Here is a 115,343-nt window from a genome sequence, read left to right on the forward strand (position 1 = left end):
GCGGAGTAGGTCCAGCCGTCGAGCCGCCCGGGGCGGGGACCGCGGTGGCGCCGGGCCGGTGCGGGACCCCGTCCGGCGGCCCGGCGCGGACCCTCAGACGAGGCTGGTCCGCCCGTCGGGATCGGCGGCGCCCGTGACCCGGTCGCGCCCCTCGGACTTCGCCTCGTACATCGCCCGGTCCGCCGCCTCGTACAGCTCGTCGAAGCCCCACCCGGGCAGGGACGCCGCCCACCCCACGCTGACGGTCGGCTGCAGACCCGCCCGTCGCCAGCGCTGGCGGCGGACCGCGTCGTGCAGGTCCGCCGCACGTCGCCGGGTCTCGTCCGGGCCGCCGTGCACGAGCAGTGCGAGCTCGTCGCCGCCCAGGCGGGCGGGGACGTCGGCCCCGGCGGCCAGCCCGGCCAGCAGCTGGGCGAGCTGGACGAGGACGAGGTCGCCCACGGGGTGCCCGTGCGCGTCGTTCAGCTGCTTGAAGCGGTCGACGTCCACGACGAGCAGCCCGACCGGGCGGCCGTCTGCGAGGGCCCGGGTCCCCGCCTCCAGCAACCGGCGCCGGGTCGCGAGCCCGGTGAGCGAGTCCGTCCCGGCCAGCTCGTCCAGCCGCGCGTGCAGCCGGTCCTGGTGGCCGTTGGTCAGCTGCAGCACGAGGGTGATCATGGGCAGGGCGCACGCGACCACGAGCAGGTCGGAGACGGCCGGGCCGGCGTCCAGCACCGCGAACACGATCCAGGCGTCGGCGAGCACGGCGAGCGCGGTGACGGACCAGGCGAACAGCGCACGGAACTGCGACGCCGCGAACACGACCGCGTAGACCAGGCCGAACTGGCTGCCCGCGGAGGCGTCGTCCGCGGCGATGACGGTGACCGCGGTGCCGAACGGCTGCAGGACGGCCACCGCCGGCCAGGTGACGACCGGGACCCGGTCCGGGAACCGGATGAGCAGCAGCGCCAGCACGACGAAGAACCCCAGGACGCCCATGGACGTCACCACGGTGCCGGCGTCCGACCCGGGGCGCCCCTGCAGCCAGGCGATGACCTCCCAACCCACGGTCGCGACCATCGCCAGGACGAGGGCGACGGCGAGGACGCGGGCAGCCGCGGACCGGTCACGCGGCTGGATTGCTCGGCGCAGTCTCTCCACGACACCGAAGCGCACCAGATCCGGCCGTCCGGCGCTCGTCCGTCTCGCCGCCGGGGCGCCGGGCGGCTCGGTCCAGCGCCCGGCCGCTCACCACGGGGACCGGGGGCGCGGCGGGGAACACGGCGGACCGGTGCACGGTTGATACCCCCACGGGGTATCAACGCCCCTCGAGCGGAGAGGACACGGACATGGACGCGCACACCACCCACCACGGTCACGCAGGCGACACCCGACGGGCCGCAGAGGACGTCGAGGCGCCGCACACCCAGGCGGGCGGACCCGCTCCCGACCCGTCGCTCGAGGGCAGGCGGCTCACCCGGCTCGCGGTGACCGCGACGCTGCACTGCCTCACCGGGTGCGCGATCGGTGAGGTCCTGGGCCTGGTGATCGGCACCGCGCTGGGGTGGTCGGACGTGCAGACGATCGCTCTCGCCGTCGCGCTGGCCTTCGTCTTCGGGTACGGCCTGACCATCGCCCCCGTGCTGCGGTCGGGGCTGTCGTTCCGGGCCGCGCTGGGCGTCGCCCTCGCGGCCGACACGCTGTCCATCACCGTGATGGAGGTCGTGGACAACGCCGTCATCATGGCGGTCCCCGGCGCGATGGAGGCAGGTCTGTCCAGCCCGCTGTTCTGGGCGACCCTCGCCTTCGCGCTCGCCGTCGCCTTCGTCGTCACCGTGCCCGTCAACCGGGCGCTGATCCGCCGGGGCAAGGGGCACGCCGTGGTCCACGGGCACCACCACTGACGGCGACGGTCGCCGGGTCGGCGGCTCGTCACGGTCCTTGACACCGTCCGGACGTGGCGAGGAACGTCGAAACGCCGTCGCACACCGACGTCGGCGGCCACGACCGTCACGGAGCAGGGAGTCCTCATGCGCAGGTCACTCACCGCCGCCCTCCTCGCCGGCCTCGGGGTCCTCGCCCTGGGCGGGTCGTCGAGCGCCGCGGACTCGGCGGACGCCGACCGGTCCTCCTCCGGGCGGGCCGCAACGCTGCGGTACGACGTGGAGTTCACGTCGGGCTTCTTCCTGCTCGACTTCGGCCCCCACGGCGTCCGGGAGGTCGCCAGCTTCCAGGACCCCTTCAGTCCCAGCCGCGGGGACCAGGTCGTCTTCGAGGACACGCTGCTGCGCCGCGGTGAGCCGGTCGCCTCCGGCGGCGGGACCTGCACCGTGACGGCGGTCGTGCCGTCCGACACGCCGCTACGGCTCAGCTGCGTCGCGACGTACGAGCTGCCCGGTGGCCAGGTCGCCGTGCAGGGCCGGACGACCAACGCACCGGAGAAGACCCTCGCCGTCGTCGGCGGGACCGGGCGCTACGCGGGAGCGGCCGGGGAGTTCACGCTGACGGAGTTCGGCGACGGGACCGGCTCGGCCGTCTTCCGCCTCCGCAGGTGAGGTCGGCGGACCCCCGCCGGACCCCGGACGTGCATGAGGGGGGCGAGCTGTCGCTCGCCCCCCTCACGGACGGTCGCGGGTCGGACGCCGGTCAGCTGCCCGGCTTGGTGACGCCGAACATGAACAGGCGCCGCGCGATGTCGTAGTAGACCGTCTCGGTCGCGCGCAGGACGTCCTGGAGGTTGTCCGCGTCGTCGGCGGTGAGGGTCAGCACCTCTTCCCAGGCCCCCTGGTCCAGCACGAGCTGCAGGTACCAGGTGCCGTTCGAGCCGGCGTCGCCGGCGCGGAAGCTGAACTGGTAGTGACTGAGCTGGCGGACCTTGATGCTGTCGTCGGTCACGCGGATGTCGTCGGCCATGATCGATCTCCCGGGGTGCGAGTGAGGATGGTTGCCGTTGCCCTGCACGCCCAGCATGCCCCGCGAGCCGGACCCGCGCCCGGCGATCGGTGACCCGGCGCGGCCGGTGCCGGGCGACCAGTGACCGAGGGGTCGTCCCGCACCGGCCCGCGCGCGCCGCCTCCGGCTGCCGTGCGCCGCGTCCCCGCCTGCGGTCTGCCACCCTGTCGCCATGACGGGTAGCGACGGAGGGCACACGGTCCTCGCCTCGGTCGACGGGGCTGCGTTCGCCTCCCTGCGCCACACGGCCCTGCCACGTGCGGAGCGGTACTCCGTCGGGCGGGACCTGCGCCGGCAGGTCCCGCGCTCGTCGCTGGCCGAGTGGGACGAGGCGGACCGCGGTGCCGACCCGGTCCAGCAGGTGCTCGCCGGCAACGACGGGCGCGTGGCGAGCCTGGTCCCCGTGCGGATGGGACGGATGGTCGCGAGCCCGTTCGCGTTCCTCCGCGGCGCGGCCGCCGTCATGGCCGCCGACTTCTCGCGCCTGCCGTCCACCGGGATCACCCCGATCATCTGCGGCGACGCGCACCTGGCGAACTTCGGGTTCTACGCCTCGCCCGAGCGCGACCTGGTCTTCGACCTCAACGACTTCGACGAGGCCCACCCGGGCGCCTGGGAGTGGGACCTGCGCCGGCTGGTGGCCAGCGTCCACGTGGCGGGCCGGCAGAACGGGTCGTCCGAGGAGCGGTGCGAGGAGGCGGTCCGGCGGTGCGTGCGCTCCTACCGCGAGCACCTCGCGCACCTGGCGGCGCAGCCGCTGCTGGCGCGCGCGTACGACCGGCTCAACCTCGACCGCCTCGACCAGGCCGGGATCGGTCCGGCCGGCCGGCGCGAGATCCAGGACGCCGCCGCCCGCGCCCGCCGGCGCACCAGCGACCGTGCGCTCCCCCGGTTCACCGAGCTGCACGACGGCCGGCTGCGGCTGGTGGACGAGCCGCCGCTGATCGTCCGGCCGGACCCGCGGACGTACGACCGCATCGCCGTCGCCCTGGACGCCTACCTGCGGACCCTGCGGACCCAGTGGGCGGTCGTCGTCGGCGGGTACCGGCTGGTCGACGTCGCGCACAAGGTCGTCGGCGTCGGCTCGGTGGGCCTGCGCGCCTACATCGCGCTGTGCGAGGGCTCCGGACCCGACGACGTGCTGATCCTGCAGCTCAAGCAGGCGCGGCGGTCCGTGGTCGCGCAGTACGTGCACGGCGACTCGGCATGGCACGACCACCAGGGGCAGCGGGTCGTGCAGTACCAGCAGGCGCTGCAGACCGTCAGCGACCCGCTGCTCGGGTGGACCACCGTCGACGACCGCCAGTACTACGTCCGGCAGTTCCGGGACATGAAGGGTGCGGTGGTGGTCGACGGGATCGACGCCGCCGCTCTCGCGGACTACGCCGGGATCTGCGGGCTGCTGCTCGCCAAGGGGCACGCCCGGACCAGCGGCGCGTCGATGATCACCGGCTACCTCGGCAGGAGCGACCGGGCCGACGAGGCCCTCGCCCTGTTCGCCCGGCGCTACGCCGACCAGACCGAGCGCGACCACGCGGCGCTGGAGGCCGCCGTCGCCCGCGGGCTGGTGCCGGTCGAACGCGGGGTCTGACCGGCACCGGCCGGGGGGTCACCGGCCGAGCCAGCCCCCGTCCACGGGCAGCACGATCCCCGACACGTAGTCCGAGGCCGGGCTGGCCAGGAACACCGCCGCGCCGCCCAGGTCGCCGGCGGCTCCCCAGCGTGCGGCGGGGATGCGGTCCAGGATCGAGCGGCTGCGGTCGGGGTCGTCCTGCAGCGCCTGGGTGTTGTCCGTGGCGATGTACCCGGGCGCGATGGCGTTGACGGTGACGCCCTTGGCGGTCCACTCGTTCGCCAGCGCTTTGGTCAGCCCGGCGATCGCGGACTTGGACGCCGCGTAGCCGGGGACGTTGATGCCGCCCTGGAAGCTGAGCAGCGACGCGGTGAAGATGATCTTCCCGTAGCCGCGCTCGATCATCGAGCGGCCGACGGCCTGGCTCAGCACGAACTGGCTGTCGAGGTTGACCGCGAGCACCCGGTCCCACATGTCCAGCGGGTGGTCGGCGGCCGGGGCCCGCTCGATGGTGCCGGCGTTGTTGACGAGGATGTCGACGGACCGGCCGGCGAGCTCGGCCGCCAGGTCGACGACCGCGGCGCGGTCGCCGAAGTCCGCCCGGTAGGCGGTGAAGGTGCGGCCCAGCGCCTCGACGCGCCGCTGCGCCTCGCTGCCCTCGAGCTCGAGGGTGGCGCTGACGCCGATGATGTCGGCGCCGGCGGTGGCCAGCGCCTCCGCCATGGCCAGCCCGATGCCGCGCTTGGCCCCCGTGACGACGGCGGTCCTGCCGGTCAGGTCGAACATGCTGGTGGTCACGTGGCGTCTCCAGTCGCGGTCAGGTCGATCAGGACCTTCATGGCCCGGCCGCTCTCCAGGTCGGCGAAGGCCGCGGCGGTCTCGGTGATGGGTCGGGTGCTGGTGATCAGGGCGTCGGCGGGGATGACGCCGTCGTCCAGGAGCTCGATGGCCCGCTCGAAGTCGGTGCGCTCGTACACCCGGGCGCCCAGCAGGCGCAGCTCCCGCCAGAACACCCGCTGCAGGTTGACCGGTCGCGGCTGGGGGTGGATCGCGACGACGACGACGGTCCCGCGGACCTTCGCGAGGTCGGTGGCGCCGAGGACGGCGGCGGCCGCGCCGGAGACCTCGAAGACGACGTCCGCACCGGCGTCACCGGTCCACCGGTTCACCCACGCCGTCTGGTCGGTCGCGGTGGGGTCGAGGACCTCGAACCCGAGCTCCGCGACGGCGGTCCGACGGCCGGCGTCCACCTCCACGACGACCACCTCGGCGCCGCTGTGACGAGCCACGGTCGCGATGAGGACACCGATCGGGCCGCCGCCGATGACGACGACGTGGTCCCCGGCGGACACCTCGCCGCGCCGCACGTCGTGCACGGCCACGGCGGTCGGCTCCACGAGGGCGGCGTGGTCGAGCCGCAGGCCCTCCGGCAGTCGCAGGACGACGCCGGCGTCGACGTTCCAGAGCCGCTGCAGGGCTCCCGGGGAGTCGATCCCGATGAAGTTGAGGTTCTGGCAGATGTGCTGGTTGCCCGCCAGGCAGGCCGGGCAGGTGCCGTCCCAGTCCAGCGGCATGACGGTGACGTGGTCGCCGGGGCTCCACCCGGTCACGCCCTCGCCGACGGCGGCGACGACCCCGCTCATCTCGTGCCCCACGATGGCCGGCATGCTCACCCGGGCGTCCATGCTGCCGTGGAGGATGTGCAGGTCGGTGCCGCAGATGCCGGTGTAGGCCACCTCGATCTGCACCTGACCGGCACCGACGGGCTGGGGGTCCTGCTCGCGGATGTCGATCCGGTGGTCGCCCACGTAGTTGGCGGTCAGCACGGTGGGGCTCCTTTCGCTGGGGGTGGGGTGGGAGCCCGGCCGGGCGCCCCTGCCGGTGCGGTCGCCGGTGTCGGGACCGCCTCGGCGGTCACTTCGACGGCGGGATGGTCCAGCTCGGCGTGGCCGCCTCGAAGTCGGACGGGAAGCCGTTGAAGCGGTCCGGGTGGAAGCCGGTCCGGCCGTCCTCGCCCCGGTCGAGCGCCTCGATCGCGGCCATGTCGGCGGCGTCGAGCGCGAAGTCGAACAGGGCGATGTTCTCGAGCTGGCGCGCGGGCGTGACCGACTTGGGGATCACCACGGTGCCGAGCTGCACGTGCCAGCGGAGCACCACCTGGGCGGGCGTCCGCCCCAGGCGCTCGGCGATGCCGACGATGACCGGGTCCGTGAGCACCGCGCCCTGCGCGAGCGGGCTCCAGGCCTCGGTCACGATGCCGTGGGCGGCGTGGAACGCCCGGAGCTCGGCCTGCTGCAGGTACGGGTGGAGCTCGACCTGGTTGAGGGCCGGGACGGTCGACGACCCGGCGAGGAGCTCCTCCAGGTGGTGGGCGAGGAAGTTCGAGACCCCGACGGACACGACCCGCCCCTGGTCCCGCACCTCCTCCATCGCCCGCCAGCTGTTCGCGAACTCCCCGCGGGCCGGGCACGGCCAGTGGATCAGGTAGAGGTCGACCCGGTCGAGGGCGAGCTCGGCGAGGGAGGCGTCGAAGGCGCGCAACGTGGAGTCGTGACCCTGCTCGGTGTTGGCGAGCTTCGTGGCGACGAACAGCTCGTCGCGCGGGACGTCGGTCTCGGCGATGGCGCGGCCGACACCCGCCTCGTTGAGGTAGCGGGCGGCGGTGTCGATGCTCCGGTAGCCGGCGGCGATGGCGTCCACGACCACCTCGCGGGTGATCTCCGGCTCCACCTGGAACGTGCCGAACCCGACCTGCGGGATGTCGGCGCCGGAGTTCAGCCGGACGGTCGGGACGGGGAGGTCGGTCACGGGGAGCACCTTTCGGGAGCGGGCAGGAAGTGCTGCGGCGACCGTCCGGACAGGGCCGGTCAGGGCTGGTCGGTGCCGGTCGGGGCTGGTCGGTGCTGGACGGCGCGACGGGGCTAGGCGCGACGGGCCGCGACCGGGCCGCAGGCCGGCCCGGTCGCCACGACCGGTCCTACCGTGACGGGAAGATCAGTCCAGCCTGCTCCGGCAGCCACAGCGTGAGCGCCGGGACGAACTGGATGACCAGCAGCATGAGGATCAGCGAGATGAAGAACGGCATCAGCCTGCCGATCACCTTCTCCACCGGCACCCCCGCCACCTTCGCCCCGACGAAGAGCACGGGCGCGGAGGGCGGTGAGATCACCGCGATGGACATGTTGAAGACCATCATGATGCCGAGGTGGACGGGGTGGATCCCGTACTCGACGGCGATGGGCAGGAAGATCGGCGTGAAGATCAGCACCGCCGGCGTCGCGTCGAGCGGGATGCCCACGATCAGCAGGATCAGCGCCATGATCAGCAGGAAGACCACCTTGGAGTCGGTGAAGTCCGTCATCCAGCTGCCGATGAGGCGGGGCACCCCCGAGAACGTCATCGCGAACGACATGATCGACGACAGCGCGATGAGGAAGACGACCACCGAGCTCGTGCGGGTGGCCTGCAGGAGCAGCTTCGGGAAGTCGCTCACCGAGATGGTCCGGTAGACCATCGACAGAACGGTCCCGTACAGCACGGCGATGACGGCGCCCTCGGTGGCGGTGAAGACACCGAACACGATGCCGCCGATGACGACGACGATCAGCCCGAGCGACGGCAGGGCCCGGAGCAGCACCGCGAGGGCGGTCCTGGCGTCCGGCCGCGCCGTCCCACGGAGCTCGGGCCGCTTGCGCGCGTAGACCCAGACGATCACGACGCAGGCGACGCCCCACAGGATCCCGGGGATGTAGCCCCCGAGGAACAGGGCACCCACCGACGCCTGGGAGACCAGCGAGTACACGATCAGGGTGTTGGAGGGCGGGATCAGCATGCCCGCCGGCGCCGAGGCGACGTTGGCCGCGGCCGCGAAGCCCATGTCGTAGCCGTCCTTGCGCTGCGACGGCGCCATGGAGGAGCCGACGGCAGCGGCACCCGCGAGAGCGGATCCGGAGATCGTCCCGAACAGCATGTTGGCGAGGACGTTCGTCTGCGCCAGGGCGCCCGGCGTGCGACCCACCGCCACCCGGGCGAGGTCGATGAGACGGGTCGCGATCCCGCCCTGGTTCATGACCGTCCCGGCGAGGACGAAGAACGGGATCGCGAGGAGCACGAAGCTGTCGATCCCGTTGAAGATCTTCTGGGCCGACGTGAAGACGCCCTGCTCGGGACCCATGAGGAAGAGCAGGGCGATGGCGGACGGCAGACCGATGGCCACGGAGACGGAGACGCCCAGCGCCATCAGCCCGAACATGCCGCCCAGCAGGATGATGGTGACGACAGCGGCGTCCTGCATCAGATGCCCTCTTCCATGAGTCCGTCGACCTCGACGTCACCCGTCGGCCTCACGACCGGCTTGGCGATGATCTCGATGATGTGCAGCACGCAGTAGACGACGATGAGCGCGCCCGTGATCGGCAGGACGAGGTACACCTGGCCCTGCGTGACCGGCAGGAGCTGCACGGTGTCGGCCCAGGTGGACTCGATGTACTGCAGGCCGCCGTAGATCATCACCCACACGGCGAAGACCCCCACGACGAGGAAGGCGAAGATCTCGATCGCCTTGACGACGACGGGCGGGAACCGCTTGACGAGGAAGTCCATCGCGACGTCCTCCTTCTCGCCGATGACGTACGCGGCGCCGACGAGGCCCTGCCAGATGAAGGCGATGCGGGCCGTGACCTCGGTCCACACGTTCCCGCCGACCGTCCACCGGGCGACGACCTGCCACGTGACCAGCGCGATCATCAGGGCGAAGAGCGAGATGCAGAACCAACGGAGGAAGGCGTCCAGAGCGGTCTTGAACCGGTGCACGGCTCTCATGCGGTCAACTCATTCCTGGGAACCCGGGCCGGCGGGAGCGGGCCCGGCCGAGCGGCCCGTGGGACGTGCGAGCACGTCCCACGGGCCTCGGCTGCGTGGATGGAGGTCCGGGCGCCCGGATCAGCCGGCGTTGGCCTCGTTGGCGGCCTGGACGGCGTCGAACAGCTCCTGGCGGACGTCGTTGTTGATGGAGGACTCCACCAGGTCGGCGACGGACTCCTCGAAGGCCTCGACGTCGACGTCGTCGTTGAACTCGGCGCCGATCTCCTCCGAGCGCGCACGCGACTCCTCGGCGAACGTCACGAAGCCCTCGTTGGCTTCCTCCACCGCACCGGGGATGAGCTCGAGGAACGCCTCGCGGTCCTCCTCCGGCATGTCCTCCAGGACCCCCGTGTTGATGAGCAGGTAGTCGGGGATCATCAGGTGTCGGGTGTAGGAGTAGAACTTGGCGACCTCGCTGTGCTTGAGGGCGTCGAACACCGTCTCGTTGTTCTCGGCGCCGTCGAGCGCGCCGGTCTGCAGAGCGGAGTAGACCTCGCCCTGGCCCATCGGGGAGGCGACCGCGCCCATGGCCTCGATCATGGCCACCTGGGAGTCCGACTGCTGCACGCGGATCTTCAGACCCTCGAGGTCGGCCGGCTCCGTGATCGCCCGCTTGCTGTTGTAGACGTTGCGCACGCCGGCGTGGAGGCCCGCGAGCACGGTGATGTTCTTGGACTCCTCGACCGAGGTGTACAGGTCGCCGACGACGTCCTGGTCGGCGAAGACCTCCGCCTGAGCCTCCTGCGAGTCGAACATGTACGGCAGGTTGAACACGATGAAGTCCTCGTTGAAGGACTCCATCACGGGCCCACCGATGTACATCATCTCGACGGTCCCGTCGGAGAGGTTCTGCACGACGTCCGCCTGCGTGCCGAGCTCCTCGTTCGCGTAGACCTCGATGGCGTACCGGCCGTCCGTGGCCTCGTAGAGGTCCTGGCCCAGCTGCTCGGCCGCGATGTACTGCGGGTGCTGCTCGGTCTGGTTGAACGCGAGCTTGAAGAGCGTCTCCGCGTCGGAGACGTCGACGGCGCCCTCGGCGCCCTCGCCGCCGCCGGCCGCAGCCGGCTCCTCGGCCGCGCCACCGCCGCCTCCCCCGCCACCGCAGGCGGCGAGGGACATGGCGGCGACCGCGGTCGCGGCCATGGTCGTGAACACCTTGGAACGCTTCATGGGGTTGCTGTCTCCTTCGCACCCGTGGAGGCGTGCATCGCGGCCTGGACTGGCTCGTCACCTGTGGTCGGACGATCTCGGCACGCTGTGCGCGTCCGCGCGCACACCGTGCCGGCGCTCCCGGGCGCCGGTCGACGCGCCCCCCACATCGCCGTGGGGGCCGTGCCGTACCGGGGACCGGGAGCGACCTGGGTCACACTTCCCTGCTGCCGCCGAAGGTAATCCCTTTCCGGAGAGGCAGTCAACTGGTGATACCAAATCGGTATCTGGTGCCCTAGCATGGGGCTGTCCGGTCGCGGGAAGGGCCGCCACCAGCACGGGCGCCACCCCTCCCGCTCCTCCCTCGTGCACGCTCGAGGGAACCACTCCCGCGCCGCGCGCTCGTCGACGGTGACGACGGCGGAGGGAGCGGGGCGCCCGGGAGCCGTGCCCGGGTGCGGCCCGCACCGGTCGCCCGGTCGGCGTCGTCCGGGTCGGTCCGGTGTCGCCGCGGCAGCACGGGCCGGATGGCCGACGACGACGACGGACCCCGACGGGCAGGCCGACCAAGGAGGAGCGACGTGGCGACGAAGTCGGTGTTCACGGGGGTCGTGGACGTGCTGGGCCGGGAGATCGCCTCCGGGGTGCTGGCCGAGGGCGCCGTCCTCAACCTCACCAGCCTGGAGTCCCGGTTCAAGGTGTCACGCACGGTGGCGCGGGAGGCGATGCGGCAGCTGCAGTCCCTCGGGATGATCACGGCCAAGCGACGGGTGGGTCTCATCGTGGGCCCGTCGTCCCTGTGGGACGTGCTCAACCCCCTGGTGATCCGGTGGCGCCTCGACTCCCCCGCGCGCGACGAGCAGCTCTACTCCCTGACGGACCTGCGGGCGGCGATCGAGCCGACCGCCGCTCGGCTCGCCGCGTCCGAGGCGACCGGGGAGGAGAGGACCCGGCTCGTGGAGGTCTCCGAGCGGCTGGTGCAGCTGGGGAACGAGGGCCGGGGCGACGAGGCGGAGTACCTGGCGACCGACGTGGAGTACCACCGGCTGCTCCTGCGGGCCAGTCACAACGAGATGCTGATCGCCTGCCAGCCGGCGGTCGAGGCCGTGCTGGTCGGCAGGACCGAGCTCGGGCTCACCCCGCGCGACCCGGACCCGGTCGCGCTGGAGAACCACCGGGTGGTGGCGAGGGCCATCGTCGACGGCGACGGGGACCAGGCCGAGGAGATCCTGCGTCGCGTCGTCCGGCTGATCCGTGGCGAGCTGCCGCCGCCGCACCGTCGAGACGCCGGCGTGGTCACCGCCGGTGCGGCTGAGCCGCCCCGGTCGCGCGAGGCGCGCGTGGACGACGGGACGGCGGCGACAGGGGCCGACTCCGCGCCCGGCGCGGACGCCGTCCCGAGCTCACGGGCCGCCGGCGTCGAGGCCTGACCCGGCACGTCGGGTCCGGCCCCGCCCGCGGGGCCGATGCGTCGGCGCGTTAGGCGGGCGTGCCGTCGGCCCACAGCGAGACGAGCACCTTGCCGGACGCCTCGGAGTCCCGGGCGAGGGAGAATGCCTGCTCGGCGGACCCGGCCGGGATCTCGTGCGTGAGCGCGGCCTCGACCTCCGGGTGCTCGGCGAGGAGGCGGATCGCCCGGTCGATCTCGTCGTCGAAGCGGAAGGACCCGTGCATCGTGATCTCCTTGGAGATGTACGAGGCGAGCTCGACGGGCTGGGCGCCGCCGGGGAGCATGCCGACCTGCGAGATCCGGCCGCGGGGTCGGACCGCGCGGATCGTGGCGGAGATCGCCGCGGGGACGCCCGTGCACTCCAGCGCGACGTCGAACGCGTTCGCCGGGACGTCGTCCCGCCCGACGCGCAGGGTGGCCGTCGCGCCGAGCGCGGTCGCACGCGCGAGCGGCCCGGGCAGGGTGTCGGTGGCTGTGACGGACCGCGCTCCCTGCACCGCCGCGGCGAACGTGGCCAGGAGCCCGATCGGGCCGGAGCCGGACACCAGGACGTCCGACCCCTGCACCCCCCCGACGACCTCGATCCCGTGGAGCGCGACCGCGAGCGGCTCCGCCAGCGCGGCCCGTCGGAGCGGCAGGTCGGCGGGCAGGACCCGCACCATCTCCCGGCGGACCACGAGGTACTCCGACATGCCGCCCTGGGTGTGCGGCCAGGTGGACGCGCTGCCGAGGTACGACCCGCCGGGCCACAGCTGCCGCGAGCCCTCCAGGCCCTCGACCGGCGTGCCGAACGTCGCCGGGTGCACGGTGACCGGGGTCCCGGCCGCCAGGTCGCCCGAGGGGTCGAGGTCGACCGTCCCGGAGAGCTCGTGCCCGGGGACCAGCGGCTCGCGCACGACGAACGCACCGTTGGCGCCGTCGAAGAAGTAGTGCAGGTCCGACCCGCAGATGCCGACGTAGGCGATGCGCAGGCGCACCTGACCGTCCTGCGGCTCGGGGGTCGGGACCTCGTCGATCCTCAGGTCGTCCTTGCCGTGGATGACGACGGTGCGCATGCGCGTCCTTCGGTGGTGGGAGCGGAGCAGGTCAGACGACGGACGTCATGCCGCCGTCGACGAAGATGTTCTGGCCGGAGACGAACTGCGACGCGGCCGACGACAGGAACACCAGCGCGCCGACGAGCTCGTCGACGTGGCCCCAGCGGGCCGCGGGGGTGCGGCCCTTCACCCACGCGTCGAACTCCGGGTCCTCCCACAGCGCCCGGTTCATCTCGCTGGCGAAGTACCCCGGCGAGATGGCGTTCACCTGGATGTCGTACTGCGCGAGGTCGGCCGCCATGCCCTTGGTGAGCATGACCAGACCGCCCTTCGAGGCGGCGTACGGCGCGATCGTCCGGCGGGCCAGCATGGACTGGACCGACCCGATGTTGACGACCTTCCCGGAGCGGCGCTCGGCCATCCTCCGGGTGACGGGCTGGGAGACGTAGAACGCGCTGGAGAGGTTGGTGGTGACGACCCGGTCCCACTCCTCGCCGGGGAACTCGCCGAAGGGGGCCCGGTGCTGCACCCCGGCGTTGTTCACCAGGACGTCCGGGACGCCGACCTCGCCCATCAGCGTCTCCAGGGCCTGGGCGACGGCGGCTCGGTCGGTCACGTCGAACACGACGGTGTGGACCGTCCTGCCGGTCGCCGAGGCGATGTCGGCCTGCTCGGCGGCCAGCAGCTGCGCGTCGCGGCCGTGCAGGACGACGTCGGCGCCGGCCTGAGCCAGGCCGCGGGCCAGCGCGTTGCCGATCCCGCGGCTCGAGCCGGTGACCAGCGCCAGGCGCCCGTCGAGGGAGAACAGCTGTGTGGACACGTCGTCAACGCCTTCGTCGGGTGCGGACCTCGGCGGTCGTCGTCGTCGACGTCGCGGCGTGCCCGGCTGCAATGATCATATCTTTTGCCGACCCGCGCGGCAAGACGTGGCGGAGGTCCGGACCGCCGGCATCAGCGGTGCCGTCGGCGCCGCCGGCGCCATCGAAAGATATGATGTTTGTCAGGAGCGCCTGCTCCCGGTGTGACGACGCGCTGGAGGTCAGATGGAAACCCGCTACGCCACCTCTCCCGAGGAGCTGCCGCTCCTGGACACGGCAGGCCTGCGACGGCGCTTCCTGCTGGAGGACGTCTTCCGCCCCGGTGAGGTGACGGCCACCTACTCCCACCAGGACCGGGTGGTCATCGTCGGCGTCCAGCCCGGTCCGGAGGGTCTGGACCTGCCCACGTTCCCCGAGCTGCGGTCGGAGTTCTTCCTCCAGCGGCGCGAGGCCGGCGTGGTGAACGTCGGCGCCTCGGGGACCATCGTCGCGGACGGCGTCACCCACGAGCTGGCGCACGGCGGGTGCCTGTACCTGGGACGCGGCACGCGCGAGGTCCGGTTCGTCAGCGGCGACGAGGGGGACGCCCGGTTCTACCTCTTCTCCGCCCCCGCGCACGCGGACCACCCGACCACCGCGGTCGCGCCGGGTGAGGGGAACCGGCGCGAGCTGGGTGACCAGTCGACGTCCAACCGGCGCACCCTGAACCAGTACATCCACGAGAACGGGGTCCGCAGCTGCCAGGTCGTCATGGGCGTCACCACCCTGCACGACGGGTCGATGTGGAACACGCTGCCGGCGCACACGCACGACCGCCGCATGGAGGCGTACCTCTACTTCGACCTGCCCGAGGACGCACGCGTCGTGCACCTCATGGGCGAGCGCCAGGAGACCCGCCACCTCGTCATGGCGAACGAGCAGGCGGTCATCTCCCCCAGCTGGTCCATCCACAGCGGTGTGGGGACGCGGGCCTACTCCTTCGTCTGGGCGATGGCCGGCGAGAACCAGGCCTTCGACGACATGGACCCGGCCGACATCACCGACCTGCACTGACCGGCACCACCGGCGGTGCCGGGCCGTCCCGCGACGTGCGGGACGGCCCGCCCGGCCTGGGTCCGGCCGGGCCGGCCGGGTCCGGCCGGGTGCGGCCGGGTCGGCCTTGTCCGGGTGGCCCGGCCCCGTCCGACGTGGTCGGGCCCGGTCAGGCCGGGCTCGCCGCCAGGACGCCCGCCCAGTACGGACCGTCCGGGAAGCGGTACCGGGCGATCGACTCGGCCCGCATCTCGGTGTTGTAGCCGGGCTCCCCGGTGACCTGGTACGCGCCGCCGGCGACCCGGACGGGCTCGAGGAAGTGCTCGTGCAGGTGGTCGACGTACTCGCACAGGCGACCCTCGTGGGTCCCCGAGACGGCGACGAAGTCCAGCATCGAGGCGTGCTGGACCATCTCGCACAGCCCGACACCGCCGGCGTGCGGGCACACCGGGACGCCGAACCGCGCGGCCAGCAGCAGGACCGCCACGATCTCGTTCAACGACGCGAGGCGCCCGGCGTCGAGCTGGCAGAAGTCCATGGCCCCCGCCTCCATGAACTGCTTGAACATGACGCGGTTGTGGCAGTGCTCGCCGGTCGCGACCTTCACCGGGGCGACGGCGTCGCGGATCTTGCGGTGCCCGAGGATGTCGTCCGGGCTGGTCGGCTCCTCGATCCACAGCGGGTCGAACTCGGCCAGGCGCCGCACCCACTCGATCGCGGTCGGGACGTCCCACACCTGGTTCGCGTCGATCATCAGCGCGCGGTCGGGGCCGATCGTCTCCCGTGCCAGCCGGCAGCGGCGGACGTCCTCCTCGAGGTCCGTCCCGACCTTGAGCTTGACGTGGGTGAGCCCGAGCTCCTCCTGCTCGTGGATCAGCCGCACCATCTTCTCGTCGGAGTACCCGAGCCACCCGGCCGCGGTCGTGTAGCAGGGGTAGCCGTCGGCCTCGAGCTCCGCGATGCGCGCCGCCTTGCCCGGCTCGACCGCACGGAGCAGCGCCAGGGCGTCGTCCCGGGTGAGCACGTCACCCAGGTAGCGCAGGTCGGCGACGTCGACCAGCTCCTCGGGGGTCATGTCGGCGAGCATCCGCCAGACCGGCTTGCCGACGTGGCGTCCGGCGAGGTCCCATGCGGCGTTCATCACGGCGGACAGCGCCAGGTGGACGACGCCCTTCTCCGGGCCGAGCCAGCGCATCTGGGAGTCGGTCGTGAAGGACAGGTACGTCCCGCCCATGTCCGCGGCCATCGCCGCCACGTCGGTCCCCACCAGGGTGCGGGCCAGCTGCCGGGTCGCCTCGGCGACGAGGTCGTTGCCGCGCCCGATCGTGAACGTGATCCCGTGACCCGTCAGGGGGCGGCCGCCCGCGTCGGTCCCGTCCGTGGCCAGGACGACGTACACGGCGGAGTGGTCGCCGTCCTTGTTCATGGCGTCGGAGCCGTCGGCGGTGAGCGAGGTGGGGAAGCGGACGTCGCAGACGTCCACGGACGTGATCGTGGGCATGGGGTCCTCCGGGTCGGCGTGGGGGGCTGCTCGGTCGTGCTCGGGTGGCGTCCGGGTCACCGCGGGGCCGTCAGGGCATCGGTTCGACCGGCTCGGTGACCCAGGCGACCAGCTGCCACGCCGTCGCGGGCCCGGGGCGGCTGAGGACCCGGATGTTGCGGTGGGTCGCGGCGTCGGCCCCCTCGCCCTTGGCGACCGTGCAGGTCACCACGGCCCGGTCGTCGTAGGTGACCACGCTGTCCACGCGGGTCCGCCGGCGCGGGCCCGGCGCCAGCGCCGCGAGGAACGTGGTGCGGTCGTCGAAGCGGAGGCCGTCGGGGCGGACCATGCAGAAGGCCGGCGCGAGCAGGGCCTCGAAGAAGGCGCGGTCGCCGCGCGCCTCGGCGTCGCCGATCGCGACGTTGACCTCCCTCAGGCTCCGGCGGTCACCCTCCTCGCCACCGTCCCCCGTCACGGCGTCGACTCCTCGTCCCGGTCGAGCGACTCGAGGTAGGCCTGCACGACGGCGGTGTCCTGGTCCCCGTAACCGCGCCGGGTGAGGTCAGTGAAGACCCGCAGCAGCAGATCGGTCTGCGGGGTCGGCGTCGCCGTGCGCCGCGCCTCCTCGGTGGCGGCGCTCAGGTCCTTGACCATGAAGCGGGCCGGGCCGGACGGGCTGTGGTCGTGCTCGGCGAACCGGCGCTTCTTCACCTCGAGCACCCTGCTGCCCGCGTAGCCGCCCCCCAGCAGGTCGAACATCGCGAGCACGTCCAGCCCGGCCCGCTCCGCGATGACCGCGGCCTCGCCGAGGGCCAGCACCTGCGCCGCGACGATGATCTGGTTGCACGCCTTGGCGACCTGACCGGCTCCCAGGGGTCCCAGGTGCGCCGGGGTGCCGACGGCCCGGTAGACGTCCAGCACGCGGGCGACGTCGTCCGGTGCCCCGCCGACCATGACCGACAGCGTGCCGGCGACCGCCCCCTCCTCGCCGCCGCTCACCGGCGCGTCGACCACGTGCAGCAGTCCCCCGGTCGCGTCCCGCATGTCCCGTTCGAGCTCGCGGACGGCGTCCGGCGACACGGTCGAGCTGACGGCGAGCACCGTCGGCCGGCTCACCCCGGCGAGGAGCCCGTCGGGACCGTCCAGGACGGCGTGCACCGCCGGCATGTCGGGGACCATGACGACGACGACGTCCGCCGCGGCGGCGACCTCGCGCGCAGTCGGGTGCCATCGCGCGCCCGCGTCGAGGACGTCCGCGGCGGAAGCGGACCGCCGGGCCGTGACGTGCACGTCGCCGCCCGGGAGACGCCGAACCATGTTGAGCGCCATGGGCCGTCCCATGACGCCGAGGCCGATGACCCCGACGGCGTGCACGGCAGCGTCGTCGCTCCTGACCGGTCCACTCCGACTCGTCATCGGTGCAGCATAGCGAACGGTGTTCAACATCGTGAACGCTGTCGTACCGTGGTGGTCGGCGGGCCCCCTGCCCGCCGCCACGATCCCGATGACGCGATGAGGACACCATGACGCAGACCGACCGCCTCCGGGTGGCCGTCGCCACCCCCCTGCCCGAGGCGCTCTGCGACCTGGTCGAGCGCCTGGAGCCGCGCGTGGAGATGGTGCGCGACCAGTCGCTGCTCCCCCCGATGCGGTGGGCCGGGGACTTCGAGGGTGACCCCGGGTACCGGCGCACGCCGGAGCAGCAGGCGGCGTTCGAGGCGCTCCTGGAGTCCGCCGAGGTGCTCTACGGCGTCCCGGACGTCCGGCCCGCGGCTCTCGCCCGCACGGTCCGGGCGAACCCGCGACTGCGGTGGGTGCAGACGATGGCTGCCGGTGGTGGCGCGCAGGTCAAGGCCGCCGAGCTGACCCGGGACGAGCTCGACCGGGTGACGTTCACGACGTCCGCCGGCGTGCACGCCGGACCCCTCGCCGAGTTCGCGGTCTTCGGTCTCATGGCCGGTGCCAAGCACCTGCCCCGGCTCGTCGCGCAGCGCAGCGAGCGGGTGTGGAGCGAACGGTGGGCGATGGGTCAGCTCAGCGAGCAGACGATCCTCGTCGTGGGGCTCGGTCACATCGGCCTGGAGGTGGCCCGCAAGGTGTCGGCGCTGGGCGCCCGCGTCATCGGCGTGCACCGGCGCGAGCTCGACGCCCAGGGCGTCGAGCGCATCGTGGGCCCCGATCGTCTCGCCGAGGTCGCCCCCGAGGTCGACGGCGTCGTCGTGACGCTGCCGGGCACGGAGGCGACCCACGGGCTGCTCGACCGCCCCTTCTTCGCCGCGCTCCGCCCCGGCGCCACGGTCGTCTCCGTCGGTCGCGGCACGGTCATCGACGAGGACGCCCTGGTCGCGGCCCTGCAGGACGGCCGGGTCGGGTTCGCGGCCCTCGACGTGTTCGCCGTGGAGCCGCTGCCCGAGGACAGTCCGCTGTGGTCGCTGCCCAACGTCGTCCTCACGCCCCACACCGCCGCGAACAGCCCGCACGAGGAGCGGCTCATCGCGGAGCTGTTCGCCGACAACGCCCGACGGCTGCTCGACGGAGAGCCGTTGCGCAACGTCGTCGACACCGTGGACTTCTACTGAGGTCCCCGGGGCGAGGGCACAGGATGGCGCGGACGGTGGTCCGGTGACGGGCGCGGGGCGTGACGCGCCGCAGCCGGCGGAGAGCAGCCTCGCCCCCGCGGTGAGCCGGGCGGTGCGCGTCCTGTCCTTCCTCGCGGACAGTCGCGGGGTGCCGCAGCCCCTGACCGAGATCGCGCGCGCCGTCGGGGCCGCCAAGTCCTCCACGTCGAACGTGTGCGCCGTGCTGGAGGAGTCCGGCCTGGTCCAGCGCCGCGGCCCGGGCTACGTGCTCGGCCGGCGCACCGTCGAGCTGGGCGGCGCGTACCTGGCCGGCTTCGACCAGGTCCGCGAGTTCTACCGGATCTGCGCGCAGAGCCCGGTGCTGAGCCACGAGCTCGTGCAGATCGCCGTCCTGGACGGCACCGACGTCCTGTACCTCGCCCGGCACGAGGGGCGGGCCCCGCTGCGCCTGACCGCCGGGATCGGCGACCGCTTCCCCGCCGCCCTCACGGCGGTCGGGAACGCGCTGCTCGCCGAGCTGCCGGCGGAGGAGGTCGACGCCCGCTACCGCCGGGCACCGGACTTCCCGCGGCTGACCGACCGGTCCACGCAGACCGTCGAGCGCCTGCAGACCAAGCTCGCCGCGACACGGGCGCGCGGCTACGCACTCGACGAGGGAGAGGTGTTCCCGAACGTGGTGGGGCTGGCCGTCACGGTCCCGGCCCGCCTCAGCGGCGAGCAGACCCTCGCCCTCGGGGTGTCGACGATCGACGTCGGCGCGGGCCGGGTCCCGGCCGGCGAGCACCGCACGACCGTCCTGGCCGCCCTGCACGAGGCGGCGGCCCTGCTGTCGAACCCCATGGCCGTCCCCGTGCTCCGGGCCGGGGCGGGCCGCCCGGTCGCGCCGACCAGTCCGGCCGGGTAGCACCCGGTCCCGCGCGGCACCCGAGCGGCCCCGCTCAGGTCCCGCAGAAGGTGGTGTAGGCCCCGAAGTCCTGCGGGGCGGGCGCCGCGTAGCGCTCGAGCCCCGGGCGTTCGTCGTAGGGGGCCGCGACGACCTCCACCAGCCGCTCGAGCGGGGCCAGGTCGCCGTCCGTGGCGGCCGCCAGCGCCTCCTCGACGAGGTGGTTGCGCGGGACGTACACCGGGTTGACCCGGTCCATCGACCCGGCGTCCGGCGCGAGGGCACGCCAGCGCTCGGCCCACCGGTCGAACCCGGCCAGGTCGAGGAACAGGCCACGTGCCGGTTCGGCGTCGCCCCGTGCCGCTGTGCCGAGCGCCCGGAAGAACGAGGTGTGGTCCACGTGGCTGACCTGGAGCAGGGTCAGCAGCTCGTCGACGAGCGGCGTGAGCGTCGCGTCGTCGACCGCGTCGCCCAGGCCGAGCTTGGCTCGCATGCCGGCGGCCCAGGCAGCGGCGTACCGCGGGCGGAACCGGCCGAGCGCCTCGACGGCGAGCTCGACCGCCTGCTCCGGCACGTCGTGCACGAGGGGCAGGAGAGCCTCGGCGAGCCTCGCGAGGTTCCACTCGGCGACGACCGGCTGGTTGCCGTAGGCGTAGCGCCCGCCCACGTCGATGGAGCTGTAGACGGTCGCCGGGTCGAACGCGTCCATGAACGCGCACGGCCCGTAGTCGATCGTCTCCCCGGAGATCGTCATGTTGTCGGTGTTCATCACCCCGTGCACGAAGCCGACGAGCATCCACCGCGCGACGAGCGAGGCCTGGGCGCCGACGACCGCCTCGAGCAGCGCCAGGGCGGGGTTCTCCGCCTCCGCTGCCGCGGGGTGGTGCCGTCCCGTCGCGTGGTCGGCCAGGCGTCGCAGCAGGTCGACGTCCCCGGTGGCGCGCGCGTACTGGAAGCTGCCCACCCGCAGGTGGCTGCTCGCCACCCGGGCGAGCACGGCTCCGGGCAGCAGCGTCTCCCGCCGCACCGGTCGCCCGGTCGCGACGACCGCCAGGGAGCGGGTGGTCGGGATGCCGAGGCCGTGCATCGCCCGGGCGACGACGAGCTCGCGCAGCATCGGGCCGACGGCGGCGAGGCCGTCGCCACCCCGGGCGAACGGGGTGCGGCCGGAGCCCTTGAGGTGCAGGTCCCGCAGCCGGCCGTCGACGCCGACCAGCTCACCGAGCAGCAGGGCGCGGCCGTCCCCGAGCCGCGGGACGAAGCCGCCGAACTGGTGCCCGGCGTAGGCCTGCGCCACCGGGGTGGCTCCGCTCGGGACGCCGTTGCCGACCAGGAGCTGCACGCCCTGGGGGCTCCGCAGCCACGTCGGGTCGAGCCCGAGCTCGGTGGCCAGTGTGTCGTCCAGGACGAGCAGCCGCGGGTCGGGCGCCTCGTCGGCCCGCCACGCGACGGCCATCTCGGGGAGCTCCCGGGCGAAGCGTCCCTCGAGGGCCACCTGGGACAGCGGTGCGATGCTCACCCTCCCGAGGGTACGGCGGCTCGGGTGACCGGCCAGCGGGGCGGGTCACGTCCCCCGCGGGCAGCCGCGCCCCGTCGGCGCGGCGCCCACGTGGCGGCGGCGGCGGCGTCGCGCCGCCCGCGATGCCCTCGGGCCCCCCGGCCGCTAGCGTGGGCCCTGGTCGGACGCCCTGTGCGGGGTCACCCGGCGAGCAGGTCGCATCCGTGCGTCCGTGCTCGCCGGAGCCGGCTGTCCTGCTCGGACCGGTGACGACGACGTCTCCGAGCACCGGGTCGGGGGGCACCGTGCGGGGCCGGCACCGGTCGGACCCCGGGCGACAGGGACGGCGCGAGAGAGGACACGCACCATGAGCGAGCACGGTCCGGTCAGTGACCAGGAGTCGATCTACGACGACACGGACGAGGGCAAGGGCGTCGTCCGCATCGCGGTCGTCGCCGCCCTCGGCGGATTCCTCTTCGGCTACGACAGCGCCGTCATCAACGGCGCCGTCTCGGCCGTCGAGGACGAGTTCAACGCGGCATCGGCGGCCCTGGGCTTCGCCGTCGCGTCGGCGCTGCTCGGCGCCGCGGCCGGCGCGATGATCGCCGGCCGGATCGCCGACCGCCTCGGCCGCCTCGCCGTCATGAAGATCGCGGCGGTGCTGTTCCTCCTGAGCGCGATCGTCACCGGCCTGGCGCCGAACCTGTCGATCCTCGTCCTCGGCCGGATCATCGGCGGCGTCGGCGTCGGCATGGCGTCGGTCATCGCGCCGGCGTACATCGCCGAGATCGCTCCGGCCCGGATCCGTGGCCGGCTGGCGTCCCTGCAGCAGCTGGCCATCGTGACCGGCATCTTCATCTCGCTGCTGATCGACTTCCTCCTCGCCCGGGCCGCGGGCGGCTCCGGGGAGACCCTGGGGGCCGGCCTCGAGGCCTGGCGCTGGATGTTCCTGGCCATGGCCGTGCCGGCCGTGATCTACGGCGCCCTGGCCTTCTCGATCCCCGAGTCCCCGCGGTTCCTCATCGCCGCGCACCGCATCGCCGACGCCAAGGTGATCCTGAGCAAGCTGCTCGGGCCGACGCGCATCGACGCGAAGATCGAGAAGATCCGCCTCTCCATGGAGCGCGAGACCAAGCCCTCCTGGGCGGACCTGCGGACCCCCGCCGGCAAGGTCGCCACGATCGTCTGGGTCGGGCTCGCCCTGTCGGTGTTCCAGCAGTTCGTCGGGATCAACGTGATCTTCTACTACTCGAACATCCTCTGGGAGGCCGTCGGCTTCGACGAGGAGCAGGCGTTCACCATCACCGTCATCTCGGCGACGATCAACGTCCTCACGACCCTCATCGCGATCGCCACCGTCGACAAGTTCGGTCGCAAGCCGCTGCTGATCATCGGGTCGATCGGCATGACCGTCACCCTGGCGACGATGGCCTACATCTTCGGCACGGCGAACGTCGTCGACGGCAGCCCGGTGCTCGAGGGCGCCGAGGGTCCGATCGCGCTGGTCGCCGCCAACCTCTTCGTCGTGGCGTTCGGCATGTCGTGGGGCCCGGTGGTCTGGGTGCTGCTCGGGGAGATGTTCCCCAACCGCATGCGCGCCGCGGCCCTGGGCCTCGCGGCCGCCGCGCAGTGGGTCGCGAACTGGCTCATCACCGTGAGCTTCCCCAGCCTGCGCGACATCTCCCTGTCGCTGGCCTACGGGTTGTACGCAGCCTTCGCGCTGCTCTCCCTGCTCTTCGTCCTGAAGTTCATCGAGGAGACCAAGGGCAAGCAGCTGGAGGACATGCGCGGCTGAGGCACCCGACGCCTCGACCGGGACTCGTCGGCGCCGCGGTCGACGTCCGGCCCGCTGACCTTCGATCCTCTGCCCACGCGGCCCGGCCCGGGTGGCGCCGCCCGCCCGGTCCCTCGCCGTGGTACGAACGGGGCCGGCGCGGGCGTGTCCTTCGACGGGACGCGGCCGACCGCGCCCGGCGGACGCCGGACGAGCCGGCAGGGCACAGGAGGAGGTGGCGGTGTCGCGGGTGACCTTGCAGACCCTCGCGGACGAGCTGGGTGTCTCCCGCGCCACCGTGTCGAACGCCTTCGGGCGGCCGGACCAGCTCTCGGCCGCCCTCCGTGAGCGCATCCTGGCGAAGGCGGAGGAGCTGGGCTTCGCCGGCCCGGACCCGGTCGGCCGTGGACTGCGGCGGGGTCGGGTGGGAGCGGTCGGCGTCCTGCTCGACCAAGGGCTGTCCTACGCGTTCTCCGACCCCGCCACCGTCATGTACCTCGACGGACTGGCGCAGGAGCTGCAGGCGAGCGGCTTCGGGCTGCTCATGCACGCCGGGACGGGCGCGGGGGACGACGTCGCGCTCGTGAGGTCCGCCCTGGTGGACGCCTGGGTGGTCGCGTCCCTGCCGGCCGGGCACCCGGCGGTGCGTGCTGCGCAGGCGCACCGGCGCCCCATGGTCGTGTTCGACCAGCCTGATCTGGACGGCGTCCCGACGGTCGGCCTCGAGGACGCGACCGGGGCGGCGCTGGCGACGCGGCACCTGCTGGATCAGGGACATCGACGGTTCGGGGTCCTGACGATGGCCCTGCAGGCCGACGGCCGGCAGGGGGTCGCCGACCCCGCTCGGCAGCGGCGCGCGACCTACGCCGCGATGGCGCGCCGGCTGGCCGGCGTCCGGGCCGAGGTGAGCGCCTGCGGGCTCGACTGGTCCGACGTGGTGGTGATCGAGTGCGCCACCAACACCGTGGACACGGGTGCGCTCGCGACCTGGGAGCTGCTGGACCGCGCGGAGAGGCCGAGCGCGGTGGTCGCCTTCAGCGACCAGCTGGCGATCGGGGCACTGCTGACGGCCCGGGAGCTGGGCATCGCCGTGCCGCACGACCTGTCGGTCGTCGGGTTCGACGACACTCCCCCGGCTGCGGCCGCCGACCCGCCCCTGACGACCGTGTCGCAGCCCCTGCACGAACGAGGACGGGCCGCCGGGGTGCTGGTGCGTGAGCTGGTGCAGGGCCTGGAGGTCCAGGCCCCTGCGCCGTTCCCCGTCGAGCTCGTCGTCCGAGGCAGCACCGCGCGGGTGGCCGGCTGAGCCGGGCGTCACCCGCTCCGGGTGGATGTTCCGGTCAGCGGCTTCCGACGAGAGCGACCTCGGGCAGGCGGGCGTCGTCCGGGACGACGGTCGCCATGGCGGAGCTGGGCTCCGTGGCGGGGACGGTCACGCCGCTGAGACGCTCGGAGTACAGGTTGGCGAAGAAGAACTGCATGTCGGAACCCCTTGTTGTCGAGCTCGGCGCCGGGTGCACCGTGAGCATGCCTCCACTCTACTAGATCGATTCAGAAGTGAAAGAGGGTCAGCGCGTGAACCGGGCCACAGTCCCGGGGTGCGCCATGACCCCCGGCTGGTGGACCCCGGTGGGGCTCGTCCCCGGCCCGGTCGGCCGGCACCACTCCGCCCGGACCCGCGGCGCCGGGTTCACGCGTGCCGCCGCGCGCCGTCCGTTCGGCGTAACCGACCGCGCGCGCCTCGATGGGCGTGGTTGACTCCCGCTGGTGAGCGAGACGAGGGTGCTGGACCGCGACAGGGTGCACCCTGCCCCCGTCCCGGGCACCAGGCCCCCGTCCCGCGCCCGCCGTCTGCGTGCCCGCCTCCTCCCCCGCGGCGTCGACCTGCCCGAGTCCGCCTGGAACGGACGCCACCGGGCGGTCGTCCTGTTCCTGTGGGTGCTGACCGCGGTGACCACGGTCTGGGCGGTCGGCCTCGTCCGGACGCCCAACGCGGTGGCCGAGGCGGCCGCGCTGGTCGCTGCGACCGCGGCCGTCACCGCCATCCCGACCCGGCGACGCCGGCTGGCGGCCTCGGCCGCCTCGGTCACGATGCTGCTGGCGACGGCGGTCCTGGTGCACCTGTCCGGCGGGGTCATCGAGGTGCACTTCCTCTTCTTCGTGATCGTCGCCGCCGTGACCCTGTACCAGCAGTGGGCCCCGTTCCTCTCCGCCGTCGCGTTCGTCACCCTGCACCACGGCGTGCTGGGCACCATGGCGCCGGAGGCGACCTACAACCACCAGCCGGCGATCGAGAACCCGTGGCTGTGGGCCGGTGTCCACGGCGGGTTCATCGCCCTGGCGAGCCTGGTGGGGCTGGCGGCGTGGCGCTTCGACGAGCTGGTCCGCGACGAGCTGCGGCAGGTCGGGGAGCACCACCGGGTCGTCCTCGACTCGGTCGGCGACGCCGTCCTCGCCCTGGACGGCGGCGGTCGCGTCCTCTCCTCCAACGCGCGGGCGGCGGTGCTGCTGGGGACCGCGCCCGCGCTGCTGACGGGCCGCCACGTGCACGACGTCGTCCACCCCCGAGCGCCTCACCCCGCGCAGACCTGCCCGCTGGCCGGAGGCGGCGCGGACCAGGGCCTGGCGGAGATCGAGCACCGGCCCCCGGCGACGACCGAGGGTCTCGCCGACGGCACGCCCGGTGGCGCCACGAGGACCGCGACCGTCCCGGTGACGTACCGGCTCTCGTCCGTCGACGGCGACAGCCGCGCCACCTCGGTCCTCACCCTCACCGACGTCACGGGGACCCAGCGGGCCCAGGCGGCCGAGCGCGAGCTCCGCCACCTGTCCGCCGAGCGCCTGGTCGAGCGCGCGGAGGTGCGGCAGCTGGCCGCGTCCGTCAGCCCCTCCCCCCTCTCGGTCCCCGGGGTCGAGCTGGCGGCCAGCTACCTGCCCGCCTCCGAGGCGCTGATGGGCGGGGACCTGTACGACTGGTTCCGCTCGCCGGACGGCACCGTGACCGTGGCGGTGATCGACGCGATGGGCAAGGGCCTGTCGGCGACCAGGCACGCGGTGGCGGTCCTGCACACGCTGCGGGTCCTCGCCCTGGACGGGCAGCCGCTGCGTGATCTGCTGGGTCGAGCCGCCGCCGTGATGGCGGACTACGACGACGACCTGATGGCGACCGCGGTGGTCGCGCGCTACCGCCCGGCGACCGGCGAGGTGGACGTCGCGTCCGCCGGCCATCCACCGGCCCTGCTGGTCCGCCGCGACGGCCGAACCGAGCTGCTGGAGTCCGTCGGGATCGGGTTCGGGGTCCCCGGAGCCGGCAGCTCGGTGCTGTGCAGCGCGACGCTCGCGGTCGGCGACACGCTGGTCCTCTACAGCGACGGGCTGATCGAGGGCACGCGCGACCTGGACCGCGGCCTGGCCGACCTGCGCCGCACCGCTGCCGCGGCCGCGACGGACGACCCGGAGCAGCTCGTCGAGCGCCTCGTGCGCGAGCCGGGATCCGTCGCCGCCGGCGACGACCGCGTGGCCGTCGTGCTGCGACGGGGCACCGGGCAGGGGTGACCGGCCGTCGGGCCGTGCCCTAACGCGGGCGGCCAGGCCCCCGGGTCCGTGCCGCCCGGACCACCATGACCAGGCCGACGACCACCAGGACGGGTCCGACGACGGCCCACAGCGTCGCGCCGGTCATCGGGCTGCCGGCCAGCACCCCGAGACCCTGTAGGGTGAACACGGCGCCCATGACGATCAGGACGACGCCCAGGACGAGCTGCGCGGGCTTGCTCACGGGACCTCCGAGGCGTCGCGACGGGCGGTCGCCGTCGTCGACAGGGACACGCGGCGCCGGCACGGCGGGCGCGCGGCTCCCTCCACCAGGACCCTACGTCGCCCCGGCGTCGCACGGACCTCGCACGCGTGGCGGATGACAGCCGGGCACCGACGGGTCACGCTCCTCGCATGAGTCCCCCGCGCTCCGCCCCGGGCACCCGCCGCCTGGCCGCCCTCGCCGGCGTGCTCGCCGCCGGCGTGACCCTCGGCGTGTCGTCCCTCGCGGCCGCCGTCGTGCAGCCCGCGTCCGCCCCGCTCGTCGCGGTCGGGGACGCGTTCATCGACGTCACGCCGGGATGGCTCAAGGATGCGGCGATCGCCGTCTTCGACGTGCACGACAAGACGGCGCTGGTCGTGGGCATGGTGCTCGTGCTCACCGTCCTGGCCGCCGGCGCCGGTGTGATCGCCCTCCGCAACCACACCCTGGGGACGGTCGGGGTGGTGCTGCTCGGTACGGTGGGCGCGGTCAGCGCGGCGTCCCGCGCCGACGCCGGGCAGCTCGCCGTCGTGCCCAGCCTGGCCGGCACCGCGGCCGGCGTGGTCGCGCTGCGCGCCCTGGTCGATCGTCTCGACCCGGCGCCGCGCCCGGCGCGGGACGGCGCGCCCGACGTCACCGGGCCCACGGCGCCGGACCGACGGTCCTTCCTCAACGCCGCGATGGTCGTCACCGCGCTGGCGGCGCTCTCCGCTGCGGCCGGCTCGGTGGGGGCCCGGGTGACCCAGGCCGCCGGCGCGGCGCGCGAGCTGCTGCGGCTGCCCGCGCCGGCACGCCCGGCGGCGGCCGTGCCCGCGGGCGCCCAGTCCCCAGCGGTGGGTGTGGTCGACGTCGTGACCCCGAACGACGACTTCTACCGGATCGACACCGCGCTCGTCGTCCCGCAGGTCGACCCGTCGACCTGGACCCTGCGGGTGCACGGGCTGGTCGAGCGGGAGGTCACGATGACGTTCGCCGAGCTGCTCGCGGCCGACCTGGTCGAGACCTACGTGACGCTGGCGTGCGTCTCCAACCCGGTCGGCGGAGACCTCGTCGGCAACGCGCGGTGGCTCGGGCTGCCGATCCGCGAGGTCCTGGCCCGCGCGGTGCCGCTGCCCGGTGCCGACATGGTGCTCTCCACCAGCGTCGACGGGTTCACCGCCTCGACCCCGCTCGCCGCCCTCACCGACGACCGGGACGCGCTGCTCGCCGTCGGGATGAACGGCGAGCCCCTGCCGCTCGCGCACGGCTTCCCGGTCCGGATGGTCGTCCCCGGCCTCTACGGCTACGTGTCTGCCACGAAGTGGGTCACGGACCTCGAGGTCACCCGCTTCGCCGACCAGGAGGCGTACTGGACCGTGCGCGGCTGGAGCGCCGAGGGGCCGATCAAGACGTCGTCCCGCATCGAGGTCCCCCGCCACCGCGCCTCCGTGCCGGCCGGCGCCGTCACGGTCGGCGGGACCGCCTGGGCCCAGCACACCGGGATCACCGGGGTCGAGGTGCAGGTCGACGAGGGCGAGTGGCAGCCGGTCGCGCTCGCGGCGGAGATCTCGGTCGACACGTGGCGGCAGTGGTCGTGGTCGTGGGACGCCGAGCCGGGGTCGCACACCCTGCGGGTCCGTGCCACGGACGCGACCGGCGAGGCCCAGACGGGCGACCGGCAAAGCATGATCCCGGACGGGGCGACCGGCTGGCACGAGGTCACGGTCCAGGTCTCCGCCTGACCGGCCGGCGGCGGTGCACGTGCCCGCGCGGTGGTGGCGACCGACGAGCCGGCGGACGCAGCCGCGCCGCCGCCGACCTCGACCGGACGGGGGGACCGCTCGCCGCCGGTGAGCGCCGACGTAGGCTCCTGGGTCGTGGCGACGTTCTCATCGGTGACGCAGCAGCACGTCCTCCAGGCGCTCGCCGAGTACGACGCCCGGGGTGCGCAGGAGTTCCTCGACGTCTACGGGTTCGCCCCGTCCGACGACCGACCGCTGGTCCACGAGGGCCGCAGCTACGACTCCCGCGCCGTCCTCGGCGTCGCGCACCGGTTCGCGACCGGACGCATCGCGACGCCCGAGGAGGTCGAGAGCGGCTTCGACGGTGCCGTGACGATCCTGCGCCGCCGGGGGTTCACGGTCTCCGAGCCCTTCTTCGGCGCGCGCCGGACGGCCCCCGCGACGCGGACGCCGCGTGCGCCCCGGGCCGCGGGCGCGAGCCGCACCCCCAGCCGAGCGGTGAGCACCGCGCCGGAGCGGACGCCGTCGATCTGCCCGACCTGCTCCATGGCACTCCCGGCCACGGGCATCTGCGACAACTGCAGCTGAGGTCACCCCGCGCCGAGCGCGTGGGCCGTCGCAGCCGTCACGGTCGTCCGCCCCGGGGGCAGGCCTATGCCACCGAGCGGTAGGCCTCCCACGCGTTGCTCATGCGCTGGATCTGCCCCGCCGAGAAGCGGTCCATGCAGAAGTCCTCCGCGTAGTCCATGAAGTTGTGGACCGGGTCGAGGCCGTCGTCCCGGGGGCAGGAGTCGCGCCCGGCGTCGGTGCACTCGAAGGCAGGCAGCGCCTCGGCCGGTGTGTCGCCGACGTAGTCCCCCGGCCCGCTGCAGCCGCCCTGGAACGTGTGGAAGAGACCGAGCCAGTGCCCCACCTCGTGCGTCGCCGTGTCCCCCTCGTTGTACGGAGCGGCGTCGGCGCCGGGGAGCGACTCGTCGAGGATCACCACGCCGTCCTTCCAGAGCTGACCTCCCTTGGCGTGCTGAGGGAACGTCGCCCAGCCGAGGAGGCCCCCGCCGATGTCCGCGACGTAGATGTTGAGCGTGCTCGCGTCACCGGTCCGCAGTGCTTGCTTGGCGGCGCGCTCCTCCTTGCTGCCGGAGGTGAGCGTGGACCACGCCGCGTCGACGGTGTAGGTGGTGGCGGCCGGGTCGTAGATGAACCGGAACGGCGTGTCCGCGGAGAGGTCGGCGGCGCCGGTGCCGCTGAAGGCCTCGTTCAGGACGTCGATCTGGGCCGCGATCTGAGCGTCCCGCTCCGCCCGCTCCTCGGCCGTCAGCGCGGTCGCGGTGATGACGTGGAAGACCGTGGGGACGGTGACGGACCCGGCGGGGAGCACCGCTCGGACACGGGGGCTGCCCAGCGCCGCAGCCTGCACGGCCGAGACGGCGTTGGGCTCGCTGCGGGTCGAGCCCTTCTTCACCCGTGCGGCGAAGCCGGTCGGGTCGACCGCCTCGCAGACGGTCGACCCGCCGGCATGGTCGGTGTGGCGATGAGCGGCGGGCGCGGCACTCGAGGCGGGCGCGGCCGTGGCGAGGCAGAGGACGAGTGCGGCGGTGGCCCGCACGGTGGTCCGGGTCACGCGGTGGAGATTCATGGGACTCCGTCGAGGTGTCGTTGACCTGTCGAGCGAGTGGCTCACCGTAGGCAGGGCGAGGGGCCGGCACAAGAGGCGAGGACGCGGCATGCGGCGGTCCGGGGAACAAGGCGCACCGCCTCGGTGGTTGCTCGCACGACCACCTCGGTCCACTGCTCAAGAAGGAGCCTGACCTATGGCGACCATCGTCGTCTTCGGAGGCACCGGCTACACCGGTGCGAATGTCGTCCGCGAGGCCGCCTCGCGTGGTCACCGTGTGATCTCCGTGAGCCGTTCGGAGCCGGAGACCGCCGTCGACGGCGTCCAGTACCAGATCGGCAGCGCCGAGGACGTCGCCCCGCAGGTGGTACCGGACGCCGACGCCGTCGTGGCCGTGCTGTCGCCGCGCGGCGACATGGCCGGACGTCTCGTGCAGGTCTACGCGGCGCTGGCCCGGTTGTCCGCCGAGGCGGGCGCTCGCTACCTCCAGGTCGGCGGGTTCAGCTCCCTTCGTCCCGCACCGGGTGCCCCGCGCTTCGTCGAGGGCGAGGTCCCGGAGCAGTACCGCGACGAGGCGCTGGAGGGCGAGGCGACTCGCGTGCTGCTCGCCGACGACGCTCCCGGGGCGCTCGACTGGGTGTTCGTCAGCCCGGCCGGGACCTACGGCGCGTGGGCCGCCGGCGAGCGCACCGGGACGTACCGCGTGGGCGGCGAGGTCGCGCTCTTCGACGAGGAGGGCGGCTCGACCATCTCCGGCGCCGACTTCGCCCTCGCCCTCGTCGACGAGATCGAGGCCGCTGACCACCACCGCGAGCACATCGGCGTCGCCTACTAGCGAGCTCACCGGGTGGCGCCGACAGGGGCGCCGCGTGTGGGCGGTGTCGGCGGTGAGCCCGTGGACGCAGGTGCCCGGCCGAGCGAGTCATCTCGGCTGGGCACGCCGCCTGACCTCGGCAGGCTCGGGGTAGCCGACCCCGGTGCCGTCCGTGTGCACCACGTCGTCCTCCCACGGCACCCGGTAGGTACCGGCGACGAGGTCACGCATGTACGTGTACGGGTTGTCCGTCGCGCCGCCCTCGACCGAGACGTACCCGCGGTGACCCAGCTGGTAGATGTTGTTCTCCACACCCCACAGACGCCGGGCCTCGTCCGCCTCCGCGGGGACGATGGCCGCGGTGAGGATCCGGTCCGGGAGGCCGTCGCCCTCCTCCATGACCGACCCGTCGTACCCGCAGACCATCGCCTCGCCCATGGACCAGATCCCCGCCTCGTCGGGTCCGGCCAGGCAGACCGAGGCGGTGAAGGCCAGGTTGGTGAAGGCGTTGACGATGTTCGTCGCTCGCCAGCTGTGCTTGATGGGGAAGGTGTAGCCGGCGGTCCGCAGGATGACGTTGGCCCCGCGGTACGCGGCCTCGCGTGCCACCTCGGGCAGCTGACCGTCGTGGCAGATGATGAGCGCGAGGCGCGACCCCTTGGGCCCGTCGCACACCGGGATCCCGGTGTCACCGGGCGACCACGGCTCCAACGGCACCCAGGGGTGCAGCTTGCGGTAGACGAGCTGCACCGAGCCGGCGTCGTCGACGATGATCCCGGTGTTGAACGGGGCGCCGCCGGGGTTCCGCTCCATGACGGAGAAGCAGCCCCACACCGAGGCCTCGGCACAGGCCGCCGCGAGCGTGGCGACCTCCGGCCCGTCGACGTCGAGGAGCAGGCTGTCGTCCAGCCAGTTCTCCGGCCGCAGGCCGATGAGGCTGTACTCGGGGAAGACGAGCAGGTCGGTCGTGGGCATCCCCCGCTTGGCGCCCCGCACCATGTCGGCGATGCGCTGGACCGTGTCGAGGACGCCGGACCGGTCGGCGATGTGCGGGACGGCGAACTGCACGAGGCCGAGGACCATCGCGTCGGGCGACGGGTTGAGACCACCAAGTCCGTTCATGTGTACGTGCCTCTCAGGTGGGTGGGACGGCGGGCGCCGGGCGCTGCGGGGGCGTGCGCGCGGGGGCTGTCAGGCGAGGGCCGGCTGCGTGGGAGCCACGGTGGCGTCGACCGGGTTCCGCAGAGCCGCGACGAAGGCGTCGGACGTCGCCACGGCACCGAAGACGCCTCCCTGCATCTTGATCATCTCCAGCGCCGCCAGGTAGTTCGCGTACACGGTCGCGCCCGTGCAGTCCGACAGCAGCAGGCACTCGTACCCGCGGTCGTTCGCGTCCCGCATGGTCGTGTGCACGCACACGTCCGTCGTGATCCCCGTGAGGACCAGGTGCGTGATCCCCCGGTTGCGCAGGATGAGGTCGAGGTCCGTGGCGTAGAACGACCCCTTGCCCGGCTTGTCGATGATGGGCTCCCCCGGCAGCGGGGCGACCTCGGGGACGATCTCCCACCCGGGCTCGCCACGGGTCAGGATGCGCCCGCACGGACCGTCGTCACCGATCCCCGCGTTGATGCGCCGGGACCGCCACAGCTTGTTCGGCGGCAGGTCGGCGAGGTCCGGGCGGTGACCCTCCCGGGTGTGGATGATCAGCAGTCCCGCGGCGCGGGCGACCTCGAGCATCGCCGCGGTCGGCGCCAGCCCTGCCCGCGTCAGGGCCAGGTCGTACCCCATGGCGTCGACGTAACCGCCCGTCCCGCAGAAGTCGACCTGCCAGTCGATGTTGATCACCGCGGTCGTCGCGGCGGAGAACGTGCCGTCGAAGGGCCAGGCGTACGGCTCGGCGTCCACGGCCGGGTGGCGCGTGGCGACCCGGCCGGCGAGGTCCTGCGTGTCGCTCATCTCGGTGCTCCTTGGGTGACGGACGAGGTGGTCGTGTCGGGTGCCCATGCCGGCGGCACGGCCCCCCAGGCGGCGACGACGTCGGCGGCCTGCCCGACCGCGCCGAAGATCCCGCCGGACGCCTCGACCATCGACCGCGAGGACGGCGTGAGCGCCGGGTCGAGGGCGGTGCAGGCGTCCAGGACGAGCAGGCACTCGAAGCCGCGGTCGTTCGCGGACCGCATCGTCGAGTGGACGCTCAGCTCGAGCGCCGACCCGGCGAGGACGAGGCGGCGTGCGCGGTGTCCGGTCAGGACGAGCTCGAGGTCCGACCCGTAGAAGGCGTCGACCCCTCGAGCCGTCAGGTGGTGCCCGGGACGGTCCCGCGACCGGGCGTCGGACGCGGGCCCCGCCCCCCGCCGTCGCGTGCCCTCGGGCGCGGCCGTGGCGACCGAGATCACCGGGACGCCCGCCGCCGTGGCGGCGGCGACCATGGCACTCACGACGGCGTGCGTGCCCGCGTCCTGCGCCGCGGGGTCGGTCGGCCCGACGAGGAGCAGGGCGGTGCCCGCCTCGTCGAACCGCCCGTCGAAGGGCCAGGGGTAGGGCGTGCTGCCGGCGACGTGCATCAGCCGGCGAGGTTCCCGGTGACGCCGGCGACGAAGTAGTCCATCTGGTCGGCGTCGTCGGACGTGAGCGCCGTGCCCTCGGGGATCACCGGGGTCGCACCGTCCTGACCCATGATCGGGCCGGTGAAAGGCGTCCAGCCGCTCTCCAGCTCCGTCTGGGCGGCGTCGATGAGGGCCTTCGTCTCGGGCGTGACGGACGCGCCGAGCGTGGACGGCACGAACGGGCTGTTGCCGTTGGCCGCACCACCGCGGTAGTTGGCGTCGTACTCGCTGCCGATGAAGTCGCCGTCGACGACCGTGTCGATGATCGACGGGTACAGCTCGGTCCAGTCCCACTCCGAGCCGGCGAGCCACCCCTGCGGTGCGAGCTCGGACGCGTCGGCGTGGAAGCCCACGCTGTACACCCCCGCCGCCTCCGCTGCCTCGATGATGGTCTTGGTGCAGTCCTGGTGCTGGGTGAGCACGTCCGCGCCCTGGCTGATGAGCGACGCCGCCCGGTCGGCCTGGGTGGCCGGGTCGCACCAGCTCGTGGTGGAGACCGCGATCGTCTCGACGTCCGGGTTCACCGACTGCGCGCCCAGCGTGAAGGCGTTGATGTTGGCGACCACCTGAGGCACGGGGTAGCCGTAGACGAACCCGAGGACGCCGGTCTCGGTGGCCGCACCGGCGGCGATGCCGGCGAGGTACACCGGCTCGTAGACGGTGCCGTAGTAGGTGCCGAGGTTCTCCGGGGACGTGTCGTCGATGAGCCCGCCCTGGTGCAGCACGGCGACGTCGGGGTTGGCCTCGGCGACCTGCTGGGCCGCGTCCAGGTGACCGAAGCTCGTGGCGAAGAGGACGGTCGCGCCCTGGTCGACCATCGTCTGGAGGGCTTCGACGGCCTGGTCGTTCTCGGGGATGTTGTAGGCCTCGAGGATCTCCAGGTCGGGGTGGGTCTCGGCGACGGCCCTGATGCCGTCGTGGACGGCCTGGTTGTACCCGAAGTCGTCCTGCGGGCCCACGGCGATGAACCCGACGGTGGTCGCGCCCTCACCGGGCGCTGCGCCGGAGGAGGACTCGCCGGCACCGGCGTCGGACTCCGTCGCGCTGGTGCATGCGCTGAGCGCGAGGCCGGCGATCGCGGCACCGGCGAGCAGGGAGGTGACGTGCCGGCGGGTCGGGGTGCGGCGTGCTGACGAGAGGGTCATGTGCAGGTCCTTCGGTGCGGGAGGAGGGAGCATGGCCACGGGGGCGCGATGCCGGGTCAGGCCTTGGCGGTCTCGAGGACCTTGAGGAGCTCGTCGGGGGCCTTGCGCAGCGTGCGCTTGCCGAGCACCGTCAGGACGACGAGCGTCATGAGGAACGGGATGGCGTTGAGGGCGAACTGGTTGACGTCCACGCCGTTGGCCTGGAGGACCGAGGCGAGCGAGAGTGCCGCGCCGAACAGGTAGGCGCCGAGCAGGACGTTGACGGGGTGCCACATCGCGAAGATGACGAGGGAGACGGCGATGAACCCGCGGCCGGCGATCATGTTCTCGAACCAGCTGTTCGCGTAGGCGATCGAGATGTGCGCACCGCCGATCCCCGCGAGCGCCCCGCCGGAGACGACCGCGGCGTACCGGACCGCCACCACGGAGTAGCCGTTGACGCCCAGGGCGTCGGCGCGCTCCCCGGCGGACCGCAGGAGCAGGCCGGCCCGCGTCCGGAACATCACCCAGGCCACGAGGGGCACCACCACGTAGCCCGCGTACACGAGGGGGTCGTGGTCGAAGAGCACCGGGCCGACGACGGGGATGTCACCCAGCACCGGGATCTTGACCGGGGTGAACGCGGTGATCTGGCGACTGACGTAGTCGACCCCGAACAGCGCGGTGAGGCCCAGGGCCAGGAAGAACAGGGTCAGCCCGCTCGCGTACTGGTTGGCGCCACGGCTGACGACGAGGACGGCGTGGACGAGGGCGAGCAGGGCGCCCGCCGCGGCACCGCCCAGGACGCCGAGCCACGGGCTGCCGGTGTGGAAGGTGACGGCGTACCCGCCGAGCGCCCCGACGAGCATGGCGCCCTCGGTGCCGAGGTTGATGACCCCTGCGCGCTCGGAGATCGTCTCGCCGAGCCCCGCGAACAGCAGCGAGGTCCCGCCGCGGACGCCTCCGGAGAGGATGTCGATGATCATGCGTCGGCCTTCCGTACGGACGTCCAACCGAGCACCGCGACCAGGACGAGCCCCATGAGGATGTTCACGCTGGCTGCGGGGAGCCCCGCCGAGATCTGGAGCGTGTTGCCGGTGATGGCGATCGCCGCGACGGCGGCGGCGGACACGAGCACGGCCAGCGGCCGGTGCCGGGCGAGCCAGCTGGCGAGGAACCCGATGTAGCCGATGTTGGCCCCGAACGTCGGGCGGAGCTTGTACTCCGCGCCGGCGAGGTGGACGTAGCCGGCGAGCCCGGCGAGGACGCCGCCGAGGACCAGCGCGGACAGCAGCAGCACCGTCACCGGCAGCCCCGCGCGCCGGGCGGCCTCCGGGTTGCCGCCCACCACGGTGAGGCGGAAGCCCCACGTCGTGCGGGTGAACGCGAACCAGATGACCAGGGCCGCGATGACGGCGACGACGATCCCCACGTGGACCCCGGACGTGCCGAGCAGAGGGAGCTTCGCTCCGGGGCCGATCTCCGGGCTGGTCGCCTGACCCATGGCGGCGTCGTCCCGCCAGCTGCCCAGGATGAGGAACAGCATCAGGTACAGGGCGACGAAGTTCAGCAGGACCGTGGTGACGGCCTCGTTCACGTCGCCGACCAGGCGCAGGGCGGCGGCGATCCCCGCCCACGCACCGCCGGCGACGACGGCGGCGAGGACCATGACGGTGACGGCGACGGCGGGAGCGGCGTCGGCTCCGACCCACATGCCGGCACCGGCTGCGGCGACCGCGCCGACGATGACCTGTCCCTCACCGCCGACGTTGACCAGGCCCGCCCGGCCGGGGACCACGACGGCCAGTGCCGCGAGCGCGAAGGGAGTGGCGCGGACGAGGATCTGCTCGACCTGGCGGGGCTCGGTGAGGACCGACGTCCAGATCGTGCCCAGGACGGACAGCGGGTCGACGTCGTTGGCGAGGATGAAGGCGCTGAAGATCACGAGGGCTGCGGTGCAGGCGGCCAGCCACCGTGCCGCGGTCCCGGTCCGCGCGGTCAGCGCGGCGGTCCGTCGCGGAGCGCCGACGGCGACGCCGGTCACGCCGCACCTCCCAGCATGAGGCGGCCGAGCGCCATCCGGTCGGCGTCGGCGGCGGCCACGACGCCCGCCACGTGCCCGTCGTGCATGACCACGATCCGGTCCGCCATCGAGATCAGCTCCTCCAGGTCCTCGGACACCATGAGCACCGCCGCTCCGGCCGCACGCTGCTCGAGCAGGACCTCCTGCGTGCGGCGTGCGTTCGCGATGTCCAGACCGCGGCTCGGGTACGCGGCGACGACGACGGGCGAGAACGTGCTCAGCTCGCGCGTCAGCACGACGCGCTGGATGTTGCCGCCCGACAGGCCCGAGAGGGTGCGCCGGGGCGCCGCGATGTCCAGCCCGACCTTCGCGTCCGCCTCGGCCGTGCGCCGCCCGACCTCCGCCCAGTCGACGCCGACGCCCTTGCGTGGGACCTCCCGGCCGTCGAGCACCATGTGCTGGAGCACGCTCAGACCCGGGACGACGGAGTCCGCGACCGGGTCCTCCGGGATGGCCGCGGCGACCCGCGGCCGGGCCGGGACGCCGTCGACGTCGCGGACCTCGACGTGCCCGCTGGTGAGCGGGCGGAGCCCGAGGACGACCTCGAAGAGCTCCCTCTGGCCGCTCCCGGCGACGCCGGCGATCCCGACGAGCTCGCCGGCACGGACGTCCAGGTCGATGCCCTTGAGCGCCTCGTACCCGCGGTCCCCGTCGGTGCGCACGTCCGACAGGGCCAGCAGGGTGCGTCCGGCCGGGTCCACGGGACGGCGCTGACGGGGCAGCGGCGCCACCGCACGCCCGACCATGGCCTCGATGAGCGCGCCGTCCGTGTAGTCGGCAGGTGCCACCGCGTTGAGGACCACCTCCCCCCGGCGCAGGATCGTCATCCGGTCGGCGATCGCCCGGACCTCGTTCAGCTTGTGGGTGACGATGACCACGCCGAGCCCCTCGGCCTTCAGCCGCTCGACGACCTCGAACAGCGACTGGACCTCCTGGGGGGCGAGCACGCTCGTCGGCTCGTCGAGGATGACCAGGCGCGCGCCGGCCATGAGGGTCTTGAGGATCTCCACGCGCTGGCGCTCGCCGATGGACAGCGTCCGCACCTGCGCCCGCGGGTCGACGTCGAGGCCGTAGGACCGGCTCGCCTCCTCGATGCGGCGCACGAGGCCGTCCATGCGGAGCCGGAAGCCGGTGCGCAGCGAGAGCGCGACGTTCTCCGCCACGGTGAGCGCGGGGACGAGCCGCAGGTCCTGGAAGACCATGCCGATGCCGAGCGCGCGGGCATGGGCCGGGTTGCCCGGGGTGACGGGCTGGCCGTCGACGAACATGCGTCCGGCGTCGGGCTCGTACACCCCGAAGATCATCTTGAGCAGCGTGCTCTTGCCTGCCCCGTTCTCACCGGCGAGCGCGTGCACCTCGCCGCGCTGGACGGAGAGGTCGACGTCGGTGTTGGCGTGCACGTCACCGAAGGACTTGGTGAACCCGACGACGTCGAGCAGGGCGGGCGGTGCGCCGATGCGGCTCGGAGGTCTCCGGTGGCTCGGCGCGGTCACCGTGAGTCCTCGTGCACGCAATTCGTCGTGATATCCACGCCGGGAAACCTAAATGCCCGAGATGTCACGAGGGTTGACACCATGTTGCCCTGGTGTTTCCCGGCTGACGGTCATGTTTCCGTGGTGCGCTCGCTTTTCCCGAGCAGGGACCCGAGGCTGCACACCCGACCTACCGTGCTCCCATGACCCGGACCACCGCCTCCGGCCTGACGCACCCGGTCGCCCCGCGCTCCGGGCCGCCGGTGCTGCTCGTGCACGGTGCGGGGACCACCGCCCGCCTTTGGGACCGGGTGCGCGCCGAGCTCCGCGACCTGCCCGTGGTCGCACCCGACCGTCGGTCCAGCGGCGACCTCGCCGCGGAGGTCGCCGACCTCGCTCCCTGGGCCGAGGGGGCGCTCGTGGTGGGGGTCAGCGGGGGCGCCACCCTCGGGCTCGCGCTGGCGTCGAGCGAGGTCAGGCTTGCCGGCGCCATCCTGCACGAGCCCGCGGTGGGCGGCTTGCTGCCCGGCCTGCTCGCGCCGGTGGCCGCCGCGTTCGCGGCCCACGGTGTCGCCGGGTTCGGGCGCACGCTGTATGGACCGCTGTGGTCCCCCGAGATGGCACCGGACGACCCGGGGGCGGTCGAGCGCGACCTCGCGATGTTCCGGGCCTTCGAGCCGTCCGCACCACGCCGTGGCCAGGGGCCCGTGCTGGTCACGGTCGGGGCGCAGTCCCCACCGGCCCGGTTCCAGGCCGCCGGAGCGCTCGAGGAGGCGTTCGGCCTCACGCACCGCGTGGTCGAGGGGTGCGCGCACTTCGTCCCGATCGAGGCTCCGCTGACGCTCGCCCGGCTGGTCGTCTCGGTCAGGCGCGAGCTGTCCGGAGGCTGAGCTCGCGCTGACGAGCCCTTCCGTTCCCTGCTCTCCGGCGGGACGCGCTCCGGTGACGCCGCGAACCGCGCCTGCGACCGTCACCCTCCCGGCATGCTGAGCCGTCCGGAGCACGTGTCGGGTGAAGTCGGCACGCACTGGGTGACGGACGCGCCGTGAGGCGTCGGCGTTCCTGCGACGATGCGGTCATGGACGAGTGGCCCGAGTCGAGCTGCACGCAGGAGACCACCGTCTCCCTCCTGCGCGCGCGTCTGGCGGCCATCGTGGACACGACGCTCGACCCGCTGATCCTGCTCAGGCCCCTCCGCGACGCCGCAGGCCGGGTGGAGGACTTCACCGTCTCCGACATCAACGGCACCCACGCCCGCGAGGGGGGCGACCGGGCCGCGGGGCGCATGCACCTCGCGAGCCGGTCACCGGAGCTGTTCCAGCTCTACCGCCGGGTGCTGGACACCGGCGGCACCGAGTCGCTGCGGCGCGTCTGGACCGATGCCCACCCGGACGACCCCCACTCCACCGCCGGGTGGGCGGATGTGCGCGTGACCGCCGTCGAGGGTGACCTCGTCGTGTCCTGGCGCAACGTGGACGCCGACGTCGCCGCGGAGGAGCTCCTGCGGACGCAGGCCCTGCAGGACCACCTGACCGAGCTGCCCAACCGGCGAGCCCTGAGTCAGCTCATCACCGCGGCTCCCACGCCGTTCGGGCTGTTCTTCATCGACGTGGACGACTTCAAGTCCATCAACGACACGAACGGACACGCCGCCGGCGACGCGGTCCTCGTCGAGCTGGGCCAGCGTCTGACGGCGGCCTCGCGCATGCGCGACGTCGTCGGCAGGTTGGCGGGCGACGAGTTCGTCGTGCTGGCCCGCCGCGTCGCCGACGAGGACGAGCTGCGCCACGTGGCCCGGCGGCTCCTCGCCGTCGGAGATCGTCCGTACGAGCTCGGCGAGGCACGGGTCACGGCCACGGTGAGCGTCGGTGCGCTGCTCGTCACCGAGCGGCGCACCGTCGAGGAGGTCCTCCGGTACACCGACGACCTGATGTACGCCGCCAAGCGCACCGGCCCGGGGCATCTGAGGATCGCCGTGATGACCTCTCCCCCAGGCCTCGGCGACGGCGCCGGCACCCGATAGGTCGCGGGTCTGCCGACGCAGCGACGCCGGCCGGCTCGACGGCCGTCGCTGAGCACCGGGCTCACGCAGGCGCTCCCGACTCGCGCCCCGGAGCGCCGACGGGACCGAGCGCAGCACCCGTAGGCGTCCCGGTGCTACCGCCCGGGCGCCGCCGACAGGCGCTCCCGCAGCCGCACCACCTGGTCCGTGATGGCGGCCGGCAGCCGGTCCCCGAAGCGGCCCAGCCACTCCTCGGCGTCGTCGGTCTCGGCGAGCCACGCAGCGGGGTCCACCCGGAACAGCTCGTCGACCACGTCCGGCGCGAGGCCCAGTCCGTCGACCTCGAGCTCACCAGGCGCCGGCAGCAGGCCCACCGGTGACGGGGTCGCCCGGGCCGTTCCGTCGACACGGCGCAGCAGCCAGGCGAGGACCCGGGAGTTCTCGCCGAACCCGGGCCACAGGTACGTGCCGTCCGTCGTCTTGCGGAACCAGTTGACGGAGAAGATCCGGGGGGCGCTCTCCCCCAGCTGCTCGCCGATCCGCAGCCAGTGGTCCCAGTGGTCGGCCATGTTGTAGCCGCAGAAGGGCAGCATGGCGAAGGGGTCGCGGCGCAGCGCCCCCACGGTCCCCTCGGCCGCGGCGGTCTGCTCCGACGAGATGGTCGCTCCCATGAGCACGCCGTGCGCCCAGTCGTACGACTCCGCGACGAGCGGCACGTTGGTCGCGCGGCGCCCCCCGAACACGATCGCGTCGATCGGCACGCCGGCGGGGTCCTGCCAGGAGTCGGCGATGGACGGGCACCGGTCGGCACGCACGGTGAAGCGAGAGTTCGGGTGCGCGGCAGGTCGGCCGGCGTCAGGCGTCCAGTCCTCGCCCTGCCAGTCGACCAGGTGCGCGGGGACGTCGTCCGTCAGCCCCTCCCACCAGACGTCGCCGTCGTCGGTGAGCGCCACGTTGGTGAAGACCGTGTCGGACGCGACCATCGCGACAGCGATCGGGTTGGTGGACTCGCCCGTCCCGGGCGCGACCCCGAAGAACCCCGCCTCGGGGTTGATGGCGCGCAGCCGGCCGTCGGTGCCGGGCCCCCCCGGGCGCATCCAGGCGATGTCGTCCCCGATGGTCTCGGCGGTCCATCCCGCGACCGTGGGGCTGATCATGGCCAGGTTGGTCTTCCCGCACGCCGACGGGAAGGCGGCGGCGACGTGGAACGCCCTGCCCTCGGGGGACGTCAGCCGCAGGAGCAGCATGTGCTCGGCCAACCATCCCTCGTCGCGCCCCATGACGGAGGCGATCCGCAGGGCGAAGCACTTCTTCCCGAGCAGCGCGTTGCCGCCGTAGCCCGAGCCGAAGGACCAGATCTCACGGGTCTCGGGGAAGTGGCAGATGTACTTCAGGGCGTTGCAGGGCCACGGGACGTCCTCCCGGCGACGACCGTCGGCCTCCACCAGGGGCATGCCGACGCTGTGCACGGCGGGCACGAAGTCGCCTTCGGCGCCCAGCTCCTCGAGCACCCGGGTGCCCACGCGAGTCATCGTGCGCATGGAGACGACGACGTACGGGGAGTCGGTGACCTCGACGCCGATCTGCGCCAGCGGCGAGCCGACCGGTCCCATCGAGAAGGGGACGACGTACATGACCCGCCCCCGCATGGAGCCGGCGAAGACGTCCCGCAGCTCGGTGCGCATGGGGCCGGGCGCTCGCCAGTTGTTCGTCGGCCCGGCGTCGCTCGCGCGCTCGGAGCAGATGAACGTCCGGCTCTCCACCCGGGCGACGTCGTCCGGCGTCGACCGGGCCAGGAAGCTGCGCGGGCGACGGACCGGGTCCAGCCGCAGGAACGTCCCTTGGGAGACGAGCAGCTCGCACAGCCGGTCGTACTCCTCGTCGCTGCCGTCGCACCACACGACCGCGTCCGGTCCGGTGAGCTCGGCGATCGACGCGACCCAGTCCCGGAGGCGGTGGTGCCCCCCCGGGGCGCCGGTGGCCGCCGGGGTGTCGTGCTCGATGGCGTCCTCGGAGGTCCGCGGGGTCGGCGGCTGGTCGATGGTGAGCGTCATGGTGGGGTCCCTTCCTCGCAACCTGGGCCGCTGCCGCCGGTCACGGATTTGTCGTCGTCGTTGTCACCCTGGCGGTACAGCGGTGCACCGCCCAGCCCCCGGTACCGGAAAGAATCGACGTTCTTTCGCTACAGTCACATCCATGCCTGAGGACGCCCTGTCTCCACGCGCTCCGGTCATCGACGTCGGTCGCCGCGCGGACGCACCGGTCGCCGACGACCTGCTCACCCTGGGCCGGCGCATCCGCCACTTCCGGGTCGCTCGCGGCGTCACGCTGGGCCGGCTCGGGTCGGTCACCGGTACGACGGCGAGCCAGCTCTCCTTGATCGAGAACGGACGCCGTGAGCCGCGGCTGTCGCTGCTCACCGCGATCGCCGGTGCGCTGGAGGTCTCCGTCGCCGAGCTGCTCTCCGACGAGCCGCCGTCGCGTCGCGCCGCACTGGAGATCGCCCTGGAGCAGGCGCAGCGCAGCGGCGCGTACACCGCGCTGGGGCTCCCGGTCGTCCGACCGTCCAGGACGCTGCCGACGGACGCCCTCGCGGCCCTCGTCGGTCTGCACGACGAGCTCGCGCGGCGGTCGGACGCCGCCATCGCGACGCCAGAGGAGGCGCGACGCGCCAACACGGCGCTGCGCCGGTGGATGCGCGAGCGGGACAACTACCTGCCGGAGATCGAGGCGGCCGCCCAGGACGTCCTGCGGACCGTCGGGTATGCGTCCGGTGCGCTCACCCACCGCAACGTCGCGCGGATGGCGGAGCACCTGGGCTTCACGCTCATCCACGTCGACGACCTGCCGCACTCCACCCGGACGGTGACGGACCTGGCGAACGGCCGGATCTACCTACCGCCCGCCTCCATCCCGGGCGGGCACGGGCTGCGGTCGCTCGCCCTGCAGGCGATCGCGCACCGGGTCCTGGGGCACGAGCGCCCCCGGGACTACGCCGACTTCCTGCGCCAGCGGATCGAGATCAACTACTTCGCCGCGGCCTGCCTCCTGCCCCGTGACGTGGCGGTCGCCTTCCTCGCCGACGCCAAGCGGGCGCGCGACCTGGCCGTGGAGGACCTGCGCGACACCTTCGGGGTGACCCACGAGACGGCGGCGCAGCGCATGACGAACCTGCTCACGTCCCAGCTCGACGTCCGTCTGCACTTCCTGCGGGTCGGCGACGACGGAGCCGTCTACAAGGGGTACGAGAACGACGGCATGCCGTTCCCGACGGACGGCACGGGAGCCATCGAGGGCCAGCTCGTCTGCCGGCAGTGGCCAGCACGGCGGGCCTTCGCCCGCCGTGACCGCACGACGGAGTACCACCAGTACACCGACACGCCGGCCGGCACCTACTGGGCATCGACCCAGACCGGGACGGCGTCGTCCGGCGGCTTCTCCATCAGCGTCGGCGTGCCCTTCACGTCGGCCCGGTGGTTCCGCGGCCGTGACACGACGACCCGCACCCGGTCGACCTGCCCCGACCCGCGGTGCTGCCGTCAGGCGCAACCCGAGCTCGCGCGTCGCTGGGCACCGCACGCCTGGCCGAGCGCGGCGGTGCACGCGCAGATCCTCGCCCCGCTGCCCAGCGGCACCTTCCCCGGGGTCGAGGAGTCGGAGGTGTACCGGTTCCTCCAGGGGCACGCCGACGCCGGGTGAGCCCCGCCGGTGGGCGTCCGACCGACGACGGGCGGGGACCAGCGCGTCGCGCCGGTCCCCGCCCGCGGGCGCGCGACCGTGTCAGAGTGCGTCGACGGTCGGCTCGGTGGAGTCCGCGCGGGGCAGGGTGACACCCCGGAAGAACGCCGGACGACGCGCGCGCTCGACCAGCATCACCACGACGCCGAGCGCGAGGACCCCGACGCCGAGCACGAACACCAGCCCCACGCCCCCGATCTCCGAGCCCGACCCGAAGGCGGGGTCCATGGAGTCGACCGACGTCTGGACGAAGAAGACGAGCAGCAGCAGGCCGCCGACGCCGGGCGCGAGGATCTTCCCGAGGAACGTCCCGGCGCTCCGGAAGGCCTCCTTGCGGAAGTACCAGACGCAGGCCAGGGCGGTGATGCCGTAGTAGAAGCAGACCATCATGCCGAGCGCGGTGATGGTGTCCCACAGGACGTCCTCGGAGACGACACGCATGACGGCGTAGAACACCGAGGCGATGACGGCCGCCGCGACCGTGGCGTAGCCCGGGGAACGGTACCGCGGCGTGATGCGGGTGTACTTCGGCGACAGGGCGCCGTAGTGGCCCATCGCCAGCATCGTGCGGGCCGGGGAGATGATCGTGGACTGCAGCGACGCCGCCGAGGACGACAGCACCGCGAGGGACATGAGCATCGCGGCCGGGCCCATCACCGGGCCGGCCAGTCCGGCGAAGACGTTCTCGCCGATGCCCTCGGCGCCCAGGCCCAGCCCGGCCGCACCGGTGCCGGAGAAGGACAGCACGGCCAGCGCGACGGCGAGGTACAGCGCGACGATGACGAAGATCGTCGTCGTGGCCGCCTTGCCCGGCGTCGTCCGGGTGCCCTTGGTCTCCTCGTTCATGGTGAGGACGACGTCCCAGCCCCAGTAGACGAACACCGACAGGGAGACACCGGCGGCGAAGGCCGAGAACGAGTCGACCTCCAGGGGGTTGAACCACTCCGGCCGGATCTGCAGGCCCTCGAACGCGGTACCAGCGGCGACGTGCGCGTAGGCGGCGATCGCGAACCACAGCAGCACGACCACCTGGAACACCACGAGGACGTACTGGACGACCTTCGTCGCCTCCATCCCGCGGTAGGCGATCCAGCAGGCGACCGCCATGAAGGCGAGGCAGGTGGCGATGTTGACGGGGACGTTGCGCGTGAGGTCGGCGAGCGAGTCGTTCCCGGTGAGCTGCGCGAGCAGCAGGTAGAGGAAGTCGACGGCGATCCCGGCGAGGTTGGACAGCACCAGGATGGTCGAGGCCAGCAGACCCCACCCGCCCATCCACCCGATCCACGGCCCGAACGCGCGCGAGCCCCAGGTGAACGTGGTGCCGGCGTCGGGCATCGCCCGGTTCAGGTGCCGGTAGCCCAGCGCGACGAGCAGCATGGGCAGGAAGCCGACGAGGAAGATCGCCGGCAGCTGCTCCCCGACGGCGGACGCGGTCGGGCCGAGCGCGCCGGAGAGCGTGTACGCCGGGGCGATCGTCGAGACGCCGATGGCGACCGAGCCGACCAGGCCCAGGCTCCCGGCGCTCAGCCCCTTGGAGCTGAGGCCACCGGCCTCGGCCACCTGCGCGGGCGGCGTCGCGACCGCCCGCTCGACGGCGGTCACGCGGCGTCCACGGCGCGCGGCTGGGTCGGACAGGCGGCGTGGTGCCGGCCGGCGGAGGGGTCGATGGCGTGCTTCATGGTCGTACCTGCCCAATCGTGAGGGTGACGTCGTCGTCGACAGGGCTCGCGGGGCTTCCCGGCGCTGGTCCGGTCCGCGAGGTCGTGCGGGTCGTGCTCTGCCCCCTGCGGCTCGCCCGGTGGGGCGAGCCCGTGCCCGGCGGTGATCGCCGGGGACGAGCGTTCAGCCGACCAGCACCTCGCTGGTCAGGTGGGCGTGGATCTCCTCGGCGACCCGGCGGCCCATCCGCAGGGCGCCGTCGACGTGCTGGTAGCCCTCGGCTGCCAGGTCCGAGCACGCCCAGCGGATCGGGCCGACCGGCTGGCGCTGGTCGGCCCCGTAGCGGGACAGACCACCCAGGTCGTAGCTCGCGGCGTAGGCACCGCGGGTCCACTCCTCCGAGCCCCAGTCGGACTCGTGGTACGCCACCGGCGAGAGCGCCTCGTCCCCGAGGTACGCGGCGATGGACCCCAGGATCCGGCGGCGCCGCTCCTCGGCGGGCAGGGCGAACATCGCATCCGCCTTCTCGTCCGAGACGAAGCCGACCAGGGTGCCGCGGCTGTCCCCGAAGTTGGTGTTGTCGTAGACCTCCTGCACCAACCGGCCCGCCCCGAAGCAGGTGCCGGACAGTCCCTGCGCACGCCAGAACGGGGTGTCGTAGACGGCGTGGACCTTGATGACGAGGCCGAGCGACAGGTGCTGGTGGAGCTGGTGCTGGCGGCGGGGCAGCGCCGGCTCGAAGGAGACCCGCGAGTACAGGTTCGGCGGGACCGCCATGACCACCTGGCGGGCCCGGACCGTCACGCGGTCGGAGACGACCGTTGCGCCTCCCCCGTGCTCGGCGGACCACCGGATGGTGCGCACCGGGGTGGACAGGTGCACGTCGGCGCCCAGCTCGTCGGCCATCGCGACCGAGACGGACTGCATGCCGCCGACGACGCGCCGGTCCAGCACGAAGTCCTCGTCCACGAGGTGCGAGAAGGAGCCGGCGGAGGCGGCCATGAGGATCGCCTGCAGCGCCGAGAAGGCGTGCGCCGGCTTGGTCAGCATGCCGCCGGCGATGAACAGCCCGATGTTCTGGCACGCCTCGGCGTCGTCGGACTGCTGGCGCAGCCAGTGGGCGAACGAGACCGTGTCGAGCTCGCGGGCTCGGGGGTGGGCCCAGGGCGCCTCGGCGCCGATCTCGGCGGCGAGCCCGTCGAGCAGGGCGATGAGCCGCTCCATCTCGGTGGCGGTGCGCTCGGCGACCGGGAACCGGTCGCCGGTGTAGCGCGAGCGGACGCCGTCCGGGGACACGTACACGCAGTCGCCGTCGCGGTACCGGGGGTAGGTCTGCTTGCCCAGCTCCTCGACGAGCGCGAGCAGCTCCGTCTGGTCCGGGGAGACCCACTGCCCGCCGATCTCGAGCCAGGCGCCGTCGACGACGTCGCTCCAGGTCCGTCCGCCGACGCGGTCGCGTGCCTCAAGCACGGCGACGGAGTAGCCGTCGCGGACCAGGCGGCGCGCCGCCATGAGCCCCGCGGGGCCGGCGCCGACGATCGCGACGTCACGCTCGACGACCGCGGCGCCCCCGGGAGCGACGGCGTCGCGCTCGATGACCGGGGTGGTCGTCTGCTGGGGCAAGGTCATGGTGTGGTCCCGTCGGTGGAGCGGACCAGGGCCCGCAAATGAATAGTGATCATTAAGACGTGTGACGCGGCGCACGTCAAGAGGCGTCGCCGGACCGGTCCGGACCGGCGGGCGACCCCCGCCCGGTGCGGCAGGATGGGCGGCCATGAGCAGCGAGCCGACCAGCACGCGGGCACGCGGACGTGGTCGCCCGAGCTCTCCGGTGCTCTCGCCGGCCACCATCACCCGTGCGGCCATGGCGCTGATCGAGTCCCGCGGCTATCCCGGTCTGACGATGGCGGGCCTCGCCCGGCAGCTGAGGGTCGCGCCCTCGGCCCTGTACAACCACGCGGCGTCCAAGCGCGACGTGCTGCGCTGGGTCCAGGACCGCGTCAACCAGGACGTGGACGCCGGCGGCTTCCCGGCCCTGCCCTGGGACGAGGCCCTGGTGCGATGGGCGCGTTCGTACCGGGACATCTACGCGCTGCACGCCCCTCTGGTCGCGGTGATCGCCGTCACCCCGATCACCGGGGCGCCGCACACGGTGGCGATGTACGAGCAGGTCGCGCGCGGGCTGCGCACGGGCGGGTGGCCCGAGGACGAGGTGGTCGCGGTGATCACCGCGGTGGAGTCCTTCGTGCTGGGGTCGGCGCTGGACGCGACCGCCCCACCCGACATCTTCGAGGTCGGCGAGCTGGCTCCCCAGGCCCCGGTGTTCGACGCGGCCACCCGTGCACGGTCCACCGCGGACCCGGCCCGGGACGCGTTCGAGCTGGGTCTCGCGGCGCTCGTCGAAGGCCTGCGCGCACGGCTGGCCGCCGCGCCGGCACGGGACGCCTGACGGCGCGCGCCGGTACGGGCGCCTGACGACGACCGCGCGTCAGTCCTCCCCGAGCGCGTGCATGACGTGCTTGACCCGGGTGTACTCCTCGACCGAGTACAACGAGAGGTCCTTGCCGTAGCCGGAGTGCTTGAACCCGCCGTGGGGCATCTCCGCCGTCAGGAGGACGTGCGTGTTGACCCACACGCACCCGAAGTCCAGGTCGCGGGACACCCGCATGGCCGTGCCGTGGTCCGACGTCCACACGCTCGAGGCGAGCGCGAAGTCCACGTCGTTGGCGAGCCGGACGGCCTCCTCCTCGCCGGCGAAGGGCTGGACCGTCAGCACCGGCCCGAAGGTCTCCTCCTGCACGATGCGGTCCTCCTGGCGCACGCCGGTGATGACGGTCGGTGCGAAGAACCAGCCTGCCTCGCCGACCCGCTCGCCGCCGGTCACGACCCTGGCGTGGGCCGGGAGCGTGGCGACCTTCTCCTGGACGGCCGCGAAGTGGCCGGCGTTGTTGAGCGGCCCGTAGGCGTTCCTCGCGTCGTCCGGGTCCCCGGTGACCGTCTCCTGCGCCGCGCGCGCGAGCAGCTCCACGAACTCGTCGTGCACGGTGTCCTGCACGAGGACCCGCGTGACGGCAGTGCAGTCCTGCCCGGCGTTGAACGTGCCGAACTCGACCAGCGCCTTCGCGGTCGCCGGCAGGTCGGCGTCGGCGAACACCACGGCGGGGGCCTTGCCGCCCAGCTCCAGGTGCGTGCGGCGCACCGCGCGGGCGGCACTGGCCGCGACGGCCTGTCCCGCCCGGAGGGACCCGGTGATGGCCACCATCGCCGGCGTGCGGTGCTCGGTCATGAGCTGCCCGGTGGACGCGTCACCGAGGACCACGTTGAGGACCCCCGCGGGGAGCACGCCCGCCGCGATCCGGGCGAGCTCCAGCGTGGACTCCGGGGTGGTGTCCGACGGCTTGAGCACGACCGTGTTGCCGGCCGCCAGCGCGGGGCCGATCTTCCAGATCGCCATCAGCAGCGGGTAGTTCCACGGCGTCACCTGCGCGACGACCCCAAGGGGCTCCCGGCGCACGTAGGAGGTGTGCCCGGGCAGGTACTCCGCGGCAGCCTTGCCTTCCAGGGTGCGCGCGGCGCCGGCGAAGAACCGGAGGCTGTCCGCGCCCGCCGAGACCTCCTCCTGGGCGATCTGGGCACGCGGCTGACCCGTGTTGCGGTGCTGCGCCTCGACCAGGGCCTGCTCCCCCGCCTCGACGGCGTCGGCCAGGCGGAGCAGGAGGCGCTGCCGCTCGCCCGGGGTCGTTCGACGCCACGTCCGGGACGCCGCCGCCGCGGCCGCCATCGCCGCGTCGACGTCGGCCACGTCGGAGACCGGCGAGAGCGCGACACGCCCGCCCGTGCCGGGATGGACGACGTCGAGCCGTCCGGGGCCGACGGCGTCGACGAACTGACCGTCGACGAAGTTCTGGAGGACCACGACGTCGTGTGCCACGTGTCTGACTCGTCTCTGTGAGCGGCGCCCGGACGGGAGCGCTGAAATGAATGACGATCACTTTGGCACACGACGCGCCCTTCGGGAACCCTTCCTCCCCGGCCCGTCCTACTCCGGGCCCGTCCCCCTGCCACCGGCACCCCGGTGCGGTCCCGGCCCGGGAGGCGGGTCGCCGAGCACGCCGTCCAGCCGTCGGGCGGCGCCCGCCTGCAGGGCGACCCAGGCGTCCACGCGGGTGCGTGGGTCGTCCAGCGAGCGCCCCAGCGCAGCCTCGATCTCGTCGATCCGGTGACGGACCGTGTTGCGGTGGACGGCCAGCTCCTCGGCGGTCCGGCCGCGCGAGCCGTGGTGACGGAGGAACGAGCGCAGCGTGGCCTCGAGGTCGGGGCGCCCCTCCAGAGGCGCGAGGAAGGACGCCGAGTAGGCCGCCGCCGCGTCGTCGCCCAGCAGGCCCAGGACGCCGTCGTCCACGAGGTCGTCCCACCGGACGAAGGGGGTCGTCGCCGTGGTCTGCCCCAGCGCGTACCGCGCGGTCGCCGCGGTGCGAGCGCCCGCGTCGGTCCCGACGGCGGCGCCGACGCCGACGCGCAGCCCGCGGGCCGCCAGGCGCTGCGCCGCACGCTCGGCGCGAGGGCCGGAGTCTGCCAGGCGGAGGGTCCCCCTCGCGGAGTCGGCGGCGCCGGGGTCCTGGGGGCCGGCGAGACGCCCCGCGCCACCGAGGCCGCTGAGCCCCACGAGCCCGGTCAGCAGCACCGGACCGTCGGGGCCCGCCTCGAGCGCGGCGAGCGCGTCGTCGAGCTCCTCCGGGGTGCCCACGACCTCCGCGACGCGGATCCGGGGCGGCAGCGGCTCCGGGACGGGCCGGTCGTCCGCGGCGCCCACCAGGAGCCCGGCCGTCCGGGGGTCGCCGGTGACGAGCAGCTCCAGCGCGCGGGCGCGCAGGCGCCGCGCGGTCTGCCGGTGGTCCGCGGCGCGCCGGGCAGTCAGGCCCAGCAGGGCGACCGCCGTCGTCAGGGCGCCGCGGCGGCCGCCGTCCAGGCCGTCGGAGGTCCACACGGCCAGATACGTCTCGGGGCGCGCATCGAGGCCCACCGGCTGGACGACGCACGTGTGACCGTCCACGTCGAGCGACGCGGAGGCCCGGGACCCGCGGCGGCGCAGGCGCGCCACCTCCGCGACGAGGTCCACCCCGGCCGGCGGCGGCGTGCCCGCCCAGACGGCACCGGCGCTCCCCGTGCCCTCGGCACCGTCCACGCCGGCGGCGGAGCCGTCGGCCGGCAGCAGCGCCGCACCCCCCTCGAGCTGCCCGGCGAGCTCGCGCACCACGGCGGCAGGGCCGCGGTCGCGCGCGGCGACCTCGGTGAGCTCGCGCTGCATGCCGGCGGCCCGGCGTGCGGCCGCCTGCTCGCGCTCCTGCAGCAGCCGCACCGTGAGCCGGCTGACGGCCACGAACGTGGTGCGCCGGGGGATCTCCAGGAGGTTCAGGCCGTGGTCGCGGCAGGCCCGCTCGAGCGCCGGCGGCACGCGCGGGTGGGTCAGCCCCGTGCCGAGGCCGAGCGCCGCGACGCCCACGGCGACCAGCCGGGCGACGTAGGCCACCCACTCGGAGTCCCACGACCAGGTGCCGAGCCCGGTGGTCAGCAGGACCTCGCCGCCCTCGAGGAACGGGCTGGGGTCGTCGAGCTCACTGGTCGCGACCCACCGCACCGGCCGTGCAGGCGCGGGCACGGCCACCCCGAGCAGACCGAGCGCCGGCAGGGCGAGCACATCCCGTACCGTCACCATGGCGAGCACTCTTGCATAGCGCCGGGCGCGATGATGTGCAGACCTGCCATGTCCCGGCAGCCTGAGCGCTCCCTAGCGTGAGCGCGGTCCAGCCCACGCCGCCCCCAGGAGTCCCCATGCCCGTCCTCGCCCCCGCCGTCGTCGGCGGACCCCGGCTCGCCCAGGAGCGGCGCCTCGTCACCGAGCTCCCCGGTCCGCGCTCCCGCGAGCTCGCCGAGCGCCTGCGAGGCGCGGTCGCCCGTGGCGTGAGCACGACGATGCCGGTCTTCGCCGCGGCCGCCGGCGGAGGCGTCGTCGTCGACGTGGACGGCAACTCCCTCATCGACCTCGGCTCGGGCATCGCGGTGACCACGGTGGGCACCAGCGACCCGGCGGTCGTGGACGCGGTCACCACGCAGGCCGCCGCCTTCACGCACACCTGCTTCATGGTGACGCCGTACGAGGGCTACGTCGCGGTCGCCGAGCGGCTCAACGCGCTCACCCCGGGCGACCACGACAAGCGCACGGCACTGTTCAACTCCGGTGCCGAGGCGGTGGAGAACGCGGTGAAGATCGCCCGTGCGTACACCGGCCGCAGCGCCGTCGTCGCCTTCGACCACGGCTACCACGGCCGCACCAACCTCACGCTGGCGCTCACGGCCAAGAACCAGCCGTACAAGTCCGGCTTCGGGCCGTTCGCGCCCGAGGTCTACCGCGCCCCGCTGTCCTACCCCTACCGGGACGGGCTCGACGGCGCCGCCGCGGCCGCCCGCGCGATCTCCACCATCGAGAAGCAGGTGGGCGCCGAGAACCTCGCGGCGCTGGTGATCGAGCCCATCCAGGGCGAGGGCGGTTTCATCGTCCCGGCCCCCGGCTTCCTCCCGGCCCTGGTCGAGTGGTGCCGTGCCCACGACGTGGTCCTCGTCGCCGACGAGGTGCAGACCGGCATCGCCCGCACCGGCGCGGTGTACGCCAGCGAGCACTTCGGCATCGTCCCCGACCTGGTGGTCAGCGCGAAGGGGCTGGCCGGCGGCCTCCCGCTGTCGGCCGTCACCGGACGGGCGGAGATCATGGACGCCGCGCACGCCGGCGGTCTGGGCGGCACCTACGGCGGCAACCCCGTGGCCTGCGCGGCCGCGCTGGCCGTGCTGGACGCCGTCGTCGCGGACGGCCTGGTCGACCGGGCGCGCCGGATCGAGGAGCTCATGCTCGGCCGGCTGCACGCGCTGCAGTCCCGGGACGCCCGCATCGGCGACGTCCGGGGCCGCGGCGCGATGATCGCGGTCGAGCTGGTCGGACCCGTCGTCGGGGAGCCGGACGCCGCGCTGGCCAAGGCGGTGGCGGCCGCGGCCCACGCCGCCGGGGTCATCGTCCTGACCTGCGGGACCTACGGCAACGTGCTGCGCTTCCTGCCGCCGCTGGCGATCCCGGACGCGCTGCTGCTCGAGGCGCTCGACGTGCTGGACGCGGCCTTCGAGGCGACCCGGTGACCGCCGTCCTCGAGCCGACGAGCACGGCTGCGACGCCGCTGGACGACGCGCGCGCCCAGCTCGCGCAGGCCGCCGACGTGCTGGGCCTGCCCGACGGCCTGCACCGGATGCTCGCCACGGCGCGCCGCGAGGTGACGGTCTCCATCCCGCTGCGTCGCGACGACGGCGCCCAGGACCTGTTCGTCGGTCACCGGGTCCAGCACAACTTCTCGCGCGGGCCGGCCAAGGGCGGGCTGCGGTACAGCCCCGACGTGGACCTCGACGAGGTGCGCGCGCTGGCGATGTGGATGACCTGGAAGTGCGCCCTGCTGGACGTGCCCTACGGCGGCGCGAAGGGCGGGGTCCGGATCGACCCGCGTGCCTACTCCGCCGCCGAGCTCGAGCGGGTGACCCGCCGCTTCACCTCCGAGATCCTCCCGCTGATCGGCCCGGAGCGGGACATCCCCGCACCGGACATCGGCACCGACGAGCAGACCATGGCGTGGATGATGGACACGTACTCCGTGGCCAGCGGTCACACGGTGCTCGGCGTCGTGACCGGCAAGCCGATCGCGCTCGGTGGCTCCCTCGGCCGGGCGAGCTCGACCTCGCGGGGCGTGGTGGACGTGGCCCTCGCCGCACTGCCCGAACGGGGCCTGCGCCCGGACCGCTCCAGCGCGGCCGTGCAGGGTTTCGGCAAGGTGGGCCGCGGCGCCGCCCGGTTCCTCGCCGAGGCGGGCCTGAGCGTCGTGGCGGTCTCCGACCAGTACGGCGCCGTCGTGGCGTCCGCCGGCCTCGACATCCGCGCGCTCGAGGAGCACGTGGACGCGACCGGCTCGGTCGTCGGCTTCGCCGGCGGCGACGAGCTCCCGCCCGCGGACCTGCTCGAGCTCGAGGTCGACGTCCTGGTCCCGGCGGCCGTGGAAGGGGTTCTCACCGCGGCGAACGCGCCGCGGGTCCGTGCGCGCATCGTCGTGGAGGGGGCCAACGGCCCCACGACGCCCGAGGCCGACCGGCTCCTCGCCGCCGACGACGTCCTCGTGGTCCCCGACATCCTCGCCAACGCGGGCGGCGTGGTCGTCTCCTACTTCGAGTGGGTGCAGGCCAACCAGGCGTACTGGTGGACCGCCGCCCAGGTCGAGGCCCGGCTCAAGGACCGCATGATCGGCGCGTGGGAGTCGGTGCGCGACTACGCCACCCGCACCCGGCTGTCCCTGCGGACCGCCGCCACCGCCATGGCCGTCGAACGGGTCGCGTCCGCGCATGCCCAGCGCGGCCTCTACCCGTGACCCCTCACCCCCGCACCGCCACCCGGCGACCCGAGACCACCCACGTGGAGCGACGATGACCACCACCACCCTGTCCCCCGCCCCCGCCGACCTCCGCCGCTACGTCGACGCCCTGGCCCCCCGGCACGGCGTCTGGATCGACGGGCAGGGGGGCCCCGCCCGGTCGGGTGCCACGTTCGCGGTCCTCGACCCGGCCACCGGCGAGGAGATCACCGCGGTGTCCGACGGTGACGCCGGGGACGCCGTCGCGGCCGTGGACGCCGCGGAGCGCGCCCAGGCGGCATGGGCCGCCACCGCTCCCCGCGAGCGGTCCGAGGTGCTGCGCCGCGCGTTCGCGCTGATGGTGGCGGCCACCCAGGAGCTCGCCGGGCTGATGTCCTGGGAGAACGGCAAGCCGCTGGCCGACTCGCGCGCCGAGGTGGCCTACGCGGCGGAGTTCTTCCGCTGGTTCGCCGAGGAGGCCGTGCGCACCGAGGGCGAGTTCGGCCCGTCGCCCGCCGGCGGGACCCGGACGGTCGTCACCCACCGCCCCGTCGGGATCGCCGCGCTCGTCACGCCGTGGAACTTCCCGGCCGCCATGGCGACCCGCAAGATCGCGCCCGCGCTGGCGGCCGGCTGCGCCGTCGTCCTCAAGCCCGCCGCCGAGACGCCGCTCACCGCGCTCGCGGTGGCCCGCATCCTCGCCGAGGCCGGCGTGCCCGACGGCGTCGTCAACGTCGTGCCGACGACCGACCCGGCCGGGGTCGTGACCGCGTGGCTCCAGGACCCGCGCGTCCGCAAGCTCTCGTTCACCGGGTCCACCCCCGTGGGCCGGCGCCTCCTGGCGCAGGCGGCCGAGCGGGTGGTCAACGCCTCGATGGAGCTGGGCGGGAACGCCCCCTTCGTCGTCGCCGCCGACGCCGACGTGGAGGCGGCGGTGGCCGGCGCCCTGGTCGCCAAGCTGCGCAACGGCGGCCAGGCGTGCACCGCGGCCAACCGCTTCTACGTGCACGAGGACGTCGTCGAGAGGTTCACGGACCGGCTCGGGACCGCGGTCGCAACGCTCACCGTCGGCCCGGCGTTCGCCGAGGGGACGCAGATCGGCCCGGTCATCAACGCCAAGGCGCTGCGCGGCATCACCGAGCTTGTCGACCGTGCCCTGGCGGCCGGCGCCCGCGTCAGCCACCGGTCCGCGCTGCCCGACGGGCTGACCGGCTGGTTCTACCCACCGACCGTCCTGCGGGACGTCCCGGCCGACGCGGAGATCCTGCGCACGGAGATCTTCGGCCCGGTCGCGCCCGTCACGACCTGGCGGGACACCGAAGAGCTGCTCGCCGCCGTCAACGACACCGAGCTCGGGCTGGCCGCCTATGTCTGGTCGACCGACCTCAGGTGGGCGCTGCAGACTGCGGAGCGGATCGAGGCCGGCATGGTCGGCGTCAACCGCGGCGTCGTCTCGGACCCGGCGACCCCGTTCGGCGGCGTGAAGCAGTCCGGGCTGGGCCGGGAAGGTGCCCGGGAGGGGATCCGTGAGTTCCAGGAGACCCAGTACCTCAGCATCGACTGGAGCTGAGCGCGGGACCCGCCCACCGCCGCCGCGAGCACCACCGACCCGAGAGACCGAGCACCATGCACCGAGCAACCGACGCCCCGACCGCCCTGTCCACCGTGATGCCCGCCGAGTGGGCCCCGCACGAGCGGACCTGGATGGCGTTCCCCCCGGCCAACCAGACGTTCGGAGCCGCCGGCAGCCGCACCCTGGGACGCGCCCGCGCGGCCTGGGCGGGCGTGGCCGGCACCGTCGCACGTCACGAGCCGGTGACCGTGGTCGCCGACCCGGCCGACGTCGCCGACGCCCGCGCCGCGCTCGGCGACGGCATCACGGTGGTCGCCGCACAGCTGGACGACGCCTGGCTGCGCGACTCGGGCCCGACCTTCACTCAGGGTCCGGACGGCGCCCTGGTGGCCGTGGACTGGGTCTTCAACGGCTGGGGGGCCCAGTCGTGGGCGGCCTGGGACCACGACCGGCACCTGGGCCGGTACGTCGCCGACCAGGTCGGCGCCCCGGTCGTGACCAGCAGCCTCGTCAACGAAGGAGGCGGGTTCCACGTCGACGGCGAGGGCACCGTCCTGCTCACCGACACCGTCCAGCTCGACCCGGCGCGCAACCCCGGTGCGACCCGGCTCGACGTCGAGGCCGAGATCCACGCCCGGCTGGGCACCCGGCACGCGATCTGGCTGCCACGGGGGCTGACCCGGGACTACGACGAGTTCGGCACCCGCGGCCACGTCGACATCGTGGCTGCCTTCGCCGGCCCCGGCACCGTGCTGGTGCACCAGCAGGACGACCCGCGGCACCCCGACCACGACGTGAGCCGGCTCATCCGCGGCGTCCTGGAGGACGCCGTGGACGCCCGGGGGCGCAGGCTTCGCGTGGTCGGGGTCCCGGCACCCACCGTCCTGGACGACGGCGACGGGTTCGTCGACTGGTCCTACATCAACCACTACGTCGCCAACGGCGTCGTCGTGCTGTGCGCCTTCGACGACCCCCACGACGCCGTCGCCGCGCGGATCCTCGGCGAGTGCTACCCCGGACGGACGATCGAGCTCGTCGACGCCCGGGACGTCTTCGCCTTCGGGGGCGGCATCCACTGCATCACCCAGCAGCAGCCGGCGCCCGCCCGGCCACCACGGCCCACGATGGCGGAGGGCGGCCGATGAGCACCGTCGACGTCGTCGAGGCCGGGATCGCCGAGCTGCGTGCCGCCCTGAGGTCCGGTCAGGTGACGAGCGAGGGGCTCGTCACCGCGTACCTGGAGCGGGTCGCCGCCTACGACTCCGGCGGCATCCGCCTCAACGCGGTCGTGGTCCTGAACCCCGACGCCCTCGCGGAGGCCCGCGCCTCCGACGCCCGCCGCGCCCGGGACGCCGTCCTCGGCCCCCTGGACGGCATCCCGTACACCGCGAAGGACAGCTACCAGGTGCGCGGGCTCACCGTCGCGGCCGGCTCCCCCGCCTTCGAGCACCTCGTCGCGCAGCGCGACGCCTTCACCATCGAGCGCCTGCGCGCCGCCGGTGCCGTCCTGATCGGGCTGACCAACATGCCGCCGATGGCGAACGGCGGCATGCAGCGCGGCGTGTACGGCCGGGCGGAGAGCCCGTACAACGGCGACTACCTCACGGCGGCGTTCGGGTCGGGATCCTCCAACGGCTCGGGCAGCGCCACCGCGGCGAGCCTCGCGGCCTTCGGGCTGGGCGAGGAGACGTGGTCGTCCGGACGGGCCCCCGCGTCCAACAACGCGCTGTGCGCCTACACCCCCTCGCGCGGGGTCATCTCGGTGCGCGGCAACTGGCCGCTGGTGCCGACGATGGACGTCGTCGTGCCGCACACCCGCACCATGGACGACCTGCTCGAGGTGCTCGACGTCGTCGTCGCCGACGACACCGAGACCCGCGGCGACTTCTGGCGGGTGCAGCCGTGGGTGTCCGTGCCCGCCGCGTCCAGCGTGCGCCCGGCGTCGTACCGGGCGCTGGGGGTCACCGATGCCCGCGCCGCCGGCGTCGTCCTGCGCGGCGCTCGCCTGGGGGTGCCCCGCATGTACGTCAACGCCGACCCCGACGCCGGCACCGGGGACCACCCGGGTATCGGCGGGCCGACCGGGCACCGCATCGAGACCCGCGCCTCCGTCATGGACCTCTGGCGGAGGGCGCGCCGGGACCTGGAGCAGGCCGGTGCCGAGGTCGTCGAGGTCGACTTCCCCGTGGTGACGAACTACGAGGGCGACCGCCCCGGAGCGCCCACGCTCGCGACCCGCGGCCTCGTCAGCCCGCAGTACCTCGAGCGGGAGCTGTGGGACCTGTCGATGTGGGCCTGGGACGACTTCCTCGCCGCCAACGGCGACCCCGGCCTGCACCGACTCGCCGACGTCGACGGCGCCCGGATCTTCCCGCACCCGGTCGGCGCCCTGCCCGACCGCTACGGCGAGCTCGACTTCGACATCGGTCAGTACGCCGTGCGGGCCCGCCAGGACGGCGTCCCCGCGCTGCTGGACATCCCGCACCTCGACGCCGGCGTCCGGGGGCTGGAGGAGACGCGGCGCGTCGACCTCGAGCAGTGGATGGACGACCTGGGGCTCGACGCGGTCGTCTTCCCGGCGGTCGCCGACGTCGGCCCGGCGGACGCCGACGTCGACGAGGCGTCCGCCGCGTCGGCATGGCGCAACGGCGTCTGGGTCGCGAACGGCAACCTGGTGCCCCGGCACCTCGGCATCCCGACCGTCACCGTGCCGATGGGGACCATGGCCGACACCGGGATGCCGGTGGGGCTGACCATCGCGGGCCGCGCCTACGACGACTCCCGGCTGCTGCACCTGGGCAGCGCCTTCGAGGCCACGGGTCGGCGCCGGACCGTCCCACCGCGTACCCCGCCACTGACGCGGTGATCGTGTCAGGCTGACCGGACACCGAGAGGCCCGCCCCGCCCCACCGGTGCGGGAGCCTGACCTGCGAAGACAGTGTCGGGCGGCCAGGATCTGAACCTGCGACCCCTTGCCCCCGAGATCGGCGCGGTCTCTGAGCAGTGGCTCGGGACGACGGCAGCCCCGGTGACGCCCCAGCAGCACGAACACCGCAGCGATCCCCCGCCGAAGGGCAACACGGTCAGCGCGATCGTGGCCCCCACGAGCAGGATCACGACGGGCGTTCGGTACAGGCCGCTGTGCAGGAACCTGCCGATCAGGGCAGTGCCGAGCAGACCGGCCGCCCGGACCGCGAGCAGGACGAGTGAGACCGTGCCGCGTCGGCCCGCGGCACCGTCTCGAGGGACGGGCGGACGTAGGCGAAGGAGAGGAAGTGACCCATGACGAACAGGCCGCAGACGGCCATGCCCAGGGCGATGGCCCGCCGCTACAGCGCCGAGGACACCGCGAGGACGCTGCCCGGTCCGGTCGAGCCCGCGGGGGCGGACGAGGAGTCGGTGCTGCAGCAGACGATCGGGTGGTCGACCGGCTGCCGCAGCAGCGGCCGGACGGGTCAGAAGTCGAAGTCGGCGATGTTCTCTGCGTCGAACACGAACGGCTCGCCGAGCACCACGACGCCGTCGGCCTCGACGGTGAACTCCCCGAGCCTGCCGGCCTCGAAGGTGTCGCCTTCCTCGCCGGTGATGTCGCCGTTGATCAAGGCGGCGGTGGCGAAGGTGGCGAGGTAGCCCAGGTCGCCCGGGTTCCACAGCGCGAATGCCTCGACGGTCCCGTCCTCGACGTACGGCCGCATCTGGTTAGGGGTGCCGAGCCCGGTGAGGGCGACCTGGCCCTTCGACTCGGAGTCCTGGAGGTAGCGCGCGGCAGCGGCGATCCCGACCGTGGTCGGGGAGATGATGCCCTTGAGATCGGGGTGGTTCTGCAGCAGCGCCTCGGTCTGATCGAACGACTTCTGGTCCTCGTCGTCGCCGTAGACGATGTCGACGAGCTCGATACCGGCGTAGTCCGCGTTCGACTCGAGCTCGGCCTCCATCATCTCGATCCAGGCGTTCTGGTTCGTCGCGTTCGCGCTCGCCGAGAGGATCGCGATCTCCCCGGCCCCGCCGATCTGCTCGGCGATGAGCTCGAGCTGCTTGGCGGCGATCCCTTCCGGCGTGGCCTGGTTGACGAACAGGTCCCGGCACTCGGGGCTGGTGTCGGAGTCGAACGTGACGACCTTCGTGCCGGCGCCCTGCGCCTCCTCGATCGCATCGCAGATGGCGGTCGGATCGTTCGCCGAGACGATGAGCCCGCCCACCCCCTGCTGTGCCGCGGTGTTGATGTACTGCACCTGGGCGTCCGGGCTCGCCGTCTCCGGACCGACCTCCTCGATGGCGGCGCCGAGCTCCTCGGCGGCCTCCTCCGCACCGGCTGTGCTGGTGTCGAAGTACGGGTTGCCGAGGTTCTTGGGGAGCATGGTGAGGCTGAGCTCGCCGCCGCCCTCGCCACCCTCGCCACCGGTGGCGGCGTCGGTCTCGGCGTCGCCGCCACCGCAGGCCGTGAGAGACAGGACGGCCGTGAGTGTGAACGCCACGAGTGCCGTCGTGCGCTTGGACTGAAGCTTCATCGTTGTGCCTTTCGGGTGATTGGTCAGACGCCGGCTCGTGCGGCGGGTCGTGTCGAGGTGGAGCCAGGGTCCGTCGAAGCTCGGGAGGCCTGGCGGGGAAGCCGGCGCGAGAGCCAGGCCAGCAGGCCGCCCGAGACGACGGAGGCGATCAGGAGGAGGCCGATGATGATGTTGGTGACGTTGACGGTGACGCCCTCGAGGCGCAGGGCGCTGGCGATGACGCCGATGAGCACGACGCCGGACAGGACGCCGTGGAGCCGGCCGCGTCCACCGAAGATCGACACGCCGCCGAGCAGCACGGCTGCGATCACCTGGAGCTCGAGCCCGGTGGCGTTGTCACCGCGTGCGCTGCCGAAACGCAGCGTGAAGTAGATGCCTGCGAAGGCGGACACCACCCCGGAGAGCGTGAGAAGGACGAACTTGGTGCGTGCGACGTCGACGCCGGTGAAGTGGGCGGCCTCGCTGTTGAGCCCGATGTCGTACACGCCGCGGCCGAACGTCGAGAAGTGCAGCAGCAGGGAGAAGGCCACGGCGAGCAGGGCGAAGGGGATCATGACGAGCGGGATGCTGGTCTCGCCGATGGTGCCGGTGGCCAGGTCCGTCCACCGCTCGGTGAACTCGGTGACGGCGGTGGTCCCGAGCAGCCCGACGGCGACCCCGCGGAACAGGGCCAGTGTGCCGATCGTCACCGCGAGCGAGGGCAGCCCGACGTAGGCGATGAGGAACCCGTTGAGCATCCCGCACACCGCTCCGACGACCAGGGCGACCAGGCCCGCGAGCGGGACAGGCATGCCGCCCTGGTGCAGCACCCCCAGGACCACGCTGCTCAGGCCGACGATGCTGGCCACGGAGAGATCGATCTCGCCGGTGACGATGATCAAGGTCATCGGTAGGGCGATGAGCAGGATGGGGGCGATGTCCTGCAGGAGGAACTTCAGAGTCAGCGGTCCGTCGAAGTTCTGCACGTTGACCAGCGAGTAGGCGATGACGGCGAGGGTCAGGGCGATGACCGCCGCCTCCCGTGTCATCAGCAGCCGCTTCCACAGCGGCTGTGAGTACTCCGCGTAGACACGCCCGGTGGTGCTCATGTGAGGTCCCTCGCTTCGACGAGCTTGCGTGCCTGGCGGGCAGCCATGACGCGGTCGAGCACGATGGCGCCCAGGATCAGCACGCCCCACACCGCCCGCTGCCAGAAGTCCTCGATCCCCAGGCTCGGCAGGGCCCGGTTGATCGTGACCAGGAGGAACGCGCCGATGGCAGCTCCCCAGACGGTCCCGCTGCCGCCGAAGATCGCGACGCCGCCGATGACCACCGCGGCGACTGCCTGCAGCTCGAAGCCGACGCCGACCGCCGAGCTGACCGTGCCGTAGCGGGCGGTGTAGAGGACGCCGGCGAGCCCGGCAAGAGCGCCGCTGAGCGCGAACGCGGACAGGATCCGGCGGTTGACATCCAGGCCGTACAGCACCGCGGCGCCAGGGTCCGAGCCGATCGCGTACAGCTCCCGCCCGCCGCGGGTGGTGTACAGGTAGTAGCCGACCACGGTCAGCACGACGAGAGCGACGAGCGTGAGCACGGGGATCGAGAAGATCGACCGGGTGCCGAGGGCGAGGAACCCGTTCGGCAGGTCGCCGGCGTTGATCCGGTCGCTGCCCGCCCAGGTCAGCATCACTCCTCGGTAGATGTACAGCGTGCCGAGCGTGATGACGAGTGACGGAACCTTCCCGTACGCCACGAGGGCGCCGTTGACCAGGCCGAGGACGGATCCAGCGAGGATGCCGGCGGCGAAGACGGCGACGAGTGGCAGCCCGGGCACATCGAGGAAGAGGCGACCGGTCAGGTAGGCGGTCAGCGCCATGACGGAGCCGACGGACAGGTCGACGTTGCGGGTGATGACGACCACCGCCTGGCCCACCGCGAGGAGCAGCAGGATGGAGGGGTTGAGGAGGAAGTTCCGCCATCCGTCGCTGCTGAAGATGAAGCCACTGCTGCGGGCAGTGGCGACCACCACCACAGCGACCAGCACGAGGAAGATGGACAGCTCGCGGGAGCGGACCACGGTGTTCAGGTGGCGGCGTCCTGCCGACAGTCGGCTGGGCTCGACGAGCAGGGCTTGGGAGGTCGTCACCTCCGTGCCGTCGGTGTGATGCAGCGTGGGCTGGGTCATCGGACTGCCTCTGTGCGGGTGGGCGACGGCTGGTGGTGGGTCGCGGCGAGCATGACGGCCTCCGGGGTGGCGTCGTCGCGGTCGAGGTCCGCGGTGATCCGGCCCTCGGAGATGACGAGCACCCGGTCGGCCATGCCCAGGACCTCGGGGAGCTCGGAGGAGATCATGAGGATCGCCAGGCCGCGTCCGGCGAGCTCGGACAGCAGGCGGTGCACTTCTGACTTGGTGCCGACGTCGATTCCACGGGTGGGCTCGTCGATGATGAGCACCTTCGGGTCGGTCGCCAGCCACTTGGCGATGACGACCTTCTGCTGATTGCCGCCGCTCATCGTGGCGGCTGTCATGTCCAGGGCGTTGGTCTTGACCTCCAGCCGCGACGCCCACGGGGCGGCGGCCCGGTTCTCGGTCCGGGCGGTCAGGAGCCCGGTCCTCGCCAGGGCGGACCGGATCACGCCGCCGACATTGCGGGCGACCGAAGCGTCGATGACGAGCCCCTGCTTGCGGCGGTCCTCCGGGATCAAGGCCATCCCGGCCCGGATGGCGGCGCGGGGTTTGCCCCCGGGCACCGCGGTCCCGTTCACGTGGACCGTGCCGGAGTGGTAACGGTCCACGCCGAACACCGCGCGGGCGACCTCGCTGCGCCCCGCGCCCACCAGACCCGCCAGGCCCACGATCTCTCCGGCCCGGACGGTGAACGACACGTCGTCGAAGACACCGACTGACGTCAGGCCCTGCACCTCGAGAACCGGTGCCCCGATCGCAGCGGGGGTCTTGGGGAACAGCTCGGCGACGTCGCGCCCCACCATGGCCGCCACCATCTCGTCGACCGTCGTCTCGGCGGTGGCATGGGTCGAGATGTACTCGCCATCGCGCATGACGGTCACCGTGTCGCAGAGGGCGAACACCTCGTCGAAGCGGTGGGAGATGAAGACCAGCGCCCGTCCCTCGTCGCGCAGGCTGCGTGCGACGGCGAACAGCCGCTCCACCTCGATGCCGCTGAGCGCCGCCGTCGGTTCGTCCATGATCAGCAGGCTCGCGTCGAGCGATATGGCCTTGGCGATCTCGATGATCTGCTGGTCGGCGATCGACAGCCCCTCCGCCGGCCGACGCGGGTCGATGTGGACCCCGAGCCGGGCGAAGAGCCGCTCAGCCTCCGCGTACATCGCGGCCCGGTCGATCCGGCGACCGGCGCCGAGCGGCTGGCGGCCCATGAAGATGTTCTCGGTGACCGACAGGTCGGGGAAGAGCGTCGGCTCCTGGTAGATCACCGCCACGCCCTGGGCCTTGGACTCCGCCGTCGACCCGAAGTCGACCGACCGGCCCTGGAGCAGGAACTCGCCCGCGTCCCGGCGGTGGACTCCGGCGACGACCTTCACCAGGGTCGACTTGCCCGCGCCGTTCTCGCCGACCAGCGCGTGGATCGACCTCGGATGCACGACGAGCGTCCCGGAGCGGAGCGCGACGACGGGTCCGAAGGCCTTGCGGACGTCGCGCAGCTCCAAGGTGGGTGGCACCGCGCCCTCGGGGTGCTCTGTCATGACCTCTCCCCAGTGAAAGGTTTCAATTGATGCCGAACGGTAGGTCCGACTCGCGCCGATCGTCAAGTGTGTGCAACGTGTCGCCTGCACGATCGTCTTCGGCGCGACGTCCCGTCGTCGCCCTCCTCCGCGCCCCCTCCCCGTCCTGGACGACCGTCCGTACGAGGCGATGCCGGCCGTCGCTCAGCCCAGGACATGGTCCGCGAGGCCGCAGGGTGAGCGACTCGGTCTCCGAGGAGATCGCCGGGCAGGCCCTCGCCGGGCGACGCGACGACGTGGTCCTGGCGACGAGGTCCTGCGTGCCCATGGGCGACGACCCCGAGCACCCGGGGCCGGTCACGTCGCTGGATCATCCGCCAGGTCGAGACCTCCCTCCGGCGGCTCGACACCGACCGCGTCGACCTGTAACTGGTGCACCGCCACCCCCCGACACCGACGTCGTCGAGGCCCTCGGCGCGCTCGGCGACCTGGTCCACCAGGGCAGGATCCGCTACCTCGGCTCCTCCTCCCCCACGCTGCTGTCCGCCCGCCCAGAACTCGGGCGCACCGGCGACACCCGGAGCGCGCGTGATCCGGTGGCTGCCTGCCCGCGGCATCCTGGCCGGCACCCCGGAGATCGCCGCGCTCGCCGCCTTCTACGCCGCCACCTCTACCGACGCCAAGGCGGGACGCCTCTACGGCTCCCAGGGCCTCGGCCAGATGGGCGGCGCACCTGCCGAGCGGAGGCGCCACCCCCGCCTTCGCAGCGAGGACGAAGCCCGCCGCGTCCGGCAGGTGTCCGAGGGGCTGACCACGGCGCCCTTCCCGGTCGGCTGACGGTCGCGCGTCCCGGGGCCCGCACAGTGCGTCGTGGCGCGGGTCGATGTCGCCGGGGGCGCGGCTGGTGGAGTGGCCCGCTGGCCACTGCTCGCGTCGTGGAGGTCCGTCCCATGCCCGCGGTCGAAGCAGCCTCCGGGCGTCGACCCGCGCGCCGCGGACGTCCATGTTCGTCCAGGGCGTACTGAGCTGACCGTTAGGCTGACCGGACGTCGAGAGGCCCGCCCCGCCGGAGCGGTGCGGGCCTCTGACCTGCGTGAACACTGTCGAACTGACAGGATGTGAACCTGCGACCCCTCGACCTCCAGATCGGCGCGGTCTCTCCCGTCCGTTCCCAGTCGTGTGCCGGGCGCGCCCCCACATGCTGCCCGCGCACGTAGCACGCATGCCGTCGGGGACCTTTTGGTGGACCGATTCGACTGACAGCTGTCGTCGGGCTGCGCCACCACCCCTGCGTCGCGGGCTCCAGACGTGGGCGACCTCACGCAGGCGCCATCCAGCGCACGCTTCCCACGTCGTCGCCACCGTGTCCTGCCCGGAGCGCGGGAGTTCGTTCCTCCGGCGGGATTCTGCTGGTCGGAGCCCGGCTCTGGCGAGGTCGGCAGGAAGCGGGCGTACCGTCCCGGAGCCTGGCACCGACGACGATCGTCAGGGCACCCTGGGTAGGAGGACCGGCGGTCGAGGCATGGTCGGCCATTGCATCTGTGTCCTCTCGGCCGAGACACCGGGGAGGACCAAGATGACCGAGACCGATGGTGCCCAGGCAGCGAGTGGTACCGACGCGCTCGTCGAGCGGGTGGTCGGCGCCGTGATCGCCACTCTCGAGGTCGCCTCGATCCACCTGGGCTGCCGGCTCGGCTTCTATCGCGCCCTCGCCGACGAGGGAGACGCGACAGCGGGTGAGCTCGCAGTCCGCACCGGCACGGCCGAGCGCTACGTGCGCGAGTGGCTGGAGCAGCAGGCGGTCGCTGGGTTCTTGCGCGTGGACGACCAGGGAGCAGACCCGAGCGAGCGGCGCTATGGGCTTCCGGACGCCTACCGCGCGGTGTTCGTGGACGAGGAAGACCTCAACTACCTCACCCCGCTCGCCACGCTTGCCATCGGTGTGGCAAGACCGTTCGACGCCCTCTTGGCGGCTTACCGCAACGGCGGTGGCGTGCCTTACGAGGACTACGGCGCCGATGTGCGCGAAGGGATCGAGGGGCTCAACCGACCCATGTTCGTCCATCAGCTCGCCGACTGGCTCGCCTCGGTCCCCGAGGTCGACGCCCGCCTGCGGGCCGAGCCCCCTGCCCGCGTCGCCGACCTCGCCTGCGGGTCAGGTCGGTCGAGCGTTGCCATCGCCCGCGCCTACCCCGACGTCATCGTCGACGCCATCGACATCGATGCCGCCTCGATCGAGACCGCTCACGCCAACGTCGCTGCCGCCGGACTGGCCGATCGCGTCCACCCGGCCGTCCACGACGCCGGCGCTCCCGACCTCAGCGGCCGATACGACCTGGTCACCATCTTCGAAGCCCTGCACGACATGAACCACCCCGTCGACGCGCTCCGTACGGCGCGGCACATGCTGACCGGAGGAGGAAGCGTGCTCATCGCGGATGAGCGCGTCGCGGAGCGTTTCACCGCGCCCGGTGACGAGGTCGAGCGGTTCAACTATGGCTGGAGCGTGCTGCACTGCCTGGCGGTGGGCATGCTCGACGAGGACTCAGCCGGCACCGGGACCGTGATCCGCCCCGACACGATTCGCGCCTACGCCTCCGAGGCCGGCTTCAGCCGCGTCGACGTCCTCCCTATCGAGCACGACTTCTGGCGCTTCTACCGGCTCATCCCGTGAACCCAGCGGCGTGCTGCGGCGAGTCGCCTGCCACCAGGACCCCGCCGTGACGGCGCACTACCTGTGCCCGGAGCACGACGCCGTACGGGACGGCGGCGGGGGGTTCTCGGCCTGGTGCGGACTCTATGGAGACCGAACGGCCCCCGCGGAGCCGGCGGCAACAGCGCCCGCCGGGCACGAGAACGGGCCCCGACCTGCGTGAGCAGATCGAGGCCCTGCGGTCGGGCTGACAGGATTTGAACCTGCGACCCCTTGACCCCCAGATCGGCGCGGTCTCCCCCGCCCGTTCGGAGTCGTGCGCAAGTCTCGCCCGGAGATCCCGCCCCCGCGCATGGCGAGCATGCCGTTGGGGACTTTTCGGGGACTGATCCGGCTGGGAGCTGTGGCCAAGCTGAGCCACCGACCCGTAGCGGAGCACAAGAGCGCGACGGAGGTCCGGGCCAAGGGTGACCGGAGGTCATCGCGCAGCGACGCCGTAGGCGCCCTTGGGGCGGACCGGAGTCGTGCGGATGCTCGGCGAAGGGACGGCGGCGGAGGTGACCCGAGAAGTCCGAGCGCTCCGCCTGCCTTGCCTGTGCTCGCGATCCCGCTAGCAGTGAACGCTTAGCCGGGCCTGTGCCCGCATAGCGGCCGGCCTGAGCACTCACGAGCTCCGCCTTACTGAGTAGGCCGCGGGTCAGCCGTTGTATGTCTCAAGGTAGCGGGCATCTCATTCATCGGCTCCAACACGACATCGACATGATCGTCATGCAGAACTGGCGGTCCAGGTCGAACACGCGCGGCCGGGATGACCATCTGAACGTATCCCAGGGCGACCTCTGCATCTCCGACCTGGACCTTCAGGTCATTCACGACCATAGCTGTCATTGCGTCCATTTCGGGGGTCGCGCGCCCTGGGTGCAGATGAAGCGTGAAGGAGTCCCATGGCTTTGATACGACTTCGCCGCGGAGAAGTTCTGCCACCTCCTCGAGGTCGCGCAATTCTTTCATGGTGACCACGGCTGGATCAGGGACCGTTAGTCGGGTCGTTGTGTGGGCTTGGATTTCGTCGACGACCTCCACTAGTCGCGCGAGCGTGACCCATGGGTTGCGCTCCACCTCCACGGTCGGGAACGCAGTGCCTTCTGGAGGTCCAAATAATGGAACGATACGGAACAAATTGGGCGAACAGAGTGCTTTGAGCACTCGGAATCCGGCGACCACGTCTTCTGGACGCCGTCCACTTGGGTCGGAAGCCTCGAAATGGCAAGTTGTGGTCTGAGTCTCCAGGTCGAAGCGTATCTCCATCGTGAAGGCGTCGCGTTCCTCTGCCAGCAACGTTCTAGCACCGAGTTTGGACGTACCCTCACTAAATTCGACCTGACGAACGCGACTCTCCGCGACCGTAGCGCCTTGCGGATCGAGCACCTGCAGACGGAACTCGACCAGCTCACCCTTGCGCCTGGCGGGCGAGATCGTAAGCGACCCGGACTTCAGGGAGCCGCCGAGGCCGCCCGGCAAATCCATATCAACATCGACCGTGCCGTCGGGTGCGGTGAAGCCGACGCCGAACTTCGTGAAGTCGCGTAGCTTAGCCAGTAGTTCCGTGTCGCCGGCCGGGTCGATCCGCACCGACATGGGGACCGGCCGCTCAACAACGGACTCTGCGCAACGTGCGAAGACCCGCACGGTAACGGTGCGAGAACCGTCAGAAGTTTGAGCGGCGGCTACGAGCCATTCTTCCTCACGCGTCAGGTCCGTGTCGCCAAGGCTGATGGAATAGCGGTAGAACGGATCACTCCTGTTCAGCGCGTCATCAAGTGCAAGCAACCCGTCAATCGCCTCGGCGGGCTGAATCGGTCCGCCGCCAGTTAAGCGCTTCTCCAATCTGAGTATATCCGTCATGCTACTGAGCGCAGTCTCGAGTCGATCCCTCCCATCATGGAGGTAATAGTCCACGACGGTTGGATACTCCGCGGCTAGCGCATCGCAGAACGTTAACCCATCCCAGGCTTGACTGTATGAAGCGTCCGCACCTAGACCCCGGAACCAGAGGAGATTCTCCTTAGTCGGGTCGAGTGGCATCACGAGATGCCACTCGCGAACGTCGAGGGCCCTGACTAGCTCGGAGGCCGCCAAGCGCTCGTAGGAATCGACGATTTGCGTCTTCTGTCCCGTCGTCAGGTTCGCGCTGAACCTCTTCACCTGGTACACCGCGTGGCCATGTTCCAGGGGAACCAGCACGTCGATGCCAGCGTCCCCGCGCGACGGGCGGATGCGCGTGGCCGTAGGAAACTTGCGACATAGAAGCATCGCGACGACGTGCTCGACGTCCTCGCCGCTCTGTCGGGTCCACTCGACTCTCGCCACCCCTGCAGTCTGCCCTGCACTCCCCCGCGGCCGAGGACGACGCGCCAGCGTCGCCCACAGGCCGCGCGCCGGCGAAGCCGGCGCCTTGATCTCTAGAGAGGCCGACCCGGCAGTTGATGTCGCGAGTGGCGCCGTCCCTTCGGCCACCTACGGGAGTCGCTGCGGACTGCATCGGCCTCCCGTCTGGGCTGCGCCGCCACGGCGGCGGTCCCGCGATCCCGGTAGCCAACCTCTACGGTTTGTTCATGACCTTCGATGCCCACGTCCTCAAGGTGCTCATTGCCTCCCCCGGTGACACCAAGGAGGAGAGAGAGGCGGTTGAGCGCGCACTGCACGGGTGGAACGCTGACCGCGCAGAGCGCGAGCAGGTCGTGCTGCTGCCGCGGCGCTGGGAAACCAGCGCCGTGCCGCGGCTCGGTGCGAGCGGGCAGGGGATCATCAACGAGCAACTGGTCGACGACGCAGATATCGTCTTGGCGCTATTCGACAGTCGCTTAGGTATGGCGACAGAAGCTGCGGTATCAGGAACTGCAGAGGAGATTCAGCGCTCACATGCGGCCGGTAAGCCCGTGCACGTCTGGTTCTCAGAGGAGCCGATCCCAAGGGGTGCGGATCTTGACCAGGCGAAGGCTGTCGAGGACTTCAAGAAAACCCTGCTACCTCTCGGCCTTCTCGGCGCATATGCGTCTCCCGACGACCTCGCATACAAGGTGCGACAAGCCATTGAGAGCGACCTCGATCGACTTGGCTTAGGCGCGGTGGTGCGGCGGGCGCCCGCAGAGAAGCACGCAGTGTTGCGGGCGCGGTACGAGTCTGATCGTGAGCCGAAGATGGACAATCGGGGCAGGGTTGCTTACAAAACGACCCGCGAGCGTCTCGTTGTTAAGAATAGCGGTAGCGCTCCAGCGATACGCGTGCGTGTGGAACTCAAGCCTCTAGGTGAAAACTCTAGACCGCCAGCACTCTTCGATCGAGAGCAGATCGCCCCGACGTTGATACCCGACAGCGAGTTCTCTTGGCCCCTGCTGATGAGCATGGGCACTGGTCGCGTGTTCGAGGTGAACATCACTTGGAGCGAGGGCGACGTCGAATACTCCGAGTCGCAGCACGTTGCGGCTTGAGCGCGTCACAGGACGACCCAGGTATTGCCGTTTCGCTCTTCATCAAGCATGGGTCGGTCGTCGTCGGTGACTCGAAAACCTAATAGCAAGAATGAGAGGCGTGTGAAGTGTACATTTTTACAACGCGATCCTATGTTGAAAGCATTACTCCCGCTATCGTTATCGCTGGGTCAGCGCTTGTGTTCACGGTTGCCTCGTTTTGGTGGCTCAACGCGCGTCGGGGTCGTCTCACGATGACAGAGGTCCGCATCTTTTCTGCATACATCCGCAGCGACCTCTCACTGTTGCGCTTACCGATTACGCTGTTCAATACGGGCGCGAGTGCGCTAGTCGTTGTAGACTTGCGCCTCCAGATGCAGAGCGGTGAGTCGAGGGCCACGCTTGCGACAAGAACCTTCCGGACAACTATCCGACCCGGCTCCGACGACGTGGACGACTTCCCCTACCCGTATGCCGTGGCCGGCAGATCGGTAGTCACAAGATTCGTCGAGTTCACTGGAGACGCTCGGGTTATGGCTGCGGGTAAGCCTGCAACTATTCAGCTTGAGGCGCTGATTGATCGTAAGGGATGGCGCGAGATTGGATCGTCGACTGTTCGGCTTGATTGCGTAGCCGACCCTAAGCAGTACATCACCTACTCGAACGATCCCGCACATTGGCGTGACGGGCAATTATCGCGCGCAAGTCGCGCCCTGGAGGATGTCAGGGCGGAATTAGAGAAACTTCCGAACTCGGCTTCCGGCCGCTGACCAACGTTCACGACCGCGCGTAGGGCTCACTGGAGGGAGGGCTCGTTATCATTCGGCGTTCATGATCCCAACCTCGTGAACTAGCGCCGCATCGATGCACTCATGTTGAGCTAGAGGGTCAGGACGACGACGCCGGCGACTGATGACGGCAAAGTCGCTGTTACTGGCCGACCTGCGAGCAGATCGTGCAAGTAATCGGGCGGCGAGGTCCGCAAGCCTCTCAGAATGTTCGGGAAGTACGGCTCATACAGATGCCCACGATCGTCGGGCAGGTCTTTGTAGACCTGGTCTGGCGCAACCCGGACATCACCAACGTCCACCGAGAGTTGACCGGCTCGAACTTCGATCACCCGCTTGAGCAGGTGTCGCGCAACTGCGTTCGCACCGCGCTGATCCTCATACAGGAACTGCTCAAGGTCCGCCGGCAAACTCATTCCAGCGAGAAGCGGCGGCCGCGTGTCTTGGTTGGGGTCTCCTAGATACTCGAGAGGAATCGCCTGTCGGATGCTGAAGTCGACCGGAAGCGCTGCCGCATGTGCCGCGATGATGCCTGGTTGGAGCGATACGGTCGCAGCGTGACAGCGAGCGCAGTCGCCCTCCTCGTGAGCATCGCACGCAAATTGCGCTCGAAACGCCTTCGAGCCGAGATACAGGCAATACACCGGTGGCACGCTCAACGCTTCGGCTGCCGAGAGAAGGTCACGCAGCTGCGCCCCTCCACGGTATCCGTAGTCGATGCGCCAAGGGTCAGCGTGCAAACGTTTCGCCTGAACGAGCATTCCGAAGGCAGTTCCGTCTTGATCGAGCCACCACCAGAGCCAGTCTGCGCCAACCGCGCCTTCTTGGACTTGGTTGAACGGTAGGGCCCTCATAGCTGGCCATGCTTGTTCCAGTAGTAGGTCGGTCAGGGTGGTTTCATGCCAGGCGTGGCCCATCGCGTCGACCCTGGTCACGTGGGTTTCTACCGCTTCGCGAGCACGGACCAGAGCCGCGCGGAAGTCCAGTGCGTCGTCCATACCGCTTAGATCCATGACCGACATGATGAACTACGCCGCCGATGGATGGGCGCATACGACTCCCTCCGAACGTCCGGCTTAGGCTCCACCCCCAGCGGGAACGGTCGGCCCCCGAACTGTCGACTTCTGCGCGCCTGTCCGGTCACCGGGCGGCATGCCGTTCTTCTTCGCGCGCAGTTGCTCGCTCGAAGCAGAACCCGAGCGGGTAAAGCTGCCGATCCAGAGGAGCCGACGACATGCGGCCGTGCGAGCGCCCTCGGCGGAACACGTTCGCGCCGTGCTACAGGCCCTGATCGTCGTGCCAGTAAGGCGGGGCGTCCTGGCATGGCGCCCGCCGTGGGGGGCGGATTGTGTGGAGCCGTCGCGTTCCTCCTAGCGTCGATCGCTGACAGGATGACGCTGTGCAAGCGACGACGGGACCGGCTCTGCTCCTCTGGGATGTGGACCACACGCTGATCGAGAACGCCGGCGTGAGCAAGGAGAACTACGCCCTTGCCTTCGAGCTGCTCACCGGGCGGCCGGCGACTCACAAGGCGACTACCGGCGGGCGGACGGACGTGGTCATCATCGAGGACCTGTTGCGGTCCCACGGCATCGATCCGAGCGGGTACACGTCTGAGGAGCGGTATGCCGCTCTTGTGGAGGCGGGCCGGCGTAACCGCAGTCGCCTGCAGGAGCGTGGCCACGCGCTGCCGGGAGCCGCGGAGTGCCTCGTTCGGCTTGCGTCCGAGGCGGGGGTGCGTCAGTCCGTGCTCACTGGCAACGTCGAGCCGAACGCGCGGGTCAAGCTCGGTGCCTTCGATTTGGATGAGTGGCTCGATTTCTCGGTGGGCGCGTTCGGCGAGGAACACACCGTGCGTTCTCGTCTGGTGCCCGTGGCACAGGCGAAGGCGCGCGACGCTTTCGGGTTCGATCCGGCGCGAGACGTCACGATCGTCATCGGTGACACGAAGCTCGACGTGGAGGCGGGCTTGGAGGGCGGCGCTCGAGTGATCGCCGTGGCGACTGGCGGCTCGTCGTTCGAGGAACTGCGCACCGCCGGTGCTGACGCCGTGCTCGGTGACCTCACCGATGTGGACGCGCTCATCGATGCCGTGCACGAGTTGATCCACATGGGTGCAACCGGGCCCCGCGCCTATGAGCCAGCTGGCTGATACGACTCCTTCCAGAGTCTGTCGAAGCTGCCGGCATAGGTCGCGAACAGGTCACCTGCGTCGGACTTCCGCAGGTGCAGGGCCGGCGCGAGATAGCCGTGCAGGCCGTAGACGTGGTGGTTGACAATCATCTGGTCGTCATACCGATAGATCGAGTTGTAGAGCGTCGTGTGATGCAGCCTGTACTGGACGCCGGGAGCATTGATCAGGGGTGCGTAATAGGCGTTCGCCATGCGCACTCGGCCGACGAGCCCGTCGGTCATCTGCTCCTCTTCGCCTCGTAGGTGAATGGCTGGCGCGTCCGGGTCCCCCATGGCGATCCGGACCTGCACGCCGATGCTCGCCTTGTGCGCGAGAAGAGTCACCGTTTCGGGGTGGTCCTCGACCAGGTGGAGCGCGGCGTACGTCGCGAGGTCGATGGACTGCGTCGCCCCGATCAGGAGGTCGCGCCACAGCATTTTCGGTACCTGAGCGCGGTGAGCGTAGAAGCCGATCACCTCGCCGTCGCCCGCTCCCTGCTCGGCTCGATCGAGCTCTGGCCAGAGCCATGACGGCGGAACGCCCAGCAGTTTCGCCGCGCGCGTTGCGGTTGTCCGATGCGGCGTGCGGTCCAGTGTCATCCACCGTTGCGCCGTCTTCGGGTCGACGCCGATCTCGTCCGCGAACTCGGCGACCGAGAAGCCAGCGGATCGGACCGCGCTGCGGAGCTTGTCGTTGCTCATGCTGCCCCCTAGGACGGTTGGTCCGCCAGTAGGGACACTTGCACAGGCGGAAACGTCCCCACAAGTCCCGGGTCCGTCGTTCCAAAGTCCCCAGGCTCCGCGGTGGGCTGTGCGAGTGGGGGTGACCAGCACCCCTCGTCCCACGGAGGAGGCGGTCATGGCGATCGCGCGGCGGTTCAAGATCACGCACGACGAGGTGTTCCCCTACGGGGCGTACCTCATCTCCGAGGTCGGGCCGGTGTTCGACTTCGAGAAGTCGACCAAGGACACCAAGGTCCAGCAGGTCGACAAGGACACCGGCCTGCTGCTGTGGTCCGTCGACGTCCTGGACGCCGACCCGGACGCGGGCCGCAAGTCCCGCACTGTCTCGGTGAAGATCGCGGCGAAGCACCAGCCCGTCCCGCCGCCCCCGGATCCGGCTTCGCCGTTCCGGCTGGTGGTGTTCGAGGGGCTCTCGGCGCTGCCGTACATCGAGGAATCGGGCAACTTCTCCCGGATTGCGTGGTCGTTCAAGGCCGACGACCTGACCGCCCCCGCACGCGCTCCCCGCTCGGTGTCCGCACCGGCCGCGACGCCCGGAGACGGGAAGGCGGCCTAACCGTGAGCGTCGTGGCGGTGGCCGTGGTGATCGCCGCGGTCGTGATCCTGCTGCTGCGCACCAACCAGCTGAAGATCGGCTCGGCGGTGGTGTGCATCCTGCTCGGCCTGGTCCTCGGTGCCACCCCGGCCGGGCCCGCGATCAACGAGGCCGTCAACGGTGCCGGGGCGTGGCTGTGGGCTCAGGTGACCGAGCTGTGAACCGCATGGGGGGTGACCGCCGCGACACCGGCCCGGTCCGGCTGAACATCGCCCGCGTCCGCCTTCCCCTGACCGCCGTCGTCGCGGCGTGGGTGGGCCGGCGCCTGGCGGCGGGTGTGTGGTGGGTGCTTCGCCGCCCGGGAGCCGTCACGGTCGTTGGGCTCGTCCTGGTGGCCCTGTGGGTCACCGTCGCGCACGGGCCGCTGCCGGTGCTCGCTGTGGTGGCCGTGGCCGGGTCGACGCTGCTGATCTGGTCGCACGTGCACCCCGGCTCGTTCGCGCCTGTGGTGGTGTGGCGCGCCCGGGGACTGTGGCGGGCCGGGTCGGTGTACCGGTGGGCGTGGCAGCCCGCCATGGTCGCCACCGGCCTAGCCATGCGCGTTGACGGCACCGAGTACCTCCCCCGGATCGTGTCGGTCTCCTCCACGCAGTCGGTAGACCGGGTGCGGGTGCGGATGCTGCCCGGCCAGACTCAACCGGACTGGGCCACCAACGGCCAACGCCTGGCCCAGACCTTCGGGGCCGTGGACTGCCGCACCCGCTCCGTTCCCGGCAAGGTGCACGAGCTGGTGCTCTGGTTCCTCACCGCCGACCCCCTCACCCGGCCGGTGGCGCCGTTCGAGCCGGCCGACCCGCCGGCGTTGAAGGGCCTGCCGGTCGCGAAGGGGGAGGACGGGCAGATCCATCGGGTCCGCCTCCTCGGCGCGCACCTGCTCGTCGTCGGGGCGACAGGGGCCGGGAAGGGGTCGGTCCTGTGGTCCCTGATCAACGCTCTGTCCGCCGGCATCCGCGACCGGCTGGTCCAGGTGTGGGCGATCGACCCCAAGGGCGGCATGGAACTCGCCGCCGGCGCAGACATGTTCGCGAGGTTCGTCTACGGCGGCACCCCCGATGGTGGCGACGACACCGCATACGAGGTGCAGTTCGCCCAGGTCCTCGAAGACGCCGTCACCGTGATGCGTCGCCGCCAAGCCGCCCTGCGCGGCCGGGCCCGCCTGCACACCCCGACCACCGATGAGCCGCTGATCGTGGTCATCATCGACGAGCTCGCGTCCCTGACGGCGTACATCAACGACCGCGACGCCAAACGACGCATCACCGCCGCCCTGTCCCTGCTGCTGTCCCAGGGCCGCGCCGTCGGCGTGTCGGTGGTCGGGGCGGTGCAGGACCCACGCAAGGACATCATCTCCATGCGCGACCTGTTCCCCACCCGCATCCTGCTGCGCGTTACCGAACCCGAGCACGTCGCACTCACCCTCGGCCAGGGGGCACGCGACCGGGGCGCGACCGCCGACCTCATTGACGACGCGACACCCGGTGTTGCGTACATCGGGCAGGACGGCGTCCCTGAAGCAGCACGGGTGCGGTTCACCCACGTCACTGACGACGACATCACCACCCTCGTGCAGCGGTATGCACCGCGAGCCGCGGCGTTGCTGCCGGGCGCGATCGCGGCGGTGAGCTGATGCCCGGGCAGTGGCCGGCGCGGTACGACCGGGTCCACCTCCCGCACGGGTGGATGGAGAACGGCTCCTGCCTGCAGCGCACGGACTTGCCCTGGATCGTCGACCGCCCCACCGCCACTGAGCGACTGGAGATGGCGACGGTCTGCGGCAGCTGCCCCGTCCTTGCGCAATGCCGGCTGTTCGCCGTCGGGGCCCGTGTCACGGCCGGCTTCTGGGCCGGAGCGCCACGCGGCGATCAGCTGCTTCAGATCCCTTCGCAGGCGGACCCAGTGAGCCGGCCGGTGGCGGGCTCGAGCGACGTCGGAGGTGCCGCGTGACGCGCCTGCCGCTGACCATCACCGACGACATGGTCCATGCCCTGGCGGTCAAGGAAGGCGTCTGCGTGCGCCCGGTGCTGCGGCGCGTCACCGACGTGACCACCGGCGACACCACCGTGGTCGCGATCCGGTGCGGGTCCACCAGGGAGGCCAAGTGCCCCCCGTGCGCGACCCTCGCGCGCCGGCTGCGAATGACCCAATGCGTCGAGGGGTGGCATCGCGACGACGAACCAGACGCACCCGCACCGGTGACGACCGAAGGCGACGACGACGTCGAGCAGGTCGACGTGCCGGCCGCCGGCGACGGTGCCGGTGAGCGTCGGGTGCGGTCGACCCGGCGGAGAATGGACGCCCCGGACCTGCCGCGGGTGCCGGTCGAGGCACGCACGATCGGCCGGACGTTCACCGCTCCCAGCGGGGTCACCTACCGGCCGTCGATGTTCGTCACCTTGACTCTGCCGTCCTACGGCAAGGTCATCCCCGGCCGCGGTGTCCCGGTTGACCCGGCCAGGTACGACTACCGGCGCGCCGCCTTGGACGCCCTGCACTTCTCCAAGCTTGTGGACCGGTGGGTGCAGAACCTGCGCCGCGGCGCCGGCTACCAGGTCCAACACTTCGCCGCGGTCGAGCCCCAACGGCGCCTGGCACCTCACCTGCACACCGCCCTCCGTGGAGCGATCCCGCGGACCACTATCCGGGCCGTCACCCGGGGCACCTATCACCAGCTGTGGTGGCCACCCTTCAGCGACGACGACGTCGTCTACGACCGCCGGCACCCGGTGTGGGAACCGGAGACGGCCTTGTACGTCGACCCGGACACCGGGCTGCCGCTGCCATCCTGGGCGCACGCGCTCGACGAGCTCGACGCCGACCGCGACGCGAGGCCGGCGCACGTGATGCGGTTCGGCACCCAGGTCGACATCAAGGGCATCGACGGCGCCAGCCCCGACGCCGACCGGGCGGTGCGATATCTGACGAAGTACCTCACCAAGGCGGTCACCGACACCTACACCGACCCCGAGGGCGAGCACGTCGACGTCGCCTACGAGGCACACATCGACCGGCTGCACGCGCAGCTGCGCTACTTGCCCTGCTCCCCGGACTGCGCCAACTGGTTGCGGTACGGCGTCCAACCCCAGAACCCTGGTCCTGGACTCGTCGCTGGCCACTGCCCGTCCAAGGCGCACGACCGCGAACACCTCGGCCTCGGGGGCCGGCGCGTTCTTGTCTCACGCAAGTGGTCCGGCAAGACCCTGACCGAGCACCGTGCAGACCGCGCCACCGTCGTCCGCCAGGTCCTGGAAGCGGCAGGCATCGCCGCTCTGGAAGCCGGCCGGCTCTCGGCGGAGGTGCTCGACCACGACGGAAAGCCCCGATTCGTGTGGGAGGACTTGCCGGTCGGTGGTCGTGACTGGGCCACGGTCGTCGCCGGCAGCGTGATGGAACGCCGCCGGTGGCGTGAGCAGTACGAAGAGGCGAAGCGGGCCAGCGACGACGAGGGACCGCCTGTGGACAACCGTTCGGCAACCACCACTGCCGCGACGCACGCGGCATGACCAAGGCGGACGACATGGACGATCACGAGCTGATGACCACGGACGAAGTGGCCGAGTACTTCCGCGTCAACCCCTCGACGGTCCGCCGATGGAGGCTTGACGGGGTCGGGCCTCGGTTCGTGAAGATCGGCAGCGTGTACCGCTACCCGCGCCAGCTGCTCGACCTCTGGGTCTCGGCGCGGGTGGCCCAGAGCGAGGCGTCGTGAAGCGCGACCTGGTCCCTCCGCTGGGTGCCAAGGTCCACAGCGACGTCAGGGCGAAGCCGTCGACGAACCACGGCACGCGGTACCTGGCACGGGTCCGCTGGACGCATCCCCGCACGCACCGGCGTGAGGAGACGACGGCCACGTTCGAGAGCCGGGAGGCGGCGGACCGGTGGATCGAGCAGAAGCGTCATGCCTCCGTGACGGGGACTGACCCAGGGCAGACGTTGGCGACGTACCTCGACGGCCTCGGGGATCGCTGGGCACGTGTCATCGACTCGACGTCGACCTACGACCCGTACTCGGCCGGCCTTCGGCTACGGGTCCTGCCGGCCATGGGCCACCTGCCCGTCGGGATGCTGACGGCGGGGCTGATCGATCGGGCGATCGATCGGTGGGAGACCGAGTATGGACGGTCAACCGTGAAGAACACCGTCGCGGCGCTGGTGCTGGTCCTCGACGAAGCGGTTCGTGACGGGCTGCTGCCACGCAACCCGGCGAAGGACCGCGCACGTCGCACTCGGTCCGCGGGTCAGCTCGCCGTGCACGAGGCCAACCCGAGGGACCTCGCTCTTCCGGACGTGGAGACGCTCAACAGATTGCGGGGGGCGGTCGTCGAGTCGGGAGGTCATCCGTGCTGGGGGGACATGGTGATGATCCTCGCGTGCACGGCCATGCGGGTCAGCGAGGTGTCGGGTCTGACGGTCGGTGACGTCGACCTCCACGCCGGGCTCGTTGCTGTGCGTCGGCAGACGTATCCGGGCCGGGGCGGGCTGGTGACAAAGGCGACGAAGGGTCGGCGCTCTCGTGTCGTGCCGATCATCGAGCCGCTCCGGCCGACGCTGGAGCGGTTGGTGCACGGCCGCTTCCCCGGTGATCGGCTGCTGATAGGACCGCGCGGCGGCGCCATCACGACCGCCACGCTCCGCGATGCGACCCGGTGGAACGAGCTCGTGAGCCGGCTCGGGTATCCCGGCCTCGTGCGGCACGGTCTGCGCCACACGGCGCTGACGTGGATGGCGGACAGCGGCGTCCCCCTGTACGTGCTGCAGCGCGTCGCAGGCCACCAGGACCCCGCCGTCACGGCGCGCTATCTGCACCCCGACCACGACGCCGTACGGGATGCGGGCGGGGTGTTTTCGGCCTGGTGGGGACTTAATGGGGACCAGACGGCAGCGTCGGACCCCGCCGCGGCTGCACCAGGAGGGCACAAAAACGGGCCCCGACCTGCGTGAGCAGATCGAGGCCCTGCGGTCGGGCTGACAGGATTTGAACCTGCGACCCCTTGACCCCCAGTCAAGTGCGCTACCAAGCTGCGCTACAGCCCGCCGGCCCGTCTCCGAGCCGTGAGAACTCTATCGCACCTGGGACCCCGACCCGCGCACCGGTCCGCGCCGGTCCTCCCGCGTGCGGGCGGCCGCCCGGTCGCGCCGGGCGGCGTCCATCTGGCTGAGCTCGGCCGAGATGAGCCCGAGGACGGCGAGGTCGGCGAGCAGCCCGCCGGTCGCCGACCACTCCTCGATGCGGAACAGGAACACCTGGGTCACGAGCAGGCTGACCAGGACGGCGCGGCGGAAGGCGACGTAGCCCGCCCACCGGTCGCGCCGGACGATCGACAGCCCCCGGAACGCGAAGGCCACCGACACGGCCCCGCTGACCAGCAGGCCGACGACGATCCAGAACGGCACGTCGGCGCCCTCGAGCCATGCGTACACCCCGCGCCCCACCGTCAGGAGCCCGGTGAGGGTCAGCACCCCGACGGTGAGCCACGGCACCCACCGGGCCGCGACGACGCGGTGCAGCAGGCGGACGACGGCGCCCGCGACGGCGTCGATGGGGTTGGCGATCTCCGCGGAGTCGTCCTCCACAACGTCGAGCAGGGCGCCGACCTCGCGGCTCCCCCGCACCGGACCGGCCCGGCCGAGGACCTCGCGCGCCTCGGCTCGGGCCCGTGGCGTGAAGCCGCCGGTCAGGCCGGCGACCGCGTGGTCGGCCGCGGCCGCCAGGTGCTCGGACGGGTGGTGCGGGCGCCGGCCGTGCAGCGCCTCCCCGAGCAGCGCGAGGACCACCACGACCACGTAGATGAGCGCGGCCGTCGGCTCGTAGAAGTAGTCGTTGTCGTCCGTGACGAACTTGCCGACCTCGTCGACGAACAGCCCGAACCCGATCCCGCCGACCACCGCGCCGATCGGGCGGGCCACCGGACCGGCGAACGACAGCAGCACCACGAAGGCCAGCGCCATCAGCAGGCCGCCCCACAGGACGTGCGCGATGTGCAGACCTCCGCCGCCGATCTGCGGGTACCCGGCGGCTGCCAGGAACGCGCGCACCAGCAGGACCGTCGCGACGGTGGCGGCGAGGAACCCCGTCAGGTGCGACGTCGCCGCCGGGTCGCGCGGCAGTCCCCACCGGAGCAGTGGACCGCGCCGGTCAGGCTGCCGTCGTGGCCCTTGCCGGTGCGGTGCGCTCCGGGGGGGCGTGCCCGACGCCGGGCTCACCGTCGGCGCTTCTCCCGCACCCGGACCGAGATCTCGATCGGCGTGCCCTCGAAGCCGAACGTCTCGCGCAGGCGGCGCTCGATGAAGCGGCGGTAGCCCGCCTCGAGGAAGCCGGACGCGAAGATCACGAACCGCGGCGGGCGGGTCGAGGCCTGGGTCGCGAACAGGATGCGCGGCTGCTTGCCGCCCCGCAGCGGGTGCGGGTGCCCGGCGACGAGCTCGCCCAGGAAGGCGTTGAGCTTGCCGGTCGGGATGCGGGTGTCCCAGGACGCGAGGGAGCGCTCCAGCGCGGGGACCAGGCGGTCCGCGTGCCAGCCGGTCCGCGCGGAGAGGTTCACCCGCGGCGCCCACTGGACCTGCACGAGGTCCTGCTCGATCTCGCGCTCGAGGAACGGACGGCGGTCCTCGTCCATCAGGTCCCACTTGTTGTACGCGATGACCAGTGCACGGCCGGCGTCGACGACCTGCTGGATCACCCGGGTGTCCTGCTCGGTCATCTTGACGCTGGCGTCGACCAGGACGACGGCGACCTCGGCCTTCTCGATCGCGGCCTGCGTGCGCAGCGACGCGTAGAAGTCCGCACCGCTCGTCTGGTGCACGCGCCGCCGGATGCCGGCGGTGTCGACGAACCACCACTGCCGGCCCTTGAGCTCGACGAGCTCGTCCACCGGGTCGCGGGTGGTGCCGGCCGTAGGGTCGACGACGACGCGCTCGGCGCCGGCGAGCTTGTTCAGCAGCGACGACTTGCCGACGTTGGGCCGGCCCACCAGCGCGACCCGGCGCGGGCCGCCCTCGGGCATCATCGCGCCGTACGCGGACGTCGTCGGCAGCGCCTCCATCGCGGCGTCGAGCAGGTCGCCGGTCCCGCGGCCGTGCAGGGCCGAGACCGGGTGCGGCTCCCCCAGCCCGAGGCTCCACAGCTCCATGGCGTCGGCCTCGACCCTCGGGCCGTCGACCTTGTTGGCGCACAGCACCACCGGCTTGCCGGCCTTGCGCAGCAGGCGCACGACCCGCTCGTCCGTCGCGGTGGGGCCCACCGTCGCGTCGACGACGAACAGGACGGCGTCGGCGAGCGAGATCGCGATCTCGGCCTGCTCCGCGACGCGCGCCTCCATGCCGGCGACGTCGACCTCCCAGCCACCGGTGTCGACGACCGTGAAGCTGCGCCCGGCCCACTCGGCGGTGTAGCTCACGCGGTCGCGGGTGACACCCGGCTTGTCCTCGGTGACGGCCTCGCGGCGGCCCAGGATGCGGTTGACCAGGGTCGACTTGCCGACGTTCGGCCGGCCCACGATCGCCAGCACCGGCAGCGGCGCCGACGGGCTCTCGCCCTCGACGCCGTCCGCGCCGCCCTCGAGCAGGGCGAGGTCCTCGTCCTCGAGCTCGTACTCCGTCAGCCCGGCCCGCAGCGCGCGCTCGCGACCGTCGTCATCGAGGTCCCCGGGCCCGCCCGCCAGGCTCTCGACGCCGTCGACCGGGTCGGTCTGGTCCCCTGCGGTCGTCTCGGGCTGCGTGGGGTCGGTTGCACTCATGCCCCCATCCTCCCAGGCCGCCGGGGACGACGACGACCCGGCCTGTGCGGCGGCCGGCTCGCGCGTGCGCCGCCGGCCGGTCGCCGGGCCGTCATCGCTTCGCCACCGGCCCCCAGGTGGGCTGGGTCTCCCAGATCGGCGTGTGGTCCGAGAGCAGCCGGACGTCGGACCCGTCGGACCCCATCACGCAGATCGCCTCGTCGACGCTGGTCTCCACCCCGAAGCACACGAACGCGATGCTGGTGCCGTCCGGGGAGAACGCCGGTTGGTACCCCGCGACCGCCGTCGTGCCCTCGAGAAGGACGACCGGCTCGCCCGACCCGTCCGCACGGACCTTCTCCAGCTGCTGTCGCCGGTTGGGCGTCCGGGGGACGTCGTAGGCGATCCATCGACCGTCCGGGGACCAGGTCGGGCTCTCCACCCGGTCACCGGCGGCCGGGACGCTGCGCTCCTCGCCGGTCCCCAGGTCCCGGACCATGAGGGTCGCCCGCTCCGGGTCGGCGTCGGGCACGACGCGCACGAACAGCACCGAGCGCCCGTCCGGCGAGACGCGGGGACCGAGGTCGACGGTGTCGCGCGCGCCCAGCGGACGCTGGCCACCACCGTCGGCGTCCATGCGCCACAGCGTCGACCGCGAGCCGGGGGCCAGGGGGTCCGGGTTGTGGCCGTAGGCGAGCCACCGTCCGTCCGGGGACCACGACGGCATCTCGTGGACCCCGGGCCCCGAGGTCAGCACGCGCACGTCGGTGCCGTCCGGTGCCATCGTGGCGACCTGCCACGACCCGTCCTCGAGGCCGGTCGCGTACGCGATGCGGGTCCCGTCCGGCGACCACGCGGGGTGCGCGGATGCACCCTCGGTGAGGCGCCGCTCGTCCGTGCCGTCGGGGTCGACGGCGAACAGGGCCGTCCGCACGCCGAGCGTCTCGTCCGTCCGCGTGATCCGTCCGAAGACGATCCGGCCGTCGGGGTGCGGCCGGTCGGCACCGAGGACGGCGCCGGAGTCGGGCCCGTCGGACGTGACGACCACGAGGGTGGTCGCCGACGCGACCAGCGCCGCGGAGGCGATCACGAGCGCCCAGCCGCGCCACCGGCGCCGGGCCGGGACGTCCGGGTCGAGCGGAGCGTCGTCCTCGGCGAGCTCGACGGCCGCCATCCGGTCCCGCTCGTCGTGTCCCGCGAGTCGCCGCACCATCTCGGCCCCCTCGACGTGCGGTCGCCGCGTGCCGTCCGGCCGGCCGCGTCGACGGGCCCACCGGAGGACGAAGGGCCCGTCACCACGGTTCTCCGGTGACGACCCCTCGTCAAGGCCGCACGGCTCGACGGCCGGCCGGGACTAGCGGTCCCGGCGCCGTCCGCTCCGCCGGGACGCGCGAGCGGGCTCACGGTTCGGGTCGTCGGTCGGCAGCGCGATCCCCGTGCGCGCCGACGCGGCCGCGACCAGGCCGGACAGCGCCGAGCGGACCAGCTCGTTCGCGTGCGTGATCGCCTCCCGCCCGGACATCCCGGTACGGCGCTCCACGTGCAGGGGGTGGCCGAACTCCACCGCGATCCGCCGCAGGGGCCCGGGCACGTGCCCCACGCTCTCCCCCGTGCGGCGCGTCCCCAGCACGGCGACCGGCACCACCGGCGCGCCCGAGTTCACCGCGAGCCACGCCACCCCCGCGGCGGCCGTCGCGGCGTCCCCGCGTCCCCGGTTGCCCTCGGGGAAGATCCCGACGGCGTCCCCGCGCCGCAGCACGGTCAGCGCCGCCACCAGAGCCGCCCGCCCGCCGACCTGGTCCACCGGGATGTGCCCGGCCGCGTGCAGCACCGCACCCACCGGCCCGGTGAACATCTCCTCCTTGACCAGCATGTGCACCGGCCGGGGCGCGACGCCGACGACCACGGGCCCGTCCACGAACCCGGTGTGGTTGGCGGCGAGGATCACCGGACCGCCGACCGGAACCCGGTCGGTGCCGACGACGTCCGTGCGCCACAGGCGGTGGGTCAGGAACCGGCCGATCGCCAGCGACCACCCGGGGACGGCGCGGGGGTCCGGCGCCGCCGCCCGGATCACGCGGTCCGCCCGCTGACCCGGCGCACGACCTCGAGCACCGCGTCGACGGTCTGCTCGAGGTCGAGGTCGGAGGAGTCGACGGTCACGACGCCGTCGGCCGCGGTGTGGAACTGCACGACGGTCGAGTCGTCGGCGTCCCGGCGCAGCACCTGGTCCCGCGTGGCGTGCACCGCGGCGGCGTCCGCGCTGCCGTGCACGTCGATCGCGCGGCGCGCGAGGCGGGCCTCCTCGCTCGCCGTCAGGAGCAGGCGCACGTCGGCGTCCGGCGCGATGACCGTGGTGATGTCCCGTCCCTCGGCGACCACGCCCCGGCCGCCGGAGAACGACCCGGGGCGGGTCTGCTCCGCGATCGCCTCGCGCTGCAGGCGGCCCAGCTCGGCGCGGACGGCGAGGTTGGTCGCCACGGCGCTGACCTGCGCGGAGATCTCGGTGGTCCGGATCGCCTCGCCGACGTCCGTGCCGCCGACGTGCACCGTCGGCGCCTGCGGGTCGACCCCCATGCTCAGCGGCATGGCCGCGACCGCGGCGGCGACGGCGTCGGTGTCGTCCAGGGCGAGCCCCTGGTCCAGGCACCACCAGGTGGCCGCCCGGTACATCGCCCCGGTGTCGAGGTAGGCCAGCCCGAGCCGGGACGCGGCGCGCCGCGACACGCTCGACTTCCCGGACCCGGACGGCCCGTCGATCGCGACCACCAGCGGCGCGTCCTGCTCGTTCAACTCGTCCTCCATCAGCTCGCGAGCCGCCACCCGCGGGCGGCCAGCTCGTTCTCCAGGTGATCGCCGCGGTCGGGCAGGACGGAGATCGCCGCCATGCCCATCGGGTGACGCGGCGAGTGCTCCATGCGCAGGTCCTCCAGGTTGACGCCGGCGTCGCCGACGTCCGCCAGCAGCCGCGCCAGCTCGCCGGGCGCGTCCGGCACCAGGACGGTGACCACGCGGTACTCGCGGTGCGCCCCCCCGTGCTTGCCGGGGATCCGCGCGACGCCGGTGTTGCCGTGCGCGATCGTCGTGGCCACGGTGCCCAGCGCCCCGGCGGCCACGGTCTCCGGCCCGGTCGCCAGGTCGGCGTGGCCCAGCGCGTCGATGACGCGGTCGAGGTCGGCGCGCAGGGCGACGAGCACGTCGCGGACCGGTCCGGCGTTGGCCGCGAGGATCGAGGTCCACAGGCGCGGGTCGCTGGACGCGATCCGCGTCACGTCGCGCAGGCCCTGGCCGGCCAGGGACAGCGCCGCGTCCGGGGCGTCGGTCAGCCGTCCGGCGACGAGGCTCGCGGCGACCTGCGGCACGTGCGAGACGAGCGCCATCGCGGCGTCGTGCTCCGCGGCATCCATCGTCACCGGGACGGCACCGAGGTCCGTCGCGAGCGTCCGCACCGCCAGGACGGCGTCCGGCTCACCGGTCCCGGTGAGGACCCAGGGACGCCCGACGAACAGGTCCGGCACGGCCGCCGCCGGGCCGCTGAGCTCGCGTCCGGCCATCGGGTGCGACCCGACGTACCGGCGCAGGTCGACGCCGGACGCGCGCAGCTCGTCCAGCACGTACCCCTTGACGCTGGCCACGTCGGTGACGACGGCGGACGGGTGCGCGGCCAGCTCGGCCCGCACGACGTCGGCCGTGATGTCCGGCGGGACCGCCACGACGACGAGGCGCACGTCGGCGTCGTCGTCGGGCGTGGCGGGGCGGCCGGCACCGAGGTCGCGCGCGAGGTACATCGCCGTGCGCGAGGAGTCGTGCAGGACGACGTCGACCCCCCGCGTCGCGAGCGACAGCCCGACGCTGGTGCCGAGCAGGCCCGTGCCGACGACCCGCACCGGTCCCCGCGTGGCGACCGGTGCGACGGACCCCTCCGTCACATGCCCACCTGGGTCATCAGGCTGCCCACCTCGGGCTTGCTGAGCACGCGCGTCTTGCCGGGCTTGAGGTCGCCGAGCCGGATCGGGCCGATCTGGGTGCGCACCAGCCGGGTGACGGGGTGCCCGACGGCGTCGAACAGGCGCCGCACGATCCGGTTGCGCCCCTCGTGCAGCACGATCTCGACCAGCGCGGCCTGCGGGGTCGAGTCGACGATGCGGAACCGGTCCACGCGCGCCATGCCGTCCTCGAGCTCGATGCCGCGCACCATCTCCTGGCCGACGTGCGGGTGGATCCGGCCCTCCACGTGAGCCAGGTACGTCTTGGCGACCTCGTGGGACGGGTGCGAGAGGCGGTTGGCCAGCTCGCCGTCGTTCGTGAGCAGCAGCAGACCCTCGGTCTCGGCGTCGAGCCGGCCGACGTGGAAGAGGCGCTCCTCGCGGTTCGCGACGAACGCGGCGAGCGAGGGGCGACCCTCCGGGTCGTGCATCGTGGAGACGACGCCCAGCGGCTTGTTGAGGGCGATCGTGATGACCGACGTGTCGAGCTGCACGCGCATGCCGTCGACGTGGATGGCCGACGTCGCCGGGTCGACGCGCACGCCGAGCTCGGTGACCGGCACGCCGTCCACCGTGACGCGGCCGGCGGTGATGAGGTCCTCGCACGCGCGGCGCGAGCCGAGGCCGGCGGTGGCGAGCACCTTCTGCAGGCGCACCCCGTCCTCGACGTGCACGTCCGGCTGGTCCTCCGTCGGCTGCTGCGGACGGCGTCCGGCCGGCGGGCGGGTCGGCGGCCACTTCGCGCCGGGGCGGACGCCGGACGGGGCGCCGGGACGCTGGGCGCCGGCTCCGGTGCTGCGGGCGGGGTCGGGACGTCCGGAGGTCGAGCGTCCGGCGGCCGGTCGAGAGCCGCTGCCCGCGCCCTGCCGGTCGGAGCCAGAGGCGCGGTCGCTGCGCTGGCCACCGCCGTAGCCGCCACCGCCAGGCCGGTCGGAGCCGGAGGCCCGGTCGCTGCGCTGACCGCCGCCGTAGCCGCCGCCCTGCCGGTCCGAGCCGTAGCCCTGCCGGTCCGAGCCGTAGCCCTGCCGGTTGGAGCCCGTGCGGTCGCTGCGCTGACCGCCACCGGCGTAGCCCTGACGGTCGCCGTACCCCTGCCGGTCGCCGCCGGTGCGGTCGCTGCGCTGACCCCCGCCGGCGTACCCCTGCCGGTCGCCGTACCCCGACCGGTCGCTGCGCTGACCGCCGCCGTACCCCTGCCTGTCCGACCCGGAGCCCGGCCGGTCGCTGCGCTGGCCGCCACCGGCGTACCCCTGCCGGTCGCCGTACCCCTGCCCGCCCGGCGCACGCCCGGAGCCGGCGCCCCGCGGACCACCGGACGACGGACCGCCCGTCCCGCGCGCGCCGCCGGTCCCGCGGCCGGCCCCCGCGCCGCGGCCGGCGTCGGACCCACGACCGCCGCCGGACCCGGCGACGCCGCGGCCGGACGACCCGGCGCCGCGGCTGCCGGCACCGCCCGCGCCCTGGGCCGGTCGACCGGGGCCGCGGCCGCCGCGTGCGGGCCTGTCGGCGCCTGAACTGGTGCTCACTGGTGTTCTCCTGCTGCTGCGTCGAGGCCGTCGAAGGCGTCGATCTCGGGAAGGTACGGGGCGAGTGGCGGGAGGTCGTCCAGCGACCTCAGGCCCATCCGCTCCAAGAAGTATCCCGTGGTGCCGTACAGCACCGCACCACTCGAGGGCTCCGTGCCCGTCTCGGCCACCAGACCCCGGGCGGCGAGGGTCCGCACGACGCCGTCCACGTTGACCCCGCGCACGGCCGAGACCTGCCCGCGGGTGACGGGCTGCCGGTACGCGATCACGGCCAGCGTCTCCAGGGCCGCCTGCGTCAGCCGGGCGGACTGGCCGTCCACGACGAACCGGCCGACGACGTCGGCGTACGCAGGGGCGGAGTAGATGCGCCAACCGCCACCGACGCGGCGCAGCTCGAACCCGCGGGGCCGACCGCCGCCGGTCCCCCGGTACTCGGCGGCGAGGTCGTCCAGCAGCCGCTCCACCTCCTCGGTCGGCAGGGCGAGCACGGTCGCCAGCCGCACCGCGGGGATCGGCTCGTCGGCGACCATGAGCACCGCCTCGAGCACGGCCTGCGCCCCGCCGGGGAGCTCGTGCACGTCGAAGGCGAGCTCGTCCGCGGACGCGCCGGGCACGTCGGCTTCCGGCAGGGGCGCGTCGCCGGTGGACGGTGGGGTCTGCGTGCCGCTCACGCCGGGTCCTCCTCGTCGAAGTCGTCGGAGACGGCGACGTCCCCCTCCTCGCTGCCGGTCCACCGTACGGTCAGCTCCGTCAGGGGCGTGACCTGGTCGAACGCGACGGCGCCCTCGCGGAACAGCTCCAGGAGCGCCAGGAACCGGACGACCACCACCGCGGTCGACCCGGCGTCGGCGACCAGCGCCCGGAACGACGCCGCTCCCCCGCGCCGGAGCCGGTCGACCAGGACGGCGGCCTGCTCGCGCACGCTGACCGGCGGGGCGTGGAGGTGGCTGACGTCCACGCCCGGCGCCTCGGGCCGGGGCGCCAGGGCCCGGGCGGCCAGCACGGCGAGCTGTTCGGGACCGATGCGCCACACGAGCTCGGGCAGCAGGGCGGCCTGCTCCGGCTCGAGCTGGACGACCCGGGGGTGCCGGCGCCCCTCGGCGGCGAGCCGCTCGTCGATCGTCGCGGCGACCTGCTTGTACGCCCGGTACTGCAGCAGCCGGGCGAACAGCAGGTCCCGCGCCTCGAGGAGCTCCAGGTCCTCGGCGTCCTCCACCTCGCCGGACGGCAGCAGCCGCGCCGCCTTGAGGTCGAGCAGGGTCGCGGCGACCACGAGGAACTCGCTGGCCTGGCCCAGGTCCCAGGTGCCGGTGCCGGTCTCGGCTGCGCGGATGTAGGCGATGAACTCGTCGGTGACCTGGGCGAGCGCCACCTCGGTGATGTCCAGCTTGTGCTTGGAGATCAGCCCCAGCAGCAGGTCGAACGGTCCGGTGAAGACCTCCAGGTGCACCCGGAAGCCGGACGACCCGGACGGCGCCGCCTGCTCTCGCGGATCGGGGGCACCCGGGTCACCGGAGGCCGCACGGGGTCCGAGGACCGCGACCGGCAGCGCGTCGTCGGACGGGTCCGTGGCGGGCCCGTCCGCGAGCGGGGCGGCACCGAGGGGCTGCGCCTCAGGCGGCGTCGCCACGGGCGACGAGCTCACGGGCCAGCTGCCGGTAGGCGGCGGCCCCGGGGTGGGTGGGTGCGTAGGAGGTGATCGGCTCGGCCGCCACGGACGCGTCCGGGAACTTCACCGTCCGGCCGATGACGGTCTGCAGCAGGGTGTCGCCGAACGCCTCGTGCACGCGGGAGATGACCTCGCGCGAGTGCAGCGTGCGGGAGTCGTACATGGTCGCCAGGATGCCGTCGATCTCCAGGCGGGGGTTGAGCCGGTCCCGGACCTTCTCGATCGTCTCCACGAGCAGCGCCACCCCGCGCAGCGCGAAGAACTCGCACTCCAACGGGATGAGGACGCCGTGCGCGGCGGTCAGGGCGTTGACGGTGAGCAGGCCGAGGGAGGGCTGGCAGTCGACGAGGATGACGTCGTACTCGTCCACCACGGGGCGCAGCACGCGCGACAGGACCGACTCGCGCGCGACCTCGCCGACGAGCTGCACCTCGGCCGCCGACAGGTCGATGTTCGCCGGCAGCAGGTCCAGGCCCTCGACGACCGTGGACCGCAGCACCTGACGGATGTCGACGTTGCGCTCCATCATGAGGTTGTAGACCGTCAGGTCCAGCTCGTGCGGGCTGACGCCCAGGCCCACCGAGGCCGCGCCCTGCGGGTCGAAGTCGACGACGAGCACGCGCCGCCCGATCTCCGCCAGGGCAGCGCCCAGGTTGATGGTCGTCGTCGTCTTGCCGACGCCGCCCTTCTGATTGCACATCGCGATGACACGACCGGGGCCGTGGGACGCGAGCCGCGGCGGGACGGGGAAGTCCGGCAGCGGGCGGCCGACCGGGTCCACGGACTCCAGCACGAGGGCGTCCTGGCGGATGGAGGGTCCGGAGGGGGCCTGGCTGGTCACGCGGCCCAACCTACCCCAGCGCCCCGCGCCGCCGACGCAGGCGCAGCGCCGGTGCGCGCGGTCCGTCGGCGTGCCCGCCGCACGACCCGGGCGCACCGGACGCGCAGGTCAGCCGAGCGCGCGGGGGTGCGAGGCGGCGTACACCTCGCGGAGCGTGTTCGGCGTCACCAGCGTGTAGATCTGGGTCGTCGTGACCGACGCGTGCCCCAGCAGCTCCTGCACGACCCGCACGTCCGCGCCGCCGGCGAGCAGGTGCGTGGCGAACGAGTGCCGCAGCGTGTGCGGGGAGATGTGCGCCGCCCCGGGCAGCCGGGCCCGCTCGGCCGCCGCGCGCAGCACCGCCCAGGCGCTCTGCCGGCTCAGGCGGGCGCCGCGGGTGTTGAGGAACACCGCGGGAGTCCCCCGCCCCGCGGCCGCCAGGACCGGCCGGGCCCGCACGAGGTACGCCTCGACGGCGTCCACCGCGAAGGAGCCCACGGGGACGACCCGCTCCTTGCCGCCCTTGCCCAGCAGGCGCACCGCCGCGCGGCCGGGGGTGAGGTCGAGGTCGTCCACGTCGAGCCCCACGACCTCCGAGATCCGCGCGCCGGTGGAGTACAGCAGCTCGAGGATCGCGCGGTCGCGCAGCGGTCCGGGACCGTCTCCGACGCCGGCCGCCTCGAGCAGGCGCTCCACCTCGTCGGTGGAGATGGCCTTGGGCAGCCGCCTGGTCTGCGCGGGCGGGCGCACGGTGCTCGCCGGGTCCGCGCCGACCAGCCCCTCCAGCGCGCAGAAGCGGTGCCACCCCCGCACCGCGACGACGGCGCGCGCCGCGGACGACGCCGACAGGGCCGCGCCGCCGTCGGACCCCGTGCGCAGCGCCAGGACGAACTCCTCGACGTCCGCCTCCGTGACGTCGGCCGGCGTCGTGCGCCCGCGCCCCGCGAGGTACGCGACGTAGCGGGCGAGGTCGCGGCGGTAGGCACGCAGGGTGTTGACCGACAGGCCGCGCTCCACCCCCAGGTGGGCGAGGTAGTCCTGGACGACGCCGTCCAGGGTCGGGGTCTTCACAGGGCCGGACGGCTCAGAACGGCAGGAACGGGTCGACCGCGACCGCGAGGAAGAGCAGCGTCAGGTACGTGATCGACAGGTGGAACAGACGCATCTCGCCGAGCTTGACGCTGCCGTCTGCGTCGTGGAGCCGGGCACGGCGGTACAGGCCGACGCAGGCCCCGACGAACCACGCGCCCAGGGCGACGGCGACCACCGTGTACACCCAGGTCATCGACGCCAGCGGCACGAGCACCAGGGAGCAGGCCACCATCGCCAGGGCGTACCCGATCACCTCGGTGGCCACGCGACGGTCGCCCGCGACCACCGGGAGCATCGGCACGCCCGCGGCGGCGTAGTCGCGGCGGAACTTCATCGACAGCGGCCAGTAGTGCGGCGGCGTCCAGAAGAAGATCACGCCGAACAGCGCCACCCCGGCCCAGCTCATCGAGCCGGTGACCGCCGACCACCCGATGAGGACCGGCATGCAGCCGGCGATCCCGCCCCACACGATGTTCTGCGACGTCCGGCGCTTGAGGATCATCGTGTAGCCCACGACGTAGACGAGGATCGCGGCCGCGGTGAGCAGCGCCGAGACGGCGTTGACCACCAGGGCGAACCACGTGAGCGACAGCACCCCGAGGGCCAGGCCGAAGACGAGGGCCGCGCGCGGGGTCACCTCCCCGGTGACCAGCGGTCGGCGCTTCGTGCGGTTCATCAACGCGTCGATGTCGCGGTCGAGGTAGCAGTTGAGGACGTTCGCCGACCCGGCGGCCGCGGCGCCCCCGACGAGGGTCGCCAGCACCAGCCCGAAGGACGGCATGCCGCCCTGCGCGAGGATCATGGTCGGGACCGTGGTCACCAGCAGCAGCTCGATGATGCGTGGCTTGGTGAGCGCGACGTACGCGCCGATCACCGCCCGGGCGCGGGCCCGACCCGTCTCGGAGGCACGGGCCGCCCCGGCGTCCGCGGGTCGCGGGGTCGCGGAGGGTCGGGTCACGGCCGTCTCATGGATCGGTACCGGGCTGCTGGTGGGCACGCGCTGCAGTCTTCCGTTTCCCTCGGGGCTCTTCGACCACGGCCGTCGGGCCGGTGGTCGACGCGGCCGGGTGGCCGACCGTCCGTCCGTCCCGGCCATGGTACGGCCCCGGGTCCGCGCAGCGCCGTCACCGCGACGCCACGACCTGTGACGTTCGTCGGGCGGGCCGTCCGGGGCGCGCCCTCCGTCCTACCGGCGGCAACCGGCCCGCGGCGCCGGGACCCCGGACGTGCCCACCAGATGGCCCAACCAGCCCACCGGGGGCATGGTGGCTAGGCTCGGGCGTGGACGATCGCGCGATGTCGTGCGGTCGCGTTCTGCGTGTGGCGACGTCCCGGACCTGCGCGTCCGGGCAGAGAAGAGGTTCGGTGAACGCGTTCGACCCGGCTGCCCCCCTCCAGTGGTCCGACCTCGACCGGAAGGCCGTGGACACCGTCCGCGTCCTCGCGGCCGACGCCGTCGAGAAGGTCGGCAACGGCCATCCCGGTACCGCGATCAGCCTCGCCCCGGTGGCGTACCTGCTGTACCAGAACCGGATGCACCTGAACCCGGCCGACCCGCACTGGCTGGGCCGCGACCGGTTCGTGCTCTCGGCCGGCCACTCCAGCCTGACCCAGTACATCCAGCTGTACCTCGCGGGCTACGGCCTGGAGATCGAGGACATCGCCGCGCTGCGGACGTGGAACTCCAAGACCCCCGGGCACCCCGAGTTCCGGCACACCACGGGCGTGGAGATCACCACCGGCCCGCTCGGCCAGGGCCTGGCCAGCGCGGTCGGCATGGCGATGGCCGCCCGCCGCGAGCGTGGCCTGTTCGACCCCGAGGCACCCGCCGGCGAGAGCCCGTTCGACCACCAGATCTTCGTCATCGCCTCCGACGGCGACCTGCAGGAGGGCGTGACGAGCGAGGCGTCGTCCATCGCGGGCACCCAGGAGCTGGGCAACCTCACCGTCATCTGGGACGACAACCACATCTCGATCGAGGGCGACACCGACATCGCCTTCACCGAGGACGTGATGAAGCGGTACGAGGCCTACGGCTGGCACGTGCAGTTCGTCGACTGGACCCAGACCGCGGACGGCTCCGCGTACCACGAGGACGTCGAGGCGCTGAACGCCGCGTTCGACGCCGCCGCGGCCGAGACCACCCGCCCGTCCATCATCGGGCTGCGCACGATCATCGCCTGGCCGGCGCCGTCCAAGCAGAACACGCACGGCTCGCACGGCTCCAAGCTGGGGGGCGAGGAGGTCGCGGGCCTCAAGAAGGTCCTGGGCTTCGACCCGGAGAAGAGCTTCGACGTCGACCCCGAGGTCATCGCCCACACCCGCGCGGTCGGCGACCGTGGTGCGGCGTACCGCGAGCAGTGGGACGCCCGGTTCGCCGCCTGGCGCGAGGCCAACCCCGACCGGGCCGCCCTGCTCGACCGGCTGCAGAAGGGCGAGCTGCCCGAGGGCTGGACCGACGCGCTGCCGGTCTTCCCCGCCGGCAAGTCCGTGGCCACCCGCGCCGCCTCCGGCGAGGTCCTCTCCGCGCTGGCGCCCGTGCTGCCCGAGCTGTGGGGCGGCTCCGCCGACCTGGCCGGCTCGAACAACACGACGATGAAGGGCGAGCCGTCCTTCCTGCCGGCCCACCGCTCCACGCACGAGTTCGCGGGCGACGAGTACGGCCGCACCCTGCACTTCGGCATCCGCGAGCACGCCATGGGCGCGATCCTGTCCGGCATCGCGCTGCACGGCCCGACCCGCCCGTACGGCGGCACGTTCTTCACGTTCAGCGACTACATGCGCGGCGCCGTCCGGCTGGCCTCGCTCATGGGGATCGGCGTCACGTACGTCTGGACGCACGACTCCATCGGCCTCGGCGAGGACGGCCCGACCCACCAGCCGGTCGAGCACCTCTCCGCGGTGCGGGCGATCCCCGGCCTGGCCGTCGTCCGTCCGGCCGACGCCAACGAGACCGCGCAGGCGTGGCGGTCGATCCTCGAGCGCTTCGACGAGCCCGTCGCGCTCATCCTCACCCGGCAGAACGTCCCGACGTTCCCCCGCGGCGAGGACGGCTTCGCCGGTGCCGAGGGCGTGGCGCGCGGCGGTTACGTCCTGCAGGACGCGAGCGACGGGCAGCCGCAGGTCGTCCTCATCGCGACGGGCTCCGAGGTCCAGCTGGCCGTCGCGGCCCGCGAGACGCTCGAGGCCGAGGGCGTCCCCACCCGCGTGGTGTCCATGCCCTGCCAGGAGTGGTTCTCCGAGCAGGACGACGCCTACCGCGAGCAGGTGCTGCCCTCGGGCGTCCGCGCCCGCGTCTCCGTCGAGGCCGGCATCGCCATGTCGTGGCACCGTCTCGTCGGCGACGCCGGACGCACGGTGTCCCTCGAGCACTACGGCGCGTCGGCCGCGGCCGAGACGCTGTTCGAGGAGTTCGGCTTCACCCCCCAGGCGGTGGTCGCCGCGGCCCGCGAGTCGATCGCGGCCGCGCAGGGCGACGCGCCGGCCGCCACCTCGGCGTCGGCCCCCACCGAGAGCGGGACCGGCGACCAGGTCTGACCCGACCGGCCGGCCGGTCGCACGTCGACCGGCCGGCCCGCCCCACGAGCACGGACGAGCACGTCTCACCCAGGAGGACCATCGTGACTGACACTGCCCGCGCGACCACCGCTCTCGACACCCTCTCCGCGGCGGGGGTCGCCGTCTGGCTCGACGACCTGTCCCGCGAGCGGCTGCGGACCGGCAACCTCGCCGACCTCGCCCGCACGCACCGGGTCGTCGGCGTGACGACCAACCCGACGATCTTCGCCTCGGCGCTGTCCAAGGGGAACGCCTACGACGAGCAGCTCGCCGAGCTCGCGGCCGCCGGCGTGGAGACCGAGGCGGCCGTCCTGGACATCACCGTCGACGACGTCCGCGAGGCGGCCGACGTCCTGCGCCCGGTCTACGACGAGTCCGGCACCGTGGACGGGCGGGTCTCGCTCGAGGTGGACCCGCGCCTGGCGAAGGACGCGGACGCGACGCTCGCCCAGGCCCGCGAGCTGTGGTCCCGGATCGACCGGCCGAACGCCTTCATCAAGATCCCGGCGACCGAGGACGGCCTGGCCGCGATCGAGGGCGCGATCGCGGACGGGATCAGCGTCAACGTCACGCTGATCTTCTCCCTCGAGCGCTACCGCAAGGTCATGGAGGCGTACCTGTCCGGCCTGGAGAAGGCGCTTGCCGCGGGCCGCGACCTGGCGCCCATCGGGTCCGTCGCCTCGTTCTTCGTCTCCCGGGTGGACGCCGCCATCGACCCCAAGCTCGACGAGCTCGGCACCCCGGAGGCCAAGGAGCTGCGCGGCAAGGCGGCCATCGCGAACGCACGCCTGGCGTACGCCGCCTACGAGGAGATCTTCTCCGGCGAGCGGTGGGCCGGCCTGGCCGCGTCCGGCGCCCAGCCGCAGCGGCCGCTGTGGGCCTCGACGGGCGTCAAGGACAAGGCGTACCCCGACACGATGTACGTCGACGAGCTCGTCGTGACCGGCGTCGTCAACACGATGCCCGAGGCCACGCTGCTCGCGGTCGCCGACCACGGCCAGATCCGCGGCGACAGCGTGTCCGGCACCGAGCAGGAGTCCGCCGCGGTCATCGAGGCGCTGCGCGGGGTCGGCATCGAGATCGACGACGTGACCGAGGCGCTGGAGGCCGAGGCCATCCGCAAGTTCGAGGCGTCGTGGACGGAGCTGCTCGAGACCGTGTCCGACGGGCTCGCCCGCGCGGCCGGCAACGGCAGCACCGAGGAGGCGGGCCAGTGAGCACGGACCAGACGCGCTCCGAGCCCGGCGCGGCCGACGCCGGGGAGGGCGGCTGGGTGCTGTCCTGGGCCGGCGAGGGCGACGAGGCGCTGCTCGAGGTGACGGCCGCGGGCGCCGCCGCCCGTGCGGTCGCCGCCCACGCCGCGACGATCGCCGGCGACCGGGTCCCGTCCCGCATCGCCGCGCACGACGCGACGCTGTGGGGCCCGGAGGCGGAGTCCGAGTCCGCCATCCGGCTCGGCTGGACCGACCTGCACACCACGACCCGCGCGATCCTGCCCGAGCTGGAGGCGCTGCGCGCCGGGCTGAGCGCCGAGGGGATCGACCGCGTCGTGCTCGCCGGCATGGGCGGCTCGTCGCTGGCCCCCGAGGTGATCACGCAGACCGCGGGGGTGCCGCTGGTCGTGCTCGACTCGACCGACCCCGACCAGGTCCGCACGGCGCTGTCCGGCGACCTCGCGCGCACGGTCATCGTGGTGTCGAGCAAGTCCGGCGGGACCGTCGAGACGGACTCCCAGCGCCGCGTGTTCGAGGCCGCGTTCACCGCGGCCGGTCTGGACGCGACGCGGCACATCGTCGTCGTCACCGACCCGGGCTCCCCGTTGGAGAAGGCCTCGCGCGAGGCCGGCTACCGGGCCGTCTTCCTGGCGGACCCGAACGTCGGCGGCCGGTTCTCCGCGCTGTCCGCCTTCGGGATCGTCCCGTCCGCCCTGGCCGGGGTCGACGTGGGCGAGCTGCTCGACGAGGCGGCCGCCGTCGCCGAGATGCTCGCCGAGGACGCCGAGTCCAACCCGGCCGTCGTGCTCGGCGCCGCCCTGGGCGGCACCTCCCCGCTGCGCGACAAGCTCGTGATCGTCGACGAGGGCTCGGGCATCGTGGGCCTGGGCGACTGGGCCGAGCAGCTCATCGCGGAGTCGACCGGCAAGAACGGCACCGGGCTGCTCCCCGTCGTCACGCGCAGCCCCGCCGGTGCGCCGCCGGAGCTGGCGTCGTCCGCCGACGACGTCCTGGCCGTGCGCCTGGTCGCGATGGCGGACGACCCCGACGACGACGCCGACTCCGCGGAGGCCGTCGCCCCCGGGGACGAGGTCACCATCGCCGGACCCCTCGGCGCGCAGCTGCTGCTGTGGGAGTACGCGACCGCGATCGCCGGGCGCCTGCTCGGCATCAACCCGTTCGACCAGCCCGACGTCGAGAGCGCCAAGCTCGCCGCGCGCGGCCTGCTGGACGCCACGCCGGAGCCCGAGCCGGCCGCGTTCACCGATGCCGGCATCGAGGTGCGGGCCACACCCGGCCTGCTCGACGGCGTGAGCACCGTCGACGGCGCGCTCGAGGCGCTCCTGGGCACACTGGGCGAGCGCGGCTACCTGGCCGTGATGGCCTACCTGGACCGCGAGGCGAACACGGACCTCGCGTCCGTCCGCGACTCGCTCGCCGCGCGCACGGGCCGGCCGGTCACCTTCGGGTGGGGGCCGCGCTTCCTGCACTCGACCGGCCAGCTGCACAAGGGCGGCGCCCCGATCGGGGTGTACCTGCAGATCACCGGCGAGGCCGCCGAGGACCTGGACGTGCCGGACCGTCCGTTCACCTTCGGCCGGCTCATCGCCGCCCAGGCCGCCGGCGACGCGACCGTGCTCGCCGACCACGGCCGGCCGGTCCTGCGCCTGCACGTGACCGACCCGGCTGCCCTGAGCCGTCTGGCCGGGCTGCTCGGGGCGGACGGGGCGACGGCGTGAGCCCGACCCCCGTGGCCCAGGGGCACAACCCCCTGCGGGACCCGCGCGACCGCCGTCTGCCGCGCATCGCCGGCCCCTGCGGCCTGGTGATCTTCGGCGTGACCGGGGACCTGGCCCGCAAGAAGCTGATGCCCGCTGTGTACGACCTGACGAACCGGGGGCTCCTGCCCCCCGGCTTCGCGCTCACCGGGTTCGCCCGGCGGGACTGGGACACCCAGGACTTCGCCGAGATCGTCCACGACGCGGTCAAGAAGCACGCGCGCACCGAGTTCCGCGAGGCGACCTGGCAGCAGCTCGCCGAGGGCATCCGGTTCGTGCAGGGCGAGTTCGACGACGACGCGGCGTTCGAGCGCCTCGCCGACACCGTCTCGGACCTGGACGCCGAGCGGGGCACCGGCGGCAACCACGCGTTCTACCTGTCGGTGCCGCCGAGCGCGTTCCCGGTCGTGTGCCGCCAGCTCGCCCGGTCCGGCCTGTCGCAGTCCAAGCCCGAGGCGTGGCGCCGCGTCGTCATCGAGAAGCCGTTCGGGCACGACCTCGCCAGCGCGCAGGCGCTGAACGAGACCGTGCACGAGGTGTTCGCGCCGGACGACGTGTTCCGCATCGACCACTACCTGGGCAAGGAGACGGTCCAGAACCTGCTCGCGCTGCGGTTCGCGAACCAGCTGTTCGAGCCGATCTGGAACGCCAACTACGTCGACCACGTCCAGATCACGATGGCCGAGGACATCGGCATCGGTGGGCGGGCCGGCTACTACGACGGCATCGGCGCGGCCCGGGACGTCATCCAGAACCACCTGCTGCAGCTGCTCGCGCTGACGGCGATGGAGGAGCCGGTCTCGTTCGACGCGAACGACCTGCGTGCGGAGAAGATCAAGGCGCTGTCCGCCGTGCGGCTCCCCAAGGACCTGGGCAAGCACGTCTCCCGGGGGCAGTACACCGCGGGCTGGCAGGGCGGGGAGAAGGTCGTCGGGTACCTGGAGGAGGAGGGCTTCTCCTCCACGTCCACGACCGAGACCTTCGCGGCGGTCCGCCTGGACATCGACACCCGCCGCTGGGCCGGCGTCCCGTTCTACCTGCGCACCGGCAAGCGGCTGGGACGGCGGGTCACCGAGATCGCCGTCGTGTTCAAGCGCGCGCCGCACCTGCCGTTCGAGTCGACCGCGACCGAGGAGCTCGGGCAGAACGCCCTGGTCATCCGCGTCCAGCCGGACGAGGGCGTGACGCTGCGATTCGGCGCCAAGGTCCCCGGCACCGCGATGGCGGTCCGGGACGTGACGATGGACTTCGGGTACGGCCACTCGTTCACCGAGGCGTCACCGGAGGCCTACGAGCGGCTCATCCTCGACGTGCTGCTCGGCGACCCGCCGCTGTTCCCGCGGCACGAGGAGGTCGAGCTGTCCTGGAGGATCCTCGACCCGATCACCGAGTTCTGGGCGTCGCAGGGCACGCCGGACCCGTACCGCGCCGGCACCTGGGGCCCGGACTCGGCCGACGAGATGATGGCCCGCGACGGGCGCGCGTGGCGACGGCCGTGACCGGTCGTCCGCACGCCCCGACCCGCCACCCGCTCCCGCACGACAGGACCGCCCCGTGATCATCGACCTGCCCAGCACCACGACCAACGAGGTCAACAAGCGCCTGGTGAAGCTGCGTGACGAGGGCGGCGCCGTCGCCCTCGGGCGCGTGCTGACCCTGGTGATCGACGTCGGCACGGGGGACGTCGAGGAGGCCGTCGAGGCCGCCAACGACGCGAGCCGCGAGCACCCCTGCCGGGTGATCGTCATCGCCGCGTCGGCCGACGGCGGCACCGAGGGCGAGCTGCACGCCCAGATCCGGCTCGGCGGCGACGCCGGCGCGAGCGAGGTCATCGTCCTGCGTCCCTCCGCGCAGCTGCTCCCCTACGCCGACACGCTGGTCATGCCGCTGCTGCTGCCGGACGCGCCGATCGTCACCTGGTGGCCGATCGAGCCGCCCGAGGACCCGGCCAACCACCCGCTCGGCCGGATGGCCCAGCGGCGGATCACCGACTCCACCGCCTGCCGGGCCCCGCAGGAGTCCCTGCGCGCGCTCGCCGGCGTGCACCAGCCCGGCGACACGGACCTGGCGTGGACCCGCATCACGCTGTGGCGCGGGCTCCTGGCGGCCGCGCTGGACCAGCCGCCGTTCGAGCCGGTGACCAAGGTGGTCGTGTCCGGGGAGAGCACCCACCCGTCGGTGGACCTGCTCGCCGCCTGGCTCGCGAAGGACCTGGACTGCCCCGTCGAGGTGGAGCGGCAGGACGACGCCAAGGCCATCACCTGCGTGCGGATGGAGCGCCGCTCGGGCGACATCGTGCTGGACCGGCCCGACGGCAAGACCGCCGCGCTGCGCCAGCCGGAGCAGCCCGAGCACCGGATCGCGCTGCCGATCCGCCAGCTGCGCGAGTGCCTCGCCGAGGAGCTGAGGCGTCTGGACCCGGACGAGGTCTACGCCGAGACGCTGGTCCAGGGCCTGCCTCGGGTGGCCGCGTGACCCGCTCCGTCGTCGTCCATCCCGACGCCGACCTGCTCGCGCAGGCGACGGCGGCCCGGCTGCTGCTGCGCCTGCTCGACCTGCAGTCGGTCCGCCGCCCGGTGCACGTCGTCCTCACGGGCGGCACGGTCGGGATCAAGACCCTCGCCGCCGTCGCGGACAGCCCGCTGCGCGCCGCGGTGGACTGGAGCGGGGTGCACCTGTGGTGGGGGGACGAGCGGTTCCTGCCCGAGGGGCACCCGGACCGCAACGAGACCCAGGCGCGCCAGGCGCTGCTGGACCCCTTGGGCGACGCGCTCCCGCAGGAGAACGTCCACCCCATGGCCTGCGCGGACGGCACCACGCTGACGCCGGACGACTCGGCGGTGCGGTACTGCGACGAGCTCGCGACGTTCGCCGACCCCGGCACGCCGCCGGGTGCCGTGGCGGTGCCCGCGTTCGACGTCCTGCTGCTCGGCGTGGGCCCGGACGGCCACGTCGCGTCGCTCTTCCCCGGGCACGAGGGGCTGGAGGCCGGCGGGACGGGTGCCGTGGGCGTCTACCGCTGCCCCAAGCCCCCGCCCGAGCGCGTCACCCTCACCTACGACGCCATCCACGCCGCGCGCGAGGTGTGGCTCGTGGCGGCCGGCGCGGAGAAGGCGGCCGCGGTGGGGTCGGCGCTGGCCGGTGACCCGGTCGAGAAGACGCCGGCCGCCGGGGCGGCGGGCACGGAGCGGACCCTGTGGCTGCTGGACGCCGCCGCCGCGGGCGTCGTCGAGGCCTGAGGCCCCTCCGCGCGCTCCGCGCCACGGGCCGGGGCGGACGCAGCCGGGCCCCGCACCTCGGGTGAGGTGCGGGGCCCGGGACGTCGGTGCCGCGCGGTCGTGCTGCGGTGCTCAGGCGCCGCCGCGGCGGGCGCGCAGCGCGGCGAGGGCCTCGTCGAGGATGGCCTCGCCGTCCTCGTCGGTGCGACGCTCCTTCACGTAGGCCAGGTGCGTCTTGTACGGCTCGTTCTTCACCGGCGACGGCGGGTTCGCCTGGTCCTGCCCGGCGGGGTAGCCGCAGCGCGGGCAGTCCCAGGTGGGAGGGGCCTCGTGACCGGCCTCCTCGGCGAACATCGGTCGGGTCTCGTGCCCGTTCGCGCACCAGTACGAGATGCGGACGCGCGGGGCGGTGTCGCCACGCTCCGCCTCCCCCATCGGTCCGGCGCCTACCCGCGAGCCACGGATCGCACTGCCACTCGCCACGGTCGTTCCTCCGGTGTGTGTCGGTGAGGGGGGTTCTGCCCGGACGGCGTCAGCTGGAGAACCGCTGGACGAGGCCCAGCAGGATGATGACGACGGTCCAGAGCACGGCCACCATCACCGTGATGCGGTTGAGGTTGCGCTCCGCCACGCCCGAGCTGCCGATGCTGCTCGAGACGCCGCCGCCGAACATGTCCGACAGGCCGCCGCCCTTGCCCTTGTGGAGCAGGACGAGCGGGATGAGCAGGGCGCTGGTCAGGACCAGCAGCACCTGCAGGGTGATGCGCAGGACGTCCACGGGGTGGGTTCGCTTCCTCAGTCGGGCGGGTGGCACCGGCGGCGCCGGGACCCAGGGTAGGTGACGACCCCCCGATCCGACGAACACGTCCTCCGTGTCGGCGGGCCGGACCGGGGGTCGTCATCCCACCGGTGGCCGGTGGCTCAGGCGGTGGCGTGCGCCTGGTACCGGACGATCTTGGCGAACTCCTCCGCGTCCAGGCTGGCGCCGCCGACGAGGGCGCCGTCGACGTCGGGCTGCGCCATGATCGACGCGACGTTGCCGGACTTGACCGAGCCGCCGTACAGCACGCGCACCGCGGCGGCGACCTCGCCGTCGTAGAGCTCGGCGAGGCGACCGCGGATCGCCCCGCAGACCTCCTGCGCGTCCTCGGGGGTCGCGACCTCGCCGGTGCCGATCGCCCAGACGGGCTCGTAGGCGATGACGACCTGGGCCGCCTGCTCCGCGGCGATCCCCTGCATCGCGCCGTCGAGCTGGGCGAGGGTGTAGGACACCTGCTCGCCGGCCTTGCGGACGTCGAGCGCCTCGCCGATGCAGACGATCGGGACGATGCCCTGCCCGAACGCCGACCTCGCCTTGGCGTTGACCAGCGCGTCGTCCTCGTGGTGGTACTGGCGTCGCTCGGAGTGCCCGACGGCGACGTAGGTGACGCCGAGCTTGGCCAGGAACAGCGGCGAGATCTCGCCGGTGTAGGCGCCGGACTCGTGGGCCGAGACGTCCTGCGCGCCGTACCGCAGGTCGAGCTTGTCGGCGTCGACGAGCGTCTGCACGCTGCGCAGGTCCGTGAACGGCGGCAGGACGGCGACCTCGACGGACGCGTAGTCGTGCTTGGCGTCCTGCAGGGTCCACGCGAGTTTCTGCACGAAGTGCGTGGCCTGGTGGTGGTCGAGGTTCATCTTCCAGTTCCCCGCCATGAGCGGGGTGCGTGCGGAGGTGCTGGGAGCCACGGGGGTGCTTCCTGTCTGTCGAGGGAGGTGGACGACGCTCAGGCGTCGAGGACGGCGAGGCCGGGCAGGGACTTGCCCTCGAGGAACTCCAGGCTCGCTCCCCCGCCGGTCGAGATGTGGCCGAAGCCGGACTCGTCGAAGCCGAGCCGCCGGACGGCAGCGGCCGAGTCGCCGCCGCCCACGATGCTGAAGCCGCCGTTGGCGCCGGCGTCCAGGAGCGCCTGGGCGACCGCGCGGGTGCCCGCCGCGAACGCCTCGAACTCGAACACGCCCATGGGGCCGTTCCAGACGACGGTCCTCGCGTCGGTGATCCTGCTGGCGAACAGCTCCGCCGACGCCGGGCCGATGTCCAGGCCGATCCGGCCGTCCGGGATCGCGTCCGCCGGGACGACGTCGTGCGGGGAGTCGGGGGCGAAGGCGTCGGCGACGACGATGTCGGTCGGCAGGACGATCTCGACGCCGTTCTCGGCGGCCTGGGCGAGGTAGCCCTTGACCGTGTCGATCTGGTCCTCCTCGAGCAGGGACTTGCCCACGGAGTGCCCCTGCGCGGCGAGGAAGGTGAACACCATGCCGCCGCCGATCAGCAGGCGGTCGGCCTTGGTGAGCAGGTTCGCGATGACGCCCAGCTTGTCGGAGACCTTGGAGCCGCCCAGCACGACGACGTACGGCCGCTCGGGGTCGTCGGTGGCACGCCGCAGGGCCTCGACCTCGGTGAGCACGAGCCCGCCGACCGCGGCGGGCAGCACCTGCGCGATGTCGTACACGGACGCCTGCTTGCGGTGCACGACACCGAAGCCGTCGGACACGTACACGTCGGCCAGCGCGGCCAGGTCCTGCGCGAGCGAGGCGCGCTCGGCGTCGTCCTTGGACGTCTCGCGGGGGTCGAAGCGGATGTTCTCCAGCAGCGCGACCTCGCCGTCGGCGAGCGACGCGACGACCGCCCGGGCCGAGTCGCCGACGGTGTCCTCCGCGAGCGTCACCGGGACGCCGAGCAGCTCGGCCAGGCGGGTGGAGACCGGCCGCAGCGAGTACTTGTCCTCCGGGGCACCCTTGGGACGGCCGAGGTGCGCGGCCACGACGACCTTCGCGCCGGCGTCGACCAGGCGGCGCAGGGTCGGGACCGCGGCCTGCACGCGGCCGTCGTCGGTGATGGTGGTGCCGTCCAGCGGGACGTTGAGGTCGGCGCGGACCAGGACGCGCTTGCCGCGCAGGTCGCCGAGGTCGTCGATGGTCTTCATGGGGCGATCTCCTGTGTGAGGGGTCGTAGCGCGACTGCGTCCGCGGACCCGGCGACCGAGAGGGTCACCGGGTCCGCGGACGCATGAGGCGTGCAGTGGTGCGAGGGACGTCAGAGTCGGTCGCCCACGTACGTGGTGAGCTTGACCAGCGAGTTGGAGTAGCCCCACTCGTTGTCGTACCAGGAGACGACCTTCACCTGGTCGCCGATCACCTTGGTGAGGCCCGCGTCGAAGATGGACGACGCCGGGTTGGTGACGATGTCCGACGAGACGATCGGGTCCTCGGTGTACTCGAGGATGCCCTGGAGCTCGGGGGTCTCGGCGGCGGCCTTGATCGCGGCGTTGACCTCCTCGACGGTGGTCTCGCGGCTCGCCGTGAACGTGAGGTCCGTGGCGGAGCCGGTCGGGACCGGCACGCGCAGCGCGTAGCCGTCGAGCTTGCCCTTGAGCTGCGGGAGCACGAGCGACACGGCCTTGGCCGCACCCGTCGACGTCGGGACGATGTTGATCGCCGCGGCGCGGGCCCGGCGCAGGTCCTTGTGCGGGCCGTCCTGCAGGTTCTGGTCACCGGTGTACGCGTGGATGGTGGTCATCAGACCACGCTCGATCCCGAACGCCTCGTCGAGGACCTTCGCCATCGGCGCGAGGCAGTTCGTGGTGCAGGACGCGTTCGAGATGATGTGGTGCGCGGCCGCGTCGTACTCGGTGTGGTTGACGCCCACGACGAAGGTGGCGTCCTCGTTCTTGGCCGGCGCCGAGATGATGACCTTCTTGGCACCACCGTCGATGTGCGCCTTGGCCTTGGCGGCGTCCGTGAAGAAGCCGGTCGACTCGATGACGATGTCGGCACCCAGCTCGCCCCAGGGCAGGTTGCCCGGGTCGCGCTCCTCCATGACACGGAACGACCGGCCGTCCACGGAGATGGACTTGTCGTCGTAGGTCACCTCGCCGGCCAGCGGGCCGAGCACGGAGTCGTACTTGAGCAGGTGCGCGAGCGTCTTGTTGTCGGTGAGGTCGTTCACACCGACGACCTCGATGTCTGCACCGGACGCCAGGATGGCCCGGTAGAAGTTGCGGCCGATGCGGCCGAAGCCGTTGATGCCGACGCGGGTGGTCACAATGCCCTCCTCAGCGCCGGCGCGAGCCGGCGCACACAGTTGCCTTGACGGACGAACACGCACCGCGCTGTGCGATCGCGCGGCTCGAGCGGGCGCGGTCGTGCGCCGTCCTCGAGCCGCTGGACGGCCCCGAGCCTATACCCGGACCGGGCCACCCGAGAGACGTGGGTCACCCGCTCCACCGCTGGTCAGCGCGGTAAGCGCTGTCCACCTGGGCCGGCGAGGTGGCGTGTCGGACGGTGCGATGGACCGCCGCGGACGGCGTGCCCGCAGGTCACAGATCCAGCAGGTCCGCGCTCAGGCCGGCCTCGGTGTCCGGGATGCCGAGCTCGGCCGCCTTCTTGTCGGCGGTGGCCAGCAGCCGGCGGATCCGGCCGGCGACGGCGTCCTTGGTGAGCACCGGGTCGGCGAGCTTGCCCAGCTCCTCCAGCGACGCCTGCTTGTGAGCGAGCCGCAGCTCGCCGGCCTCACGCAGGTGCTCGGGCAGGTCCGGCCCGAGGATCTCGAAGGCCCGCTCGACCCGCTGCCCGGCGGCCACCGCGGCGCGGGCGGAGCGGCGCAGGTTGGCGTCGTCGAAGTTGGCGAGCCGGTTGGCGGTCCCGCGGACCTCGCGCCGCATGCGGCGCTCCTCCCAGACCATCATCGCGTCGTGCGCGCCGAGCCGGGTGAGCATGGCGCTGATGGCGTCGCCGTCGCGGATGACGACCCGGTCCACGCCGCGCACCTCGCGGGCCTTGGCCGCGATGCCGAGCCGGCGCGCCGCGCCGACCAGGGCCAGTGCGGCCTCCGGGCCCGGGCAGGTGATCTCCATCGAGGCGGACCGGCCGGGCTCGGTGAGCGACCCGTGGGCGATGAATGCCCCCCGCCACGCGGCCTCGGCCTCGCCGATGCCGCCGGAGACCACCTGGGGCGGCAGCCCGCGCACCGGTCGCCCGCGGTTGTCGAGCAGGCCGGTCTGCCGGGCCAGCGACTCCCCGTCCTTGACGACGCGCACGACGTAGCGGCTGCCGCGGCGGATCCCGCCGGCGGACACGACGATGACGTCGCTGGTGTGCCCGTAGACCTCCGCGATCGCCTGGCGCAGCCGCCGTGCGGCGATGCCGGTGTCGAGCTCGGCCTCGATGACGATGCGGCCGGAGATGATGTGGAGCCCGCCCGCGAACCGGAGGGTCGCGGAGACCTCGGCCTTGCGGCACGAGATCTTGTCGACATGGAGCCGAGCCAGCTCGTCCTTCACCTGTGCCGTCAACGCCATGGCGTCATCCTGCCATCTGCGCCGGGGCGCTCCGGACCTGCCTGGCACCCCTAGCGCGAGGGGGTGCCGACGTCCCCGAGGTAGTCGTCGAACACGTCCCGGAAGGCCGCCGCGAGGCGCAGCGGGTCGTGCCGCGGGGTCCCGTCACCACTCCTGACCTGCCGCAGCAGGAGGCGGGCCCCCATCGACGCGGCGGCCTCCACGAGCAGGCCGACGTCCTCGACGGCACGCGGGTCGGCGACGACGGCGTCGATGCGCAGCTCGGGTGCGTGCTGGTGCAGCACCTGCAGGTGCTGGGTCGCGGTCATGCCCGCGGTCTCGCCCTCCTCCTCCGGCGAGAGGTTGAGGGTCACGCACCGTCGGGCCCGGGTGCGGTGCAGTGCGGCGGCGAGCTCGGGCACGAGCAGGTGCGGCAGGACGGACGTGAACCACGAGCCCGGGCCGAGGACCACCCAGTCGGCGGCCTCGACGGCGGCGACCGCCTCCGGGCAGGCCGGGGGGTCCGGCGGGACCAGCCGGACGTGCTCGATCCTGCTCCGGGTGACCGCCACGGCGCTCTGCCCGTGCACCACCCGCCGCTGCGGCTCGCCGCTGCCGTCCGCGGGACCGACGACCTCCGCCTCGATCGCCAGCGGCACGGCGGCCATCGGCAGCACCCGCCCACGGGCACCGAGCAGCCGGCCGACCCAGTCCAGGCCCGCGACCGTGTCCCCGAGCTGCTCCCACAGCGCGACGATGAGCAGGTTGCCGACCGCGTGCTGGTCCAGGTCCCCGCTGGACCGGAACCGGTGCTGGAGCAGGTCACGCCACGTGCGTCCCCACTCGGAGTCGTCGCACAGGGCGGCCAGCGCCATCCGCAGGTCCCCCGGCGGCAGCACGCCGAGCTCGTCCCGCAGCCGGCCGGACGAGCCGCCGTCGTCGGCCACGGTGACCACGGCCGTCACCCGGTGCGTCATGAGCCGCAGCGCGGACAGCGTCGCCGACAGGCCGTGCCCGCCGCCGAGCGCGACGACGGCAGGGCCCAGGGCCCCCGTCACGCTCACCGGTCACTCCTTGCCGAGGTCGCGGGCGCCGACCGTGACGTGCTGCCCGGCGCCGCGCAGCCGCGCGGCGATCTGCTCGCTGATCGCCACCGAGCGGTGCTTGCCACCGGTGCAGCCGACGGCGATCGTTACGTACCGCTTCTCCTCGTGCAGGTACCCGGCCAGGATCGGCTCGAGCGCCGCGACGTACCGCTCGATGAAGAGCTGCGCACCGGGCAGGCCGAGGACGTAGTCGCGCACGGGGGCGTCGCGCCCGGACAGGTGGCGCAGCTCGCTGACCCAGTAGGGGTTGGCGAGGAAGCGCACGTCGACGACGTGGTCGGCGTCGAGCGGGATGCCGTACTTGAAGCCGAACGACAGCACGTTGATGCGCACCGTGTCCTCGGTCCCGCCGGAGACGGCGGCCCGGACCTCGCGGGCGAGGTCGTGCACGTTCAGCTCGGAGGTGTCGATGAGCACGTCCGACCGCTCCCGGATGTCGGTGAGCAGCTCGCGCTCCGCCGCGATGCCGTCGAGGATCCGGCCGTTGCCCTGCAGCGGGTGCGGGCGCCGGACCTGCTCGAACCGCCGGACCAGCACCTCGTCCGAGGCGTCGAGGAACAGCACCCGGTAGTCGGTGCCGGCCGCGCGCATGCCGTCCAGCACCTCGGCGAGGTCGGCGAAGAACTCCCCGCCGCGCACGTCGACCACCGCCGCGAGCCGCTGGACGCCGCCTCCGGGTGCGCCCCGCTTCATCATCCCGACCAGGGGGGTGAGCATCTGCGCCGGCAGGTTGTCCACGACGTACCAGTCGAGGTCCTCCAGCACCGCCGCCGCCCGGGTCCGACCGGCGCCGGACATGCCCGTGATGATGAGGACCTGCGCCGAGCTCAGCCGGGGCGCAGGGGTGGCCGCCTCGAGCGCGGGGATGCCGCGCGGCACGGTCAGCGGGTCGGGTTCGCCGGTCATGCGCTCAGCATGCCAGGCACCCCGGCGGCCGCCTGGCGTGGCTCGGGCAGTGCGCTCCCGTCCGCCGGGAGGTCCGTCGCGCCCGGGTCGGCGCCGACGATCCCCGGCGGCTCCTCCATCACGGCGCCGTCCGGAGCGCCCCGGCGCTCCACCGCCGGGTCGTCCGGCCGGTCGGCCGGGGCGCCGCCCGCACCCGCCGGGCCGGCGTCGACGTCGCCGGCACGCGGCGCGACCGGGTCCGCCGTCGCCAGTGCCGCGACGACGGCGGCCGCCGTGCGCTGCCCCATGCCGGGCACCGACGCGATCTCCTCGACGGAGGCCGCCCGGAGCCGCTTGAGGGACCCGAAGTGCTTGAGGAGCGTCCGGCTGCGCGCCGGACCGAGCCCGGGCACGTCGTCGAGCGCGGAGACCGTCATGCCCTTGCTGCGACGGCGGCGGTGCGCGGTGATCGCGAACCGGTGCGCCTCGTCCCGCACGCGCTGCAGCAGGTACAGACCCTCGGAGCTGCGCTGCAGGATGACCGGGTAGTCCTCCCCCGGCAGCCAGACCTCCTCCAGGCGCTTGGCCAGGCCGCACAGGGCGACGTCGTCCACCCCGAGCTCGGCGAGGGCGCGCGCTGCCGCGGCGACCTGCGGCGGGCCGCCGTCGACCACGACGAGGTTGGGCGGGTAGGCGAACCGGCGGCGACCGGCGTCCTCCGCCTCCACCTCCGCCTCGACCTCACCGGACCGGGGGGCGGCGCGGGCGCCGGTGTCGAACGCCTGGTCGTCGTCGTCGCCGGCGCCCATCTCCAGGTCCCCGGTGCGGACCCGGTCCGCGACGTACCGGCGGAAGCGCCGGGTGATGACCTCGTGCATGGCGGCGGTGTCGTCCCGGGCGCCGTCGCCCTCGGGCCCGCGGATCGCGAACGTGCGGTACTCGCTCTTGCGGGCCAGACCGTCCTCGAACACGACCATGGACGCCATCTGGTGGGTGCCCTGGGTGGTGGAGATGTCGTAGCACTCGATCCGCAGCGGAGCGGTGGGCAGGTCCAGCGCCTCCTGGATCTCGCGCAGCGCCTGGCTGCGGGTGGTCAGGTCCCCGGCGCGCTTGGTGCGGTGCAGGGCCAGGGCGTGCTCGGCGTTGCGCCGGACGGTCTCCGCGAGCTCGCGCTTGTCGCCGCGCTGCGGCACCCGGACGTCGACCCGGCTGCCGCGCATCCCGCTGAGCCACGCCGACACCTCGGCGGCGTCGGGCGGCATGACGGGGACCAGAACCTCGCGCGGGACGACGCCGGCGGCGGCGCCGGTGGCCGGCTCGCCGCGGGACCGGGAGCCGTGACCGGCCAGCGCGGCCTCCTCCGCGCCGTACACCTGCTGCAGGAGGTGCTCGACGAGCTCGCCGTCGGAGACGTCCTCCACCTTCTCCACGATCCAGCCGCGCTGACCGCGGATGCGTCCGTCGCGGACGTGGAACACCTGGACGGCGGCCTCCAGCTCGTCGCCGACCAGGGCGAAGATGTCGGCGTCGGTGCCGTCCTGCAGCACGACGGCGTTCTTCTCGGTCGCGCGCTCCAGCGCACCGATGTCGTCGCGCAGCCGCGCCGCCGCCTCGTAGTCCTGGATCGAGGCGGCGTCGCGCATGCGCTCGGTGAGGCGGCGCGTGAACTTGGCGGTGTCGCCGGCCATGAAAGCGCAGAAGTCCTCGGCCAGGGCGTGGTGGTCGTCCGGGCTGATCCGCCCGACGCAGGGTGCCGAGCACTTGTCGATGTAGCCCAGCAGGCACGGCCGGCCCTGCTGGTTCGCCCGCTTGAAGACGCCGGCCGAGCAGGTCCGCACCGGGAAGACCCGCAGCAGGAGGTCGACCGTCTCGCGGATGGCCCAGGCGTGGGCGTACGGCCCGAAGTAGCGGGTGCCGGGCCGCTTGGCGCCGCGCATGACCTGCACGCGGGGGAACTGGTCGCCGAGCGTCACCGCCAGGTACGGGTAGGACTTGTCGTCGCGGTACTTGACGTTGAACCGGGGGTCGAACTCCTTGATCCAGGAGTACTCCAGGGCCAGCGCCTCCACCTCGGTGCCCACCACCGTCCACTCGACCGACGCCGCCGACGTGACCATCGACTGGGTGCGCGGGTGCAGCGCCGAGAGGTCCTGGAAGTAGCTGCCGAGCCGGGACCGCAGGCTCTTCGCCTTGCCGACGTAGATGACCCGGCGGTGCTCGTCCCGGAAGCGGTAGACGCCGGGCTGGTCGGGGATCTGGCCGGGGGCGGGGCGGTAGGTGGCGGGATCGGCCATGGGTCCAGAGTTTAGTTCGCCGGTCCGACGCTCCCGACCCGTCGGCCGGCGCCGACCGGCCACCGTCCGCCGTCGACGTCGCTACGGTGAGGCGGATGGGAGCCCTGCACTCGTACACGGTGGACGTGCGCTGGACCGGAGCCGGCCACGCGGGCACGACGAGCTACACGGCGTACAGCCGGGACCACGAGGTGGCCGTGGCCGGGCACCCGACGCTGCTGGGGTCGTCCGACCCGGCGTTCCGGGGTGACCCGACCCGCTACAACCCCGAGGAGCTGTTCGTCGCGGCGCTCGCCCAGTGCCACATGCTGTGGTTCCTGCACTTCGCGGCGCAGGACGGCGTCGTGGTGGTCGGCTACCGCGACGAGGCGGTCGGCACCATGCGGGTCGAGTCCGCCGGCGCCGGCCAGTTCACCGACGTCATGCTGCACCCGCGGATCACCGTCCGCGGGGAGGACGTCACCGACGACCGGGTCGCCACGCTGCACGCGCGGGCGCACGACCACTGCTTCATCGCCCGCTCGGTGAACTTCCCCGTCCGGCACGAGCCGGTCACCCGTCGCGTCGCCTGAGCGCCCCGGCGCGACGGCTCCGTCGAGGGCGCGTCCCGTGGCCTGAGCGCCCGCGGCGCGACGGCTCCGTCGAGGGCCGTCGCGCTGCCTGACCGCCTCCGGCGCGACGGCTCGGTTGAGGGCCGTCGCGCCGCCTGACCGCCTCCGGCGCGACGGCTCGGTCGAGAGCCGTCGCGCCGCCGCCGGGTCAGCTGGCCCTGGCCGCCGCCCTCGCCTTGGCGCTGCGCGCCGGGGCCTTGCCCGCTGCCGGGCGAGCAGGCGCGGCGGACCGGGCGCCGCCCTTGCCCCGTGGCAGCTCGACCGGCGCCGGGACGACGAGCAGCTCGCCGGCCGGGACGGGGGTGGAGCTCGCGAGCACCTCGGCGAGGAACCGGCCGGTGTGGCTGGCCTTCACCGTCGCGACCTTCTCCGGGGTCCCCTCGGCGACCAGCCGGCCGCCGCCGCTGCCCCCCTCGGGACCCATGTCGATGACCCAGTCGGCGTTCTTGATGACGTCGAGGTTGTGCTCGATGACCAGCACGCTGTTGCCCTTGTCGACCAGCGACTGCAGCACCGCGAGCAGCTTGCGGATGTCCTCGAAGTGCAGGCCGGTGGTCGGCTCGTCCAGGACGTAGATCGTCCGGCCGTTCGAGCGCTTCTGGAGCTCGGCCGCGAGCTTGACCCGCTGCGCCTCACCACCGGACAGCGTCGGGGCCGGCTGGCCGAGCCGGACGTACCCCAGGCCGACGTCGACCAGCGTGCGCAGGTACCGCGAGATCTTCGGGACCGCGGCGAAGAAGTCCGCGGCCTCCTCGATCGGCATGTCGAGCACCTCGGCGACCGTCTTGCCCTTGAAGTGCACCTCCAGGGTCTCGCGGTTGTAGCGCGAGCCGTGGCACACCTCGCACGGGACGTACACGTCGGGCAGGAAGTTCATCTCGATCTTCAGCGTGCCGTCGCCCGAGCACGCCTCGCAGCGGCCGCCCTTGACGTTGAACGAGAACCGCCCGGCGGTGTAGCCGCGGACCTTGGCCTCGGTCGTCTCGGCGAACAGCGTGCGGACGTGGTCCCACACCCCGGTGTAGGTCGCCGGGTTCGAGCGCGGGGTGCGTCCGATCGGTCCCTGGTCGACGTGCACGACCTTGTCGAGGTGCTCCAGGCCGGTGACCCGCTTGTGCCGTCCGGCGACCTGACGGGCGCCGTTCAGCTCGTTGGCGAGCACCGTGTAGAGGATGGAGTTCACCAGGGTCGACTTGCCGGACCCCGAGACCCCGGTCACCGCGACGAGCCGGCCCAGCGGGAACGACACGTCGATCCCGTTGAGGTTGTGCTCGCGCGCGCCGACCACCGTCAGCCGGCGGGACGGGTCGACGGCGCGGCGCTCCGCGGGCATCGGGATGCTGCGCCGTCCGGACAGGTACGCACCGGTCACCGACTCCTGCGAGGCGAGCAGCCCCTCGAGGTCGCCGGAGTGCACGACGCGGCCACCGTGCTCCCCCGCGCCCGGGCCCACGTCGACGATCCAGTCGGCGACCTTGATGGTGTCCTCGTCGTGCTCGACGACGATGAGCGTGTTGCCCAGGTCCCGCAGGCGGGTGAGGGTGTCGATGAGCCGGCGGTTGTCGCGCTGGTGCAGGCCGATGCTCGGCTCGTCGAGCACGTACAGGACGCCGACCAGGCCGGACCCGATCTGCGTGGCGAGCCGGATGCGCTGCGCCTCGCCGCCCGACAGCGTGCCGGCCGGACGCATGAGCGACAGGTAGTCCAGGCCGACGTCGAGCAGGAAGCCCAGGCGCGCCTGGATCTCCTTGAGGACCTGCACGGCGATCGCACGCTCCCGCTCGCCCAGCTCCAGGGTGTCGAGGAAGTCGCGGGCCTCGCGGATCGGCAGCGAGCAGACCTCGGCGATGGACCGGCCGCCGACCTTGACGGCCAGCACCTCGGGCTTGAGCCGCGCGCCCCTGCACACGGGGCACGGGACCTCGCGCATGTACGCCTCGTAGCGCTCCTTGCTCGAGTCCGAGTCGGTCTCGGCGTGGCGGCGCTCGACGAAGGTGATGACGCCCTCGAAGCCGGTGGAGTACTGCCGCTCACGGCCCCAGCGGTTGCGGTAGCGGACCTTGACCTCGTGGTTCTCCCCGTGCAGGACGGCGTCCTTCGCGCGCTGCGGCAGCGCGCGCCACGGCACGTCCATCGAGAACCCGAGGTCCTTGGCGAGGGCGGCCAGCACCCGCAGGAAGTACTCGGAGGAGATCTGCGACCACGGCGCGACGGCGCCCTCCGCGAGGGAGAGGTCCTCGTCCGGGATGACGAGGTCGGGGTCGACCTCCAGCCGGCTGCCGAGCCCGGTGCACTCGGGGCACGCGCCGTAGGGCGCGTTGAAGGAGAACGTGCGGGGCTCGATCTCCTCGAGCGTCAGGCGGTGGTCGTTCGGGCAGGCGCGGTGCTCGGAGAACCGGCGCTCGCGCTCCGGGTCGTCGACGTCGGCGTCGACCAGCTCGACGGTGAGCAGGCCGCCGGCGAGCCCGAGCGCGGTCTCCACCGAGTCGGTCAGCCGCCGGCGGACGCCGTCGCGGGACACGAGGCGGTCGATGACGACCTCGATGTCGTGCTTGAGCTTCTTCTCCAGCGTGGGCGGCGCGGTCAGCTGCACGACCTCGCCGTCGACCCGGGCACGGGCGAAACCCTTGGCCTGCAGCTCCTTGAACAGGTCGGCGTACTCGCCCTTGCGGCCGCGGACGACGGGTGCGAGCACCTGGTAGCGCGTGCCCTCGGGCAGCTCCAGCAGGCGGTCGACGATCTGCTGCGGGGTCTGCGCGGTGACGCGCTCGCCGCAGACCGGGCAGAACTGCGTGCCCGCGCGGGCGAACAGCAGGCGCAGGTAGTCGTAGACCTCGGTGATCGTCCCGACGGTCGACCGCGGGTTGCGGTTGGTCGACTTCTGGTCGATCGACACCGCCGGGGACAGGCCCTCGATGAAGTCGACGTCGGGCTTGTCCATCTGCCCGAGGAACTGCCGCGCGTACGCCGACAGGGACTCCACGTACCGGCGCTGGCCCTCGGCGAAGATCGTGTCGAAGGCGAGCGAGGACTTCCCGGAGCCCGAGAGGCCGGTGAAGACGATGAGCTTGTCGCGGGGGAGGTCGAGGTCGACGTTCCGCAGGTTGTGCTCGCGGGCACCCTGGACCACCAGACGATCGTTCACCCGCACAGTCTACGGCGGGGCGCCGACAGGCGTACGTGTGTTCGAACACAGTGTTCGCCGTGTCACAGCAGCGGGCCGCGGGGCAGACTGCCCCCATGAGCCGCTCCGAGGGTCGTCCTGCCGCGTCCGACCAGCACCGCGCCCCCGACGACGCCACCGCGGACGGGTCGGCCCGGGACGCCGTCGACCCCCGGATGAGCGCGGAGTCGCAGGGTCTGGCCTACCACGCGAAGGAGCCGGGCGAGGCGGTCCGCCCCGAGGACCCGCTGCCGCCCGAGCAGGCTCCGCCCACCCCGATCGGCGAGTACGCGGTGCTCGGGGACCGCCGCACGGCCGCCCTCGTCAGCAGGACGGGCTCGATCGACTGGATGTGCCTGCCGGGGTTCGACTCCCCCGCGTCGTTCGCCGCGCTGCTGGGCACGCCCGACAACGGGCGGTGGCTGCTCACCGTCCCGGACGCGACCGAGGTGACCCGGCGCTACCTGGGCGACTCGTTCGTGCTGGAGACGACGTACGTGTCCCCCACCGGACGCGCCGTCGTCGTGGAGTGCATGCCGATGGCGGACGACCGCGCCGACCTGGTCCGGCGGGTCGAGGTGCGCGACGGGACCGTGACGTTCGAGCACGAGTGGATCGTGCGGTTCGGCTACGGCGCCATCAAGCCCTGGGTCAGCCGCACCAAGGACCCCGACGGCAACCCCGCCATCCGGGCGATCGCGGGTCCGGACTCGCTGCTGCTGCGCGGTGACCGGCTGCCCCGGGCGTCCGACGGCGCCCACCGCGACAGGTTCACGCTGTCGGCCGGCGAGGCGCTCGAGCTCGTCGTGACCTGGACGCCGTCGTGGGCCCCGGTCCCCCCGCGGCTGGGGATCGTCCAGCGCATCGAGCGGACCCGGCTGGACTGGGAGAAGTGGGCGAAGCACCGCAAGCACCGCGGCAGCCACGCCGAGGCGGTCGACCGGTCCCTGCTCGTGCTGCGGCTGCTCACCGACGAGGAGACCGGCGGCATCGTCGCCGCCGCCACGACGTCGCTGCCGGAGGACATGGGCGGGGAGCGGAACTGGGACTACCGGTACTGCTGGCTGCGTGACGCGGCCC

Annotated in this window: 99 protein-coding genes, 1 tRNA gene and 1 pseudogene (1 of these 101 running past the window's edge); 42 read left to right on the top strand and 59 right to left on the bottom strand. The window is 72.8% G+C overall.

The window, feature by feature from the left end; translation table 11 throughout:
- Positions 1–93 precede the first annotated feature (93 nt).
- Positions 94–1,140, bottom strand: coding sequence for a GGDEF domain-containing protein (locus CAE01nite_RS14100; RefSeq protein ID WP_146905857.1), 1,047 nt, complete (start codon positions 1,138–1,140; stop codon positions 94–96).
- Positions 1,141–1,328: 188 nt separating this feature from the next.
- Here CAE01nite_RS14100 and CAE01nite_RS14105 point away from each other — a divergent pair, with 188 nt between their 5' ends.
- The gene (locus tag CAE01nite_RS14105) at positions 1,329–1,883 is read left to right on the top strand and encodes a DUF4396 domain-containing protein (RefSeq protein WP_146905860.1); all 555 of its coding nucleotides are present in this window, start codon (positions 1,329–1,331) and stop codon (positions 1,881–1,883) included.
- A 126-nt stretch (positions 1,884–2,009) separates the two neighbouring features.
- Positions 2,010–2,534, top strand: a complete 525-nt coding sequence (locus CAE01nite_RS14110; RefSeq protein ID WP_146905863.1) for an allene oxide cyclase barrel-like domain-containing protein — start codon at positions 2,010–2,012, stop codon at positions 2,532–2,534.
- Between the two features lie 91 nt (positions 2,535–2,625).
- Here the strand turns inward: CAE01nite_RS14110 and CAE01nite_RS14115 are convergent, their stop codons facing one another.
- On the bottom strand, positions 2,626–2,892 hold the full coding sequence (locus tag CAE01nite_RS14115; protein WP_146905866.1) for a hypothetical protein: 267 nt from the start codon (positions 2,890–2,892) through the stop codon (positions 2,626–2,628).
- Between the two features lie 211 nt (positions 2,893–3,103).
- On the opposite strand from CAE01nite_RS14115, the gene CAE01nite_RS14120 reads away from it, so the two are divergent.
- Positions 3,104–4,522, top strand: coding sequence for a DUF2252 domain-containing protein (locus CAE01nite_RS14120; protein ID WP_146905869.1), 1,419 nt, complete (start codon positions 3,104–3,106; stop codon positions 4,520–4,522).
- A gap of 18 nt (positions 4,523–4,540) precedes the next feature.
- Here the strand turns inward: CAE01nite_RS14120 and CAE01nite_RS14125 are convergent, their stop codons facing one another.
- The 6 genes from CAE01nite_RS14125 to CAE01nite_RS14150 form a co-directional block, all read right to left on the bottom strand.
- Positions 4,541–5,290 (bottom strand): SDR family oxidoreductase, encoded by a 750-nt coding sequence (locus tag CAE01nite_RS14125; RefSeq protein WP_146906224.1) that lies wholly within the window; start codon positions 5,288–5,290, stop codon positions 4,541–4,543.
- Positions 5,291–5,298: 8 nt separating this feature from the next.
- Entirely contained in the window at positions 5,299–6,330 is a 1,032-nt protein-coding gene (locus tag CAE01nite_RS14130; protein ID WP_146905871.1) for a zinc-dependent alcohol dehydrogenase, read from the bottom strand.
- A gap of 88 nt (positions 6,331–6,418) precedes the next feature.
- Entirely contained in the window at positions 6,419–7,312 is an 894-nt protein-coding gene (locus tag CAE01nite_RS14135; protein WP_146905874.1) for an aldo/keto reductase, read from the bottom strand.
- 169 nt (positions 7,313–7,481) lie between these two features.
- Entirely contained in the window at positions 7,482–8,798 is a 1,317-nt protein-coding gene (locus CAE01nite_RS14140) for a TRAP transporter large permease (RefSeq protein WP_146905877.1), read from the bottom strand.
- Complete coding sequence (locus tag CAE01nite_RS14145; protein ID WP_146905880.1) at positions 8,798–9,325, bottom strand: TRAP transporter small permease; 528 nt, start codon at positions 9,323–9,325, stop codon at positions 8,798–8,800. The genes CAE01nite_RS14140 and CAE01nite_RS14145 overlap by 1 nt, the downstream gene beginning before the upstream one ends.
- A gap of 120 nt (positions 9,326–9,445) precedes the next feature.
- Positions 9,446–10,537 carry a TRAP transporter substrate-binding protein gene (locus tag CAE01nite_RS14150; RefSeq protein ID WP_146905882.1) on the bottom strand — a complete coding sequence of 364 codons (1,092 nt, stop codon included), beginning with the start codon at positions 10,535–10,537 and terminating at the stop codon, positions 9,446–9,448.
- A 560-nt stretch (positions 10,538–11,097) separates the two neighbouring features.
- Here CAE01nite_RS14150 and CAE01nite_RS14155 point away from each other — a divergent pair.
- Entirely contained in the window at positions 11,098–11,946 is an 849-nt protein-coding gene (locus CAE01nite_RS14155; protein ID WP_246131223.1) for a FadR/GntR family transcriptional regulator, read from the top strand.
- A 49-nt stretch (positions 11,947–11,995) separates the two neighbouring features.
- Here CAE01nite_RS14155 and CAE01nite_RS14160 read toward each other — a convergent pair whose 3' ends face one another.
- Together CAE01nite_RS14160 and CAE01nite_RS14165 are read right to left on the bottom strand one after the other, a co-directional pair.
- Positions 11,996–13,021, bottom strand: coding sequence for an L-idonate 5-dehydrogenase (locus tag CAE01nite_RS14160; RefSeq protein ID WP_146905888.1), 1,026 nt, complete (start codon positions 13,019–13,021; stop codon positions 11,996–11,998).
- Positions 13,022–13,052: 31 nt separating this feature from the next.
- Entirely contained in the window at positions 13,053–13,823 is a 771-nt protein-coding gene (locus CAE01nite_RS14165) for an SDR family oxidoreductase (protein WP_146905891.1), read from the bottom strand.
- A 223-nt stretch (positions 13,824–14,046) separates the two neighbouring features.
- On the opposite strand from CAE01nite_RS14165, the gene kduI reads away from it, so the two are divergent.
- The gene (gene kduI, locus CAE01nite_RS14170; protein WP_146905893.1) at positions 14,047–14,874 is read left to right on the top strand and encodes a 5-dehydro-4-deoxy-D-glucuronate isomerase; all 828 of its coding nucleotides are present in this window, start codon (positions 14,047–14,049) and stop codon (positions 14,872–14,874) included.
- Between the two features lie 148 nt (positions 14,875–15,022).
- Here the strand turns inward: kduI and CAE01nite_RS14175 are convergent, their stop codons facing one another.
- The 3 genes from CAE01nite_RS14175 to CAE01nite_RS14185 form a co-directional block, all read right to left on the bottom strand.
- A complete protein-coding gene (locus CAE01nite_RS14175; RefSeq protein WP_146905896.1) occupies positions 15,023–16,354 on the bottom strand; it encodes an enolase C-terminal domain-like protein in 1,332 nt (443 codons plus the stop codon).
- Between the two features lie 70 nt (positions 16,355–16,424).
- Complete coding sequence (locus CAE01nite_RS14180; RefSeq protein ID WP_146905899.1) at positions 16,425–16,808, bottom strand: nuclear transport factor 2 family protein; 384 nt, start codon at positions 16,806–16,808, stop codon at positions 16,425–16,427.
- On the bottom strand, positions 16,805–17,749 hold the full coding sequence (locus CAE01nite_RS14185) for an NAD(P)-dependent oxidoreductase (RefSeq protein ID WP_146905902.1): 945 nt from the start codon (positions 17,747–17,749) through the stop codon (positions 16,805–16,807). Before CAE01nite_RS14185 ends, CAE01nite_RS14180 begins: the two co-directional genes overlap by 4 nt.
- A 107-nt stretch (positions 17,750–17,856) precedes the next feature.
- Between CAE01nite_RS14185 and CAE01nite_RS14190 the strand changes: the two genes are divergently transcribed.
- The gene (locus CAE01nite_RS14190) at positions 17,857–18,912 is read left to right on the top strand and encodes a D-2-hydroxyacid dehydrogenase (RefSeq protein WP_146905904.1); all 1,056 of its coding nucleotides are present in this window, start codon (positions 17,857–17,859) and stop codon (positions 18,910–18,912) included.
- Positions 18,913–19,012: 100 nt separating this feature from the next.
- A complete protein-coding gene (locus tag CAE01nite_RS14195; protein WP_281285610.1) occupies positions 19,013–19,816 on the top strand; it encodes an IclR family transcriptional regulator in 804 nt (267 codons plus the stop codon).
- A 34-nt stretch (positions 19,817–19,850) separates the two neighbouring features.
- Here CAE01nite_RS14195 and CAE01nite_RS14200 read toward each other — a convergent pair whose 3' ends face one another.
- Positions 19,851–21,314: a protein adenylyltransferase SelO gene (locus tag CAE01nite_RS14200; RefSeq protein ID WP_146905907.1), complete on the bottom strand. Its 1,464-nt coding sequence runs from the start codon at positions 21,312–21,314 to the stop codon at positions 19,851–19,853.
- 346 nt (positions 21,315–21,660) lie between these two features.
- Here CAE01nite_RS14200 and CAE01nite_RS14205 point away from each other — a divergent pair, with 346 nt between their 5' ends.
- Positions 21,661–23,088, top strand: a complete 1,428-nt coding sequence (locus CAE01nite_RS14205; protein ID WP_146905908.1) for a sugar porter family MFS transporter — start codon at positions 21,661–21,663, stop codon at positions 23,086–23,088.
- Between the two features lie 229 nt (positions 23,089–23,317).
- The gene (locus tag CAE01nite_RS14210) at positions 23,318–24,373 is read left to right on the top strand and encodes a LacI family DNA-binding transcriptional regulator (RefSeq protein ID WP_146905910.1); all 1,056 of its coding nucleotides are present in this window, start codon (positions 23,318–23,320) and stop codon (positions 24,371–24,373) included.
- A gap of 34 nt (positions 24,374–24,407) precedes the next feature.
- On the opposite strand, the gene CAE01nite_RS14215 is transcribed toward CAE01nite_RS14210, so the two are convergent.
- Positions 24,408–24,596, bottom strand: coding sequence for a hypothetical protein (locus CAE01nite_RS14215; RefSeq protein ID WP_146905912.1), 189 nt, complete (start codon positions 24,594–24,596; stop codon positions 24,408–24,410).
- A gap of 238 nt (positions 24,597–24,834) precedes the next feature.
- Here CAE01nite_RS14215 and CAE01nite_RS14220 point away from each other — a divergent pair, with 238 nt between their 5' ends.
- Positions 24,835–26,622 carry a PP2C family protein-serine/threonine phosphatase gene (locus CAE01nite_RS14220; protein WP_146905914.1) on the top strand — a complete coding sequence of 596 codons (1,788 nt, stop codon included), beginning with the start codon at positions 24,835–24,837 and terminating at the stop codon, positions 26,620–26,622.
- A 19-nt stretch (positions 26,623–26,641) separates the two neighbouring features.
- Here the strand turns inward: CAE01nite_RS14220 and CAE01nite_RS14225 are convergent, their stop codons facing one another.
- Positions 26,642–26,845, bottom strand: a complete 204-nt coding sequence (locus CAE01nite_RS14225; RefSeq protein ID WP_146905916.1) for a hypothetical protein — start codon at positions 26,843–26,845, stop codon at positions 26,642–26,644.
- A 170-nt stretch (positions 26,846–27,015) separates the two neighbouring features.
- Between CAE01nite_RS14225 and CAE01nite_RS14230 the strand changes: the two genes are divergently transcribed.
- Both CAE01nite_RS14230 and CAE01nite_RS14235 read left to right on the top strand, forming a co-directional pair.
- The gene (locus CAE01nite_RS14230; RefSeq protein ID WP_146905918.1) at positions 27,016–28,584 is read left to right on the top strand and encodes a molybdopterin-dependent oxidoreductase; all 1,569 of its coding nucleotides are present in this window, start codon (positions 27,016–27,018) and stop codon (positions 28,582–28,584) included.
- Positions 28,585–28,719: 135 nt separating this feature from the next.
- Positions 28,720–29,172 carry a ScoMcrA-related endonuclease gene (locus CAE01nite_RS14235; RefSeq protein WP_146905920.1) on the top strand — a complete coding sequence of 151 codons (453 nt, stop codon included), beginning with the start codon at positions 28,720–28,722 and terminating at the stop codon, positions 29,170–29,172.
- A gap of 64 nt (positions 29,173–29,236) precedes the next feature.
- On the opposite strand, the gene CAE01nite_RS14240 is transcribed toward CAE01nite_RS14235, so the two are convergent.
- A complete protein-coding gene (locus CAE01nite_RS14240; protein ID WP_146905922.1) occupies positions 29,237–30,220 on the bottom strand; it encodes a zinc metalloprotease in 984 nt (327 codons plus the stop codon).
- Positions 30,221–30,395: 175 nt separating this feature from the next.
- Here CAE01nite_RS14240 and CAE01nite_RS14245 point away from each other — a divergent pair, with 175 nt between their 5' ends.
- Positions 30,396–31,034, top strand: a complete 639-nt coding sequence (locus CAE01nite_RS14245) for an NAD(P)-dependent oxidoreductase (RefSeq protein WP_146905924.1) — start codon at positions 30,396–30,398, stop codon at positions 31,032–31,034.
- An 87-nt stretch (positions 31,035–31,121) separates the two neighbouring features.
- On the opposite strand, the gene CAE01nite_RS14250 is transcribed toward CAE01nite_RS14245, so the two are convergent.
- The 7 genes from CAE01nite_RS14250 to CAE01nite_RS14280 all read right to left on the bottom strand — a co-directional run bounded on the left by CAE01nite_RS14250 (position 31,122) and on the right by CAE01nite_RS14280 (position 38,319).
- Positions 31,122–32,135 carry a formamidase gene (locus tag CAE01nite_RS14250; RefSeq protein ID WP_146905926.1) on the bottom strand — a complete coding sequence of 338 codons (1,014 nt, stop codon included), beginning with the start codon at positions 32,133–32,135 and terminating at the stop codon, positions 31,122–31,124.
- A gap of 69 nt (positions 32,136–32,204) precedes the next feature.
- Positions 32,205–32,969, bottom strand: coding sequence for a biuret amidohydrolase (biuH, locus tag CAE01nite_RS14255; protein WP_146905928.1), 765 nt, complete (start codon positions 32,967–32,969; stop codon positions 32,205–32,207).
- Complete coding sequence (locus CAE01nite_RS14260) at positions 32,966–33,577, bottom strand: cysteine hydrolase family protein (protein WP_146905930.1); 612 nt, start codon at positions 33,575–33,577, stop codon at positions 32,966–32,968. The genes biuH and CAE01nite_RS14260 overlap by 4 nt, the downstream gene beginning before the upstream one ends.
- Positions 33,577–34,764 (bottom strand): BMP family ABC transporter substrate-binding protein, encoded by a 1,188-nt coding sequence (locus CAE01nite_RS14265; protein WP_146905932.1) that lies wholly within the window; start codon positions 34,762–34,764, stop codon positions 33,577–33,579. The genes CAE01nite_RS14260 and CAE01nite_RS14265 overlap by 1 nt, the downstream gene beginning before the upstream one ends.
- A gap of 56 nt (positions 34,765–34,820) precedes the next feature.
- Positions 34,821–35,729: an ABC transporter permease gene (locus CAE01nite_RS14270; RefSeq protein ID WP_146905934.1), complete on the bottom strand. Its 909-nt coding sequence runs from the start codon at positions 35,727–35,729 to the stop codon at positions 34,821–34,823.
- Positions 35,726–36,787, bottom strand: coding sequence for an ABC transporter permease (locus CAE01nite_RS14275; RefSeq protein ID WP_222595942.1), 1,062 nt, complete (start codon positions 36,785–36,787; stop codon positions 35,726–35,728). The genes CAE01nite_RS14270 and CAE01nite_RS14275 overlap by 4 nt, the downstream gene beginning before the upstream one ends.
- Positions 36,784–38,319, bottom strand: coding sequence for an ABC transporter ATP-binding protein (locus tag CAE01nite_RS14280; RefSeq protein ID WP_222595943.1), 1,536 nt, complete (start codon positions 38,317–38,319; stop codon positions 36,784–36,786). The genes CAE01nite_RS14275 and CAE01nite_RS14280 overlap by 4 nt, the downstream gene beginning before the upstream one ends.
- 182 nt (positions 38,320–38,501) lie before the next feature.
- Between CAE01nite_RS14280 and CAE01nite_RS14285 the strand changes: the two genes are divergently transcribed.
- Both CAE01nite_RS14285 and CAE01nite_RS14290 read left to right on the top strand, forming a co-directional pair.
- Complete coding sequence (locus tag CAE01nite_RS14285; RefSeq protein WP_186816599.1) at positions 38,502–39,188, top strand: alpha/beta fold hydrolase; 687 nt, start codon at positions 38,502–38,504, stop codon at positions 39,186–39,188.
- A gap of 188 nt (positions 39,189–39,376) precedes the next feature.
- Positions 39,377–40,321, top strand: coding sequence for a GGDEF domain-containing protein (locus CAE01nite_RS14290; protein WP_146905936.1), 945 nt, complete (start codon positions 39,377–39,379; stop codon positions 40,319–40,321).
- Positions 40,322–40,455: 134 nt separating this feature from the next.
- Here CAE01nite_RS14290 and CAE01nite_RS14295 read toward each other — a convergent pair whose 3' ends face one another.
- Positions 40,456–42,354 carry a phosphoenolpyruvate carboxykinase (GTP) gene (locus CAE01nite_RS14295; protein WP_146905938.1) on the bottom strand — a complete coding sequence of 633 codons (1,899 nt, stop codon included), beginning with the start codon at positions 42,352–42,354 and terminating at the stop codon, positions 40,456–40,458.
- Between the two features lie 142 nt (positions 42,355–42,496).
- Between CAE01nite_RS14295 and CAE01nite_RS14300 the strand changes: the two genes are divergently transcribed.
- Positions 42,497–43,999, top strand: a complete 1,503-nt coding sequence (locus CAE01nite_RS14300) for a helix-turn-helix domain-containing protein (RefSeq protein ID WP_146905940.1) — start codon at positions 42,497–42,499, stop codon at positions 43,997–43,999.
- An 81-nt stretch (positions 44,000–44,080) separates the two neighbouring features.
- On the opposite strand, the gene CAE01nite_RS14305 is transcribed toward CAE01nite_RS14300, so the two are convergent.
- Complete coding sequence (locus tag CAE01nite_RS14305; protein ID WP_146905942.1) at positions 44,081–45,640, bottom strand: APC family permease; 1,560 nt, start codon at positions 45,638–45,640, stop codon at positions 44,081–44,083.
- 240 nt (positions 45,641–45,880) lie between these two features.
- Positions 45,881–47,326 carry a flavin monoamine oxidase family protein gene (locus CAE01nite_RS14310; protein WP_146905944.1) on the bottom strand — a complete coding sequence of 482 codons (1,446 nt, stop codon included), beginning with the start codon at positions 47,324–47,326 and terminating at the stop codon, positions 45,881–45,883.
- 145 nt (positions 47,327–47,471) lie between these two features.
- Between CAE01nite_RS14310 and CAE01nite_RS14315 the strand changes: the two genes are divergently transcribed.
- A complete protein-coding gene (locus tag CAE01nite_RS14315; protein ID WP_146905946.1) occupies positions 47,472–48,146 on the top strand; it encodes a TetR/AcrR family transcriptional regulator in 675 nt (224 codons plus the stop codon).
- A gap of 39 nt (positions 48,147–48,185) precedes the next feature.
- Here CAE01nite_RS14315 and CAE01nite_RS14320 read toward each other — a convergent pair whose 3' ends face one another.
- Positions 48,186–49,628, bottom strand: a complete 1,443-nt coding sequence (locus CAE01nite_RS14320) for an aminobutyraldehyde dehydrogenase (protein ID WP_222595944.1) — start codon at positions 49,626–49,628, stop codon at positions 48,186–48,188.
- A 108-nt stretch (positions 49,629–49,736) separates the two neighbouring features.
- Complete coding sequence (locus CAE01nite_RS14325; RefSeq protein ID WP_146905948.1) at positions 49,737–51,413, bottom strand: PucR family transcriptional regulator; 1,677 nt, start codon at positions 51,411–51,413, stop codon at positions 49,737–49,739.
- Positions 51,414–51,529: 116 nt separating this feature from the next.
- Between CAE01nite_RS14325 and gabT the strand changes: the two genes are divergently transcribed.
- From gabT to CAE01nite_RS14350, 5 genes are read left to right on the top strand one after another with little or no spacing between them, the layout of a single operon-like run.
- The gene (gene gabT / locus CAE01nite_RS14330; protein ID WP_146905950.1) at positions 51,530–52,882 is read left to right on the top strand and encodes a 4-aminobutyrate--2-oxoglutarate transaminase; all 1,353 of its coding nucleotides are present in this window, start codon (positions 51,530–51,532) and stop codon (positions 52,880–52,882) included.
- Positions 52,879–54,150 (top strand): Glu/Leu/Phe/Val family dehydrogenase, encoded by a 1,272-nt coding sequence (locus tag CAE01nite_RS14335; protein ID WP_246131225.1) that lies wholly within the window; start codon positions 52,879–52,881, stop codon positions 54,148–54,150. Before gabT ends, CAE01nite_RS14335 begins: the two co-directional genes overlap by 4 nt.
- 55 nt (positions 54,151–54,205) lie before the next feature.
- A complete protein-coding gene (locus CAE01nite_RS14340; protein ID WP_146905952.1) occupies positions 54,206–55,702 on the top strand; it encodes an NAD-dependent succinate-semialdehyde dehydrogenase in 1,497 nt (498 codons plus the stop codon).
- A gap of 56 nt (positions 55,703–55,758) precedes the next feature.
- Positions 55,759–56,850 (top strand): agmatine deiminase family protein, encoded by a 1,092-nt coding sequence (locus CAE01nite_RS14345; RefSeq protein ID WP_246131226.1) that lies wholly within the window; start codon positions 55,759–55,761, stop codon positions 56,848–56,850.
- Positions 56,847–58,571 carry an amidase gene (locus CAE01nite_RS14350; protein WP_146905954.1) on the top strand — a complete coding sequence of 575 codons (1,725 nt, stop codon included), beginning with the start codon at positions 56,847–56,849 and terminating at the stop codon, positions 58,569–58,571. The genes CAE01nite_RS14345 and CAE01nite_RS14350 overlap by 4 nt, the downstream gene beginning before the upstream one ends.
- A 589-nt stretch (positions 58,572–59,160) precedes the next feature.
- Here CAE01nite_RS14350 and rhaS read toward each other — a convergent pair.
- Genes rhaS through CAE01nite_RS14370 form a run of 4 tightly spaced genes read right to left on the bottom strand, consistent with a single transcriptional unit; the run spans position 59,161 to position 63,915 of the window.
- Entirely contained in the window at positions 59,161–60,213 is a 1,053-nt protein-coding gene (gene rhaS / locus CAE01nite_RS14355; protein ID WP_146905956.1) for a rhamnose ABC transporter substrate-binding protein, read from the bottom strand.
- Between the two features lie 23 nt (positions 60,214–60,236).
- Positions 60,237–61,301, bottom strand: a complete 1,065-nt coding sequence (locus tag CAE01nite_RS14360; protein WP_146905958.1) for an ABC transporter permease — start codon at positions 61,299–61,301, stop codon at positions 60,237–60,239.
- A complete protein-coding gene (locus tag CAE01nite_RS14365) occupies positions 61,298–62,377 on the bottom strand; it encodes an ABC transporter permease (RefSeq protein ID WP_146905960.1) in 1,080 nt (359 codons plus the stop codon). Before CAE01nite_RS14365 ends, CAE01nite_RS14360 begins: the two co-directional genes overlap by 4 nt.
- A complete protein-coding gene (locus CAE01nite_RS14370; protein ID WP_146905962.1) occupies positions 62,374–63,915 on the bottom strand; it encodes a sugar ABC transporter ATP-binding protein in 1,542 nt (513 codons plus the stop codon). Before CAE01nite_RS14370 ends, CAE01nite_RS14365 begins: the two co-directional genes overlap by 4 nt.
- Positions 63,916–64,133: 218 nt before the next feature.
- Here CAE01nite_RS14370 and CAE01nite_RS18640 point away from each other — a divergent pair.
- From CAE01nite_RS18640 to CAE01nite_RS14380, 3 genes and pseudogenes are all read left to right on the top strand, one after another.
- Positions 64,134–64,424 (top strand): annotated as a pseudogene (locus CAE01nite_RS18640) (aldo/keto reductase); the annotation flags it as partial.
- 58 nt (positions 64,425–64,482) lie between these two features.
- Positions 64,483–64,731, top strand: a complete 249-nt coding sequence (locus CAE01nite_RS18240) for a Rossmann-fold NAD(P)-binding domain-containing protein (RefSeq protein ID WP_186816600.1) — start codon at positions 64,483–64,485, stop codon at positions 64,729–64,731.
- A gap of 739 nt (positions 64,732–65,470) precedes the next feature.
- The gene (locus CAE01nite_RS14380; protein WP_146905964.1) at positions 65,471–66,568 is read left to right on the top strand and encodes an SAM-dependent methyltransferase; all 1,098 of its coding nucleotides are present in this window, start codon (positions 65,471–65,473) and stop codon (positions 66,566–66,568) included.
- 657 nt (positions 66,569–67,225) lie between these two features.
- Here CAE01nite_RS14380 and CAE01nite_RS14385 read toward each other — a convergent pair.
- Positions 67,226–68,917 carry a hypothetical protein gene (locus CAE01nite_RS14385; protein ID WP_146905966.1) on the bottom strand — a complete coding sequence of 564 codons (1,692 nt, stop codon included), beginning with the start codon at positions 68,915–68,917 and terminating at the stop codon, positions 67,226–67,228.
- Between the two features lie 245 nt (positions 68,918–69,162).
- Between CAE01nite_RS14385 and CAE01nite_RS14390 the strand changes: the two genes are divergently transcribed.
- The gene (locus CAE01nite_RS14390) at positions 69,163–70,038 is read left to right on the top strand and encodes a DUF4062 domain-containing protein (protein ID WP_146905968.1); all 876 of its coding nucleotides are present in this window, start codon (positions 69,163–69,165) and stop codon (positions 70,036–70,038) included.
- 859 nt (positions 70,039–70,897) lie between these two features.
- On the opposite strand, the gene CAE01nite_RS14395 is transcribed toward CAE01nite_RS14390, so the two are convergent.
- Positions 70,898–71,803 (bottom strand): DUF6615 family protein, encoded by a 906-nt coding sequence (locus CAE01nite_RS14395; RefSeq protein ID WP_146905970.1) that lies wholly within the window; start codon positions 71,801–71,803, stop codon positions 70,898–70,900.
- Positions 71,804–72,204: 401 nt separating this feature from the next.
- Between CAE01nite_RS14395 and CAE01nite_RS14400 the strand changes: the two genes are divergently transcribed.
- Positions 72,205–72,957: an HAD family hydrolase gene (locus tag CAE01nite_RS14400; RefSeq protein WP_146905972.1), complete on the top strand. Its 753-nt coding sequence runs from the start codon at positions 72,205–72,207 to the stop codon at positions 72,955–72,957.
- On the opposite strand, the gene CAE01nite_RS14405 is transcribed toward CAE01nite_RS14400, so the two are convergent.
- Complete coding sequence (locus tag CAE01nite_RS14405; RefSeq protein ID WP_146905974.1) at positions 72,939–73,679, bottom strand: helix-turn-helix domain-containing protein; 741 nt, start codon at positions 73,677–73,679, stop codon at positions 72,939–72,941. The genes CAE01nite_RS14400 and CAE01nite_RS14405 overlap by 19 nt on opposite strands.
- Before the next feature lie 121 nt (positions 73,680–73,800).
- Here CAE01nite_RS14405 and CAE01nite_RS14410 point away from each other — a divergent pair, with 121 nt between their 5' ends.
- The 7 genes from CAE01nite_RS14410 (at position 73,801) to CAE01nite_RS14440 (ending at position 79,254) form a co-directional block, all read left to right on the top strand.
- Positions 73,801–74,277, top strand: coding sequence for a plasmid replication, integration and excision activator (locus CAE01nite_RS14410; RefSeq protein ID WP_246131227.1), 477 nt, complete (start codon positions 73,801–73,803; stop codon positions 74,275–74,277).
- Between the two features lie 2 nt (positions 74,278–74,279).
- Positions 74,280–74,477: a hypothetical protein gene (locus tag CAE01nite_RS14415; RefSeq protein ID WP_146905976.1), complete on the top strand. Its 198-nt coding sequence runs from the start codon at positions 74,280–74,282 to the stop codon at positions 74,475–74,477.
- A gap of 5 nt (positions 74,478–74,482) precedes the next feature.
- On the top strand, positions 74,483–75,943 hold the full coding sequence (locus CAE01nite_RS14420) for an FtsK/SpoIIIE domain-containing protein (RefSeq protein WP_246131246.1): 1,461 nt from the start codon (positions 74,483–74,485) through the stop codon (positions 75,941–75,943).
- A 53-nt stretch (positions 75,944–75,996) separates the two neighbouring features.
- Entirely contained in the window at positions 75,997–76,260 is a 264-nt protein-coding gene (locus CAE01nite_RS18970; protein WP_371862906.1) for a WhiB family transcriptional regulator, read from the top strand.
- A complete protein-coding gene (locus CAE01nite_RS14430) occupies positions 76,257–77,816 on the top strand; it encodes a replication initiator (RefSeq protein ID WP_246131228.1) in 1,560 nt (519 codons plus the stop codon). The genes CAE01nite_RS18970 and CAE01nite_RS14430 overlap by 4 nt, the downstream gene beginning before the upstream one ends.
- Positions 77,813–78,022, top strand: coding sequence for a helix-turn-helix domain-containing protein (locus CAE01nite_RS14435; RefSeq protein ID WP_222595945.1), 210 nt, complete (start codon positions 77,813–77,815; stop codon positions 78,020–78,022). The genes CAE01nite_RS14430 and CAE01nite_RS14435 overlap by 4 nt, the downstream gene beginning before the upstream one ends.
- 224 nt (positions 78,023–78,246) lie before the next feature.
- On the top strand, positions 78,247–79,254 hold the full coding sequence (locus CAE01nite_RS14440) for a tyrosine-type recombinase/integrase (protein WP_246131229.1): 1,008 nt from the start codon (positions 78,247–78,249) through the stop codon (positions 79,252–79,254).
- Between the two features lie 19 nt (positions 79,255–79,273).
- On the opposite strand, the gene CAE01nite_RS14445 is transcribed toward CAE01nite_RS14440, so the two are convergent.
- From CAE01nite_RS14445 to CAE01nite_RS14505, 13 genes are all read right to left on the bottom strand, one after another.
- A tRNA-Pro gene (locus CAE01nite_RS14445) sits at positions 79,274–79,347 on the bottom strand.
- A 27-nt stretch (positions 79,348–79,374) separates the two neighbouring features.
- Entirely contained in the window at positions 79,375–80,349 is a 975-nt protein-coding gene (locus tag CAE01nite_RS14450) for a hypothetical protein (RefSeq protein WP_186816601.1), read from the bottom strand.
- A 164-nt stretch (positions 80,350–80,513) separates the two neighbouring features.
- On the bottom strand, positions 80,514–82,049 hold the full coding sequence (gene der, locus CAE01nite_RS14455; RefSeq protein ID WP_146905982.1) for a ribosome biogenesis GTPase Der: 1,536 nt from the start codon (positions 82,047–82,049) through the stop codon (positions 80,514–80,516).
- 91 nt (positions 82,050–82,140) lie between these two features.
- Positions 82,141–83,241, bottom strand: a complete 1,101-nt coding sequence (locus CAE01nite_RS14460) for a TolB family protein (RefSeq protein ID WP_146905984.1) — start codon at positions 83,239–83,241, stop codon at positions 82,141–82,143.
- A 141-nt stretch (positions 83,242–83,382) separates the two neighbouring features.
- The gene (locus CAE01nite_RS14465) at positions 83,383–84,105 is read right to left on the bottom strand and encodes a lysophospholipid acyltransferase family protein (protein ID WP_146905986.1); all 723 of its coding nucleotides are present in this window, start codon (positions 84,103–84,105) and stop codon (positions 83,383–83,385) included.
- Entirely contained in the window at positions 84,102–84,833 is a 732-nt protein-coding gene (gene cmk, locus CAE01nite_RS14470; protein WP_146905988.1) for a (d)CMP kinase, read from the bottom strand. Before cmk ends, CAE01nite_RS14465 begins: the two co-directional genes overlap by 4 nt.
- Positions 84,833–85,957, bottom strand: a complete 1,125-nt coding sequence (locus tag CAE01nite_RS14475) for a prephenate dehydrogenase (protein WP_146905990.1) — start codon at positions 85,955–85,957, stop codon at positions 84,833–84,835. Before CAE01nite_RS14475 ends, cmk begins: the two co-directional genes overlap by 1 nt.
- Positions 85,954–87,540: a pseudouridine synthase gene (locus tag CAE01nite_RS18645; RefSeq protein ID WP_246131230.1), complete on the bottom strand. Its 1,587-nt coding sequence runs from the start codon at positions 87,538–87,540 to the stop codon at positions 85,954–85,956. The genes CAE01nite_RS14475 and CAE01nite_RS18645 overlap by 4 nt, the downstream gene beginning before the upstream one ends.
- On the bottom strand, positions 87,537–88,211 hold the full coding sequence (gene scpB, locus CAE01nite_RS14485) for an SMC-Scp complex subunit ScpB (protein WP_146905992.1): 675 nt from the start codon (positions 88,209–88,211) through the stop codon (positions 87,537–87,539). Before scpB ends, CAE01nite_RS18645 begins: the two co-directional genes overlap by 4 nt.
- Positions 88,208–89,170, bottom strand: a complete 963-nt coding sequence (locus CAE01nite_RS14490; RefSeq protein ID WP_371862904.1) for a segregation and condensation protein A — start codon at positions 89,168–89,170, stop codon at positions 88,208–88,210. The genes scpB and CAE01nite_RS14490 overlap by 4 nt, the downstream gene beginning before the upstream one ends.
- Positions 89,154–90,020 (bottom strand): ParA family protein, encoded by an 867-nt coding sequence (locus tag CAE01nite_RS14495; protein ID WP_222595948.1) that lies wholly within the window; start codon positions 90,018–90,020, stop codon positions 89,154–89,156. Before CAE01nite_RS14495 ends, CAE01nite_RS14490 begins: the two co-directional genes overlap by 17 nt.
- 138 nt (positions 90,021–90,158) lie before the next feature.
- A complete protein-coding gene (gene xerD, locus CAE01nite_RS14500; protein WP_146905996.1) occupies positions 90,159–91,100 on the bottom strand; it encodes a site-specific tyrosine recombinase XerD in 942 nt (313 codons plus the stop codon).
- A gap of 13 nt (positions 91,101–91,113) precedes the next feature.
- Positions 91,114–92,079, bottom strand: coding sequence for a heme o synthase (locus CAE01nite_RS14505; protein WP_371862905.1), 966 nt, complete (start codon positions 92,077–92,079; stop codon positions 91,114–91,116).
- A 407-nt stretch (positions 92,080–92,486) separates the two neighbouring features.
- On the opposite strand from CAE01nite_RS14505, the gene tkt reads away from it, so the two are divergent.
- The 6 genes from tkt (at position 92,487) to pgl (ending at position 100,910) form a co-directional block, all read left to right on the top strand.
- Positions 92,487–94,658, top strand: coding sequence for a transketolase (gene tkt / locus CAE01nite_RS14510; protein ID WP_146906000.1), 2,172 nt, complete (start codon positions 92,487–92,489; stop codon positions 94,656–94,658).
- Positions 94,659–94,741: 83 nt separating this feature from the next.
- Positions 94,742–95,896: a transaldolase gene (gene tal / locus CAE01nite_RS14515; protein ID WP_146906002.1), complete on the top strand. Its 1,155-nt coding sequence runs from the start codon at positions 94,742–94,744 to the stop codon at positions 95,894–95,896.
- An 89-nt stretch (positions 95,897–95,985) separates the two neighbouring features.
- Positions 95,986–97,632, top strand: a complete 1,647-nt coding sequence (locus tag CAE01nite_RS14520; protein WP_146906247.1) for a phosphoglucose isomerase-related protein — start codon at positions 95,986–95,988, stop codon at positions 97,630–97,632.
- Positions 97,629–99,170, top strand: coding sequence for a glucose-6-phosphate dehydrogenase (gene zwf / locus CAE01nite_RS14525; protein WP_146906004.1), 1,542 nt, complete (start codon positions 97,629–97,631; stop codon positions 99,168–99,170). Before CAE01nite_RS14520 ends, zwf begins: the two co-directional genes overlap by 4 nt.
- A 55-nt stretch (positions 99,171–99,225) precedes the next feature.
- Positions 99,226–100,146 (top strand): glucose-6-phosphate dehydrogenase assembly protein OpcA, encoded by a 921-nt coding sequence (opcA, locus tag CAE01nite_RS14530; protein ID WP_146906006.1) that lies wholly within the window; start codon positions 99,226–99,228, stop codon positions 100,144–100,146.
- A complete protein-coding gene (gene pgl / locus CAE01nite_RS14535; protein WP_146906008.1) occupies positions 100,143–100,910 on the top strand; it encodes a 6-phosphogluconolactonase in 768 nt (255 codons plus the stop codon). Before opcA ends, pgl begins: the two co-directional genes overlap by 4 nt.
- 111 nt (positions 100,911–101,021) lie before the next feature.
- Here the strand turns inward: pgl and CAE01nite_RS14540 are convergent, their stop codons facing one another.
- The 9 genes from CAE01nite_RS14540 to uvrC all read right to left on the bottom strand — a co-directional run bounded on the left by CAE01nite_RS14540 (position 101,022) and on the right by uvrC (position 110,489).
- Complete coding sequence (locus CAE01nite_RS14540; protein WP_146906010.1) at positions 101,022–101,372, bottom strand: RNA polymerase-binding protein RbpA; 351 nt, start codon at positions 101,370–101,372, stop codon at positions 101,022–101,024.
- Positions 101,373–101,421: 49 nt separating this feature from the next.
- Complete coding sequence (gene secG, locus CAE01nite_RS14545; RefSeq protein ID WP_146906012.1) at positions 101,422–101,667, bottom strand: preprotein translocase subunit SecG; 246 nt, start codon at positions 101,665–101,667, stop codon at positions 101,422–101,424.
- Positions 101,668–101,810: 143 nt separating this feature from the next.
- Positions 101,811–102,581, bottom strand: coding sequence for a triose-phosphate isomerase (gene tpiA, locus CAE01nite_RS14550; RefSeq protein ID WP_146906249.1), 771 nt, complete (start codon positions 102,579–102,581; stop codon positions 101,811–101,813).
- Between the two features lie 71 nt (positions 102,582–102,652).
- Positions 102,653–103,852, bottom strand: a complete 1,200-nt coding sequence (locus CAE01nite_RS14555) for a phosphoglycerate kinase (protein ID WP_146906014.1) — start codon at positions 103,850–103,852, stop codon at positions 102,653–102,655.
- A 110-nt stretch (positions 103,853–103,962) separates the two neighbouring features.
- Positions 103,963–104,970: a type I glyceraldehyde-3-phosphate dehydrogenase gene (gene gap / locus CAE01nite_RS14560; RefSeq protein WP_146906016.1), complete on the bottom strand. Its 1,008-nt coding sequence runs from the start codon at positions 104,968–104,970 to the stop codon at positions 103,963–103,965.
- Positions 104,971–105,244: 274 nt separating this feature from the next.
- Positions 105,245–106,225, bottom strand: coding sequence for a DNA-binding protein WhiA (gene whiA, locus CAE01nite_RS14565; RefSeq protein WP_146906018.1), 981 nt, complete (start codon positions 106,223–106,225; stop codon positions 105,245–105,247).
- Positions 106,226–106,275: 50 nt separating this feature from the next.
- The gene (locus CAE01nite_RS14570) at positions 106,276–107,268 is read right to left on the bottom strand and encodes a gluconeogenesis factor YvcK family protein (protein ID WP_281285607.1); all 993 of its coding nucleotides are present in this window, start codon (positions 107,266–107,268) and stop codon (positions 106,276–106,278) included.
- Positions 107,269–107,271: 3 nt separating this feature from the next.
- Entirely contained in the window at positions 107,272–108,216 is a 945-nt protein-coding gene (gene rapZ, locus CAE01nite_RS14575) for an RNase adapter RapZ (RefSeq protein WP_146906020.1), read from the bottom strand.
- A complete protein-coding gene (gene uvrC / locus CAE01nite_RS14580; protein ID WP_246131232.1) occupies positions 108,213–110,489 on the bottom strand; it encodes an excinuclease ABC subunit UvrC in 2,277 nt (758 codons plus the stop codon). Before uvrC ends, rapZ begins: the two co-directional genes overlap by 4 nt.
- Positions 110,490–110,584: 95 nt before the next feature.
- On the opposite strand from uvrC, the gene CAE01nite_RS14585 reads away from it, so the two are divergent.
- On the top strand, positions 110,585–111,061 hold the full coding sequence (locus CAE01nite_RS14585) for an OsmC family protein (RefSeq protein ID WP_146906022.1): 477 nt from the start codon (positions 110,585–110,587) through the stop codon (positions 111,059–111,061).
- Positions 111,062–111,248: 187 nt separating this feature from the next.
- Here CAE01nite_RS14585 and uvrA read toward each other — a convergent pair whose 3' ends face one another.
- Positions 111,249–114,245, bottom strand: coding sequence for an excinuclease ABC subunit UvrA (gene uvrA / locus CAE01nite_RS14590; protein ID WP_246131233.1), 2,997 nt, complete (start codon positions 114,243–114,245; stop codon positions 111,249–111,251).
- 95 nt (positions 114,246–114,340) lie between these two features.
- Between uvrA and CAE01nite_RS14595 the strand changes: the two genes are divergently transcribed.
- Positions 114,341–115,343 carry the 5' end (the start) of a glycoside hydrolase family 15 protein gene (locus CAE01nite_RS14595; protein WP_246131234.1) on the top strand. It continues 1,028 nt past the right edge of the window, so the window shows 1,003 of its 2,031 coding nt (coding positions 1–1,003); the start codon lies at positions 114,341–114,343; the stop codon falls past the right edge of the window.

It is taken from the genome of Cellulomonas aerilata (assembly GCF_007991755.1).
Classification (GTDB): Bacteria; Actinomycetota; Actinomycetes; order Actinomycetales; family Cellulomonadaceae; genus Pengzhenrongella; species Pengzhenrongella aerilata.

Excerpts from the sequence above, each read along its gene's own strand:
- CAE01nite_RS14435 (WP_222595945.1), top strand. The coding sequence starts at position 77,813 with ATGACCAAGGCGGACGACATGGACGATCACGAGCTGATGACCACGGAC.
- CAE01nite_RS14360 (WP_146905958.1), bottom strand. The coding sequence starts at position 61,301 with ATGAGCACCACCGGGCGTGTCTACGCGGAGTACTCACAGCCGCTGTGG.
- CAE01nite_RS14340 (WP_146905952.1), top strand. The coding sequence starts at position 54,206 with ATGACCACCACCACCCTGTCCCCCGCCCCCGCCGACCTCCGCCGCTAC.
- biuH (WP_146905928.1), bottom strand. The coding sequence starts at position 32,969 with ATGAGCGACACGCAGGACCTCGCCGGCCGGGTCGCCACGCGCCACCCG.
- CAE01nite_RS14325 (WP_146905948.1), bottom strand. The coding sequence starts at position 51,413 with ATGGTGACGGTACGGGATGTGCTCGCCCTGCCGGCGCTCGGTCTGCTC.
- CAE01nite_RS14250 (WP_146905926.1), bottom strand. The coding sequence starts at position 32,135 with ATGAACGGACTTGGTGGTCTCAACCCGTCGCCCGACGCGATGGTCCTC.
- CAE01nite_RS14310 (WP_146905944.1), bottom strand. The coding sequence starts at position 47,326 with ATGACCTTGCCCCAGCAGACGACCACCCCGGTCATCGAGCGCGACGCC.
- CAE01nite_RS14365 (WP_146905960.1), bottom strand. The coding sequence starts at position 62,377 with ATGACCCAGCCCACGCTGCATCACACCGACGGCACGGAGGTGACGACC.
- uvrC (WP_246131232.1), bottom strand. The coding sequence starts at position 110,489 with ATGGCCGATCCCGCCACCTACCGCCCCGCCCCCGGCCAGATCCCCGAC.
- CAE01nite_RS14110 (WP_146905863.1), top strand. The coding sequence starts at position 2,010 with ATGCGCAGGTCACTCACCGCCGCCCTCCTCGCCGGCCTCGGGGTCCTC.
- CAE01nite_RS14230 (WP_146905918.1), top strand. The coding sequence starts at position 27,016 with ATGAGTCCCCCGCGCTCCGCCCCGGGCACCCGCCGCCTGGCCGCCCTC.
- CAE01nite_RS14120 (WP_146905869.1), top strand. The coding sequence starts at position 3,104 with ATGACGGGTAGCGACGGAGGGCACACGGTCCTCGCCTCGGTCGACGGG.
- rapZ (WP_146906020.1), bottom strand. The coding sequence starts at position 108,216 with ATGACCGGCGAACCCGACCCGCTGACCGTGCCGCGCGGCATCCCCGCG.
- CAE01nite_RS14260 (WP_146905930.1), bottom strand. The coding sequence starts at position 33,577 with ATGCACGTCGCCGGCAGCACGCCCTACCCCTGGCCCTTCGACGGGCGG.
- CAE01nite_RS14370 (WP_146905962.1), bottom strand. The coding sequence starts at position 63,915 with ATGACAGAGCACCCCGAGGGCGCGGTGCCACCCACCTTGGAGCTGCGC.
- CAE01nite_RS14295 (WP_146905938.1), bottom strand. The coding sequence starts at position 42,354 with ATGACGCTCACCATCGACCAGCCGCCGACCCCGCGGACCTCCGAGGAC.
- CAE01nite_RS14265 (WP_146905932.1), bottom strand. The coding sequence starts at position 34,764 with ATGACCCTCTCGTCAGCACGCCGCACCCCGACCCGCCGGCACGTCACC.
- CAE01nite_RS14125 (WP_146906224.1), bottom strand. The coding sequence starts at position 5,290 with ATGTTCGACCTGACCGGCAGGACCGCCGTCGTCACGGGGGCCAAGCGC.
- CAE01nite_RS14300 (WP_146905940.1), top strand. The coding sequence starts at position 42,497 with ATGCCTGAGGACGCCCTGTCTCCACGCGCTCCGGTCATCGACGTCGGT.
- CAE01nite_RS14205 (WP_146905908.1), top strand. The coding sequence starts at position 21,661 with ATGAGCGAGCACGGTCCGGTCAGTGACCAGGAGTCGATCTACGACGAC.
- CAE01nite_RS14270 (WP_146905934.1), bottom strand. The coding sequence starts at position 35,729 with ATGATCATCGACATCCTCTCCGGAGGCGTCCGCGGCGGGACCTCGCTG.
- CAE01nite_RS18970 (WP_371862906.1), top strand. The coding sequence starts at position 75,997 with ATGGAGAACGGCTCCTGCCTGCAGCGCACGGACTTGCCCTGGATCGTC.
- CAE01nite_RS14405 (WP_146905974.1), bottom strand. The coding sequence starts at position 73,679 with ATGAGCAACGACAAGCTCCGCAGCGCGGTCCGATCCGCTGGCTTCTCG.
- CAE01nite_RS14420 (WP_246131246.1), top strand. The coding sequence starts at position 74,483 with ATGGGGGGTGACCGCCGCGACACCGGCCCGGTCCGGCTGAACATCGCC.
- rhaS (WP_146905956.1), bottom strand. The coding sequence starts at position 60,213 with ATGAAGCTTCAGTCCAAGCGCACGACGGCACTCGTGGCGTTCACACTC.
- kduI (WP_146905893.1), top strand. The coding sequence starts at position 14,047 with ATGGAAACCCGCTACGCCACCTCTCCCGAGGAGCTGCCGCTCCTGGAC.
- gabT (WP_146905950.1), top strand. The coding sequence starts at position 51,530 with ATGCCCGTCCTCGCCCCCGCCGTCGTCGGCGGACCCCGGCTCGCCCAG.
- CAE01nite_RS14350 (WP_146905954.1), top strand. The coding sequence starts at position 56,847 with ATGAGCACCGTCGACGTCGTCGAGGCCGGGATCGCCGAGCTGCGTGCC.
- CAE01nite_RS14115 (WP_146905866.1), bottom strand. The coding sequence starts at position 2,892 with ATGGCCGACGACATCCGCGTGACCGACGACAGCATCAAGGTCCGCCAG.
- CAE01nite_RS14390 (WP_146905968.1), top strand. The coding sequence starts at position 69,163 with ATGACCTTCGATGCCCACGTCCTCAAGGTGCTCATTGCCTCCCCCGGT.
- CAE01nite_RS14150 (WP_146905882.1), bottom strand. The coding sequence starts at position 10,537 with ATGAAGCGTTCCAAGGTGTTCACGACCATGGCCGCGACCGCGGTCGCC.
- CAE01nite_RS14185 (WP_146905902.1), bottom strand. The coding sequence starts at position 17,749 with ATGACGAGTCGGAGTGGACCGGTCAGGAGCGACGACGCTGCCGTGCAC.
- CAE01nite_RS14240 (WP_146905922.1), bottom strand. The coding sequence starts at position 30,220 with ATGAATCTCCACCGCGTGACCCGGACCACCGTGCGGGCCACCGCCGCA.
- CAE01nite_RS14190 (WP_146905904.1), top strand. The coding sequence starts at position 17,857 with ATGACGCAGACCGACCGCCTCCGGGTGGCCGTCGCCACCCCCCTGCCC.
- CAE01nite_RS14555 (WP_146906014.1), bottom strand. The coding sequence starts at position 103,852 with ATGAAGACCATCGACGACCTCGGCGACCTGCGCGGCAAGCGCGTCCTG.
- CAE01nite_RS14140 (WP_146905877.1), bottom strand. The coding sequence starts at position 8,798 with ATGCAGGACGCCGCTGTCGTCACCATCATCCTGCTGGGCGGCATGTTC.
- whiA (WP_146906018.1), bottom strand. The coding sequence starts at position 106,225 with ATGGCGTTGACGGCACAGGTGAAGGACGAGCTGGCTCGGCTCCATGTC.
- CAE01nite_RS14395 (WP_146905970.1), bottom strand. The coding sequence starts at position 71,803 with ATGGACGACGCACTGGACTTCCGCGCGGCTCTGGTCCGTGCTCGCGAA.
- tpiA (WP_146906249.1), bottom strand. The coding sequence starts at position 102,581 with ATGGCGGGGAACTGGAAGATGAACCTCGACCACCACCAGGCCACGCAC.
- CAE01nite_RS14345 (WP_246131226.1), top strand. The coding sequence starts at position 55,759 with ATGCACCGAGCAACCGACGCCCCGACCGCCCTGTCCACCGTGATGCCC.
- CAE01nite_RS14105 (WP_146905860.1), top strand. The coding sequence starts at position 1,329 with ATGGACGCGCACACCACCCACCACGGTCACGCAGGCGACACCCGACGG.
- der (WP_146905982.1), bottom strand. The coding sequence starts at position 82,049 with ATGAGTGCAACCGACCCCACGCAGCCCGAGACGACCGCAGGGGACCAG.
- cmk (WP_146905988.1), bottom strand. The coding sequence starts at position 84,833 with ATGGAGGACGAGTTGAACGAGCAGGACGCGCCGCTGGTGGTCGCGATC.
- CAE01nite_RS14245 (WP_146905924.1), top strand. The coding sequence starts at position 30,396 with ATGGCGACCATCGTCGTCTTCGGAGGCACCGGCTACACCGGTGCGAAT.
- CAE01nite_RS14215 (WP_146905912.1), bottom strand. The coding sequence starts at position 24,596 with ATGCTCACGGTGCACCCGGCGCCGAGCTCGACAACAAGGGGTTCCGAC.
- CAE01nite_RS14585 (WP_146906022.1), top strand. The coding sequence starts at position 110,585 with ATGGGAGCCCTGCACTCGTACACGGTGGACGTGCGCTGGACCGGAGCC.
- CAE01nite_RS14175 (WP_146905896.1), bottom strand. The coding sequence starts at position 16,354 with ATGCCCACGATCACGTCCGTGGACGTCTGCGACGTCCGCTTCCCCACC.
- CAE01nite_RS14160 (WP_146905888.1), bottom strand. The coding sequence starts at position 13,021 with ATGCGCACCGTCGTCATCCACGGCAAGGACGACCTGAGGATCGACGAG.
- CAE01nite_RS14145 (WP_146905880.1), bottom strand. The coding sequence starts at position 9,325 with ATGAGAGCCGTGCACCGGTTCAAGACCGCTCTGGACGCCTTCCTCCGT.
- CAE01nite_RS14290 (WP_146905936.1), top strand. The coding sequence starts at position 39,377 with ATGGACGAGTGGCCCGAGTCGAGCTGCACGCAGGAGACCACCGTCTCC.
- CAE01nite_RS14315 (WP_146905946.1), top strand. The coding sequence starts at position 47,472 with ATGAGCAGCGAGCCGACCAGCACGCGGGCACGCGGACGTGGTCGCCCG.
- CAE01nite_RS14285 (WP_186816599.1), top strand. The coding sequence starts at position 38,502 with ATGACCCGGACCACCGCCTCCGGCCTGACGCACCCGGTCGCCCCGCGC.
- CAE01nite_RS14460 (WP_146905984.1), bottom strand. The coding sequence starts at position 83,241 with ATGGTGCGGCGACTCGCGGGACACGACGAGCGGGACCGGATGGCGGCC.
- CAE01nite_RS14380 (WP_146905964.1), top strand. The coding sequence starts at position 65,471 with ATGACCGAGACCGATGGTGCCCAGGCAGCGAGTGGTACCGACGCGCTC.